This is a genomic window from Promicromonospora sp. NPDC019610 (assembly GCF_044389365.1).
Classification (GTDB): domain Bacteria; phylum Actinomycetota; class Actinomycetes; order Actinomycetales; family Cellulomonadaceae; genus Promicromonospora.
Window position 1 is genome coordinate 581,292 of the sequence record NZ_JBIRXX010000001.1, and the last position, 114,148, is coordinate 695,439.

A 114,148-nucleotide genomic window follows, 5' to 3' on the forward strand; every position below is an offset into this window, starting at 1 on the left:
ACTCGGGTGGCGTTAACATCGCCGCTTCGTCGATCAGGGGAGTGTCCGTGGCTGAGCGCGTCACGTTCGAGAGCACCACGGGGCCGCGCCTCGCGGGCATCATCGACCGGCCGGACGGCGCGGTGCGGGGCTGGGGGGTGTTCTCCCACGGGTTCACGCTGGGCAAGGACTCGCCGGCCGCGGCGCGGATCTGCAAGCAGCTCGCCAGCGAGGGCATCGGCATGCTGCGCTTCGACAACCTGGGCCTGGGCGACTCCGAGGGCGACTGGGGCGACGGCTCGTTCACGCACAAGGTGGCCGACACCGTGCGGGCCGCCGAGTTCATGGCGGACCACGACATGCCGGTGCATCTCCTGGTGGGGCACTCCTTCGGCGGCGCGGCGGTGATCGCGGCGGGCGCCGACGTCCCGGGCGTACAGGCGGTCGCGACCATCGGCGCCCCGGTGCAGCCGCGGCACGCGGAGCACAACTACGACGCCGTCCTGGGCCGGGTGTTCGACGACGGTCACGCCCAGTGGATGGTGGGCGGCCGTGCGCTCACGCTGAAGCGGCACTTCGTCGAGGACGTCCGGCGAGCCGAGCTGCGCTCGAAGATCCGCGAGCTGGGCTCGCCGCTGCTGGTGATGCACTCGCCGACGGACAGCACGGTGGACATCTCGAACGCGGGGGAGATCTTCCGCGAGGCCCGGCACCCCCGGTCGTTCGTGTCCCTGAAGGGCGCGGACCACCTGCTCACCGCGCCCGGCCAGGCCAAGCGCGCCGCCCGCATCATCAGCGCCTGGGCGGACCAGTACCTGACGGCGTGAGCTCCGGGACGCCGCCGGACGGGCAGCGCGGCGCAGGTCACTGTCCACGGACGGCGAGGCACCCCGCGGCGCACGTAGACTCTTCCCGGAATTCCCTCACCTTCAAGGAGCCTTCGTGGGACGCGTCGTCGTCGAGGTCATGCCCAAGCCCGAGATCCTGGACCCCCAGGGCAAGGCTGTTGTCGGAGCGCTGCCGCGCCTCGGCTTCACCCAGTTCTCCGGTGTGCGTCAGGGCAAGCGGTTCGAGCTCGAGGTGGATGGCGAGGTCACGCCCGAGATCCTCGCCGCCGCCCGGGAGGCCGCGGCCACCCTGCTGTCCAACCCGGTGATCGAGGACGTGGTCTCGGTCTCCGACGCCGCCGCCGTCCCGGGTGAGGCGACCGGCACCCCGGTGAGCGCCTGATGTCGGCCATCGAGCCGACGGCGGCCGTCGCGGCCGCCCCCGGGATCGCCGGTGCCCGTATCGGTGTCATCACGTTCCCCGGGACGCTCGACGACCGCGACGCGATGCGCGCCGTGCGCCTGGCCGGCGCCGAGGCGGTCTCGCTCTGGCACGCCGACGAGTCGCTCCAGGACGTCGACGCCGTGGTGCTGCCCGGCGGGTTCTCCTACGGCGACTACCTGCGCGCGGGTGCGATCAGCCGGTTCGCGCCGGCGATGTCCGCCGTGGTCGACGCCGCCAAGGGCGGCATGCCGGTGCTCGGCATCTGCAACGGCTTCCAGGTCCTCACCGAGGCACACCTGCTGCCGGGCTCGATGGTCAAGAACGACCACCTGCACTTCGTGTGCCGGGAGCAGTCGCTGATCGTCGAGAACGCGCGCACGGCGTGGACCAACGAGTTCCGCCGCGGGCAGCAGATCACGATCCCGCTGAAGAACCAGGACGGCCAGTTCGTCGCCGACGAGCGCACCCTCGACGAGCTCGAGGGCGAGGGCCGCGTCGTCTTCCGGTACGACGGCTGGAACCCGAACGGGTCGCGCCGTGACATCGCGGGCATCACCAACGACCGCGGCAACGTGGTGGGGCTCATGCCGCACCCGGAGCACGCGGTCGAGGCGGGCTTCGGCCCGGCGTCGGCCGAGGGGCCGCGCGCCGGTGTGGACGGGCTGACGTTCTTCACGTCGGTGCTGTCCTCCCTGGTCCACGCGTGACCACCGGACAGGTCCGGGCGGGTGGGCATGGTCGCTGAGGTTCTCGCGGGTCTCACGATCGAGGCGGTCGGCTGGGACCACGCGGACGCCGTCCGCCTGCGCGACCAGCAGCAGCACGAGATCGACCTGCGGTACACGCAGCCCGGGCGGCCGTCGACGACGGACGCCGACGGCGTTCCCGTGCCCGACGCGCGCGACCAGGTGGACCCGTCGAACGTGTTCGCGACCCTGCTGCTGCGGGTCGACGGCGCGCCGGCCGGCCACGCCGCGCTGCGCGACCTGTCGGGCCGCGACGACTACCGGGGCGGCCTGCACCCGGACGGCACGGCCGAGGTCAAGCGCGTGTACGTGGCGCCGGGCTTCCGCGGGCGCGGGCTCTCCCGCACGCTGATGAACGCCGCGGAGGACGTCGCCCGCGGCGCCGGCGTGCGGCACCTGATCCTGGAGACCGGGCTCATGCAGCCCGAGTCGCTCGGCCTGTACCTGCGGCTGGGGTACGACCCCGTCGAGTCGTTCGGTGTGTTCTCGGACGAGCCGGGTTCGCGGTGCTTCGGCAAGTGGCTGGTGCCCGACGGCGCGACACCGCTGGTCGAGCCCTCGCTGGTCGAGCCCGTCGCGACCCCGCCGGCCCCGGCGTCCGCCCCGGTGCTCCGCGAGGTCCCCTGGGACGACCCCGACGCCGCCGCCCTGCGGCGCGCGATGTGGGCCTACCTCCAGCCGCTCTACCCGCACCTGACGCGGGTCGTCGAGGCGCGCGGCGGCCACGACGTCGTCGATGTCGACCGGGGGCGCACCTCGCTGGTGACGGTCCTGGCCACGATGGACGGCCGGCCCGTCGGCTGCGCCACCCTCGCGCCGTCGCCGGTAGGCCCGGAGCACCTCGCGGCCGATCCGCTGCGCGGTGTCGGCGGCATCGCCGCCGCCGCGGAGGCGGGCGAGTCGCGCGGGTTCGAGCTGCAGAGCGTGTTCGTGGACCCGTCGGCACGCCGCGCGGGCGTCGCCTCGGCCCTCGTCGGATACCTCGAGGAGGCGGCCCGTCGGCGCGGCGGCCTGGCGTCCTACCTCAACACCGGTATCCGGCAGCCCACGGCGCTGCGCTTGTACGGGAAGCTCGGCTACCGGCCGGTGCTGCCGTACCCGCCCTACGACTCGGACGACGCCCAGCTCCTCTTCCTGGGCAAGGCGCTCTGAGCGTACGTCCGGGACGGCGCCGGGGAAGACGGTACGCAGCCCAAGGGGTAACGCAGACGTAGCACTGCTAGCTCGGTGTTACCCCCTCGGCCGCGTAACTCTTCCCCCGAGCCCGAGCCCGAGCCCGAGCCCGAGCCCGAGCCCGAGCCCGAGCCCGAGGCCCCGCGTCACGACCGCCCGCGCAGGTACTCCAGCTGCGCCCGCACCGACGAGCGGGCCGCGGGCAGCACTGACGCGTCGACGTCGGCGTACACCGCGTCGGTCACGGCGTCCAGGAGCGGGTCCGGGAGCGGGGCGGCGGCGTCCGGCAGCATCACCCCGAGGGTGGTGAGCGCGGAACGCACCTGGTCCAGCCGCTCCGCGCGGTGCTCGCGATACGCGTGCACGGCGGCGCGCAGGTCCGGGATCACCGGCCCGTGCCCGGGCAGTCCCGGCACCGGGCCGGGCAGGTCCAGCGCGCTCAGCCGGTCCAGCGACACCAGGTAGTCCCGCAGCGAACCGTCCGGCTCGGCGAGCACGGTCGTGCCGCGACCCAGCACCGTGTCCCCGGTGAGCACCACGGTGGACGTGCCGTCCGAGACGACGAGGCACACCGAGTCCGCCGTGTGGCCCGGCGTGGCCAGCACCTCGACGCGCAGGCCCGCCACCTCCAGGGCCTCGCCGTCGGCCAGCGGGCCTGCGCCCCCGGCGCAGAACTCCGGCAGCACGCCGCGCGACGGCGCGCCGGTGAGCTCCCGGAACCGGGCCAACCCGCCGGTGTGGTCGGCGTGCCGGTGGGTGACGAGCACCAGGTCGACGCGGCCGGCGTCGGCCAGCGCGGCGAGGTGCGGCGCGAGGTCCGGGCCAGGGTCCACGACCACCCGTCCCGCCGCGCCCGGGGCACCCAGCACGTACGACCGGGTGCCGTCGAGTGTCATCGGGCCGGGGTTGTCGGCCCGGAGCATCCTCGCAAAGGGGGTAATGAGGTCCACCGAATCACCCTATCCAGCGGTCAGCAGCGCTTGTGCCTCGCCGGAGGGCGGTGTGTGATCGGTAAATCACCTCCCAATGAAGAGAGGAATACCTCAGATGTCCGCCATCTCAGGCGCGGCGCAGCACTACCGCGTCCGCAGAACACCGGCACTCATCTCCGTGGCGGCGCTCGCCACCACGACACTGTTCGTACCCCCTCTGGCCACCCGCGCCGCCCCGACCGCCGAGGCAGTCGTGAGCGCCGACTCCGTCACCTTCGTCGACGACGGCGCCACCGCGACGGTCGCCGTCACGGTCGAGGCCGCCGACGGCGCCGTGCTCGACGCCCCCGTCACCGTCGGCTGGCGCACCGGCTCCGGCACGGCCACCGCTGACGCCGACTACGCCGCCACCTCCGGCACGCTCGAGTTCCCCGCCGGCACGCCCTCCGGCACCGAGCGGACCGTCCGGATCACCACCCGCGCCTCGGACTCCGGCGAGACGGCGGAGACCGTGCCCGTGATCCTGGAGTCCCGGGACGCGCAGGTCTCCCGCCAGCCCGCCGTCGTCGTGCGGGCGCACGGCCTGCCCTACCTGGACCCGCGCCTGTCCACCAAGAAGCGCGTCGCCGACCTGCTCAAGCGCATGACGCTCGCCGAGAAGGTCGGGCAGATGACGCAGGCGGAGCGCGCGAACGTCACCAGCGACCCGGCGGCCATCACGGAGCTCGGCCTCGGCTCGGTGCTCAGCGGCGGCGGTTCGACGCCCGCCGAGAACACGCCCGAGGCCTGGGCGGACGCGATCGACAGCTTCCAGACGCAGGCCCTCGCGACGCGGCTGCAGATCCCGCTGATCTACGGCGTCGACTCCGTGCACGGGCACGGCAACCTGTACGGCGCGGCGATCCTGCCGCACAACATCGGGCTCGGCGCCACGCGCGACCCCCTGCTGGTGGCGCGGGCCGAGCGCATGGTCGCGTCCGAGACGCGCGCGACCGGCATCCCGTGGACGTTCGCGCCGTGCGTGTGCGTGGTGCGCGACGACCGCTGGGGCCGCACCTACGAGTCCTTCGGGGAGCACCCCGCGCTCGCGAGTGTGCTCGGCGCGGCCGCCGTGACCGGCTTCCAGGGCAGGGACCTGGACAGCAGCACGTCCGTGCTCGCGACCGCCAAGCACTTCGTGGGCGACGGCGACACCACCTTCGGCACCGGTGAGGGCGACTACACGATCGACCAGGGCATCACCGAGCAGAGCCGGCGGCACGTCGAGCAGGTGGACCTGCCGCCGTACGTCGCGGCGCTCAAGGCCGGCGTCGGCTCCGTCATGCCGAGCTTCTCCAGCATCGACTGGACCGACGACGGCCTCGGCAACCCCGTGAAGATGCACGCGAACCGCGAGCTGGTCACGGGATGGCTCAAGCAGAAGCAGGGGTTCGACGGCTTCGTGATCAGCGACTGGCAGGGGATCCACCAGATCCCGCCACTCGCGGACGACTCCCCGACCACCGACCAGATCGTCACCGGCGTGAACGCGGGCATCGACATGTTCATGGAGCCGTCGCAGTTCGAGCGCTTCCACACGCGGCTGCTCGCGGCGGTCCAGGAGGGGCGTGTCAGCGAGAAGCGCATCGACGACGCCGTGTCCCGGATCCTCACCGCCAAGTTCGAGCTGGGGCTGTTCGAGGAGCCGTTCGCGGACCGGTCGAACGCCGACGACATCGGCTCGGCGGAGCACCGGGCGATCGCCCGCAAGGCCGTCGCCGAGTCGCAGGTGCTGCTCAAGAACAGCCACCGCGCCCTGCCGCTGGACGACGACGAGAGCATCTACGTCGCGGGCCGCAACGCCGACGACCTGGGCAACCAGGCCGGCGGCTGGACCGGCACGTGGCAGGGCTTCTCGGGCGACGTCACGCCGGGCACCACGATCCTGGAGGGCATCGAGGCCGCGGCCGGCGACGTCACGTTCAGCGAGGACGCCTCCGCGCCGACCGACGGCGCCGACGTCGGCATCGTCGTCGTCGGCGAGACACCGTACGCCGAGGGTTTCGGCGACGTCGGCGGGCCCGAGTGGGCCTGGGACCCCGCCGACGGCGGGGTGCCCCGCGAGGAGAAGTCGATGTCGCTGCAGCCCGGCGACGCCGCGGTCGTGGAGAAGGTCTGCGCCGAGATCAGGACCTGCGTGGTCCTGGTGGTCTCGGGGCGGCCGCAGGTGCTCACCGACCAGCTCCGGTCGATCGACGCGCTGGTCGCGTCGTGGCTGCCGGGCACGGAGGGCGCCGGCGTCGCGGACGTGCTGTTCGGCGACCGGAGGTTCACGGGCAAGCTGCCCGTCTCGTGGCCCCGGTCCGCCGACGACCCGGTGGTGAACGTCGGGGACAAGCACTACGACCCGCTGTTCCCGTTCGGCTGGGGCCTGTCCACGGGCGGCCGCACGTCGCACCACGACGAGCAGCGGCTCGCGCTGCAGACGGAGGTGCTCGACCCGGCCACCGGTGTCCCGCCGGCGGCGTCCCGGGCGATCGCGACGTCGGACGTGGCGCTCCTGGAGGGCCACGAGGCCCAGGCGACCCGGATCCTCACCCGGGCCGGGAGCTGACGAGGCGTCGAGGCCCGGCGGTCGCGCCGACCGCCGGACCTCGACGGCCTACCCCGCCGAGGCCAGCGCCTGCTCGACGTCCTCGATGATGTCCTGGACGTCCTCCAGGCCCACCGAGAGGCGAACGGTCGTCTCCGCGATGCCCACGGCGGCCCGGCCGGGCGCGCCCAGCTTGCGGTGCGTGGTCGTCGCGGGGTGGGTGATCAGGGACTTCGCGTCGCCGAGGTTGTTCGAGATGTCGACCAGCCGCAGGGCGTCGAGGAACGCGAACGTGTGCCGCTTCGCGGCGTCGTCGTCCGTGCCCTCGGGGACCGCCAGGTCGAACGTCACGACGGTGCCGCCCCCGCTCATCTGCGACCGTGCCAGGTCGGCCTGCGGGTGGGAGTCGAGGAACGGGTAGCGCACGGTGCCCACGGCGGGCAGCTCCTCCAGGGCCTGCGCGACGGCGAGGGCGCTCGCGCTCTGGGCGGCGACGCGCACCGGCAGCGTCTCCAGGCCCTTGAGCAGGGTCCACGCGTTGAACGGCGCCAGCGACGGCCCGGTGTTGCGGATGAACGTCTGCACGGGGCCCGTGATGTACTCCGTGGAACCGAGGATCGCGCCGCCCAGCACGCGGCCCTGACCGTCGATGTGCTTGGTCGCCGAGTAGACGACCACGTCGGCGCCCAGCTCGAGCGGCTTCTGCAGCAGCGGGGTGGCGAACACATTGTCCAGCACCACGACCGCCCCGGCGGCGTGCGCCAGGTCCACGACGGCGCGGACGTCCACGATGTCCTGCATCGGGTTCGAGGGCGTCTCGAAGAACACCACGTCCGCGGGCGTCGAGAGCGCGTCCTCCCACTGGGACAGCACGTGCCCGTCCACGTAGTCGGTGCGCACGCCCCACTTCTTGAAGATCTCCTCGAAGATCACCACGCTGGACCCGAACAGCGCCCGGGCGGCCACGATCCGGGAGCCGGAGCTCACGAGAGCGGCCAGCGACGTGAACACCGCGGACATGCCGGTGGCGGTCGCGTAGCAGGCGTCGGCGCCCTCGAGCTGGCGCAGACGCTCCTCGAAGGTGTGCACCGTCGGGTTGCCGTAGCGCGAGTAGACGAACCGGTCGACGTCGCCCTTGAACGCGGCCTCGGCCTCCGCGGCGTTGTCGTAGACGTAGCCCTGCGTGAGGAACAGCGCCTCGCTCGTCTCCTGGAACTCGCTGCGCTGGTGGCCGCCGCGCACGGCGAGCGTCGCCGGGCGGACGCCGTCGGGCAGCGGCTTGCGGCCGGAACCGCCGGGGTTCGCGCCGGGCGGGAACGCGCCGGTGACGGTCACGCGGGGCCCGCCGTCCACGGCAGGCCGGCGACCTTCCAGCCCTGCTGGTCCCGGACGCCGTCGGCCCCGGGCGCACCCTCGAAACCCTCCAGCACGTTGTACGACGGCGCGATGCCCGACGCCGTGGCGAGCCGCGCCGCCGCGATCGAGCGCTGGCCGGAGCGGCACAGGAAGACGAGGGGCCCGTCGGTCACGCCGGCCGCCCGGAGCTCCTCCAGGAACCGCGGGTTGGGCACGCCGCCGGCCCGCACCCACTCGGAGAACACGGGCTGCTTCTCCAGCGACGCCGTGTCCGGGATGCCGATCGTGCGCCACTCGCCCTCGGTACGGACGTCCACGAGCGTGGCGTCCGGGTCGCCGGCGAGCAGGTCCCAGGCCTGCTGAGGCGTGATGTCGCCGGCGTAGCCGTCGGCCGGTCGTGCTTCGACGCGCGCGGGATCGCTCATGATGCTCCTCCATCGGTCGTGGCGGTAGCACCCTCGTCCGTCCTCCGCTGCTGCGGGGAACGCTGGGTTGCTGCGGCGTCGTCGTGCCACGTCACTCGGCCGCTCGGGATGGTCGTTGCCCACCCTACGACATGGTGTCCGGTGGGTGGAACAGTGTCTCGACAGGCAACCCGAGTAAAACAGTAGGGAACGAGCCGACCGGATCGTGGGACCAGCATCTGAGACATGCGTTGACAGGTGTTTTGCCCGCAGCACAGGATGGCCGCAGGTCATGAGCGCCAGCGTCAAGCCCCGGCTCGCTGGCCGGCAACCCTCCCTCCGCGGTGGGGTGCCCCGGGTGACGACCAGGCCGCGCGCAGTCCGCGTGCGGCAAGCGCGGGGGAACCTCCCCCAGGACTGTGCTGGAGGACGCCATGTCTGCTCCCACCCTCAGCCGTGCCACCACGGTGACCGGCCTCGCCCCGCTGCGCCCCGTCGTCGGCGGCGGGACGCTCGTCCCCCTCGTGGACGGCACGCAGGTCTCGTACGCGAACCTCGACGTCGCCGCGTCGGCCCCGGCCCTGCAAGCCGTCGCCGACCGGGTCACCCAGGTGCTGCCGCTGTACGCCAGCGTGCACCGCGGCGCCGGCTACCTCTCCCAGGTGAGCACGGCGCTCTACGAGACCGCGCGCCGCACCATCGGCGCGTTCGTCGGCGCCCGCGAGGACGACCTGACGATCATCACCCGGAACACCACCGACTCGCTCAACCTCCTCGCCGGCTGCGTCCCCGCCCAGCCCGACGGCGAGCCCGGCCGCGTGCTGGTGCTCGACGTGGAGCACCACGCGAACCTGCTGCCCTGGCAGCGCACGACCGGCGCGACCGTGCTGACCGGCGGTGCCACCGTGGCCGAGACCATCGCCCAGATCCGGGAGGAGCTGGCCGACACCGCGGCGGACCGCCCGTACGCCCTCCTGGCCCTGACCGGCGCCTCGAACGTGACCGGCGAGTCCCTCCCGATCGCCGAGATCGTCGCCGTCGCCCACGAGTTCGGCGCGCGCGTGGTGCTCGACGGCGCCCAGCTCGTGCCGCACCGCCGCATCTCGCTGGAGTCCACCGGCGTGGACTACCTCGCCTTCTCCGGGCACAAGACCTACGCCCCGTTCGGCGCCGGCGTGCTGGTGGGCCACCGCGACTGGCTCGACCAGGGCACGCCCTACCTCGCGGGCGGCGGCGCCGTCCGGCGCGTGCGCGTGAGCGGCACCGACTGGCACGAGGGGCCCGCCCGCCACGAGGCCGGCTCGCCCAACGTGATCGGCGCGGTGGCGCTCGCGGCGGCCTGCGAGGAGCTGGCAGCGCTCGACCCGGCCGAGGTCGTCGCGCACGAGAACGCCCTGCGCCGCCGGCTCGTGTCGGGGCTGGAGGCGATCGACCGCGTCGAGGTCGTGCGGGTCTGGGCCGACGCCGTCGACCCGGTCGGCGTCGTCACCTTCACCGTGACCGGGTACGACCCGGGCCTCGTCGCCGCGTACCTGTCCGCGGAGCACGGCATCGGCGTCCGGGACGGCCGCTTCTGCGCGCACCCGCTCCTCGGCCGGCTCGGCTTCGACGCCGGCGCGGTGCGTGCGTCGGTCGGCGTCGGCACCGCGGGCGAGGAGATCGAGCGGCTGATCGCCGCCGTCGGCCGCCTGGTCGACGAGGGTCCGCAGGCCGGGTACGACGTCGTCGACGGGCTGTGGGTCGTGACCGACGACCCGCGTCCGGTGCCCGAGGGCTCCGGCCTCGCGGGCCTGCTGGCGACGGCCGCCCTGGGCTTCGACGAGGCCTTCGGCTGCCTCCCGGACGAGGACTGACGGCTACAGCGCCAGCGCCACGCAGATGCCGCCCATCGTGAGGTCCAGGCCGATGCACCACAGCGCGAGCGAACGGTTCACCACCACGTCGCGGCGGTAGTGCACCACGTCCCACCCGGCGTGCGCGGCGAGGGCGAGGCCCGCGAGGGCCAGCCCGAGACGCGGCTCCAGGAACAGGGCCGCCGTCGCGACCCCGAAGAAGCCGGCCATCGCGGCGGCCTGCGGCCACGTCGCCCGACGTCCGCGGGCCAGCCCGATGCCGGCCAGGACCAGCCCCACCAGGACGAACGCGATCCAGCGCGGCGTGTCCAGCAGCTCGGACGCGACGGGGATCGCGGACGCCAGGAGGGCGACGAGCCAGGCCGTCCAGCGGACGCCGGTGACGGCGGCGGCCAGGTAGCACAGCGTCGCGACGCCGATCGCGGTGGTCGGGTCCTCGGCGACGGCGTCCTGCCAGGTGCCGCCCACGATCGCCGTCCCGCCCACCAGCAGGGCGAAGCCCGTCAGCACACCCAGCACGATCCAGGCGGTGTTGGTGGGCCAGGTCCCGGTCCACCGGCTCGGCCGCGCGGGGGCGGTCGTCTCGAACGTCTCGGCCATGGCTCCGTCCTCCCTGTCCCGGCGCGTCGGCACCGTCGCGTCCAGATACCCGCTAGGGGTACCCAACCACGCGCAGCCAGGGACGCGGAACCAGATTCGGCCACCACCGAAGGGTCAGACGTACAGGTCCCTCCGGGGACCCGTACGTCTGACCCGTCAGAGCGGGAAGGCGCGCGGGCGGGGGATCGCCGCCTCGATCTGCGCCGCCAGCGCCAGCAGCGTGAGCTCACCGCCCGGCCGGCCGACGATCTGCACCCCCATCGGCAGCCCGGCCGGCGCCTCGGCGGTGGGCGCGGTCCAGTGGGTCGGCACGGTGATCGCGGGCAGCCCGGCGACGTTGAGCATCGACGTGAAGGGTGTGTACTGGCACTGCTGCTCGAAGTTCCGCTCCGGGTCCTCGGCGTCGTACCACCCGATCGGCCGCGGGGTGAGCGCCAGTGCGGGGGTCACGACGGCGTCGTAGGCGCTGACCTGCGCCACGAGCGAGCGCTCGAAGCCGGTGAGCGTGCGCACCGCCTCGGCGAGCTCCCGCGCGGGCACCTCGCGGCCCGACCGGATGAGCCACTGCGTGAGTGGCTCCAGCCTGCCGAGCGTCTCCGGGTCGTCGATCGGCACGGCCGACGCGCCGCCCATCCACAGGGTCCGGAACGCCGGGGCGTACTCGGGCGCCTCGGCCAGCACCGTCTGCTCCACCTCGTGCCCCACCCCGGCCAGGGCGCCCACCCCGGCGTCCAGCGCGGCGCGCGCCTCGGGGGACACGGCGATGTCGTAGAAGCCGTCCCACGCGGACGAGGTGGTCACGCCGAGGCGGGCTGCCCGCGGGCCGCCCGCCTCGTCCGGCAGCTCGGCCCGCTGCGCGGCCGCGAGGTAGGCCCCGGCCGCGTACGACGGCGCCCGCAGCGTGTACGGGTGCGCGACGCCGCCCCCGGCGCGCCGGGGGAGCATCGCCTCCAGCAGCAGGGCGGTGTCGGCGACGGTGCGCGCGATCGGCCCGTTCACGACCAGCCCGCCCAGCGAGTCGACGCCGCTGCCCGCGGGCAGCAGCCCGCGCGTGGGCTTGAGGCCGACGACGCCGCAGGCCGCCGCAGGGATGCGGATCGACCCGCCGCCGTCGGATCCGGGCGCAAAGGGCAGCATGCCCGCCGCGACGGCGGCGGCCGCCCCGCCGCTGGAGCCGCCTGCCCCGCGGCCCAGGTCCCAGGGGGTGCGCGCCGGGGCGGCGCCGACCGGCTCGGTGTAGGCGGGGAAGCCCAGCTCCGGCGCGGCGGTCTTGCCGAGGCTGACAATCCCGGCGTCGTCGAGCACCTGCACGATCTCGTCGCTCTCCTCGGCAGGCGGCAGCCCCGCGAAGGCGCGCGACCCGAAGCCGGTCGGTACGCCCGCGCGGTTCCACAGGTCCTTGTCCCCGGTGGGCAGGCCCCACAGGCTGCCCGACGGCGGCGGCGTGTCCCCGCCGGAACCCGCCCCGCACGTCTCCTGGAGCTCGGCCGCCCGCTTCCGTGCCCGCTCCGGGGTGACGGTCGCGAACGCGCCGACCGCAGGGTTCAGCCGCTCGATCCGGTCGAGGAAGTGCTCGGTGACCTCGGTGGGGGTGAGCTCTCCGGCGGCGAGAAGGTCGCGGAGCTCGACGGCGGTCCGCTCGTGCAGGGCATCCATCCCGTCAGGCTAGACGCTTTTTGACACATCGCATTCAACGTTGTGACCTGCACTGATGTGTCCAGGTACGGACAATTGGCGCTCCGCGTATTCCCATTCTGCCGCGCAGAATGCGCTTCTCCGGCATATGTTCGTGCCGAGCTGTCACCTTTGCGCCCGCGCCGTCACGGTGCGCGCGAGGTGCGCAGAAATATCTCGAAGGGGGAGAGCACTATGACATTCTTCAATACGGCACTCGTCGTGCCGAACCAGGTCGACTGGCTGGCGCCGCTCACGAACGCGCTCGGTGCGGTCGCGAGCTTCATCCCGAAGCTCCTCGTGTTCCTGGTGATATTCCTCATCGGGTACTTCATCGCCAAGGCGATCGCCCGGTTCGTGGGCATGATCCTCACGCGGATCGGCTTCAACAGGGTGCTCGAGCGCGCGGGAGCGAACCGCCTCCTCGCCGGGTCGGGCATCGAGCCGATCGCGCTGCTCACGAAGATCATCTACTACTTCATCCTGCTGATCACGCTCCAGCTCGCGCTGAGCGCGTTCGGGCCCACCAACCCGGTGAGCGCGATCGTGAACCAGATCGTGGCGTGGCTCCCGAGCCTCGTCGTCGCGATCATCATCGTCGTGATCGCGGGTGCCATCGCGAATGCGGTGAAGGACCTTCTCATGAACACCATGAGCCGCGTTTCCTACGGCCCGCTCGTGGCGAAGACGGTGTCCTTCTTCATCATCGCGCTGGGTGTTATCGCCGCCGTGAACCAGATCGGCATCGGCACCACCGTGACAATGCCCGTGCTCATCGCATTCCTGGCCACGGTGGCCGGCATTCTCATCGTCGGTGTCGGCGGTGCGCTGATCGGCCCCATGCGGTCACGCGTGGAGGGTTTCCTGGGCCATCTGTCGGACGGTTCCGCTGCCGCCAGGCCCGTCGTGGAGCCGAACAACACGCCCACCGTCGCACCCGGCACCCCGGGCTCGTTCGCCCCGCCGCGCGACCTCTGATCGTCTGACCCACACGACGCCGGGGTCGCACCGCCACATGACGGTGCGACCCCGGCGTCGTGCCGCGCGGGCTCAGTACTCGCGGTCGTCCTCGACGGACGTCACACGGGTCCCGTCCGTCCCGGCCGACCAGTCCTTGTTGTCGGACGTCACCCGCGTGCCGTCCGTGCCGAGGTCCCGGTCGTCCTGGCCGACGGACGTGACCCGCGTCCCGTCCGTGCCGTACTCCCGGTCGGCGGCCGCGGCCGCCCCGGCGCCGAGCACCCCGGCGGCCGTCGTGAGAAGGGCCGCGGTACCAGCGGCGGCCACCCGTACGAGCTTGTTCATCGTGAACCTCCTTCGTGGCCGGAGGGACGGTCCCGCCCGGCCCGGTCCACGCTGCGGCACGGGCGGGCGGGGCTCAACGTCCTTTGGGTGAGGCCGAATGTCCGGCCGCCCGGGCCGACGGCCCGCGCCGTCGGCCCGAGTCCTCAGTCCCGCGCCAGCATCTCCCGCGCCTCGCCCAGCACCTCGGCGAGCCGCTCCAGGTCGGGGTCGTCCTCGGTCGGCTGGATCGCCACGGTGTCGGCGCCTGCCGCGCCGAACCGGCGCACGCCGTCGGCCAGCGCCAGCGCGTCGCCCCAGACGGCGTAGCCCGCGAGCCGCTCGTCGTCCGCCACGTCCTGGCCCCAGGTGGTGAGCTCGGCGCGCAGCCGCTCGGCGGCGCCGGGACCCGTGCCGCCGGAGACGAACTGGACCACCGAGAAGTCCTCGGCCTGGCGTCCCGCCGCGGCCCGGCCCTCGGCCACCCGCTCCAGCGCTGCCGGGAGCCCGACCAGGCCGACGGAACCCTCCAGCACCACGCCGTCGCCCACCTCGCCCGCGAGGCGCAGCGACTTGGGTCCCGTCGCGGCGACCGGCACGCGCACGGGCCGGGCGGGCGGCCAGTCGAGCTTCACGTCGTCCAGGGTCACGTACCGGCCCGACGTCGTCACCCGCTCTCCCGCGAGCAGCGCGCGCAGCGTCGTCGCGTACTCGCTCATCAGGGTCAGGGGAGACGTCGCCTTCACGCCGACCTGCGCCATCCAGGACTGCACGCCGTGCCCGATCCCGGGGACGAGCCGGCCGGGGAACATCCCGTCGACGGTGGCGACCTCCATCGCGGTGAGGGCGACGTTCCGCAGGGGCGTCGGCAGCACGCCGATCCCGACGCGCACGTGGTCGGTCGCGGCCAGGATCGCGCTCGCGGCGGAGATGCCGCCGGTCTGGAAGCAGTCCTCCCAGAGCCAGATCTCCTCGATGCCCGCGGCCTCGACGGCGCGGGCGAGCGGGATGACGCGGGACGGCGGGGTCGAGGGGCGGATGATGCACGCCAGTGTGGTCATGGCCACACGCTGTCACGGGGGTGCCGTCAGATCCAGCCCTTGCGGGCGGCGTGCCAGCCGAGCTGGATGCGCGTCGAGACGCCGGCGATGTCCATGAGCACCTTGACGCGGCGCTGCACCGTCCGCAGCGAGAGGCCGAGCTGGTTGGCCACCGACTGGTCCGTGAGGCCCACGAGCATGAGCCCGAGGATCCGGGCGTCCTGGTACTCGAGCTCGCCGCCGCCCTCCGGCTCGCCGGGTCGCGCGAACGGGGTGGCGTCGCGCCACACCGCCTCGAACAGGGCGATGAGGGCGTCGAGCAGCCCGGAGGGGTGGATGATCAGCGCGCCCACCAGGTCGGGCGTGAGGTCGGAGTCCTCGGCGTCGACCACGGTCTGGATCGGCACGAACGCGAGCCGGCGGTCGATGATGAACAGCTTGATCGGCACCCGCTCGGAGAACCGCACCTCCTCGCCGTTGTCGATGGCCGCCGCGACGTCGTCCACGCGCATCATGCCCGTGTCCAGGAAAACGCGGTCCACCACCACCCGGTACCGGACGCCGCGCGCGACGGCCTGGTCCTCGGCCGTGTTGTCCTCGGCGGACAGCACGAAGACCGGCGGCTTGGTGAACGACTCGACCGTCTCGCGCGCGCCGAGCTGGAGCTGCATGATGCGGTGCTTCACGGCCTCCGCCCCGCGCACCACGTCGACGACGTCGGTCGCCGGCCGCAGCGCCGACGAGCGCCGGAAGTCCTCCTCCAGCTCGATCAGCTCGACCTGCGCCGCGCGGATCTCGTCCTTGCGCCGGGCGAGGAGCGCGCCCAGCGCGATCTCGGGGGGAGCGGCCTGGAACCTGGAGTCGTCCGCACTCTGCCGGGCCGCGAGGCCGTGACTCTCCAGCGTCCGGAGCACGTCCAGGGCGTCGCCCGGGTCGCACCCGAGCCGGTGTGCCAGCTCCGCGGAGTCGAGCGAGGGTGACGCCACGAGCTCGCGGTACGCGAGCGACTGCGACTTGGTCAGGCCGAGCACGTCACTGAGCATGTCATCCTCCCGCCGGATGAATTTCACCGTGCCGTGGCGAGGATACGCCAGGGGTGCGCTTCGACGCTTTTGTCCCCTCTGTGGGCGCGCGTGGGCCGGGCGGGCCGAGCCGGTTGGTAGCCTCCCGGACGTGAGCACCGAAGACGTGAGCTTCCTCGCCGACGGCGGCGAGCGGGTCGCGGGCCGCTGGTTCCTGCCGGACGGCGCCCCGGTCGGCGTCGTGGCGATCGCCCCGGCCATGGCCATGCCGATGCGGTTCTACCGGCACACCGCCGCGTGGCTCGCCGGGCGCGGGTTCGCGGTGCTCACCTTCTCCTACCGCGGCTCGGAGCCGGAGCTCTACGGCCCCCTGCGGGACTCCACGGTCACCGCCCTCGACTGGTACCACGACGCCGAGGCCGCGGCACTGCACGCGCGCGCCCGGGCCGATGCCGACGGCGTCCCGCTCACCTGGGTCGGCCACTCGTTCGGCGGCCAGAGCCTCGGCTTCCTGGCCGACGTCGGCGTCGACCGCTGCGTGATGGTGACCTCGGGAACGGGCTGGCGGGGCAAGGCGGCGCCGCCCATCCGGACGTGGTCGCCCCTGCTGTGGCGCGTCATCGCGCCGACCGCGACGGCGCTGGTGGGCTACTACCCGGGCCGGCGGCTGCGGATCCTGGACGACCTGCCCGGCGGCGTCATGCGCCAGTGGGGCCGCTGGTGCCTGCACCCGGACTACCTGTTCAGCGAGCTCCCCGAGCTGCGGGACCGGTTCGCGAAGGTCGAGACGCCGGTCACCGCCCTGTGGACCGCCGACGACGAGCTGATCTCCCCGGAGTCGATCCGGTACTGGAGCCGCGAGTTCCCGGGCACCGAGGTGGAGCTCGTTGAGATGCGCGCCGCCGACCACGGCCTGACCCGCATCGGGCACTCGGGCTTCTTCCGCCCCAAGCGGGCGGTCCTCTGGGAGCAGATCCTGCTCCCACGCCTGGCGCTCCGCGCCCCGGCCTGACGCCTCCGCACCCCGGCACGCCCGTCTGCGCGCCCCGGCCTGACACATCCGGGTTCTGCGCCTGACCGCGCGGACACACCCTCCCCTTTGAGGCCCGGGTTTCTTCGCTTTGGCGCCGCCCAAAGCGAAGAAACCCGGGCCTCAAAGGGGAGTTCGACACCGGCTGATGTCGGACATTCCGGCCTGGCGTCGGTCAGAGGGGCCGGATCGTGCCCCGGAAGTGGCGGGTGCCCCTGCCCGACCGCCAGCCGTCGTACACGAAGCCGTCGGCCGGGCCCGCCGGGTCCACGTCGGCCGCGTTCCGGATCGCGACGTCGACCGTGCTGGGCAGCAGCACCGGCCGGAAGAACTCGACCGTCCACTCGTACGCCTCGCCGCGCCGGGCGGGCCCGACCTCGGCCAGCGCCCGCGCCGCGGTGTACATCCCGTGCGCGATGGCCCGCGGGAAGCCGAACGCCTTGGCGCCCAGGCTCGACGTGTGGATCGGGTTCTGGTCACCCGACACCGCGCCGTAGGCCCGCCCGGTTCCCGGGCCGAGCTTCCAGCGCGCCGTCGGCAGAGGCGCCGCCCACTCCTCGCGCGGGGACTCGTCGGCCCGGGCCGCGCCGTCGGGCGCCGTGAAGCCCTTGGCGAGGTAGGTCGAGACGCCCTGGTACGCGAGGACGCCGTCCACCAGCACCTCGGCGACCAGGTCCACCTGGACGCCCCGGCGGTGCGCCCGGGCGTCCTGCGCCCACGCCCGCACCTCGACGGTCTCGCCGAGTCGCACCGGGCGCAGCACGCGGGCCACGTTCCGCAGGTGCACCATGCCGAGCAGCGGCAGCGGGAAGTCGCCGCGCACCATCACGGCCGTGGCCACCGGGAACGCCAGCACGTGCAGGAACCCGGCGGGCAGCACGTCGGACGACGGCTCGCCCAGCAGCTCCTGGTACGCGGCCAGGTGCGCCGCCTCGCCCGCGGTGTCCACGCGGGCGACGCGGTACGCCACCTCGGGCAGCCGGACCTCGCCCTTCGGGCGCTTGCCGGGCGACCCGGCGACACCCTTCGTGAAGAGCCCGCCCAGCCTCGGCACCTCGGGCAGCTCGGTCACGCCGTACGACGCCGGCAGCTCTGCCGTTGGTGCGCCTCCGCGACGCTCCGTTCCGCGCACGGTCACTTGCCCACCATGTGCTGGCCGCACACCCGCAGGGTCTGCCCGTTGATGCCGGACGCCGGCTCGGACGCGAGGAAGGAGATCGCCTCGGCGATGTCGACCGGCAGGCCACCCTGGCCCAGCGACGGCATCCGGCGCGCCACGGTGCGGGTGAGGGCGGGCACCTTCGCGGTCATCTCGGTCTCGATCCACCCGGGCGCGACGGCGTTCGTGGTGCCGCCCGTGGCCGCGAGCACCGGAGCGCCCGCGGCGGCGTTCGCGATGACGCCCGCCTTGGTGTAGCCGTAGTTGGTCTGCCCCCGGTTGCCGGCCAGGCCGGTGGTCGAGGCCAGCGAGACGATCCGCAGGCCCTCGACGCCGGCCGCGAGCAGGCGCTCGTTGATCTGGAGCTGCGCGGTGAGGTTCACGGCGATGACCGGGTCCCACTTGTCCGCCGTCATGTTGGCGAGCAGCTTGTCCCGGGTGATACCGGCGTTGTGGACCAGGATGTCCAGGCCGCCGAGCGGCTTGGTGGCGGCCAGGATCTTGTCGGCCGCGTCGTCGGCGGTGATGTCGAGCTGGAGCGCGACGCCGCCGATCTCGTTCGCGACGGCCGCGAGCGACTCGCCGGCGGGCGGCACGTCGATCACGACCACCTTGGCGCCGTCGCGGGCCATCGTCCGGGCGATCGCCGCGCCGATGCCGCGCGCGGCGCCGGTGACGACGGCCACCCGGCCGGCCAGCGGGGTCTCCCAGTCGACCGGGCCGGCGGCGTCGGACGGGCCGACGGGCAGGAGCTGGCCGTCCACGTACGCCGACTTGGCGGACAGGAAGAAGCGCAGCGTGGCGACGGCCGAGGCCGAGTCGACGGCCGCGCCGCCCGTGAGCTGGATGCCGTTGGCCGTGGACCCGCCGCGCAGCTCCTTGCCGAGCGAGCGGACCAGACCCTCGACGCCGCCGCGGGTCGCGGCCAGGACCGGGGCGTCGCCCTCGGCCACGGCGCGGGAGACCGTCACGACCCGGCCGTTGCCCGCCAGGCGCCGCAGCGTGCCGGCGACGGTGAGCACGGGGGCCGACACGGCCGACGGCGTCTCGGCACCGGTCAGCACCAGCACGACGGCGCCGAACCGCTCGCCGTCGGCGGTCTCCGGGCTGCGGCGGACGTCGACGTCCCAGCCGGACAGGACCTTGGCCACGGCGTCGGCGTCGGCGGCCGAGGCGTCGTCGGACACCACGAGGACCGGGCCCACGGTGAGCGGGCTACCGGGGCGGTAGCGCCGGAGGATGGCCGGCTGGGGCAGGCCCAGCTTCTTGAAGACGGGCTTGAGCGTCCCGTTGGCCAGGTTGAGATAGCTGTCGGTCACGATGTCCTCTTCGTTGCGGGGCGGTACGGGTGGGCTCGGGCGGACTCAGCCGGTCGCGGCCCGGTTCAGACGGACTCGACCAGGGCGACCGCGCCCAGACCGCCGGCGGCGCAGACCGAGATCAGCGCCCGTGCGGGCTGACCGGTCTCCGCGGCCTTCGCGGCGACCAGCTTGGCGGCGGTCGCGATGATGCGGCCACCGGTCGCGGCGAACGGGTGACCCGCCGCGAGCGAGGAGCCGTTCACGTTGAGCCTGCTGCGGTCCACCTTGCCGAACGCACCGTCGAGCCCGAGCTCCGTACGGCAGTATTCCTCGTCCTCCCACGCGGCCAGCGTGGTCAGCACGGTGGAGGCGAAGGCCTCGTGGATCTCGAAGAAGTCGATGTCCTCCAGCGTGAGGCCCTGGCGGGCCAGCAGGCGCGGGACCGCCGCGACCGGGGCCATGAGCAGGCCCTCGTGCCCGTGCACGAAGTCGACGGCCGCCGTCTCGGCGTCCACGAACTTCGCGAGGATCGGCAGCTCGCGCTCCTCCGCCCAGGCGCGGGACGCGAACAGGACGGCGGACGCACCGTCGGTCAGCGGCGTCGAGTTGCCCGCGGTCATGGTGGCCGGGTCCTCGAGCGTGGCGCCGAACACCGGCTTGAGCTTGGCGAGCTTCTCGAGCGACGTGTCGGGGCGCAGGTTGTCGTCGCGGGTCAGGCCCTTGAACGGCGTGACCAGGTCGTCGAAGAAGCCGGCCTCCCACGCGCGGGCGAGGTTCTGGTGCGAGTTGTACGCGATCTCGTCCTGCGCCTCGCGGCTGATGCCCCACTTCGCCGTGGTGATCGCCTGGTGCTCGCCCATCGAGAGGTGGGTGCGCGGCTCGCCGGTGCTCGGGGTGGCGGGGGCCAGGTCCTTGGGGCGGATCTGGAGCAGCGCCTTGATCTTGGCCCCGGTGGTCTTGGCGTGGTTCGCGTCCAGGAGTGCGGCACGCAGGCGGTCGCTGACCACGATCGGCGCGTCCGAGACGGTGTCGGTGCCGCCGGCGATCGCGGACTCGATCTGGCCGAGCTTGATCTTGTTGGTCACGGCGATGGCGGCCTCGAGGCCCGTGGCGCACGCCTGCTGGACGTCGTAGGCGGGGGTGGTGGGCGACAGGGAGGAGCCCAGCACGCTCTCGCGGATGAGGTTGAAGTTCTTGCTGTGCTTCAGCACCGCGCCGCCGACGACCTCGCCCAGGCGCTCGCCCTGCAGGCCGAAGCGGGCGACGAGCCCCTCCAGCGCTGCGGTGAACATGTCCTGGTTGCTGGTCCGCACGTACTTCTTGCCGGCGCGGGAGAACGGGATGCGGTTGCCGCCGATGATCACGGCTTCGCGCGTGGACGGGACGGGGGCGGGGGTAGTGGACACGTCGCTGTTCCTTAGTCGTTCGTCGTCGGGCAGAGGGCTTCGTTGGGTCGAGCCTTGTCGAGACCAGGCCGGGCCGCGACCCGGTTCGCCCCGGGTGGTGCCCAGGACTCACAGTACCTGATACTCTCAGTCTCGTGAGACGAATCACAAGACCTCTAGCGAGTCAAGGTGGGGAGGCGGACCGATGAGCATCGGAGTCGACGGTCGTTCGACCCGCTGGGACGACCACCGCACGGCCCGTCGGGCAGAGCTCGTCCGCGCCGCGCGCAAGGCCGTGCACCGCCTGGGGCCCGCGGTCTCGATGGACGAGATCGCCGCCGCCGCGGGGACGTCCAAGTCGATCGTCTACCGGTACTTCGACGACAAGGCGGGCCTGCGTCTCGCCGTCGCCGAGACGGTGGTCATGCAGATGCACGACGCCCTGCGGGCCGCCGCGCAGCAGGCTGACAACCCGGAGATGGCGCTGCGCGAGATGGTGCGCGTCTACCTCGAGATGATCGAGAGCTCCCCCAACGTCTACTGGTTCGTCACCCGGACCGCCATCGGTGGCAACGAGCCCGCGCCCGTCGAGAGCGGCCGCCGTGGCCGTCGCGCCCCGGCACCCGCGGACGACGCCGGCGTGCCGAGCACCCCCGCCGACCTGCACCCGCTCGGCGCCTACCTCGACTCGGTGATCGAGCTCGTCGCGGAGCCGTTCGCGCGGGCCACCGACGTACCCCCGGCGGACGCGGCGGCCTGGGCCGCGGGCGCCGTCGGTTTCGTGCGCGGCTCCGGTGAGTGGTGGCTCGGCCACCGCACCGTCGACTCGACACCGCTGACGCGGGAGCAGCTCACCGAACGCGTGACCCTCTGGCTCTGGACCGGGCCCGTGGGTGTGCTGCACAACCGTCCCGGCGCCGCACCGGCGACCGCCTGACCCCGACCCACCCTCCCGACATCCAGAACCTGGCCCCCTGGCCGAACACCGAGGAGAACCGATGACGACCACCTCCGAGCCCGTGACCACCACCGCGGCGGCGCCACAGGCCGTGGCCCCCCAGCCCGAGGCGACCCGTCCGGCGTCGGGCACCCGTGTGGACGTGCCCGCCCTGGAGCAGATGCTGCTGGGCCGCTGGCCCGAGGAACGGTCCGAGGCCCGCCGGATGGTGGCCGCGCACCCCGAGCTCTGGAAGCGGGAGGGGATCACCAAGGAGGAGCACCGGGAGATCACGCTCGCCCAGATGAAGCAGATGGTGCCGTACGGCCAGGTGCTGCGGGCCTTCCCGGAGCGCCTCGGCGGCAGGGAGCAGGCCGGCGGCAACCTCGTGGGCTTCGAGGAGCTCGTCGCGGCCGACCCGTCGCTGCAGATCAAGGCGGGCGTGCAGTGGGGCCTCTTCGCCTCCGCGATCAACCACCTCGGCACCGAGGAGCAGAAGGACCGCCTGCTCCCCGGCGCGATGGACCTGAGCGTCCCGGGTGCGTTCGCGATGACCGAGACGGGCCACGGCTCCGACGTCGCCGCCATCGGCACCACCGCGACGTACGACCCGGAGACCGAGGAGTTCGTGATCAACACCCCGTTCCGCGGGGCGTGGAAGCAGTACCTCGGCAACGCGGCGAAGCACGGCGTGGCCGCGACGGTGTTCGCGCAGCTGATCACGAACGGCGTGGACCACGGCGTGCACTGCTTCTACGTGCCGATCCGGGACCCGCAGACCATGGAGTTCCTGCCCGGCGTCGGCGGCGAGGACGACGGCCAGAAGGGTGGCCTCAACGGGATCGACAACGGAAAGCTGCACTTCACGGACGTGCGGGTGCCGCGCCGCGACCTCCTGGCCCGGTACGGCCAGGTCGCCGCGGACGGCACCTACACCTCGTCGATCGACAGCCCCGGCCGCCGCTTCTTCACGATGCTCGGCGCCCTCGTGCAGGGGCGCGTCTCGCTCGACGGCGCGGCGATCACCGCGGCGAAGATCGGCCTCGCGATCGCCACGAAGTACGCCGAGCAGCGCCGCCAGTTCTCGCCCGCGACCGGTGCCGACGAGCTGACGCTGCTGGACTATGCGACGCACCGGCGCCGGCTCTTCCCCCGCATCGCCGAGGCGTACGCGATGCACTTCGCGCACGACGAGCTGCTCGACCTGTTCGACGACGTGTTCTCGGGCCGCGAGGACACCCCCGCCAAGCGCGAGGACCTGGAGACGACGGCGGCGGCGCTCAAGGCGACGTCCACCTGGTACTCCCTCGACACGCTGCAGGAGTGCCGCGAGGCCTGCGGCGGCGCCGGCTTCCTCTCCGAGAACCGGTTCACCGGGCTGCGCGCGGACCTCGACATCTATGCCACCTTCGAGGGCGACAACCACGTGCTGCTGCAGCTCGCGGCCAAGCGGCTGGTGGGGGACTACGGCAAGAAGATGGCGCGGGCCGCCAAGTCCCCGGCGGGCATGGCGGGCATCGTGGCCGGGCAGGCCAGGGACGCGGTGCTGCACAAGACCCCGCTGCGCCGGCTCGGCCAGTCGGTGGCCGACGGCGGCGGCGCGCGCTCCGCGGGCCGTCTGCTCGACGCCGAGGTGCAGCGCGGCCTGATCGCCGGCCGCTACGAGGGCATGGTCGCGGCCACCGCGATGGGCATGCGCCCGGCGCTCAAGGCCGACCCGGTCAAGGCGCAGGAGATCTTCGACGACAACCAGGTCAGCCTCATCGGGTCCGCCGCCGCGTGGGCCGAGCTCGTCCGCTGGGACGCGTTCACCAAGGCCATCGGCACGGTGTCCGACCCCGGCAACCGCAAGGTGCTGACCCTGCTCCGCGACATCTACGGGCTCACCACGATCGAGCGGCACCTCGACTGGCACCTGACCAACGGCCGCATCTCGACGGGACGCGCCAAGGCCGTCACGGCGACGATCGACCGCCTGCTCAAGGCGCTGCGCCCCCACGTGCTGGACGTCATCGACGCCTGGGGCTTCTCGCAGGAGCACCTCCGCGCGCCGATCGCCGACGGCTCCGAGAAGGTGCGCCAGGACGAGGCGCGCGCGTACTACCGCGAGCTCCGCGCGAGCGGCACGGCGCCGATCAGCGAGAAGGAGCTGCGTAAGCAGCGGGCCGGGCAGACGCGGTAGGGCCGGGACCGCCTCGCCGCACTACGCCGGCGAGGCGGTCACGACCAGCGGGTCACGCGGCGTCCGGCACCGCGGCCACGACCGGCACCGGGAGCTGCTGCACCGGGACCGGCTCGGCCTCGGCGTCGGGCTCCTCGGTGTCGGCGGGGCGCGCGAGCGGACCGCTGAGGGTGATCGGGGCGTCCGTCGCGGGCGCCGGTTCGGGTATCGCGCGGACCACCACGAAAGTGCCCGCCAGCCCCAGGAGGGCGGCGAGCACGGCGAGCGGTACGAGCTGATAGGCGAGCGTCATTCCGAGCAGCGCGCCGACGCCTACCGCGACGGACGATCCGAGAACGAGTACGCGGGTCATCTGGAGCCTCCCTGCCAAGGTGTCTCCGAGGAGAAATTGCCTGACCCCAGGGGGGAACTCTGTGGTGCCGCACTCCGGAAGACGCCCCTCGGGCGTCTGGGGGCGCACGAAGAGCATGTACTGGGGCCCGGCTGAGCTGGGGCTCATCAGATTGTTTGTGGCGAGCCTGCCTCGCCGCTTTTCCAGGAAACCCCAACCTGCGCGGCTCCGCACCCCGAACAGCACCGGTCCTGGTCACGACTGGGTCACGGCTGCGTACGGTCCGCTTCGCTCACACCGGGTTGCAGTGCGCGGTGGCGGTCAGGATCAGGCCGACGTCGGGCCGCCACGGCTCCAGGTTCCACGTCTCCTTGTCCATGGCGCCGACGGCGTGGCACACGAGCTGGTGCTCCATCGTGTCGCTGTCCGCCTCCGGCTCGGCGGCCACGAGCTGGGTGCGGATCAGGTCCAGGCCGGCCTCTCCCGCGCGCCGGGCCCAGTCCGCCGGGTCGACGGCGAGGGACCGCCCGCCCTCGTTCTCGCCCCAGGTGGTGCTCTCGATCGACTCCGTGCCGACCACGAACGTCACGGTCACCGGCTCGGGACGCGCTGTCTGCCCGCCGCCCCCGGACGTCGCCGCGCGGTCGTCGATCCGCAGCCTGGCCTGGGTCGCGTCGATGTCGGTCACCTCGATGCGCGGCGCGTCCTCGGCGTCGGACGGCGGTTCCGGCGGGGCGATCGCCGCGACGGGCGTGCCGCTGCCGTCGAGCACGGAGATGCTGCCGTCGGTGTCGACGTCGAGCGCGCCGGGCGAGGTCAAGGAGAGCCGGGCGGAGCCCTCGGGCCCGAGGGAGAGCGTGACCGTCCGCGTGCCCGGCCCGAGCTCGTCCTCCCGCACGTCGGCGGCCTTCCGCGAGCTGACGTCCAGGACGACGTCGCCGACGGTCACGGTGCTGGTCCGTGCCTTCGGCCCGGTGCCACCCGGGTCGGACGACGGCGCAGGCGTCGATGTCGGTGACGGCTGCGACGCTGTCGCCGTCGGGTCACCGGCTCCGTCCGAACCCTGGGCGCGCTCGACCAGGCTGCACCCGCCCACGGCGAGGGCGGCTGCGAGCGCGGCGCACGCGGCAAGGGGAGAGGCGACGGCCCGGCGGATCTGCACGTGCCCATTGTGCGGGGTGGCGGCCGTGCTCGGGGCGGGCCCGGGTCGGCGTGCCGGGTGGCGCGCCTCGACCTCACCCCCTACTGTTAGAACATGCGTTCGAACAATGTGCTGGTGACTCGCGGTCCGGCCGACGTGCCGGACCAGTCTCCGCGTGGTGCGTCCGTGCCGCGCGAGTCGGGGTTCGCGAGCGGTTTCGCGAACCTTTCCGAGGCGGTCGACGCCGTGGCGGCGATCGACTCCCTGCTCTCCTCGCTCGCGGCCTCGCGCGCCGTGCTGATGGAGTCGGTCCGGGAGTGGGTGGCCGACCAGCCGGACCTGTTCGACGCCCCGGAGGTCGAGGCGGACGACCTCGCGGGCCTGGCGCCCGAGCTCGTCGAGCGGCTGGCCAGGGCGCTCCGGGTGCCGGAGAGCTCGGCGGTCGCTCTCATCGAGGAGTCCCGGGCGCTGGTGCACGAGCACCCGCGCACGCTCGCCGCGCTGCGCGGGGGGCACATCACGCACGCGCACGCGCAGACGATCCTCGGGTACACGGACGGGCTGCGGCGGGGCAACCGGGTGGCCCTGGAGACCCGCCTCCTCAAGCATGCGCGCACCACGACGCCCGGTGAGCTGAGCCTGGTGGCGCGGGCCGAGCGGGAGCGGCGGCTGCGTCCGGTGCGCAGGGCCGAGCCGCAGGTGGTGGCGCCGGCCGAGCACCGGTCCCGGCGTCAGCGGGTCAGCGCCGTCCCCACAGGTCGTCCCACGCCGTGAAGGCCTCGTCGGTGTGCCGGTTCGGCTGCTGGCCACCGACGGGTGCCTGGCCACCGGCTGCTGCCTGGCCGCCCCAGGCCGGGGCGTCCCACGTCGGCGCGGCCTGGGGCGGCTCCTGACCGCCGCCCTGCTCGGTGTCGTACGGGGCCCAGTGCTGCTGCTCGTACGGCGCGCCCGGCTGCTCGCCGGACGTGCCCGGGCCGTACCCGGGGGCGGCCGGGTAGTCCTGGGCGTACGTGGCGTCGTAGCCCCCGGGCGGCGTCGCCGGCTGCGCGGGCTGGTGCGGTTCCAGCCAGGGCTGCGCCGACTCCGTCTGTCCCGTCCAGAGGGGCGCGGCCGGGTACTCCTGCGACCACGGCCGGTCCAGGGCGCTGGGCGTCCGGTGCGCCGGGGCGCCGACGTCCCGTGTGCCGACGTCCCGGGTGTCGCCGTGCCGGCCGCCGTAGGTGGGTGCGGCACGGTTCGGGGAGTCGTAGGCCTGGTCGCCGACGTGGCTCTGCGCGGCGTACGGGGCCGGGCCGAACGTGTCCTCCCGGCCGGGCGTCGGCGGGAGCGCCGGGTAGCCGTCGTCGTTCCGCCGCGGCGCGGAGACCGCCGCGAACGTGGTGGTGGCCAGGTACTGCTCGAACGGGACGTCGAAGGTCTCGTCGTGCGACCACGACGAGTCCCACGGCTCGGCGGCCGGGGCCGGGGCGGCCCGCCGGCCGTCGTCGGGCAGCGGGGGCAGGCGGATCTCGCCCGAGCTGTGCCGCACGCGGTCGTGCATCTGCCCCACCCAGTTCAGGGCGAGCTCGAAGCGCATGGTGCCGAGGCCGTCCACCCCCAGCTCACCGCCGAGCGCGGGGTGCGGGTTGAACGTGTAGACGTCCTCCTCGCCCAGCCGGATGCCGCGGCTGCGGGCGTCACGGACCAGGTCGTCCATGAGGTACGTGGCGCGCCCGTCGGCCGACTCCAGCTCCGCGTACATGGTCACGGCGGAGTTCCAGCGCAGCTCGAGCGTGCCCTCGACCGTGTCCAGGAACCACCACCCGTCCAGCGACTCCAGGAAGATGTCGCCGAAGCAGGTGGCGAAGCGCGGGGTCTGTTCGCGGATCCCCATCCACTGCCACGAGGCCAGCCCGAACTCGAAGGCAACCTTCGGGAAAGTCCGGAGCAGCTTCATGTCCGAATGAAACCACTTTCGGGTAAACGTCGGGAACCCCCACGTGACATCTTTGTTTCACCCTGAACGGGTCGGGTCCGAGCCGGTCACGCCGGACCCGACTGGTGGCCCACCACCTCGCTCTCGCGTTCCTGCCATGGGGCCGCGTGCCCACCGGTGTGTCAGGGTCACGGTCTACCGTTTCGGCATGAGCATCGACGTCCGGGACGCCCTCCCCGCGGAGTACGAGGCGATCGGCGGGATCGTCGTCGCGGCGTTCTTCGCCGACGGCCAGCTCGCCGCGCCCGACTCCGCCTTCTACGCCGGCGTCCTGCGGGACGTGGGCGCCCGCGCCGCCGCGGCGGAGATCGTCGTCGCGCTGGACGACGGCGAGGTGGTGGGCGGCGTGACCTTCGTGCCCCACGGCGGCCCCATGGCCGACATCGCGCGCGACGGCGAGGCGGAGATCCGCATGCTCGGCGTCGCCCCGGACGCGCAGGGGCGCGGTGTCGGGACCGCGCTCATGCGGGAGTGCCTGGCGCGGGCGGTGCGCAACCGGGACTCCGGCACGCGGCGGGTCGTGCTCTCGACGCAGACGGTCGCCCACGGCTCGCACCGGCTCTACGAGCGGCTCGGGTTCACGCGCGAGTCCGGGCGCGACTGGTCGCCCGTCCCCGGCGTCGACCTGCTCTGCTACGCGCTGGACCTGTAGCTAGGCGGCCGCGCCGGACCGCCACCCGTCCGGCCACCGCAGCAGCCCCGACGTGACGGCCACGCCGAGCAGGAGCAGCACCCCGCCGCCCACCTCGGCCGTGTTCGGCACCTCGCCCTGCACCAGCCAGGCCGCCGTCATGCCGAACACCGGCACGAGCATGGTGAACGGCACCACCGCGCTCGCCCGGTGCCGTGCCAGCAGCGTGTTCCAGACGCCGTAACCCACCAGGCTCGCGAGCCACGCGGTGTAGAGGGTGGACAGCACGGCGGCCCACGTCGGGTGCGTCAGCGAGTGCCCGACGGCGGCTGGCCCGTCCAGCACGAGCGCGAGCGCGAACATCGGCACGGGGACGACCAGCGCCGACCACACCGTCATGGACAGGCCGGCCAGGGGCGTCGGCCGGGCGCCGGTCGCCTGCGTCACCGAGCCCAGCCGCCGGACGATCACGTTGCCCGTGGCCCACGACGCCGCGGCCGCGAGCGTGAGCAGGAACGCGACACCGGGCGTCGCGGCCGACCGGCCGAGCCCCACGATCACCAGCCCCACCGCGCCGAGCAGCACGCCCACGAGCTGCGGCGGCGTCGGGCGCTCGCGGAGGGCGACGCTCGCGAACAGGACCGTGAGGACCACCTGCGCCTGGAGCACGAGCGAGGCGAGGCCGGGCGGCATGCCGAGCCAGATCGCGGTGTACATGAGCGCGAACTGGCCGAGGCTGAGGAACAGCCCGACCACGAGCACGTCCTTCATCGGCACCGCGGGCCGCGGGACCAGGAAGATCGCGGGGACCAGCACCACCACGAAACGGATCGCGAGGAAGAGCACGGGCGGCACGTCGTCGACGCCGATGTCGATCGCGAGGAAGTTGGTGCCCCAGATGATCATGACGAGCACGGCGAGGAGCGAGTGGCGCAGGGGCATGGCGTCATGGTCGGTCGCGCCGACCTGGTGCGTCCATCGCGTATCACTGGCCGATTGTTCAGCGGCGCTGAACGGTGACCGGGCCGTGACTACGTACTTTCACCATCTTGTTCCACCGAGCGGGTGAAAAGTAGCGTCGCGGGCAACGGGAGACACATGTTCGCGAAGGAGCGACCGATGCGTACCACCAGACACCGCACCATCCGCAGCACGGTCACGGCGACCGCCGCCCTGACCCTGGTCCTGTCCGCCTCGCTCGTCGCCTCCGCGGCGACGCAGAAGGTGCCAGACGGCGGCTCCGCCCCGTCCGCGCCGGACACCGCACCCGCCGCCGTGGGCGCCCTGACCTGGTCGGACGAGTTCGACGGCGCCGCGGGCAGCGCCCCCAACCCGGCCAGCTGGAACCAGGAGACGGGCGGAGGCGGCTGGGGCAACAACGAGCTGCAGACGTACACGAGCTCGCGCGACAACTCGGCCCTCGACGGCAACGGGAACCTCGTCATCACGGCCCGCCAGGACGGGAACGGCGGGTACACGTCGGCGCGCCTGACCACCGCGGGCAAGGTGGAGCCCACCTACGGCCGCGTCGAGGCCCGGATCAAGATCCCCCGCGGCCAGGGCATCTGGCCCGCCTTCTGGATGCTCGGCGGCCAGATCGACTCCGGCGTCCCGTGGCCCGACTCCGGCGAGATCGACATCATGGAGAACGTGGGCTTCGAGCCGCACATGGTGCACGGCACCATCCACGGCCCCGGCTACTCCGGCGGCGCCGGGATCGGCGCCGCGTACACGCACCCGCAGGGCTGGTCCTTCGCCGACGACTTCCACACGTTCGCGGTGGACCGCGCGCCCGGCCGCATCACCTGGTCGGTCGACGGGAACGTCTACCAGACCCGCACCACGGCGGACACCGGCGGCAACCCGTGGGTCTTCGACCAGCCATTCTTCCTGCTGCTGAACGTCGCGGTGGGCGGCAACTGGCCCGGCTACCCCGACGGCACCACCCAGTTCCCCCAGCAGATGGTCGTCGACTACGTCCGGGTCTACGACCAGGGCTGACCCGCCCGGCACGTGTCAGACGTACAGGTCACAGGAGGGACCTGGGCGTCTGACACGTGGTGGCGGGCCCACGTCGTAGACTGGCGGGGCGCTCCGGCGCCCAGAAACCTACCCCGCACGCGAGGAACTACATGACCGCGCCCGCGTCCCAGGCACCCTCCCGCCCGACTCCCGCCGTTCCGAGACTGGACACGGTCGAGGCCGCCGCAGCCACCCCTGACGAGGTGCAGCCGTACGGCGAGCTCGGACTCAAGGAGGACGAGTACCAGCGCATCAAGGACATCCTGGGCCGCCGCCCCACCGCGGCCGAGCTCGCGATGTACTCCGTGATGTGGAGCGAGCACTGCTCGTACAAGTCGTCGAAGGTGCACCTGAGCAAGTTCGGCGAGAAGGTGACCGACGAGATGAAGGAGCACCTCCTCGTCGGCATCGGTGAGAACGCCGGCGTCGTCGACATCGGCGACGGCTGGGCCGTCACGTTCAAGGTCGAGTCGCACAACCACCCGTCGTTCGTCGAGCCCTACCAGGGCGCCGCGACGGGTGTGGGCGGCATCGTCCGCGACATCATCTCGATGGGCGCGCGCCCCGTGGCGGTCATGGACCAGCTCCGCTTCGGCGCCGTCGACCACCCCGACACCGCGCGCGTCGTGCACGGTGTCGTCTCGGGTGTGGGCGGCTACGGCAACTCCCTCGGCCTGCCGAACATCGGCGGCGAGCTCGTCTTCGACGGCTCCTACCAGGGCAACCCGCTGGTCAACGCGCTCTGCCTCGGCGTGCTGCGGCACGAGGACATCCACCTCGCCAACGCGACCGGCCTCGGCAACAAGGTCGTGCTGTTCGGCGCCCGCACGGGCGGCGACGGCATCGGCGGCGCCTCGATCCTCGCGTCCGAGACGTTCGAGGACGGCGTCCCCGCCAAGCGCCCGAGCGTCCAGGTGGGCGACCCCTTCATGGAGAAGGTGCTCATCGAGTGCTGCCTGGAGCTGTTCTCGGCCAAGGTCGTCGAGGGCATCCAGGACCTCGGCGCCGCGGGCATCTCCTGCGCCACCTCGGAGCTCGCCTCCAACGGTGACGGCGGCATGCACGTGGACCTCGACGACGTGCTGCTGCGCGACCCCACGCTGAACGCCGGCGAGATCCTCATGTCGGAGTCGCAGGAGCGCATGATGGCCGTCGTGCGGCCCGACCAGCTCGACGCGTTCCTCGCGATCACCGGCAAGTGGGAGGTCGAGACCGCCGTCATCGGCGAGGTCAACGACTCCGGCCGCCTCACGATCGACCACCACGGCCAGCGGATCGTGGACGTCGACCCCAGGACCGTGGCGCACGAGGGCCCCGTGTACGAGCGGCCCTACGCGCGTCCCGAGTGGCAGGACGGCCTCCAGGCCGACACGACGGCGGCCGCGGGCCTCGCCCGCCCGACGTCCGGCGAGGAGCTGCGGGAGACGGCGCTGCGGCTGCTGGCCTCGCCCAACCTCGCCTCCAAGGCGTGGGTCACCAACCAGTACGACCGCTTCGTCCAGGGCAACACGGCGCTCGCCCAGCCCGACGACGGCGGCGTCGTGCGCGTCGACGAGACCACGGGCCTCGGCGTCGCGCTCGCGACCGACGCGAACGGCCGGTACGGCAAGCTCGACCCGCGCGCGGGCGCGGCCCTGGCGCTCGCCGAGGCCTACCGGAACGTCGCGACGACCGGTGCCGCGCCGCTGGCCGTGACGGACTGCCTCAACTTCGGCTCGCCGGAGCACCCGGACTCGATGTGGCAGCTCGTCGAGGCGATCGAGGGCCTCGCGGACGCCTGCCAGGAGCTCGGGGTCCCGGTCACCGGCGGCAACGTCTCCCTCTACAACGGCACGGGCGAGCCGGGCCAGATCGACTCGTCGATCCACCCCACGCCCGTGGTCGGCGTGCTCGGCGTGCTCGACGACGTGAGCACCGCGCTCTCGTCCGGCTGGCGGACCGAGGGGCTCTCGCTCCTCCTGCTCGGCACCACGCGGGACGAGCTCGACGGTTCGGCCTGGGCCGACGTCGTGCACTCGCACCTCGGCGGCGTGCCCCCACGGGTGGACCTGGCCGCAGAGAAGGCCCTGGCCTCGGCGCTCGTCGAGGCCCGGAAGACCGGCCTCGCCGCCGCCGCGCACGACCTGTCCGAGGGCGGCCTCGTCCAGACGCTGGTCGAGGCCTCGCTGCGGTTCGGCGTCGGCGCCTCGGTGGCGCTGGAGGGCGTGACGGGCCGCGACAAGGTGGACCCGTTCGTGGCGCTGTTCTCGGAGTCGACGGGCCGCGTCGTCGTCGCCGTCGACCCGGAGCACGAGGGCGAGCTGACTCACCTGGCCGAGGACGCCGGCGTGCCGGTGCTCCGCCTGGGCACCACCGGCGGCGACGCCGTGGTGGTCGAGGGCCACTTCGAGCTCCCGCTCGACGAGGCCCGCGCGGCCCACGAGGGAACCCTCCCGCGTATCTTCGGCTGATCCGTGGAGCCTTGTCCGGCCGGTGGACCTGCCGGCTGGTCAAGGCTCTTCCGGGCAGCCGATAGGGTCCGGGGGTGCGATTTGTCCGTGGCCTCATCTCCCTCGTGCTCTGGATCATCGCGATCCCCCTGCTCCTCGTGGCGGTCGCCAGGGTGCTCCCGTTCGACAACGTGGTGCCCCTCCCCCAGCTCGTCGCGTTCACGCCGTGGGCCACGCTCGCGACGCTGCCGCTGCTGATCGTCGCGCTGTTCTCGCGCCGCTGGGTGCTGACCTCCCTGCTCGGGCTCTCGTTCGCGGGCTTCCTGTTCTGGATGGTGCCCTTCTTCCTGCCGCCCGAGTCGTCCACGGCGGCCGACCCGGACGACGCGGGCACGCTGCGGGTCATGACGGTGAACGCCCTGTACGGGCGGGCCGACGCCGAGACCGTGGTGGGGCTCGTGAAGTCCCAGAACGTCGAGGTGCTCTCGGTCCAGGAGCTCACGCCCGACTTCGAGCAGGCCCTCGCCGACGCCGGCCTCGACGAGCTGCTGGCGCACAGCTTCACCGTCCCCGCCGAGGACACCCCTGCGGGCAGCGGGCTCTGGTCGACCACCGAGCTGACCGACGTGGAGCAGATGAGCGGCACCACCTTCGCGATGCCGTCGGCGCTCGTCGACGTGGGCGGCACCGACGTCCGCGTCACCGTGGTGCACCCGTACCCGCCCATGCCGGAGGACGTCACCACCTGGCGCACCGAGCTCGTCGAGCTCACGGAGCAGGTCCACGGCGACAAGACGCCGCAGATCCTGGCCGGCGACTTCAACGCCGGTTACGACCACGCGACGTTCCGCGACCTGCTCGGCTCGCGCTTCCTGGACGCGACCCGCGAGTGGGGTGCGGGTCCGGCCGTGACCTGGCCGGAGGGCAGCCGGATCCCGGCGCTCTTCGCCCTGGACCACGTGGTGGTGGAGAAGGACATGCCGGTCTCCGACGTGGTGTCCATGCAGGTTCCCGGCACCGACCACCGGGCGCTGGTGGCGACCGTCGTCGTCGAATAGCACAGCGACACCGCGCGGGGAGCGCGGAACCGGCTTATGTTCGCAGTTGTGCCCACCCGTCAGATGCGCCTCGCGCCCGCCGCCACGGACGACGTGAGCGGTGCCCTCGCGGCTCTTCGCGCCGAGGTCGGCCTGCCCGCGATGTTCCCGCAGGACGTGCTCGAGGAGGCCCTCGCGGCCGCCGGGCGCGACGTCTCCGCCGGCCGGACCGACCGCCGCGACATCGCGTTCGTCACCATCGACCCACCCGGTTCGAAGGACCTGGACCAGGCGGTCCACGTGGAGCAGTCCGGCGAGGGCTACGTGGTGCACTACGCCATCGCGGACCTGGGGGCGTTCGTGGTCCCGGGCGGCGCGATCGACGCGGAGGTGCACCGGCGCGGCATGACCGTCTACGGGCCGGACGCCCGCACGCCGCTCCACCCGAAGGTCCTGTCCGAGGGCGCGGCGAGCCTGCTGCCCGAGGAGGACCGCCCGGCCGTGCTGTGGACGGTGACCCTCGACGAGCGCGGCATCATCAAGGGTGCCGCGCTGGAGCGCGCGTACGTGCGCAGCCGGGAACGGCTGACGTACGCCGAGGTGCAGTCGACCCTCGACGCGGGCACGGCGAGCGAGTCGCTGCAGCTCCTGGCGGACGTCGGTCGCCTGCGCCAGTCGCTGGAGCTCGCCCGCGGCGGCGTCTCGCTGTCCGTGCCCGAGCAGGAGGTGGAGCGACGCGAGGACGGCACCTACACGCTGTCGTTCCGGCGCAACCTCCCGGTCGAGGAGTGGAACGCGCAGATCTCGCTGCTCACGGGCATCGCCGCCGCGCACCTCATGCGCGAGGCGGGCGTGGGCATCCTGCGCACGCTCCCCGAGGCCGACCCGCGCGACCTGGCCCGGCTGCACCGCACCGCCCGCGCGCTCGGCATCGACTGGCCGGACGACCTCCCCTACGCGCGGCTCGTCCCCACGCTCGTCTCGCGCATCCCCGAGCACGCGGCGTTCCTCAACGAGGCGACCACGCTCTTCCGCGGGGCCGGCTACGTCGCGTTCGGCATGCCGGGGCCTGACGGCGCCGTCGTGCCGACGCCCGAGAACACCCGGCACGCCGCCATCGCCGCCGACTACGCGCACGTCACGGCGCCGCTGCGCCGCCTCGTGGACCGGTACGCGACCGAGGTCTGCCTCGCCGTCTCCGCCGGCGTCCCCGTGCCCCCGTGGGTGCTGGAGGCGCTGCCGGCCCTGCCCGCCGTCATGGCCGAGACCGGCCGCCGCGCCTCCTCGTTCGAGCGCGAGTGCGTGGACATCGTCGAGGCGTCGCTCCTCGCGGACCGCCTGGGCGAGGAGTTCGACGGCGTGGTGGTCGACGTCGACGAGCAGGACAAGGAGCTGCAGCGGGGCGAGGTCGTGCTGCGCGACCCGGCCGTGCGGGCGCGCGTGGTCGGTCCCGCGCTGCCCCTGGGCGACGAGGTGCGGGTCCAGCTCGCCGAGGCCGACGTGGCCGAGCGGCGCGTGACGTTCACGCTCGGCGGCCCCCTGGCCGGCCGGGCGGCGGACGCCACCGGTCGGGGGGAGCACCGCGCCGGAGGGGCGCCCGGTGCGCCGGGTGCGCCGGGTGCGCCGGGTGCGCCCGGTGCGCACGAACAGGGCGGGCGGCGCGCGGCCCTGCGCGCCTCGGCAGGCCCGAGCGGCCCGGCCGCCCCGACGCCGTTCGCGGCACCGGGCGACGGGGCAGGGCCCGCGCCCGAGGCGGCCGCGGAGCCCCGACAGGCGCCGCGTGCGCAGGCGGAGCCGCTCTTCTCTCCCGAGCCCCGCCTCTCGCCTGAGCCCCTCCTCTCGTCGGAGCCACTCCTCTCACCCGAGCCCATGCTCGCGCAGCGGCCGCTGCGCGAACCGCGACCGCTGCCCGAGTCGCAGCCCGGCCCCGCGCCCCAGCCCCGCCCCACGCCCCAGCCCCGCCCTACGCCCCAGCTCAGGTCGCGGGCGGAGCGCCGACGCTGGTCCGAGCCGGTGGTGGACACCGAGCCGTGGCAGCGGCCGGAGCCGAGCCCCAGCCCGCAGCCCCGCCCGGTCCCGCGGCCGACACCGCAGCCCCGCCCCGAGCCCGCACCACCGCAGCCGCCCGCCTTCCGGCCGACGGTGTCCGAGGTCCCCCGCCGGGTGCGGCGCGCGGACTACCCGCCGATCAGCCGGCCGGTCCGGCCCCAGGTCCGGGACGAGATGCCGCTGTCGGAACCCTGGCCGCGGCACGCGCCGACCGCCGGGCCGCTGTCGCAGCCCGTGCCGGCAGTGCGCACGGGCGGCCTGCCGCGCGTCGTGCAGGTCGCGAGCTTTCCCTCCGTGGCCTCGCGCGAGCTGCCGATGGTCGTGGCGGCGGACCTGCTCGCGGTCGAGGGTCCGGCGCCCGACGTGTACCGGTACTGAGGCGACGGTCGGCCATACTGACCCCATGACCCATGCTGTCCCTGGTGCCGCCTGGCGCGCAGGCGCAGGCGCCGTCGTCGTGCTCGGCGCGGCCCTGCTGACCGGTTGCGCGTCGTCGGACGGGGTGCAGGAGCTGGAGGCGCTGTTCGACGAGGAGCAGCAGGCCGACGACATCCTCCCCGACACGGTGCTCGACGACGTCGCCGTGGACGGCGGCACCACCCGCCGCCTGGGCGCGGACGACGACGCCACCTTCTACGCCGCACGGTCGAACGAGGGCGCCTCCACCTGTCTCGTCCTGGTCGACGACGCCGCCGGCGAGGGCGTGTCGAGCTGCACCATGACGCCCAACCCGACGGGTACCGAGGTGTCGAACGGCACGAGCAAGGCGATGTTCGTCGTGCCCGGCACCGACTTCACGAGCCTCGAGCAGACGGGCTGGACGCGGCTCGGCGACTTCCTGGCGGTGCGGTAGTGCCCCCGCGGCGCCGGACCGACCCGGCGGCGGGGCGCGCCGCCGTCGCCGTCTGGGCCCGGGGCGAGGCGGAGCGCCGGGACGTCACCATGGCCGTGCGGTTCACGCTGGAGGAGCTCGCCTCGGTCGCCCCGGGGAACTCCGTCGAGGTGCGCGTGCCGCCCGCGGGCGCGGTGCAGGCCGTGCCCGGCCCGCGGCACACGCGCGGCACCCCGCCGAACGTGGTCGAGACCGACCCGGAGACCTGGCTCGGCCTGGCCACGGGCACTCTCACCTGGGCGGACGTCGTCGCGGACGGGCGGGTGCGCGCCTCGGGCGACCGGTCCGACATCTCGCACCTGCTGCCGCTGACCGCCGGACGCCGGGCGGCGTCCGGGGCGGGCGGCGAGCCGGGGTCCCCGGCCGTACCCGGGTGAACCCTGCGCCGGCGGCGTGTATCGGGCGGCGATGTCGGTGGCAGCCGCTAGCCTCGGCGTCGATCTCGTGGCTCGGCCGCGGGCGGGTTCACCCGGTGCCGGGACCTCAGTTTTCCCGGCGGGTGCCCGACCGTAACCGCCGGTTCACGAGGCAGTGATTGGTTGGTGCCGCTCGTGCCGGACCGCCTGCGCAACTGATGCGCGCCCGGCCGCGGCGATGCCGCCGAGCACGTCGTCCAGCAGCAGTGCACTCCAGCCCGGCCCTCGGTCGGCTATTGCAGAAGGAGTCAGCGTGAGACCCAGCACGCTCCGGTCCCCGCGACCGCACCCCCGACCCCGTGGGAGAGCCGCCGTCGCCGTGGCACTGTCCGCGGCGCTCACCGTGCCCGCGACGGCGGCCGTCGCCGCGCCGGCGGCCACCGAGGACGGCCCGGACTCCGGGCACGTCGTCATCAGCGAGGCCTACCTCGTGGGCGGCAGTTCCGGCCAGCCGTACCGCAACAAGTTCGTGGAGCTGTACAACCCGACCGACCAGCCGGTCAGCGTCGACGGCTGGTCGGTCCAGTACAAGTCCGCGACGGGCGCGTCGTTCTCCGGGATCACCGCGCTCAGCGGCACCATCGCCGCCGGCGGCCACTACCTGGTGCAGGGCGCCTCGAACGCGGCCAACGGCGAGCCACTCCCCACGCCCGACGCCGTCGGCACCCTCAACCTGAGCGGCACGGCGGGCGTCATCGCGCTCGCGTCGCAGACCACCGCCGTCACGCCCGCCAAGGGCGCCGTGCCGGCCGCGGGTGCCACTGGCGTCGTCGACCTGCTCGGCTACGGCACCGCCGACACGTTCGAGACCGCCCAGGGCCCGGCCGGCCAGGGCACCGGCGTGGTCGGGTCGCTGGAGCGCACGGGCGACGCGGGCGACAACTCGGCGGACTTCGTGTTCGGCGCCGAGGTGACCCCCACCAACGGCGAGGGCTCGGAGCCCGAGCCCAGCCCCAGCCCGTCCGTGCCGACCGAGCCCGGCGAGGTCACCCCGATCGCCGAGATCCAGGGCACCGGTGACACCAGCCCGCTGGTGGGCGACACGGTGACGACGCAGGGCGTCGTCACCGCCGTCTACCCGACCGGTGGCTTCAACGGCCTCTACCTGCAGACCGCCGGCACCGGCGGCGGCGCGGACCCGACGCCCGGCGCGTCGGACGCCGTCTTCGTGTTCTCGACGGCGGCCGCGGCCGACCTCTCGGCGGGCGACCACGTGCAGGTCACCGGCGTCGTGTCGGAGTTCAACGGCCTCACGGAGCTCACGCCGTCGACGGGCGGCTGGACCGTCCTGGACGAGCCCGCCACCGTCGAGCCGACCGTGACCGCCTGGCCCGCCACCGCGGCCGGCCGCGAGGCGCTCGAGGGCATGCTGCTCGCGCCGCAGGGCGAGTTCACGGTGACGGACAACTACGACACCAACTACTACGGCACGGTCGGGCTGGCGGCGGGCGACAGCCCGCTGGTGCAGCCCACCACGGCGGGACGCCCTGGCTCGGCGGAGTACGACGCACAGGTCGCGGACAACGCGGCGCGCGCCGTGCTGCTCGACGACGGCTCGTCCACGAACTACAACTCGACCGCGAACAAGTCGAAGCCGCTGCCCTACCTGACCGGCGGCGCGCCGCTGCGGGTGGGCGCGGCCGTCACGTTCACGCGCCCGGTCGTCCTGGACTACCGGTTCGACGCGTGGGGCTTCCAGCCGACGTCGGCCCTGACGCCGGACGTCGCCGACGCCGTGCAGCCCGCGACCTTCGAGAACACCCGCGAGGACGCGCCCGCCGAGGTGGGCGGCGACCTGGAGGTCGCGACGTTCAACGTGCTGAACTACTTCACCACCACGGGCGACGAGCTCACGGGCTGCACGTACTACACCGACCGCGCTGGTGACCCCGTCACCGTCTCGGGCGGCTGCGACGCCCGCGGCGCGGCCGAGGAGGAGGACCTGCAGCGGCAGCAGACCAAGATCGTCGCGGCGATCTCGGCTCTCGGCGCGGACGTCGTCGCGCTGCTGGAGATCGAGAACACCGCCTCCCTGGGTGGTCCCCGCGACCAGGCCCTGAGCGACCTGGTGGACGCGCTGAACGCGGCGGAGGGCGCCGGCACGTGGGCCTACGTGGCCTCCCCGGCCGAGGTGCCCGAGGCCGAGGACGTCATCCGCAACGCCTTCATCTACCGGACCGCCACGGCGGAGCCGGTCGGTGGCTCGACGATCCTCGTCGGCGACGAGGCGTTCCAGAACGCCCGCCAGCCGCTGGCCCAGACGTTCCAGCCCGCGGACGGCGCCGCCGGCGCCGGCGACGACGTCGTGGTGATCGCCAACCACTTCAAGTCGAAGGGCTCGGCCGGGCCGTGGCCCGGCGACGCCGACCAGGGCGACGGCCAGGGCGCCTCCAACGAGTCCCGCACCCGCCAGGCGACGTCCCTCGTGGCGTTCGCCGAGGACCAGGCCGCCGCGGCCGGCACCGACAAGGTCCTGCTGGTCGGTGACTTCAACTCGTACGAGCTGGAGGACCCGATCGAGGTCCTCACCGAGGCCGGTTACACCGACCTCGGCCCCACCACGGGCGAGTACTCGTACAACTTCGACGGCATGGTCGGTTCGCTCGACCATGTGCTGGCCTCCCCGGCCGCGGCCGAGGCCGTGTCCGGCACGGACATCTGGAACATCAACGCGTACGAGCCGGTGGCGAACGAGTACAGCCGCTACAACTACAACGCGACGATCCTCTACGACGAGACGCCCTTCCGGTCGTCCGACCACGACCCGGTCCTGGTGGGCCTGGACCTGGGCGACACCACCACCGAGCCCGGCTCGGTGGACCTGGACCTCGTGGCCATCAACGACTTCCACGGTCGCATCGACGCCAACACGGTCAACTTCGCGGGCACCGTGGAGGAGCTGCGGGCGCAGAACCCCGAGGGCACGGCGTTCGTCTCGGCGGGCGACAACATCGGCGCCTCGCTGTTCGCGTCCGCGCTGCAGCAGGACCAGCCCACGATCGACGTGCTGAACGCGCTCGGCCTGAAGACCTCGGCCGTGGGCAACCACGAGTTCGACCAGGGCATGTCCGACCTCACCGGCCGCGTCACCGACGCCGCCGACTGGGACTACCTCGGCGCCAACGTCTACGACGAGGCGACGGGGGAGCCCGCCCTGCCCGAGTACCAGGTGGTCCCGGTGAATGGTGTCGACGTCGGCTTCGTCGGCGTGGTCACCGAGGAGACCCCCACGCTGGTCACGCCCTCGGGCATCGAGGGCCTCGAGTTCGGTGACCCGGTCGAGGCGCTGAACCGCGTCACCGACGAGCTGCTCGACGGCGACGCCGCGAACGGCGAGGCGGACGTGGTCGTGGCTCTCGCGCACGACGGCGCGAGCGCGGGCACGCCCGACGGCGCGACGCTGGAGGAGGAGGTCGCCGCGGGCGGTCCGTTCGCCGACCTGGTGCAGCAGACCGACCCGCGCGTCGCGGCCATCTTCACCGGCCACACGCACAAGCAGTACGCGTGGGACGCTCCGGTCCCGGGTGCGGCGGGGGAGACCCGGCCGATCATCCAGACCGGCAACTACGGCGAGTTCCTGGGGCACGTCTCCCTCACCGTGGACACGGAGACGTTCGACGTCACCGACTACACGGTCGAGAACGTGGCGCGCACGGCCACCCCGGCCGCCGAGCTGATCGAGACCTACCCGGCGGTCGCCGAGGTCGACTCGATCGTGGACGCCGCGCTGGCCGAGGCCGAGGAGATCGGCGCGCAGCCGATCGGCAAGGTGACGGCCGACGTGACCACGGCGTTCGCGGGCGGCTCGTACACCGACGGCGGCTACGCCGGCGGCAACCGGGACGACCGCGCGTCGGAGTCGGCCCTCGGCAACCTCGTGGCCAACTCCCTGCGCGACTCGCTCTCCGCGGACGAGCGGGGCGGCGCCGACATCGGCGTCGTGAACCCCGGTGGCCTGCGCAACGAGCTCTACTTCGGCGAGGACGGGATCATCACCTACGCCGAGGCCAACGCGGTGCTGCCGTTCGTCAACAACCTGTGGACGATCACGCTCACGGGCGCGCAGCTCGACACCCTGCTCGAGGAGCAGTGGCAGACGGACGCCAACGGCAACCGCCCGTCGCGCCCGTACCTGGCGCTGGGGCTGTCCGACAACGTGTCGTACACCACGACCACGGCCGACCCGAACGCGACGCCGGGCGACAACGTCTCGTCGATCACGATCGACGGCGTGCCGGTGGACCCCGCGGCGGAGTACCGCATCGCGACGTTCTCGTTCCTGATCTCGGGCGGGGACAACTTCCGGGCCTTCACCGAGGGCACGGACGGTCGCGACTCGGGTCTGGTGGACCGGGACGCCTGGATCACGTACCTCAAGGACTCGTCCCCCGTCACGCCGAGCTTCGCCCGCACCCGCACGGTCGCCGCGACCCTGCCGGGCACGGTCCAGGCCGGCACGGCGACGACGGTCGGCCTGTCCGGCCTGAACCTGACCTCGCTCGGCGCACCCCAGAACACGGGTGTCGAGACGTTCCTGGTCCCGTCGGGCGGCGCACCGGAGGACGGCGTCCCGCTCGGCACCGGCACGGTGACGAACGGCGCGACGTCGACGTCGGTCACCATCCCGGCGAACACCGCCGCCGGCCAGTACCAGCTCGTGGTGCGGGCGGCGCCGTCGGGCACCACGGCCCGGCTGCCGATCACCGTCGAGGCCGAGGAGCCCGAGGAGCCCCAGGCTCCCGCGTGGGTGCCGTGGAAGCTCTACTGGTGGGGTGACACCGTCACCTACGAGGGCAAGGTCTACGAGGCGACCCGGCCGACGATCCTCCAGATCCCGGGCTTCAAGAAGCACGGCCCCTGGAAGCTGATCGGCTGACCCGAGAAGGGCCGCACCGCCGGCCGGGTGTGCCGGGACCCACGTCCCGGCACACCCGGCCGGCGATCCGTCTTCCCGCCCGTCTTCCCGCCCTGGCCGGCGCTTTCGGCCCGTGCCGCCCGCGACGCGTACCCTGGGTGGCGTGAGTGAGACCCAGGCAGCCAGCGACTCCGCCGACGACGTGGAGGTGCGCGACGTCGTCGATCCGGCGACCGTGCGCCGCGCCCCGCGGTACAAGGCCTTCTTCCTGACCGGCGCGCTGGTCGGCGTCGTGCTCGGCCTGCTCCTGTCGTTCTACCTGGTCAGCTCGCCCTCGGCCGCCGGGCTGATGAAGCCTGGCGTCTACATCACGGTGCTGACCGCCTTCGTCACGATGGTGACCACCCTCCTGGCCGGCCTGTTCGCGGTGATCGCGGACCGCCGGAGCCTGCGCGGCCGCTGACGCGGAGGTCACATGCGAGGCCGGTCACGGAGATCCGGCCGCATGGGATACTCGGAACATGCCTCTGCGCGGAGATGGCCGACTCAACCACGACCTCATGCCCGGCGAGAAGGGCCCCCAGGACGCATGTGGCGTCTTCGGGGTCTGGGCACCCGGTGAGGAGGTCGCCAAGCTCGCGTACTTCGGTCTGTACGCCCTCCAGCACCGCGGACAGGAGTCCGCGGGCATCGCCACCAGCAACGGTGAGCAGATCCTCGTCTACAAGGACATGGGACTCGTCTCCCAGGTCTTCGACGAGACAGCCCTGAACGCCCTGACCGGCCACATCGCCGTCGGGCACTGCCGGTACTCCACCACCGGTGGAGTGACCTGGGAGAACGCCCAGCCGACGCTCGGCGCCACGGCGTCGGGCACGGTGGCCCTCGGCCACAACGGCAACCTGACCAACTCGGCCGAGCTCGTCAACCTCGTGGCCGAGCGCTACGGCGCCCAGCGCCGCGGCGAGCTCGCCCGCGGCAACACCACGGACACGGCCCTGATCACCGCGCTCTTCGCGGGCGACGCCGACCACACGCTGGAGGCCACGGCCCTCGAGGTGCTGCCGCGCCTCCGCGGGGCCTTCTCCCTGGTCTTCATGGACGAGAACACCCTGTACGCGGCGCGCGACCCGCAGGGCGTGCGCCCGCTGGTGCTCGGCCGCCTCGACCGCGGCTGGGTGGTCGCGAGCGAGACCCCGGCCCTCGACATCGTCGGCGCCTCCTACGTGCGCGACGTCGAGCCCGGCGAGCTGATCTGCATCGACGCCGACGGCATGCGCTCCGTGCGCTTCGCCCAGGCCGAGCGTGCGGCCTGCGTCTTCGAGTACGTGTACCTGGCCCGCCCGGACAACACGATCAACGGGCGCTCGGTGCACGCCGCGCGCGTCGAGATGGGCCGCACCCTGGCACGCGAGCACCCGGTCGACGCCGACCTCGTGATCCCGACGCCGGAGTCCGGCACCCCGGCGGCCGTCGGCTACGCCGCGGAGTCCGGCATCCCGTTCGGGCAGGGCCTCACCAAGAACGCCTACGTCGGCCGCACGTTCATCCAGCCTTCCGACACGCTGCGGCAACTCGGCATCCGCCTCAAGCTCAACCCGCTGCGCGAGGTCATCAAGGGCAAGCGCCTCGTGGTCGTGGACGACTCGATCGTGCGCGGCAACACCCAGCGCGCCCTGATCCGCATGCTGCGGGAGGCGGGCGCGGCCGAGGTGCACGTGCGCATCTCGTCGCCGCCGGTCAAGTGGCCCTGCTTCTACGGCATCGACTTCGCGTCGCGTGCGGAGCTCATCGCGAACGGCCTGGCGGTCGAGGAGATCGGCCAGTCGCTCGGCGCCGACAGCCTCGGCTACATCACCACCGAGGGCATGATCGCCGCGACCGAGCAGCCGAGCTCGCAGCTCTGCGCCGCCTGCTTCACGGGCAAGTACCCGATCGAGCTGCCCCCGGACGACCAGCTCGGCAAGCACCTCCTGGAGCAGGCGGAGCTGCCGCTCGGCCAGCCCGAGGACGGGCTCAAGCAGCTCACCGTGAGCACCGGCGGCTCGACCGCGCTCGACCACCCGTGACCCACGAACACCACCCGAACGACGCAGGAGCACCCGTGACTTCCGAAGGCCTGACGTACGCCGCCGCAGGCGTGGACACCGAGGCGGGCGACAAGGCCGTCGAGCTCATGAAGGACGCCGTGCGGCGCACGCAGGGCCCCGCCGTGCTCGGCGGCGTGGGCGGCTTCGCCGGCCTGTACGACCTGTCGGCCTTCAAGAGCTACCGCGCGCCGCTGCTGGCGACGTCCACGGACGGCGTCGGCACCAAGGTCGCGATCGCGCAGGCCATGGACAAGCACGACACGATCGGGTTCGACCTGGTCGGCATGGTCGTGGACGACATCGTCGTGATGGGGGCCAAGCCGCTCTTCATGACCGACTACATCGCCACGGGCAAGGTCGTGCCGGAGCGCATCGCGGACATCGTGCGCGGCATCGCCCAGGCCTGCGAGGTGGCCGACACGGCCCTGGTGGGCGGTGAGACGGCCGAGCACCCGGGCCTCCTGGAGCCGGACGAGTACGACGTCGCCGGCGCCGCCACGGGCATCGTGGAGGCCGACAAGGTGCTGGGCCCGGACCGGGTGCAGCCCGGCGACGTGCTCATCGCACTGGCCTCCAGCGGTCTGCACTCCAACGGGTACTCCCTGGTGCGAGCCGTGATCAAGCACGCCGGCTGGGAGCTGGACCGGCACGTGGACGACCTGGGGCGTGCCCTGGGCGAGGAGCTGCTGGAGCCCACGCGCGTCTACGCCTCGGACTGCCTGGCGCTGGCCGCCGACGAGGCGGCGCAGGTGCACGCGTTCACGCACGTGACGGGCGGCGGGCTCGCGGCCAACCTGGCGCGCGTGCTGCCCGCCGGGCTCGTGGCGACCGTCGACCGCGCGTCCTGGGACGTGCCGGCCGTGTTCCAGATGGTGCGCAGCCTCGGCGGCGTGCCGCGGCGCGACCTGGAGAACACGCTGAACCTCGGTGTCGGCATGGTGGCCGTGGTCGGCGCCGACGGCGCTGACGCGGCACTCGCGCGACTGTCCGCGCTGGGCGTGCCGGCATGGACGCTGGGCAGCGTGGAGACCCTGGATGCCTCGACGACGCAGGAAGACCTGGTCGCGGGGACGAAGGGTGTGTCCGGCGGCGCAGTCAGGCTCGTGAACGACTACCGCTGAGGCGGTGGCAGACCGGTCCGAGGACCAGGCCTGGGGGCCGGCGCAAACGCGCCGGCACCCTCAGCGCGTGTTGCCGTCCTGGTCCGCCCAGTCGGAGTACCTGTTGTCGTACTCCTCGTCCTCCGAGGAGTCCCACCGCGACTGTGTCGCAACATCCGTGCGGGACTCTCCGCTGAGCTCCTGCTCGAGGGCGTGATAATTGGTGTCCGGGCTGTAGTACTTCAGCTCGCGAGCAACCTTGGTCTGCTTAGCCTTCTGACGGCCGCGGCCCATGGCTCCGACCCCCCTCAACGTAGGAGCGGGGCGGCACCGTGCATGGACGTGCGGCCCCGTAGCGTTTCGTCTGTCCAGGTTCCAACGTTACATGCTGGTACGGCGTTTCTTCCAGTCCGTGGACGTGATTCGTCCCATCCGCCGATGTGACATTGGAGTCGTTCCGGCCCCTTGCGGAGTTGTTGCGAGCGACTCTCCGACCATTTCTTGACCGGTACTTGGTCTTTCTGAGCCCGAGGGCGCTCCGGGTGCGGCTCCGGACCCGGCCGCGCCGGGTGGGGCCGCCCGGGTGCACCGCGGGTCCCGTCCGGCACTTTGCCGAGTCCTGGCGGGCGTCCGGGCCTCGTCCGGACCTGTCCACGGGGTGGCCCGCGTGCCGCCCGGAGGAGCGGCGAAATGTCGGCGTCGGCGTGTCGCACGTGTCCCAGACTCGCCCGAAACGGGCGCGCGTGGCGAGTGGCGGAGAAAGTGAGGGAATAAACCCCGTCCCCAAGTCGCCTAAATCCCGTTTGCTGCTAACAATGGTGCAAGAGCGGGTGTCGTCAACCGCCTGGTACGGCCAGGCCGGCACCGTTCCGGAGGAGGTGCGGGGATGTCCATCCACGGAGAATCCGAGGTCCTGCTCACGCCTGCCGAGGTAGCGAGCTTGTTCCGTGTTGACCCCAAGACAGTAACGCGTTGGGCAAAAGCGGGAAAGCTCTCGTCGATCCGGACACTTGGCGGTCACCGCCGCTACAAGGAGTCCGAGGTTCGGGCGCTGCTCGGTGCGGCAGCGGACAGCTCGGGCGACACCGACAACTAGTCGGGCGTCGTTGACGGATTGGTCGGCAGGTAGGACGAAGGCGCGCCGGGTGCTGCCCCCCAGCTCAGCCCCGCGCGCGCCTGAGCACAGCAGTTACGACCACAGCGGTGCCGATGGCCACGAGCCCGATCGCGGCACCGATCACAACCTTGGCGTTGCGGGCCCGGCGCGGATCTTGCGCCGGGCCGTTCTTGTGCCCGCCGTTCTTGCTCCCGAAGGCCCCGGCGGCCATGGCGCCGGCGTCGCTCGCGGCCTGCTTGGCCTCGTGCGCGAGCCGTGACGCCTGGTATCCCGGGCTGAGGCGGGTGGTCAGCTCGTCGATGGACGCGGCGAGGTCGGCACGGGTGCGGAGCACCTCGGCCTCGAGCTCGTGGCTGCTGGGCGGTGTCGGAGTGCTCATCGCTGCATCCCCTCCTTGATCGACGTGATGTCGTCCTTGACGCGCTGGACGCTCTCGGGCGGGTTGGTGGCCTTCTTCAGGAGCTGGGCGCCCACGAGCGCCAGGATGATCACGACGAGGACCATGAAGCCGCCGATGGCGAGTGCCGACAACCAGAGCGGCCACACCGTGCCCAGTCCGTACACGGCGGCCAGGAGCAGCACGCCGACGGCGTACGCGAGGATCAGGAGCGCCACGACGAGCAGCCCGATGCCGATGCCGGACTTCTTGGCCTTCTCGGCGAGCTCGGCCTTGGCCAGCTCGATCTCGGCGCGGACGAGGCGTGAGGCCTGCTCGGAGACCTGCTCGACCAGCTTTCCCAGGGACAGCGGCTTCTCGGGTCCTGCCGTGCTCTCCGGGCCGCTCCCTGCTGTTCCCGCCTGGCCGTCGATCTTCACGTCGTCGATCATCTGCCCTCCCGTGCCGCCGGATTCGGCCTGCGCCGCTGAAGACAACTCAACAGGCCAAGAGCTCATGGGGCAATTCCTGGCGCGGCGTGGCTTCCAGTAAAAGGCATGGAGGGGATCACTCGCCAATGCGCAATTGCTGGAAGGAATTGCCTCGGGCCGGCCGCCGCGCGCTGTTCGCCGGCGTTGGCTTAAGGGACCTGGGGAATCTTCACGCAGGACGTCGAGATCGCCCCGGGGCGATCAGAGAGCCGCTGCGAAGATGCCCGCGGTCACCAGCCAGATCGCGTAGGCGGCGGCTGCCACGGCGATCATGATCCCGCTCTTCGCGCCCGTCGAGAGACTGCTCCCCGCGATCCTGAAGTTGACGATGACCGCGAGCACCGCGACCAGTGCACCCAGGAGCCCACCGAACGCGACGAGCAAGATCGGCAGCATGCCGATCACGCGGACGACGACAGGAGCGGGCTCGACCGCGAGATACGTCTCGCCGTTAACCTCGACGGGCGGCACTGACGCGAACAGGGCGGTGCGTCCGAGCGTCGCGACAACAGGGTCGCCGTCCGTGCCCTGCAGGGTGAAGGCCCGCTTGCCGGCGCTCGGTGCCTTGCTGCCGTCGACGGTCAGGTAGCTGCGCCCCCACCAGATGTCCGGAACGAGCGCGATCTGTCCGGTGGTGCCGGGAATGGTGAGTGCGTGGGAAGCCATGGGCGGGAAACTACCAGGGCGTTCCTGCCCAACCTGCCGCGCACGGTTTCATCCCGGCCAGAGTGCTCGGGGCCGACGGTGCGTGTGGCTCGGTGTTCCCCGGACAACCACTAACCGGCCCACTAACCGTGAGCCCTGCTCACGCGGGTCTGTGACCTCAACATGCTCCTGCTTCGGGGTTCCTGTTCCTCTTGACTCCCGGGTGCCCGCCGGAGGCGCTGGAGGACGCTTATGGGCGTGGGGGTTCACGTCCCACTCCGGACACACCTTGGCCCCTTTGCCTGGCCGGTCAGGACTCGAGGGCGTACCCGACCAAGACGGCGGCGGCGACCTCGACCGCGCCCGGCGCGAGGTCGTCGGTCGAGATCCCACCGCCACCACCGTGGCCCCGGGTCATCTCGCCCATCTCGGGGTTCAGGTCCTGGATGTGGACCACGTTGCCGAGCTTCACCCCGGCAGCGTCGGCGTACACCTCGGCCTTGCGTCGGGCCGCCGCTACCGCTTCGCGGCGGGCCTGATCACGCATCGTCGGCTTGTCGAGCACGTCGAAGGTGACGCTGTCGACATGCTCGGCGCCAGCCGCCACGATCGCGGTGACGAGCCGCTGGACGGCTTCGATCTCCCGGGTCTGGATCGCATACTCGACCCGGCACCGGAACCCGAGGAGCTTCCGCGACTCGCCGTACCCGTCGTACGCCGACTTGATGGAGAGCCGCGAAGAGGAGACGGCACTGTCCGGGATGCCGTGCGCCCGGATCACCTCACGGACGCGGGTGACGGCCGTGCTCGCGTCGGCGAACGCCGCATCGGCCTCCGCCTGGACCACGTCGACCGCGACGGCGATCTGCGCGATCTCGGGCTCGGCACGGACCACACCCGTGCCGTGGACGCTCAGACCCCAGGGCTGATCGATTTTCTGATGCATCCGCACATTCAACCGCAGGTCACAGGCGCACGGCGCCTGGTTGGACGAGCAAGGCGCAGGAGATGAGGCGACACGTGAGCACGAGGCGTCGTTGCATGGAGGCGCGCGCCGCGCGCCGAACGGCGCGCCTTGATTCTGACGAGCCTTCGGACGGAGGAGGTTCGTGCCCTGCGGTGGGATCACGTCGACCTGGACGGCGACCCTGAGGTGATTCGGCCGGTGCCACCGAGTGCCACGGTCTGGCGGTCGGTCCGGCAGGGCGATGACACCAAGGGATCGATCCGAAGGAATGGACTCCGCGCGACCTGCGGCACTCGTGCATCTCGGTGCTGTCGGCGTCGGGCGTGCCGATCGAAGAGATTGCCCGCGTCGCTGGGCACAGTGGGACGGCTGTGACGGAACTGGTGTACCGCCACGAACTGCGGCCGGTGATTCAGACGGCGGCGACGGCCATGGATCGCATCTTCGCGGCGGAGGAGTTCGCGGCAGGCTGGTACATGGAACCGCTCTTCGGTGCGAACGAACTGGGCGGCCGTGAAGTTGGGTGAGTGGCGCTGTTCGCTAACTGATTGGCTAACCGGTCATCCCGGTTGATCGATCGGTGGAAATGAAGAACCCCCGGACCGTGATGGTTCCGGGGGTTTTTCGCTGTGGCTCCGACCGGCGTCGATCCGGTGACCTTTCGATTTTCAGTCGAACGCTCTACCAACTGAGCTACAGAGCCCTAGCGCGAACGCCCGGACAGTCGAGACCGACAATCCGGGCGCCTCTCGCGCGACCCTGACGGGACTTGAACCCGCGACCTCCGCCGTGACAGGGCGGCGCGCTAACCAACTGCGCTACAGGGCCATGATCGCTACCCGCGATCGGGGGGCTTGTTTCGAGCCGTGAGTACCCTAACCCACCGCGGGCCAGAACCTGAAATCAGATTCGGGCACCAGGTGGATGACCTGCCTCACAGCCGACGAAACCCGGCTCTCGCGAGCCGTTCCGTACCCCCAACGGGATTCGAACCCGTGCTACCGCCGTGAAAGGGCGGGGTCCTAGGCCGCTAGACGATGGGGGCCAAGACCGGGCAAGTCTACAGGCGGTCGGCTGCTCCGCCGCACGTCGGGAGTCGCGTCCGGGACGTGTCGCGTGTCAGGGATGATGGGTGCGTGGTGGAGATGACGCGGGAGGACTTCGAGACGGCCGTCAGCGAGGGGCTGGACCTCGTGCCGCCCGACCTCGCGGCGCAGATGGACAACGTGGTGGTGCTCGTCGAGGACGACGCGCCCGCGGACGACCCCGAGCTCCTGGGGCTCTACGAGGGCGTTCCGCTCACGGAGCGCGACCACATGTGGGCCGCGGGTGCGCTGCCGGACCGCATCACCATCTTCCGGAACCCGACCCTCGCGGTCTGCGACACGCGCGAGGACGTCGTCGAGGAGGTCGCGGTGACCGTGGTCCACGAGATCGCCCACCACTTCGGGATCGACGACGACCGCCTGCACGAGCTCGGCTGGGACTGAGCAGGAACCGACGGGCCGGACGGGCCCAGGCACGACAGAGCCCCGGGTCGCGAAGCGAGGCTTCGCGACCCGGGGCTCGTGATCGCCCGGTGCGGACCGGGCGGAGGCGTACGGGTCAGTACTTCGTGCCGTACTCCCAGTGCCAGGCTTCCGGCTTGCTGCCGCCGGCCTGGGCCCAGCCCGGGTGCTTCCAGCCGAACTTCCCGGCGTGGGCGACCATCCAGGCGTGCTCGGCGCTGCCGAACGACTCGATGCCACCGGACAGGTCCACGGCCTGGCCCAGTCCGTGGTTCGACGTGCCGGGCACGGCGGCCAGGGCACCCCGCGAGGCGGCGACCGACACCTGCTCCCCGTAGGAGCGGTAGCCGTCGGTCAGGTCCAGGCTCCGGCCGAACTTGGCGCGGAACGCGCGGTTCAGGTCCTCGAGCGCCACCGCCGCGTCGCACCGCAGCTTCTCGCCCGAGGCGAAGCTCAGCCCGCAGAGCACGCTCGACGGGATCCGGCCGTTGCCGTAGCTCTTGGCTGCCTTGGCCATCTGCTTGGCGCGCGCCGCAGCCTTCTCCCGGGCCACCTCGGCCTTGCGCTCGGCCTTGCGTTCCGCGCGGGCCTCGCGCCGCTCCTCGGCGGCCTTCTTCGCGGCGGCGATCTCCTCGGGCGTGGGGCCCGGGTCGACCGACACGACGGCGTCGCCGTCGGTCGTGGTGATGAGCCGCTGGAGCGACGTGGTCACCTTCTCGATCCGGTCGGCCGACGGCGCTGCCGCGGCCGCGGCCTTCGCGGCGGCCTTGGCGTCCTCGGCATCGGCGGACTTCTCCGCCTGCTCGGACTCCTTCGCCGCCGCGGTGGTCACGACCGAGTCGGCGAGCGGGGTGTCGAGGATCGCGATGCTCTCGGTCTCCTGCCCACCGAGCGGGGTGACGTCCGCTGCCGCCACGGACAGGTTCGTCGGCGCGGTGGCGTCCGCCACGGACTCCCGGGCGGCATCGGCGGTGGCCCCGCTCGCCTCGGCGGCCGACGCGTCGGCCGCGCGCTCGGCGAGCGACGCGCGCTCGGTGCTCCGGGAGGCGGCCGCGTTCTGTCGCAGCCCGTTGGCGGTGGTGGCGGCGTCGTGGGCCCGGTCCAGCATGGTCCGCAGCTCCTTGGTGGCCGCCTGGAGCTTCTTGCGGTCCTTGACCGTGAGGTCGCCCTCGCGGGTCACGTAGTCGGCGTCCGACAGGACGGCGTCCGCCTTCTCGGCGGCGGACCGCACCTCGGGGTCGGTCACGACGGCGCTGGTGATGGCGACCGCCGCGGGCTGTACGACCGGCTCGGCGGCCGTCGTGGAACCGTTCGCGGCGGTGTCGTCACTCCCGGTGAAGCTGACCGCCGCGGTGGTGGTCAGGGCGACCGTGGTGAGCGCTGCCGCGACCGCGAAGGACGAGCGGCGCAGCATCCGGCCGGATCGTGCGCTGTGTCCCGCGGCGGGGACGGCGGCGTGGGCACCCTGGGCGCCCGGCCGTCGCGTACGACGGGGGACGAGGGTGTGGTCTCCGGGCCTCAAGGGCACTCCATGGGCTCGGGGGCAGGGGCAAGGCACACGGTGCGGTGCGCGACGGGGTTCGGCGTCTGGGGCACGCTGGCTTCCGTTCTGCGGCTGGGCACGGGCGACACCGTGAGGGGCGTTTCCCTCGGGGGGACGGCGAAGAGATGCTCCGGCTGCGGACAGGCCACGGCGCGCGACGGAGCCGCGCGAGACATGGCGGTCGCCGCGAGGAACCCGGCTCGAAGGCCCAGGGGGTGGGTTCTTCGCGGCGACGTTTAATATTGAACGACCGTCCAGGAGTTGCGTAACCCCCTGACTGGAGGTATGGCTCACAAAACCCGGGCAGAGAACGTGCCCCAGCCGTGAAGGCTGGACAACCCGGGGTGTGCGCGCTCACATTGAGGCGTTCGAGGCCATGTATCAGACTTCGGGCATGGCCCATCACGATCAGGCCGCGAACGGATCCGTGCCCACCCCCGCCGGACAACCCGTGACCGTGTCCATCCACCGCATCGTCCACCCCGACCACGTCCCCGAGGTCACCCGCTGGGTGCAGTCGGGTGTCAACCTCGCCAACCGCTGGGACGGGTTCCTCGGATCGGGCTGGATCCGCGCCGCGGAGGGGTCCCGCGACTGGCACATGCTCTACCGGTTCGCCGACGCCGAGCGGCTCGCCGCCTGGGAGCAGTCCGCCGAGCGCCGGGACTGGCTCGCGCAGGGCACCGGGCTCGTCGAGGAGCTGCGCTACCAGCAGCGGACGGGCATCGAGGGCTGGTTCGAGGACCCGACGCGGGTGGACGAGCCGGCCGACGTCGCCGCCGGCGTCGTACCGCCGCGGTGGAAGCAGGCCACCAGCATCTGGCTCGGGTTCTTTCCCGTGAACCTGCTGTTCACGGCCCTGTTCACCTACCTCGTGCCCGGGTGGGGCGACGTGCACCTGGTGCTCAAGGTGCTGATCTCGACGCTGATCCTGACGCCGATCATGGCGTACTGGGTGCTGCCCTGGGTGACCCGCCGGCTCCACGGCTGGCTGCACAGCACCTGATCCGTGTCAGGCGGTTACGCGCGGCCGAGCGCCAGCCGCCGGACCGGGGCGTGGCCGCGGCGGCGCAGCCGGATCCCGCCCCGGCCCGGCACGGGCAGGACGCCGGCCTGGTCGGCCCGGCCCGCGAGCCAGCCCGCGAGGCGCTCGGGCCGGTCGGTGATCACGCCGTCGACGCCGATCCCGGAGTCGGCGGTCACGAGCGTGGTCCACGCCTCCGGGTCGTTCGCCGTCCAGGACATGACCCGCAGGCCCGCGGCGTGCAGGCGGGACACCAGCCGCGGGCTGCCCGCGATCGTGGCGACCGACGGGTTGCAGGCCACGACGTTCAGGCGCTCGCACAGGCGCAGCAGCCCGGGCGGGTCGAACGAGACGAGCAGTCCGCCCGGCAGGTGCGGCGCGACGTCGCGCACCGTCGCCACGGTGCCCGGCCAGAAGCTCTGCACCAGGGCCCGGCGATCGAACCCGGTGGCGTCGATGGTCGCCACGACCCGCTCGACCTGTTCCGCGTTCCAGGCGCCCTTGAGCTCCAGCAGCAGGTCCGTGCCCGGGTGGCGGGCGAGCACGGCGATGACGTCGTCGAGCGTGGGGACGCGCTGGCCCGAGAACGCGGGTGCGAAGTAGCCCCCGGCGTCGAGCGCGAGCACCTCCCGCGCGGTGAGGGCGGAGACCTTGCCCGTGCCGTCGGTGGTGGCGTCGACCGTCTCGTCGTGGATCACCGCGCCCACACCGTCGGCGGTGGGCTGGAGATCGATCTCGACCTGGTCGACGCCCGCGTGACAGGCGGCCTCGATGGCGGCGAGGGTGTTCTGCGGCGCCACCGCGGAGTACCCACGGTGGGCGATGACTGCGGGACGAGCGGCCATGCTGACCTCCGGATCTGCGGCTCTGCTCGCCACGGTAGCCGCTGGCGGAGGCCTGCCCGGCGCCGTCGGGGGAATTCGAGGAGAGTTCCAGGAGCGTTCACCGCCCGGCCCCGGGGGCGCCGCGTCGGTCACCCCGGCGAAACCCGCCGGATGCGCGGATTCCCAGGGCCGGGTGGTTTCATGTGCGCCATGGTCCGTCCCGCACCGCTCGCCGTCGCCACCGCGACGCTGCTCCTTCTTCTCACCGGCTGCTCCGCGGACGGCGCCGACGGCGCCGGCCCGGAGGTCGACGGCGGGGCGAGCGTGACGCCGTCCGGCAGCGCGAGTGCGACCACGAGCTCCGACCCGGACGCGCCCCTGGACGCGAACGAGGCCTGCGCCGCCATGTACGTGACGGGCGACAAGACGCTCGAGGAGCGCATCGGCATCGCGCTCGTGGGCGCGAGCGACGGGCTCGACGCCGCGTCGGCCGACCAGATGCACGCGATGTCGCTGGAGCTCGGGCGGCTCGAGGAGCGCGTGCCCGAGGAGTTCCAGGGCCCGGTCGAGAAGATGCGGGTCCCGTTCCTCCAGCTCCAGAAGGCGCTCGACGCCGGCACGCAGGACCAGACCGAGCTCGACGTCGCCTCGACGGTCGAGGGGCTCAAGGAGTACGAGAAGCTCTGCTGACCGGCTCGAAGATGCCCTGGCCCGGCGTGAGCACGCCGCGGGGGTCGTAGCGGTCCTTGGCGCGCAGGACCGCGGGCCAGCGGTCGCCGTAGTGGGTGCACCAGTCGGCCGGCGTCAGGCGCAGGGCGTTGACGGGGTACTGGGTGCCTCCGGCGGCGAGGACGCGGGCGTACAGCGCGTCGTTGTCGGCGATCAGGCGCTCGGCCTCGGCGTCGTCCGGCGGGCTCACCGCGCGCAGCAGCGCGAGGAGGAAGAAGACCTCGCCGTCCGGGACCCGCACCTGCGGCCGGGTGAGGAGCGACCGCCGGGCCGGGTAGAGCAGGGCCACCCCGCCCGCGTCGGCCGGGGTGAGCGTGGTCAGGAGCTCCGTGACGATCTCGTCGGTGGCCGCGTCCGGGAGGAACGCGTTGAGCCACGGTCCGGGCAGGCGGAGCGCCTCGATCTGCTCCACGGTCTCGTAGATCCGGTTCAGCCACTCGAAGTACGGGACGTCCGCGACGTCGATGCCGGCGGGGTCGATGCCGGCCAGCAGGGCCGCGTCGTCGGGCGGCTCCGTGGTGTACCAGGCGCCGCCCTCCAGGACGAAGGCGAAGCCGTCGTCGTCCGTGGGGACGAGCTGACCCTCCAGGTAGTCGAAGCGGCCGTCGGCCAGGACGGTCCGCTGCGCCGCCGTCAGGTCGGTGATCCGGGGGTAGGTCAGCGTGTAGACGCGCGCCATGGCAGGTGCGGTCTCCAGGCGCACCGTGGCGCGCACGATGACGGCGAACTGGCCCAGCCCGCCGAGCACGGCCTCGAAGAGCTCGGGCTCGCGGTCCGCGGAGCAGGTGACCAGGCGCCCGTCGCCCGTGACCACCTGGAGCTCGACCGTGTTGTCCACGAGCATCCCGTAGTGCTGCGAGGCACCGCCGATCCCGCCGACGCAGAGCGTCCCGCCCACCGAGAGGCCCAGGTAGTCGGTGCTCACCGGGGGTGCGACGCCGACGGCGAGCGTGGCGCGGACCAGGTCGAGCCACTGGACCCCGGCGTCGACGACCGCCCGGTCGGGCGTGATCTCGTGGATCGTGGCCAGGGTGCGCGAGTCGATCACGACACCGCAGTCGGCCTGCGCCTGGCCGAACGTCGAGTGGCCCTGGCCGCGCACGGCGACGACGAGCCCGTGCTCGTCGGCGAACCGGACCAGGGTCACGACGTCGTCGACCGAACCCGGCCGGAGCACGGCCCGGGGGCGGTGGTGCGTCAGGTGCCCGTAGTCGGTGGCGGCCTCCGTCAGGGCGTCCTCGTCGGTGACGAGCTCGCCGTCCAGGTGGGGGAGCTGAATCGCGGTGGAGTTCTCCGGGAGGCTGTTCAGCCACCGGGAGTCGACCGGGTCGAATGCGACCACGGCGGCGCCTGCCAGGAAGGTTCGACGGTCGAGCTGTGCCATGTGGGCCCCTCGGCGTTCGGGTGGGCGACTACGGTACAGGTCAGGGTAGGCGCGGCGTAAGAGCGTTCGCGGGAGGTGTGCGGGCGAGAGTTTTCGCGTGGCGGAGGCGTATCACCGGAAACTACTGCCGCCGGACGCCGCCTGGTGCTACCGCCTCAGGAGCAGCGACCGGCGTGGATCGCCCTCGCGCGGGGGACGTCCCAGGTGGTCGAGTAGCCGTAGCCGCCGGGGCTGCGCGTGGTCGCTCCCAGGTACAGGTGGGCGTACGCCTCGGTGACGTGCTCGTGCACAGGCTTCCCGGTCGAGGGGCGGACGGCGCCCGGAGCTCCGGCGACGGGCGGCCGGGTGGTGCCGCAGCGCTGCTCGATCTCCGCGTGCGCGATCTCGTGGCGGGCCTGGTTCAGCAGATACCTGCGGAACCAGTTGTTCCCGCTGCCGGCCACCGACATGTCGTCGGCGCCGTTGCCGAGCCGGATCAGCCCCTTGCCGGGAGCCAGGGAGCCGCCCGGCGTGTAGCTCCCCGTGAGCAGCGCCCTGGTCGCGGTGACATAGCCGCGCCGGCCGCCCTCGTCCGCCGCCGCGAGCTGGAGGACGACCCCGTACCGGGCGGCGAGCTGCCGGGCGGCGTCGGCGTGCGCGCGTCCCGCGGAGCCGGCGGGACCGCCGGCCACGGGTGGGCGCCGGGTGGCCAGGATCAGTCCCGTGGCGCCCTCGACGTAGACAGCCTGCGCGTCGGAGGTGACGGCCCGGCACAGCCTGGTCCCCGCGGGCCGGGTCCGGCCGGCGGACGAGCCGTCCGGCGCGCGCGTGGTCGGCGACTTGATCCAGACGTGGACGCCGTGGCCGCCGTCGGGCAGCGAGCACCGAGCGGCCGCTGCTGCCGGCGTCGGTGCGACGCCCGCCAGCAGGAGGGCCAGCGCGGTGAGAATCCGGGCCACGTTGCGCATGATGCCGTCCGCCTCGATGCTACGTAGCCGCTGGGCGGACCGCAGGGCGGGAGTCCGGAGGAGGACGAGTGCGCAGGTGAGAGAGGTGGGCCCCCCGGGGATCGAACCCGGAACCCGCGGATTAAAAGTCCGCTGCTCTGCCAGTTGAGCTAGAGGCCCGCGTGCCCGGCGACCGGGCGGCGCGAGTAGAAAGCCTACCGGTCAGCCCGAGGTTGGTGGTGCGGCCCTCCGAGCGGGGCACCCTACGTCTTCTCTCGGCGGCTGTCACACGCTGTCCCACCCAGTGGGAGATATCGGGTTAAATGCGTCTCACGCTTGCGGTGAGAGGGAGGGCTTGGTTCGGTGGTCGGGACCACGAGAACCAACTTGAGGAGCTCATCGTGCTCACCGTGACTGACAACGCTCGTACCGCCGTCCAGGACCTTGCTCAGCAGGCCGGAGTGCCGGTCGAGGGCGGGCTGCGCATCGCGCAGGCCTCCGACCAGCCGGGGAACTTCGAGCTCGCGCTGGTTCCGGCCCCGCAGCCCGACGACCAGGTCGTCGACGCCTCGGGTTCCACCAACGTGTTCGTCGAGGCGCAGGCCGCACCTGCCCTGGACACGCTGACCCTGGACGCCGACCCGCGCGCCGAGGGTCCGGGATTCGTGCTCACGCCCACGGCGTGACCTTCCGGCGCCCCCGAGCGGGGCGTCGAACGTCGAAGGCCCCCGGGCCGACCACCTGCCAGGTGGTCGGCCCGGGGGCCTTCGTCATGCGGTCAGAGCGCGACGCCGAGGATCCACGACCCGCCGAGCACCAGCGCACCGAGGGTGACGAGCAGAAACAGCGTCACCCAGAAGAGTCCGCCGACACCGGTCAGGCGGGCGAGCATGTCGGCGTCGGACGTCCGGGCCTGTCCGCGGGAGCGCTGCACCTGGAGCTCGAACACCGGGCGCACCGCGCCGAGCAGCAGGAACCAGGTCACGGCGTAGGCCACGGCGCTCTGCACCTCGGGCGCCAGGAACCACGTGACGAACACGAGGGCGGTACCGCTCACGAGGATGGACCACAGGCCGAACCAGTTGCGGATCTGCAGGAGCAGCAGCGCGAGCAGGGCCACGAGCAGCCACAGCAGGCCCACGGCGTAGCCGAGCTTGAGCAGCCAGGCGGCCCCGAGCCCGATCAGGCCCGGGCCCACGTAGCCTGCGAACGCCGTGATGACCATGCCCGGTCCGCGGGGCTTGCCGCGCGACACGGTGAGGCCGGAGGTGTCGGAGTGCAGCCGGATGCCCTCGAGCTTGCGGCCCGTCAGCAGGGCGCCCAGCCCGTGCGACGCCTCGTGCGCGATGGTGATCACGTGCCGCGCGAGGTGCCACAGGGGCCGGAAGAAGACGACGACCAGCGCGATCGCCGCCATGGCCAGGACCATCAGGTCGGCCGGCGGGTCGACCGGGGTGACCGCGTTCGTCCAGATGGTGCCGAGCACGTCGCCGATGGCGGCGAACGGTCCGGCGGAGCTGGTCGTTGCGGAATTCATGCGCCACATAGAACCACACCGAACGTGACGTGCGCCGCAGTCAGGCGTCGGCGAACGTGCGAGAATGTTGGGTCGTGGGCGGCATCGGCCGCCCGACGTCGTGGCCCCGGCCCGGGTGAGCAACCCGCCCGCCGGTGTGAGAGCACGGCGGACCACCGGCGCGGTATGCGCCGCCACCGAGCCCGAGAGGCCCAACTCCTTTGACTACCTTTGCCGACCTCGGTCTGCCCGCACCCGTGGTGCAGGTTCTGACGGACCGCGGCATCACCTCGCCGTTCCCCATCCAGACGGCGTCCCTGCCGGACTCCCTCGCCGGTCGCGACGTGCTCGGCCGCGGCCGCACCGGTTCCGGCAAGACCCTCGCGTTCGCGCTGCCCGTCGTGACGCGCCTCGCGGTGTCCGGCGCCCGCTCCGCCGCGTCGGGCCAGCCGCGCCGCGCCGCCGGCCGGCCCCGTGCGCTGATCCTGGCCCCGACGCGTGAGCTCGCCAACCAGATCGACGAGTCGGTCGCGCCGCTGGCGCACGCCCTCGGCCTGAAGACCACCACGATCTTCGGCGGCGTGGCGCAGTCGCGCCAGGTCACCGCGCTGAACGCGGGCGTCGACATCGTCATCGCCTGCCCCGGCCGCCTCGAGGACCTCCTCGGCCAGCGCCACCTCACGCTCGACGACGTCGAGATCACCGTGCTCGACGAGGCCGACCACATGGCCGACCTCGGCTTCCTGCCCGGCGTGAAGCGGATCCTCGACAAGACGGCCGCGCGCACGCAGCGCCTGCTGTTCTCGGCCACGCTCGACAACGGCGTGGACGTGCTGGTCAAGCGGTACCTGCACCAGCCGGTCACGCACTCCGTGGACGACGCCGCGGCGCCGCCGCCGCAGATGACGCACCACATCCTCGCCGTGGCCGACAAGGACGCGAAGAAGAACGTGGTGCAGCAGCTCGCGCAGGGCACCGGCCGCCGGGTCCTGTTCACGCGCACCAAGCACCAGGCCAAGAAGCTCGCCAAGCAGCTCACCGCGGCCGGCGTGCCGGCCGTCGACCTGCACGGGAACCTCGGCCAGGGCGCGCGCGAGCGCAACCTCGCCGCGTTCTCGTCCGGCGAGGTGAAGGTGCTGGTCGCGACCGACATCGCCGCCCGTGGCATCCACGTCGACGACGTCGAGCTCGTGGTGCACGTGGACCCGCCCGCCGAGCACAAGGCGTACCTGCACCGCTCCGGCCGCACCGCGCGTGCCGGTTCCGGCGGCGACGTCGTGACCCTCATGCTCCCCGAGGAGCGCGGCGACGTGCGCGACCTGACCCGCAAGGCGAAGATCACCGCCCGCCCGCAGGACGTCGCCCCCGGCGACGCCACCGTGACCAGTCTGGTCGGCGAGGTCGCGCCGTACGTGGAGTACGTGCCGCCGGCCCCGCAGCAGCCCGTCCGCCAGGGCCAGCCCCGGCGACAGGGCGGCCGCGGCAGGTCCGGTCAGGGCGGATCCGGCCAGGGCGGCGCCCAGGGCGGGCGCCAGGGCTCCGGCCAGGGCGCGCAGGGCGGCGGTCGCCAGGGCCAGTCGCGCGGTCAGGGCAGCGGCGGCACCGGCCAGGCGTCGGGGCAGCGCGGAGGCGGGCGTCCGGCGTCGGGCGGCGGGCGCACCGCCGCCGACCACTTCCCGCGGCCGGACGGCGCAGGCGCACCCCGCCGTCGCCGCCGGGGCGGCCGCGGCCGCGGCGCGGGCAACCCGAACGCGTCCGCCGCCAGCTGACGGCACCACAGCATGACTCGTGAGGCCTTCCGACCGGATCACCGGTCGGAAGGCCTTACGTGTTTGTCACCGCCGGAACACCGGCGGCGAGCGGGAAGTTGCTCTGTGCGGAGGTGTTGAGATGACGTACAAGATTTCGAGGTCCGACCAGGAGTGGCGCGAGCAGCTCTCGTCCCAGGAGTACGCGGTGCTGCGGCAGGCGGGCACCGAGCGGGCGTGGACGGGTGAGCTGCTGGACGAGAAGCGCACCGGCGTCTACCGGTGTCGAGCGTGTGACGCCGAGCTGTTCCGCTCGGACACCAAGTTCGACTCGCACTGCGGCTGGCCGTCGTTCTACAGCCCGCTCGCCGGCGACTCCGTCGAGCTGATCGAGGACCGCTCGCTGGGCATGGTGCGCACCGAGGTGCGCTGCGCGACCTGCGGCTCCCACCTGGGGCACGTGTTCGACGACGCGCCGCAGACGCCGACGGGCGACCGGTTCTGCATGAACTCGGTCAGCCTCACGTTCGAGGAGCGCTGACCCTGCCACCGCGGTGAGGCGTGGAGCGCCGCTGACGCCGGGACCACCGCGTCAGTGCGCGCTCTGCTTCCACGCCACGATGTCCGCCGAGTAGCGGTTCAGGAGCCGCGCGAGCTGCGCGACGTCGTCGGTGTCCCAGGTCGCGAGCGCGCCCTCCAGCATGGCGACCCGGCTGGTGCGCGCCCGCTCGAAGCGGTCGACGCCGTCGGGCGTCAGGGTGATGCGCTGACCGCGACTGTCGTCGGGGTCGACGGTCCGTTCGACCAGGCCGAGCTCGACCAGGCGGCTGAGCTGCCGCGACACGGTGGCGCGGCCGACGCCGAAGAAGGTCGCGAGGTCGGACCCCCGCGCTCCCGGCCGCTCGGCGATGTGCGCCAGCAGGGGGTAGGCGCTCGCGTCGAGCTCGGGGTGGACCCGCTGCGCGATCGACGTGCCGTTCGACTGCGCGCGACGGATCACCAGCCGGACCTCGCGCTCCAGGCCCTCGAACGGCCCGGGAGCGGACCCCTGTTCGTCGACGGTGTCGCCGTCGGCCCCGTTGCCGACGGCGACACCGTCCTCGGACGCGTCCGCGCTGGACCTGCCTGTACTCGAGAGCATGCGCCCATGATGACGCGTCAAGCGTCCGGATCACAGCCCGCGGGTACGAAATCCCCCGCTTGCTGCGCCTTAGACCTCGGTGGCTTCGAGATCCTGGAGCTGGTCGATGCCCGACCGGTGACCCAGCGGCACCTCCTTGATGAGGGAGACGCAGAGCAGCGCGACCAGGGCGAGCGGGACGGCGGCGAGGAAGATGTCCGCGATGCCGTTCGCGTAGGCCTTCTCGACGACCTCGACCAGCAGGGCGGGGAGCGTCGAGAGATCGGGTAGCGTGCCGCCGCCGGAGGACAGCGCCGACGGGTCGATCCCCTGCTTGACGAGCTCCGGTGCGATCGCGGTGACGCCCTCCTTCAGGTTCTCCTTCACGCTGTGCCCCAGGATCGCGCCGAGGGCGGAGACGCCGATCGCGCCGCCGAGCGAGCGGAAGAACGTCACGGTGGACGTGCCCGAGCCGGAGTCCTTGATGTGCAGCGTGTTCTGCGTGGCCAGCACCATGTTCTGCATGAGCATGCCGACGCCCGCGCCGAGCACGAACAGGTAGATCGACACCAGCACGAACGAGGTCTGGTAGTCGAGCGTCGACAGGAGCAGCAGGCCGCCCGTCAGCAGCACGCCGCCGACGACCATGAACGGCTTGTACCGGCCGGTCTTGGAGATGAGCTGTCCGCTGACCGTGGACGACAGGAACAGGCCGACCACCATGGGGATGGTGTAGAGGCCGGACTCGGTGGGCGTCTTGCCGCGCGAGAGCTGCATGTACTGGCTCAGGAACACCGACGAGCCGAACATCGCGACGCCCACGGCGACCGAGCCGATCACGGCGAGCACCAGGGTGCGGTTCTTGAACAGGTACATGGGGATGAGCGGGTTCTTGACCCGGAGCTCGACGAGCACCGCGATCGCGAGGATCACCAGCGAGCCGCCGACCATCGCGACCGTCTGCCAGGACATCCAGTCGAACTCGCTGCCCGCGAAGGTGATCCACAGCAGCAGGGTGGCGATGCCGACCGAGATCAGCGTGGCGCCGATGACGTCGATCCGGGCCGAGCCCTTGGGCCGCCTGGGCAGCTTCAGGGTCATCTGCAGCACGATGATCGAGGCGATCGCGAACGGCAGGCCCACGAAGAAGTTCCAGCGCCAGCTGATGGCGTCGGTGAGGAAGCCGCCGAGGATCGGGCCGCCGACCATGCCGATACCCATGATCGAGCCCATGAGGCCCATGTACCGGCCGCGCTGGCGCGGGCTGATGATGTCCGCGATGAGCACGGCGGCCAGGGACTGGAGGCCGCCCGCGCCGATGCCCTGGAAGGCACGGAACGTGATGAGCTGGCCGACGTCCTGCGAGAAGCCCGCGGCGGCCGCCGACAGGACCGAGATGACCAGCGCGATCTGGATGAGGGTCTTGCGGTTGGTGAGGTCGGCGAGCTTGCCCCAGATCGGGGTCGAGATCGTCGAGGTCAGCAGCGTCGCCGTCACGACCCAGGTGAAGGCCGACTGGCCGCCCTCGAGGTCGGTGATGATCTTCGGCAGGGACGACGAGACGACGGACATCGCGAGGACCGACACGAACATGCCGAGGAGGATCCCGGACAGCGCCCGGAGGACCTCGGCGTGCGTCATGGCGGGTGGTTCGCCCTGGAGGTGGTCGGGCTCGGCCACCGTGGTCGTGGTGTTGGGGCTGGTCATGCACACTCCTGCTGGTTCTGGGGGGTCTTCCGGTGCGTGATGTCCGCACTGATGGTGTCGACGAGGCGGTCCAGCGTGCGGGTCGCCTCGGCGAGGTCCTCGGGGGACCAGGCGGCGAACGCCCGGTCGATGAGCTTCTTGTACTGCTCGGTGGCCTCGGCGGCGAGGGCTTGGCCGGCGTCCGTCAGCTCGACGGTGCGGACCCGGCGGTCCTCGTCGTCGACGGTCCGGACGACGTACCCGGCGTCGGCCAGCGTGCTGACCTGGCGGCTCGCCACCGACAGGTCGACGCGCTGGCGCGCGGCGATGTCGGACAGGGAGGCCGGGCCGCACTTGGCGAGCAGGTGCAGCACGGCGACGCCGGCCCTGGGCCAGTCGAGCTCGTGGGCGATACGTGCCGCCGCCTCCCGCTGGGCGCGGGAAAGACTCTGGAGCGCGGTGATCAGGGCGATGGCGGGGGCTTCGGTGCCGGACAGCGTCCGGCTGCTGTGGGAAGTCATGGGTGCCTCGCGGTTGATTGCTTAGAGCAACTATATCCAGATGGTTGCCGAATGCAAGCGTCTCTCGGCGGGCGGGCGGACGACGGAGGTGTGACCTGCGCGACACCGCCGCGGTGGCGCACGAAAGAACGGCGCCGCTCCCCGGAGGGGGAGCGGCGCCGTTCTTCGCCGGTCGAGGTCTAGGCCCCGGCGCGGGACTGGTCGCCCATGTCCTCGAGCTCCATGCCCTTGGTCTCGGGCACCTTGGTGAACACGAAGAAGAAGCTCAGTGCCGCGAACGCCGCGTACATCAGGTACGGCACGCTGGCGCCGAACGCGGACAGCAGCGGCGGGAACGTCAGGGTGATGGCGAAGTTGGCGATCCACTGCATGGCCGCGGCGACGCCGAGGGCGGCGGCACGGATGCGGTTGGGGAACATCTCGCCCAGCAGCACCCACACGAGCGGGCCCCAGGAGGCGCCGAAGAAGACGACGAACGCGTTGGCGCAGATCAGCGCGATGACGCCCCACGGGCCGCTCAGCGAGATGTCCTCGCCCGTCCCGGTCGCCTGCGTGAACGCCAGGGCCATGAGGCCGAGCGACACGGTCATCCCGGCCGAGCCGATGAGCAGCAGCGGACGGCGGCCCACCTTGTCGATGAGCGCGATGGCGATGAAGGTGACGGCGACGTTCGTGATCGACGTGATGGTGGAGACCAGGAAGGCCTGGCTCTCGTCGAACCCGACGGCCTGCCACAGGGTGCTCGAGTAGTAGAAGATCACGTTGATGCCGACGAACTGCTGGAAGACCGACAGCAGGATGCCCACCCAGACGATCGGCTTGAGGCCCAGCGCGCTGCCCCGGAGCGAGCCCTCGGAGGCGTTGGCCTCGTCGATCACGATGCTCCGGTGGATCTGGGCGAGGCGGTCGTCGACGTCCTCGTCGGGCCCGAGGACGCTGGCCAGGACGGCCCGCGCCTCGTCGTCGCGCCCCTTCGCGGCGAGGTATCGCGGCGACTCGGGGATGCGCAGGGCAAGGATGCCGTAGACGGCGGCCGGGACGACGGCGACGAGGAACATCCACCGCCAGGCCTCCCAGCCGAGCCACAGGACGTTGGCGGCGCCGCCGGCCGACTCCGCGAGGATCTGGTCGGAGAGCAGGGCCGCGAAGATACCGACGGTGATCGCGAGCTGCTGCAGCGAGCCGAGGCGGCCGCGCATCGCGGCCGGTGCGATCTCGGCGATGTACGCGGGCGCGATGACCGACGCGATGCCGATGCCGACGCCGGCCATGAACCGCCAGACGGCGAGGTCCCAGGCGGAGAACGCGATCGCGGAGAGGATCGACGACACGAAGAACAGGACGGCGCCGAGCACCATGACGTGGGTGCGGCCCCAGCGGTCGGCCAGGCGCCCCCCGGCCCAGGCGCCGAGCGCGCAGCCCAGCAGCGCGACGGCCACCACGAGGCCGGTGACGGAGGGGTCGAGCGAGAACTGACCTTCGATGGCGTTCACGGCGCCGTTGATCACGGAGCTGTCGAAGCCGAACAGGAAGCCGCCCACCGCGGCGGCGAAGGCGAGGGCCGTTGCCTTGCGGTGGGCCGATTGCGCGGAGGCGTTCGGTGCCGTGTGACCAGTGCTCATGCTGCGATGCTAAGTCGCCGGATGCCAAGTCGCCCCCCGGGGCGGTCGCGCGCGGAGAGCTCCTCCGGGGGGTCCGTTCAGGTGAGGAACGGCCAGAGCGCCCAGGTCGCCAGGGCGGCCACGAGGGCGGCGGCGGGGATGGTGAGGACCCAGGCGACGGCGATGTTCTTGGCCACGCCCCAGCGCACGGCGGAGAGCCTGCGGGTGGCGCCCACGCCCATGATCGCGGACGTGATCGTGTGGGTCGTGGAGACCGGGGCGTGCAGCACGAACGCGTTGACGTACAGCACGAGCGCCGAGACCGACTCGGCCACGAAGCCGCGTGCCGGGTCGAGCTCGATGATCTTGCGGCCGAGCGTGCGCATGATGCGCCAGCCGCCCGAGTACGTGCCCGCGGAGATGGCGGCCGCCGCGCACAGCTTGACCCAGAGCGGGATGCCCGTGTCCGGGTTGGCCCAGCCGACGGTCAGCAGCGCGAGGTAGATGACGCCCATCGTCTTCTGCGCGTCCTGCAGGCCGTGGCCCAGCGCCATCGCGGCGGCCGAGGCGGTCTGCGCGATCCGGAAGCGTCGGTGCGTCTTGGCCGGCGCCGCGCTGCGGAAGATCCACAGCACCGCGATCATCACGGCGAAGGCCAGGCCGAAGCCCACCAGCGGCGAGATGACCATGGGGAGCACGACCTTGTCCACGATCGCGGACCAGTAGACGCTCATGCCGCCCGCGAGCCCGGCCCCGACCAGCCCGCCGATGAGGGCGTGGGTGGACGACGACGGCAGCCCGAACCACCAGGTGATGAGGTTCCAGGTGATCGCGCCGAGCAGCGCGCACAGCACCACGGCGAGCTCCGCGTGCGTGCTCGCGCCCGTGAGGTCGACGATCGAGGTGGCGATCGTCTCCGCGACCTCCGTGCCCAGCAGGGCGCCCGCGAAGTTCATGGTCGCCGCCATGAGGAGCGCGACGCGCGGCGTCAGGGCCCGGGTCGAGACCGACGTGGCGATCGCGTTCGCGGCGTCGTGGAAGCCGTTCGTGTAGTCGAAGCTCAGCGCGAGCGCGACCACGAGGACGACGAGGGCGACCTCCAACTCAGGACTCCTTGAGGGCGATGGTCTCGACCATGTTCGCCACCTTCTCGAAGCTGTCCGCGGCGTTCTCGAGAACCTCCACGATCTCCTTCAGCTTCATGAGCTGGACCGGGTCGCCGGCCAGGTCGTCGAAGAGCTGGGCGATGAGCTTGCGGTGGAGCTTGTCCGCCTGGTTCTCCAGGCGGTTCACCTCGACCCAGTAGTCGGCGAGCTTGTCCATCGAGCGCAGGCGGGGCATGGCCTCGGCCGTGAGCTCCGCGCACCGCTGCAGCACCTGGACCTGGTCGGAGACGCGGTCCGGCAGGCCCTCGACCTTGTACAGGACGATCAGGTCGGCGGCCTCGTCCATCTCGTCCATGCAGTCGTCCAGGGCCGAGGCAAGGCTGGAGATGTCCTCGCGGTCGAACGGCGTCACGAAGGTCTGGTTGAGCCGCCGCATGATCGAGTGCGTGGCGTCGTCGGCGAGATGCTCGACGTCGTGCATCTCGTCGGCCAGCTTTTCGCGGCCCGCCTTGTCCGCACCGAGCAGCTCCGCCAACAGGGACGAGCCCCGGACGAGGTGCTGGGCCAGGGCGGCGAGTAGGTCGAAGTACGTGGTGTCGCGCGGAGTAAGGCGCACGAGGGCTCCCGTTCTGAGGGCTCTGGAACCTGCTCAGCGTAGAGCCGTTGCCGACTATCGCCAATTTGCAAGGTCATGCTTTGGCGACTCGTGACACACGGCACAGCGTCGGTGCCCAGGCGCCGCGGCAGGAGCCGTGGGCCGGGCGGCGGGGAGAGTTGGGCGACGCCGAACCGGGAGCGCCTCTCGGCGCGGGGCCGCTCGTAGCGGCTTGAGGTGGAGCCCGGGGCTACCGCAGCCCGGCGTCGCATGGACCATCGTAGTCCCGTACGCGGATCTGCCAAGGGGGTCGGACGTCACAGGGCGCGCCCGCGCGGAGGCCTTGACAGCGTGCGGGCCTACTCCAGGGAGCCGGTTCTCCACAGGTCACCGGCTCGTTCCAGCTCTTCCGCCGTGCGCAGCAGCGAGCTGGCGCCCCGGGTCATCCGGGTCGCGCCGGTGGGGTCGGCGACCTCGCGGGAGTCCGCGTCGAAGGCCGCGCCCGTCGAGAGGATCCGGCAGAACGCGCCCGCCCGTTCGAGCGCGACGGCCAGGTCTCCGGTGAAGACGCCGGACAGCACGGCGTCGGCGAGTATCTGCAGGTCACCGGGTTCGGGCGGGCTCGGCACGCCCGCGACGGCCTCCTGGACCGGGGCGGCGTCCACACCGAGTCGATACCTGAGCATGACGGTCGACATGTCCCGCCGCACCCACTCGCGCAGCACGTAGAGGCGCCAGAGCGCTCCGGGCAGGGAGACGGCGGCGGCGTCCGCCCACAGGCCTGCCACGGTGTCGAGGCCCTCGTTCTCGACGAGGTGGATGAGCCGCTCCACCACGGCGGGGTCCTCGGTGGTGCGGGCGCGGTCCACGAGGGCTCTGGCCGTCGCGTGGGCGATCTCGTCGCGCAGGGCAGGGTCCACCTCCCCGGGAAGCGCGTCGGCGTCCCGGGGGTCCAGCATGGCCGGCCGTCTCGGCGGTCGTTGCTCGCTGCTCATGGTGACCGATAGTGCGCCGAAATGAAACGTGTGTCCACCACGATCCTGGTCGATCTGGTCACCAGACCTGGGGACCAACCTTCTCGGTGGCCACGACGCGCGGTCCCGAGGGGGTGTCGGCGACGTGCGCGACGAGCGCCTCGCCGGGTTCCAGGAACGGGTCCTGGCGGGGCAGGCCGTCCGCCACGGCGCCCTCCGCGTGCTGGGCGAGCACGTCCAGCACCGTGGGCAGCACGGGCCGGTGGGTGCAGATCACGGACGACTCGGCGGTCTCCTCCAGCAGCTCGCCCACGGTCGCGGCGACGCGCGACGGCGACCGCTCGTGCTGCGCCTCGGTGAGGTACTCGCTGTAGCTCGGCCGCAGCCCCGCTGCCCGTACGTACGGCTCGATGGTGGTGGCGCAGCGCTCCCAGCGGGAGCTGATGACGTGCTCGACGCCGTAGGCGGCCAGCACCGGGACCAGCGCCGCGGCCTGCCCGTGCCCGAGCGGGGTGAGCGGGCGGTCGCGCTCGCCACCGTGCCAGGAGGTGCGCGACACCGCCCGGCCGTGCCGCGCGATGACGAGCGCGCGGGTGTCCAGCGCGCCCTCGGCCTCGGCGGCGAGCAGGGCGTTCAGCGGGCCGCGGTCGGACGCGCGCGTGAGGCGGCTCACCGCGTCGGCGGCGTCCAGCCACTCCACCGTGTCCACCTCCTCGCGGTCGACCGGGGCCACGGGCGCGCGGGCGGCGAGCCCCGCGGTGTCCCGGCCCCGGCGGGCCCGGCGCGACGCCCAGTAGTGCACCCGCTTCACGCGGCCCTCCGGCGTCAGGTACTGGAGGCCGGGCAGGGGGCGGCCGAGCACGATCTCCTTGCCCGTCTCCTCGGCGACCTCGCGGATCGCGGCGCCCTGGAAGGTCTCGCCGGTCTCCAGCTTGCCCTTGGGCCACGACCAGTCGTCGTAGCGGGGGCGGTGCACCAGCTGCACCTGCACGTTTCCGGCCCGACGGCGCCAGACGACGCCGCCTGCCGTCATCACGACGGGGGTGTGCATCCCCGCCGGCGGCGAGGTCGCCGTCGTCGGCTCGGTACCCACCACCGACCTCCGGCCCGTCACCGGACGGGCTCGAGCCGACGCCGCTGGCGCTGGATCAGGACCGCCTGCAGGTCGCGGAGGCCGTTCCCCTCCGAGCCCGAGGACGGGCGCTCCCAGGTGCCGTCCGGCAGCAGGTGCCAGGATGCCGTCGTGTCCGCCATGGACTCGTCCAGCAGCCCCAGGAGCTCACCGATGTGGGTCGGGTCGGAGATCCGGATCAGGGTCTCGACGCGGCGGTCGAGGTTGCGGTGCATCAGGTCGGCCGACCCGATGAACACCTCGGGTCCGGTCTGGGGCCCCTCGGCGATGGCCGGGCCCACCGAGTTGGCGAACGCGAAGATGCGCGAGTGCTCCAGGAACCGGCCCAGGATGGACCGCACCCGGATGTTCTCGCTCAGCCCCGGAACGCCCACGCGGACGGCGCAGATGCCGCGCACCACCAGGTCGATCTTCACGCCGGCCTGGGAGGCGCGGTACAGGGCGTCGATCACCGTCTCGTCGACCACCGAGTTGATCTTCATCTTGACCCACGCCTCGTGGCCCGCACGGGCGGCGGCCGCCTCGCGCTCGATGCGCTCGACCAGGCCGGAGCGGACGGCACGGGGCGCCACGAGGAGCCGGTGGAACGTCGACTTCGGCGCGTACCCGGAGAGCTGGTTGAACAGGCGCGTCAGGTCCTGGCCCACGTCGGGGTCGCAGGTCAGCAGGCCGTGGTCCGTGTACAGGCGCGCCGTCTTGGGGTGGTAGTTGCCCGTGCCCACGTGGCAGTAGCGCAGCAGGGAGCCGTCGGGCTCCTGGCGCACCACGAGCGACAGCTTGCAGTGCGTCTTGAGGCCCACGATCCCGTAGACCACGTGCACGCCCGCCTCCTCGAGCTTGCGCGCCCAGGAGATGTTGGCCTCCTCGTCGAACCGGGCCTTGATCTCGACCAGCGCGAGCACCTGCTTGCCGGCCTCGGCGGCGTCGATCAGCGCGTCCACGATGGGCGAGTCGCCCGACGTCCGGTACAGGGTCTGCTTGATCGCCAGCACGTTCGGGTCGGCCGCGGCCTGCTCCAGGAACGTCTGCACGCTCGTGGAGAAGCTGTCGTACGGGTGGTGCAGCAGGATGTCACGGCGCCGGATCGCGGCGAAGACGTCGGTCGGCTTGGAGCTCTCCACCTCTGCGAGGTGCCGGTGCGTGGACGGCACGAACGGCGGGTAGTGCAGAGAGGTCAGGTCGAGGTCCGCGATGAGGTTGAGGCCCGTGAGGTCCAGCAGCGCGGGCAGCTCGTAGACCTCCTCCTCCTTGACGCCCAGCTCCCGGACGATCAGGTCCCGGATGCGCGGGCTGATGTCCTTGGCGATCTCGAGGCGCACCGGCGGGCCGAACCGGCGCCGCAGGAGCTCCTTCTCCATCGCCTGGAGCAGGTTCTCGGCGTCGTCCTCCTCGACGTCCACGTCCTCGTTGCGGGTGACGCGGAACGTGTGGCTGTCCCGCACCTCCATCCCGGGGAACAGGTAGTCGAGGTGCTGGGCGATGACCTCCTCCAGCGGTACGAACGAGAGCGGGCCGCGCTGCGGGTCGGCCTTCTTGGTGCCGGGGCGGCGCGGCTTGCCCGACGCGTCGACCGCGATGAAGCGCGGCAGCAGCGGCGGCACCTTGACGCGGGCGAAGTGCTCCTTGCCGGTGGCCGGGTTGGCCACCACGACCGCCAGGTTGAGCGAGAGCCCCGAGATGTAGGGGAACGGGTGCGCCGGGTCCACCGCCAGCGGGGTGAGCACCGGGAAGATCTGCTTGCGGAAGAACTTGTGCAGCCGCTCCTGCTCCTTGGTGTCCAGCTCCTCCCAGTGCACCAGCGTGATGCCCTCGGCGGCCAGGGCCGGCTGCACCTCGTCCTCGAACACCTGCGCGTGCCGGGCCATCAGGGTGTGCGCACCCTCGGAGATCGCCGACAGCGCCTGGCGCGGGCTGAGACCCGAGGCGCTCGTGACCGCGATGCCCGTCGCGATGCGGCGCTGCAGGCCGGCCACGCGCACCATGAAGAACTCGTCCAGGTTGGACGCGAAGATCGCCAGGAACCGCACGCGCTCCAGCAGCGGGATGCGCGGGTCCTCCGCGAGTTCCAGCACCCGCTGGTTGAAAGCGAGCCAGCTCAGCTCCCGGTCCGCGAAGCGGTCGACCGGCAGCGGCTCACCCAGCAGCGGGTCGAGCACGCTCGTGCCGCCGGGATTCTCCGCGATGTGCTCCGCGATGTGCGCGGCCAGGCTCGGGTCCAGGGAGTGCGGCGCCAGGATGTCCTCCGGCTCGCCCGGCTTCGGTGCGGCGGGCCGCACCGCGGCCTGCTTCTGCGGCGCGGGTCGCTGCGCCGGCTTCTCGGTGACCGCGGGCGCGCCGTCGCTCGCCGGGGCGGCCGGCGCCGGAGCGGCCTCGCCGTCGGTCGGTTCAGCGCTTGCCGTACGGGGGCTCTGCTTCATGAATCGGCCATTCTTGTCCCGGGTCCTGGCGGAGCTGGTCGCGACGCTGTCCTTCATGTCGTTCATGGTGTCACCGTTCGGTACACAGTGGGTGACGCTCCCGGAGAGCGTCCGTCACGGGCGGGCATACTGCACGTGTACGGCCGCCCGTGCGAAGCCCGCGCGCTCGTACGTGGCCAGGGCGGCCGCGTTGTCACCCTCCACGTACAGCACGGCGCGCGTGGCCCCGGAACGTGCTAGGTGCGCCAGCCCCACCTCGGTCATCAGCCGGCCGAACCCCTTGCCCTGGTGGTCGGGGTCGACACCCAGGGCGTAGATCTCGCCGTCGCGCGCGCCGTCCGGCTGGCCCGGCTCCGTCTTGGTCCACTGGAACGCGACCGGGTCGGCCTCCGTGCCGTCCTCGGGGACCGTGCCGTCGTCCGGGACCGTGCCGTCGTCCGGGACCAGGAGGAAGAAGCCCGCCGGGTCGAACCACGGCTCGGCCTGCCGGGCGCGCAGGTCGTCGAGCGACATCCGGCCCTGCTCCGGGTGGGTGGCGAAGGCGCGCGCGTTGACCCGGAGCCAGGCGGCGTCGTCGGCCCCGGGGCGGAAGGTGCGCAGGCGATGGCCCGCGGGGGCGGCGGGCGCCTCCGGGACGCCGTCCGCCCCGGCGAGCGGGCGGGCCAGGAAGAGCAGCTCGCGCACCGGCCGCAGGCCCGCCGCCCGCGCGAACTCGCGGGCGGGCTCCAGGTCGCCGTGCGCCCACACGCGCAGCTGCTTGCCGTGCTGGCCGGGCTCGCCCGAGCGCGACGGCAGCGTGGCGTCCCGCTCCGCGGTGCGCAGCAGCACCCGGCCATGACCGTTCCGGCGGTGCTCCGGATGGATCACCAGCTCGGCGCTCGCGGTCTCGCCCGAGCGGTCAATCTGGACGTACCCGATCGTGCTGCCCGCCGTGGTGTGCGCCACGACGTGCGTGATCCACTCCGCGTCCGTGCCGAGGTTGAGCAGGGGCTGTTCGGACAGCGGTGCGACGCCGTCGTGCGCCTCCGCGGCCGCGGCCAGGTCTCGGACGGCCTGCTGGGCGTCGGCGTCGAGCGGGCCGATCTCGATGGGGGCGGCGATTCGCATGGACCCATCTTGCTCCACGGGGCGGGGCGACGTTTCACACGGCCGCGCCGCACCGGACACGCGGCGGAAACAGGCCGCCTCTAGCGTTCCGAATGTTCCTCTGATCAACATTCTCGTTCGGCCGGACCGGCGGAGAGGAGATGCCGTGCACGACGGCACCACGAGGTCGGCGCCTCTCCCCGTCGGTGGTCCCGACGGCGCCGCGCTGCTCGCCGGCGTCCACGTCACCGCCCTGCGCGGCGTGCGCACCGTCGACGGCGAGCTCGTCGACGTCGAGATCGACGCCGGCCGGGTCACCTCCGTGGCGCCCGCCGGACGGTCGCCGTTCCTCGGCGACGACGCAGGTCGGCTCGACGCGACCGGCTGGCTCGCGCTGCCCGCGGCGTCCGAGCCGCACGCGCACCTCGACAAGGCGCTGACCGCGGCGCGCATCCCCGCCGGGACGGGAGAAGACCTGGTGGGCGCGATCGAGCGCTGGCGCGAGATCGCCCCGCACATCGACGGCGCCGACGTGCTCGACCGCGCCCGGGCCGCCGTGGGGCGCTACGTCAGCCGGGGCATCACGACCGTCCGGACCCACGTGGACGCTCCGGCGGAGGGCGACCCGTTGCGCATGCTGGACGCGCTGCTCGCCCTCCGTGAGGAGCTCGCGGGGTCGGTGACGCTCCAGGTCTGCCTGCTCGGCGGGTGGCACACCCCCACCGAGGTCTTCGCGGAGGCCGCCGCCCGCGGCGTGGACGTGCTCGGCGGGTGCCCGCACCTGGCCCCCGACCCCCGCGCGGAGATCACCCGGGTGCTCGACCTGGCCGAGCGCACCGGTCTGCCCGTGGACCTGCACGCCGACGAGCAGACGGCGCTGCCGGACGACGGCGTGCTCGACGTCGAGGTGCTCGCCCGCGAGGTGATCGCGCGCGGCCTGACGCAGCGCGTCACCGCGAGCCACGCCGTGCGGCTCGGTTCGCTGCCGCCGGACCGCCTCGCCCCCGTCGTCGACCTCGTGGCGCGAGCCGGCCTGGGGGTGGTCACGCTCCCGATCACCAACCTCTACCTCCAGGGCCGCGACAGCACGCACCTCGCGCCCCGGGGGCTGACCGCCGTGCGCGCCCTGCTGGACGCGGGGGTCCCCCTGGCCGCGGGGGCGGACAACCTGCGCGACCCCTTCAACCCCGCGGGCAGCGGCGACCCGTTCGAGACGACGTCGCTGCTCATGACCGCGGCGCACCTGTCGGCACGCGAGGCGCTCGACACGGTGACGTCCGGCGCCCGCACCGTGCTCGGCCTCCCCGCCGCCGGCCTGTCGGTCGGCGACCGTGCCGATCTCGTGCTGGTGCCCGACGTGCCGCTCGGCGACGTGCTGGCCGGCGCGACCCTGGCGCGCGTGGTCGTCGCCGGTGGCCGCGTCGTGGCCGACACCCGCGTGCAGACCGCCCTCGCCCTCGGACCGGCCGCCGTCCCGGCCGCCGCCGGGGCCCCGCAACCCGACCAGCTCGTGAGGTGACCCCAGTGAGCACAGTGAGCACGACGACCCCGCGACCCCGGTCCATGACGCGCACCCTGGTGCTCGACGACGTGGCCAAGGCGTTCCCGACCGGCACCGTGGCCCTCGAGGGGGTGAGCCTGACGGTCGCCGCCGGCGAGTTCGTCTCCGTCGTCGGACCCTCCGGGTGCGGCAAGTCCACCCTGCTGCGCCTCGCCTCGGGGCTCGACGAGGTGACCGGCGGCGTCGTCGAGGTGAACGCCACCTCGACGACGTACGTGTTCCAGGAGCCCACGCTCCTGGAGTGGCGCAGCGCGCTGCGCAACGTCGAGCTCGCGGGGGAGCTGCGGGGTGCCGCGAAGGCGGACCGTCGCAAGCGGGCGCAGGAGGCGCTCGACCTCGTCGGGCTGACCGGCTTCGAGAAGCAGCACCCCCGGCAGCTCTCCGGCGGCATGCGGATGCGCGTCTCGATCGCGCGGGCCCTCGTCGCGGAACCCGACCTCGCGCTGTTCGACGAGCCGTTCGGCGCCCTCGACGAGATCACCCGGCTCCGGATGCAGACCGAGCTGCAGAGCCTGTTCGCGCTCAAGGGCTTCGCCGGGCTGTTCATCACGCACTCCGTCTCCGAGGCGGTCTACCTCTCCACCCGGGTGGTCGTGATGAGCGGCCGCCCGGGCCGGGTGGTCGCCGACATCCCCGTCCCCTGGTCCTACCCGCGCCCGCCCCGGCTCCGGTACGAGCCCGAGTTCGCGGCGCTCACCGGCGAGGTCTCGGCGGCCCTCGAGGAGCACTCATGAGCACCACCCCGGCCCGGCCGCGGGCCTCCCGACCGAGCACCACCCGGAGCAGGCTGCTCGCCGCCGGCGCCGCGGCCGGGCCGCTGCTCGCGGCCGTGCTCGGCATCGTCGCCGTCTGGTACGGGGTCACCTACCTCGTACTCACCCCCGAGCGGCGCTTCCTGCTGCCCCCGCTGCACGAGGTGCTCGCGAACACGCTCGGCAACCCGAACGTCATGAACCCCATGTTCGACGCCCTCTGGCAGACCGTCGGGGTGGCGCTGTCCGGGCTGGCGATCGCCGTGGTGCTCGGCATCGGGTACGCCGTCGTCATGGCGCAGGCCGGCTGGGCGGAGAAGATCCTCTACCCGTACGCGGTGATCCTGCAGACCATCCCGATCCTGGCCCTCACGCCCCTGATCGGGATCTGGATGGGCTACGGCTTCAGCGCCCGCATCGTCGTGTGCGTGATCATCGCCCTGTTCCCGATGATCGCGAACACGCTGTTCGGGCTGCAGTCCGCCGGTCCCGCTGCCCACGACCTGTTCACGCTGAACCGCGCGACCCGCGTGCAGCGGCTCCTCAAGCTCCAGTTCCCCGCGGCGCTCCCGTCGATCTTCACCGGCCTGCGCAACGCGGCGGGCCTGAGCGTCATCGGTGCCATCGTCGGCGACTTCTTCTTCCAGCAGGGCTCGCCGGGGATCGGCGGCCTGCTGCGCACCTACACGCTGCGCCTGAACATGGACGCCCTGTTCCTGGCCATCATCCTCACCGCGCTGTTCGGGGTCGCGATGTTCTCCGTCTTCGCAGCGCTGGACCGGGCCGTCATCGGCCGTTGGTACGGCCGCGGCGCCGCCTGAGCGCCGCGCACCCCCTCGTTCCCGCCCTCCACCCCTCAGGAGTCCCCATGCCCTTGTCCCGAGCGCCCTTGTCCCGAGCGCCCTTGTCCCGAGCGCCCCTGTCCCGGACGGCCTTGTCCCGGCCGCGACGCCTCGCGGTCGCCGCCCTGTCCGTCCTCCCGCTCCTCGCCCTGACCGCCTGCGGCACCGGCACCGCCGACGCCCAGGCGGGCGGCACCGGCCAGGTCGACGCGCCGGCGGCGGAGGCGGGCGGGCCCCTCGACCTGTCCGACGTGTGCCCCGCGACCGTCGTCATGCAGCAGGACTGGCAGCCCGAGGCGGAGCACGGGGCGATGTACTCGCTGGTCGGCCCGGACCGCACGGTGGACACCGACGCCAAGTCGGTCACCGGCTCCCTGGTGGCCCAGGGCGTCGACACGGGGGTGGACATCGAGGTGCGGCCCGGCGGGCCGAACGTGAACTTCCAGCCGGTCCCGTCGCTCATGTACCTCGACGACTCGATCCTGCTCGGCGCGGTGACCACCGACGCCCAGATCACCGCGCTGGCCGACAACCCGGTGGTCACCGTCGCCTCGATGCTCACCACCAGCCCGCAGATCGTGATGTGGGACCCGGAGAGCCACGACGGTGCCGAGACGATCAAGGACGCCGCCGCCGACGGCGACCCCGTGGTGTCGTCCGGCGACGTCTTCCCCCGTCTGCTCGCCGCCCAGGGCATCATCGACGACGCGCAGATCGACCTCAGCTACGAGGGCACGCCGCAGCGCTTCGTCTCCGACCCGGCCGTGCTGCAGCAGGGGTTCGCCACGGCCGAGCCGTACATCTACGAGAACGAGATCCCGCAGTGGGGCAAGCCGGTCGGTTACCAGCTCCTCGCCGACGTGGGCTACTCGGTCTACCCGGAGGCGCTCGCGGTGCGCGCCGACAAGGTCGAGGAGAACGCCGACTGCCTGGCCAAGCTCGTGCCGGTCTTGCAGCAGGCCCAGCTCGACTACCTCGACGACCCGCAGGCCACCAACGAGCTGATCGTCGACCTCGTCGACCAGTACCAGACCGGGTGGACCTACTCGCTCGGCGTGGCCGACTTCTCCGTCCAGGCCCAGAAGGACCTCGACCTCGTGGTGGACGACCCGGCCTCCGGGGTGTTCGGCAGGATCGACCCCGACCGCATGACCGAGATCGTCGACACCTTCGCGCCGATCCTCGTGGACGCCGGCCAGATCGAGTCCGCGGACATCGAGCCCGAGTCGCTCTACACCAACGAGTTCACCGACGACACCATCTCGATGGGGAGCTGACGCGCACCGATGACCGACGAGACACCGAACATCGCAGGACGGTCCGCGCTGGCCGCGGCCGAGATCGCCCGCACGCTCGGGCCCGAGCTGGTCTCCGTCGAGGCCGAGCTGCTGCTCAAGGCGTCGTCCGACTGGTCGCGCATGTCGCCGATCCTGCGGGAGAAGGTCCCCGCGGGCCGGTACCTGCCGGACGCCGTGGTGCGCCCGACCACCGCGGACGAGGTGGCGCAGGTGCTGCGCATCGCCTACGAGCACGACGTCCCGGTGACCCCGCGCGGGTCGGGCACGGGCAACTACGGCCAGGCGACGCCGTTCGACGGCGGGCTCGTGCTCGACCTGCGCGGCCTCGACACGATCCGGGTCAACGACTCGGGCACGGTGACCGCGGGCGCGGGCGCGAAGATCAGCGCGATCGACGTGGCGGCCCGGGCCGCCGGGCGGGACATCTGGATCTACCCGTCCACCAAGGGGACGACGATCGGCGGGTTCGTGGGCGGCGGCTCGGCCGGCACGGGGACGATCGAGCACGGGTCCACCTCCGACGGGTTCGTGCTCTCGCTCACCGTCGCCCCGATGGACGGCAGCGGCACCACGTTCACGGTGACCGGCCCCGACGTCCTGCCGTACGTGCACGTCTACGGCGTGACCGGCGTCATCGTGGAGCTGGAGATCGCCACCGACCCCGCCCGCGACTGGGTGGCCGTCTACGCGGCCTTCGACGACTGGGCGTCGCTCACGGGCGTGCACCGCTCGCTGCTCGACCTGCCGGTGCTGCCGCGGCTCGCGTCCGCGGACCCGCCCGCGCTGGTGCCGAGCCTGCCCGCCACCGTGCCGCTCGACCCCGAGCGGTACAGCCTGCGGGTCATCGCCGAGGCCTCGACCGCGGCCGAGGTCGAGGCGCGGGTCGTGGCGGCGGGCGGCGAGGTGGTGGCCAGCCTCGCGGACTACGCGGAGACCGACAAGCTGTCGTCCATGTCGTACAACCACCCCGTCTACCACCTGCAGCAGGCGCACCCCGAGCGCACCTGGTTCCACATGGAGACCGGCGGGCGGGCGCACTGGGAGCGCGAGGACGAGGTCCGGGCGGTCTACCCCGGCGACGTCCACCTGCACCTGGAGCTCATGGGCACCGCCCCGCTGGCCATGGTGGTCGCCGACTACGTCTCCGAGGCCGAGGCGCTCGCCGGGATCGAGCGGCTGGAGGCGCTCGGCCTCGGCGTGCACTCGCCGCACCAGTGGTACGTGGACCGGCACGTCGACCTCGCGCGCGAGACGGCCCGCACCACCGACCCGAAGGCGCTGCTCAACCCGGGCAAGCTCGTGGACGCGCCGCCGGTCGACACCCGCGTCAACATCGGGGTGCGCTGATGGGCGCGGCCCGGGCACCGCGGTTCGCCGACCTGACGTGGCCGGAGATCGAGGCGCTGCCCGACGACACCGTGGCGGTGCTGCCCCTCGGCGCGATCGAGCAGCACGGCCCGCACCTCCCGGTGTCCACGGACCTGGTCACGGCGAGCGAGGCCGCGACGGCGGCGGCTGCGGCCGTGACGGCGTCCGGTGCGGCGTCCGTCGTGCTGCTCGAACCGCTCGCCTACACCAAGTCGGACGAGCATGCCGGTTTCCCCGGCACGATCTGGCTGTCCTGGGACACACTCATGCGCGTGCTGGTGGACGTCGGCCGGTCCGTGGCGGCCTCGGGCATCACCCGGCTGCTGTTCGTCAACGGGCACGGCGGCAACTCCGCGCTCGGCCAGGTCGCCAACCGCGAGCTGCGCCGCCGGTTCGGGCTGCGCACCTTCTTCGCGCACGTCGCGACGCCGCGCGACCAGGGCGGCGCCCCGGCGTCCGGCGCGGAGCACGGGCTGGGCGTGCACGGCGGCCACGGCGAGACCTCGCTCATGCTGCACCTGCGCCCGGAGCTGGTCCGCATGGAGCGCGCCGAGCGGCGCGTGCCGGACGACCTGCTCGCGTACGAGCAGATCGGGTTCGGCCGGCCGACGTCGTTCGGCTGGCTCTCCAGCGACTTCGGCCCCGACGGCCACATCGGCGACCCGACGACGGCGACCGCGGAGGCGGGCAAGGAGCTGTTCGAGCATGCCGTCGAGCACCTCGTGCGCACCTTCGTCGAGGCGTCCCGGTTCACCACCCCGGCAGACGGGGCCGCGGGGCTGACGGCGCGGGACCGCGGGTGAGTGGTACGGGGCTGGCCGTACGGGGTGCGCTCGCGGTGCGTACCGGGCCGGGCGCGGTCGAGGGTGAGCCGGGCGGCGACGTCGTGGTGGGTGTGGACGGCCGGGTGGTGAGCGTGGGGGCCGTCGGGCCTGTGGACGGCGGGCCTGTGGGCGTCGAGGTGCTCGACGCCACCGGCTGCGTCGTCACGCCGGGCCTGGTGAACGCCCACCACCACCTGCTCCAGACGGCCTTCCGGACGCTGCCCGGCACCCGCGGCGTCCCGATGCGCGAGTGGCTCGGCCTGATGGCCGCCGCCTATGCGCGCGCCCGGGTGGACGCGGAGCTGGTGGGCCTCGCCGCGCGCGCGGGGCTCGCCGAGGCGCTGCTCAGCGGCGTCACGACCGTCGCCGACCACCACCTGACCTGGCCCGCGGCACTCTCGGCCGCGGAGACGGTGGATCTCGCGCGGGCGGCGGCCGGGGCGGCCGACGAGCTCGGGGCGCGCCTCGTGCTGGTCCGCGGTTCCGCGGGCGACGACGCCGAGGCGGCGGCGTCGAGCGCCGACGCGATCGCCGCCGCGCTGGTGGGTGACGCGCCCGGCGGCGTGCGGGCCGACGGCCGCGTGCAGGTGGCCGTCGGCCCCGCCGGGGTGCACAGCGACGGCGAGCCGACGTTCCGGCTGCTGGGCGAGGTGGCGGCGCGGCGTGGCCTGCGCCGTCGGACCCAGGCCAACGAGCAGGTCGACGTGGTCGCGGCGCTGGAGCGCTACGGCCGCCGTCCGCTGGACCTGCTGGACGAGTGGGGCTGGCTGGCCCCCGACGTCACGGTCGCGCACCTGTGCGAGGTGACCGACGACGAGATCGCCCGCCTCGCCGCCTCCGGTGTGTCCGCGACGCACGCGCCGGGCTGCGACGTGCCGATGGGCTGGGGCGTGGCACCCGTGGCGCGGCTGCTCGCCGCCGGCATCACCGTGGGCCTCGGTACGAGCGGGGGCGGGTCCAACGACGCCGGCCACCTGCTCGCGGACGCGCGGCTCGCCCTGCAGGTCTCCGCCCTGGTCGGCCGTCAGCTCACGGCGCGCGAGCTGCTGGACGCCGCCGGCGCCGGGTCGGCGGACGGGCTCGGCAGGCCCGAGCTCGGCCGGCTGGAACCCGGCTCGGCCGGGGACCTGTGCGTCTGGGACGTGAGCGGCGTGGCGGATGCCGGGGTGGCCGACCCGGTCGCCGGCCTGCTCTGGGCCGCCCCGGGCCGCAGACCGCGCCACGTCGTGGTCGGCGGACGGGTGGTCGTCCGGGACGGCCGCCTGGTGACGGCGGACGAGCGCGAGGTCGCGCGCGGGCTCAGCCGGCGTCTCTCGGGAGTCGCTGCTTGACGACCAGCAGGCGGTAGGGCTCGCCGTCGGCGCTGGCCCAGCGGTGGCGGGTGCCGCCGCGGTAGAAGGCGGAGTCGCCCGGCCCGGCGCTCTCCAGCGTCCCGTCGAGGTCGAGCAGCACGTGCCCCTCCACGACGTAGGCGAACTCGTCCTCGTCGTGCGCCCAGTACGGACCCGGCTCGCGGGAGGTGCCGGTGTACTCCATCGGGTCGAACGGGCGGTCGCCGGCGGGCGCGAGGGCCCGGACGGTGCCGCCGCCCGCCGAGGCGGCCGATGCGTCGTCGGTCCGGCGCACCACGGGTGTGCCGCCCGCCGCCGGAGCCGTGCCCTCGGTGAGCAGGAGCTGCTGGGTGGTGCCCAGGCGGTCCGCGACGCGGAACAGGGACGACATGCTCAGCCGTGCCCGGCCGCGCTCGACCTGGCTGAGGAACGAGTGCGAGAGGCCGGTCGCCTCGGCGAGCTGGACGAGCGTCAGGCCCTGGGCGTGCCGCAACCCGCGGATCTTCTGACCCAGGCGGCTGACCGATCGATCGAGAGGGTCGGTGGCCTCGTCGATACGTACGTCCATGCCTCGAATGCTAGGGGAAGCGGGCCCTCGGGAAGTGGTGTCGCGGCGCGTTTCGGGGCTCGTCCGCAGCCGTAACAGAACCCGCGCGCCGGAGTGATCCCGGCGAAACATCGGGCACGGAGGATGGAGCTATGTTGATGTCATCAACATCGCCCCTCGATCCCGTCGCCGACGGTTTCCGGGACGCGATGGCCGGGCTGGCGAGCGGCGTGTGCGTGGTGACGACGGCTGCGGGCGGCGTGCTCGCGGGCCTGACGACCACCGCGGTGATGAGCGTGAGCCTGGATCCGCCGCTGGTCGCCGTCGGGGTCGCGCACTCCAGCCGGACGCTCGGGCCGCTGCGGGCGGCACGCCGGTTCGCCGTCCACGTGCTGGCGCACGACGCGCGGGAGGTCGCGGCGGTCTTCGCCTCCAAGGCGCCGGACAAGTTCGCCGGTCTCGCCGTGCGGCCGGGTGAGGGCGGCGTGCCCGTCCTCGTCGAGGACGCGCGGCACGTGCTGGAGTGCGAGACCTGGACCGAGGTCGAGGCCGGCGACCACCTGCTGCTCCTGGGGCGGGTGGTCCGGGTGCACGCCGCCCGGTCCGCCGAGGGGCGCGCCCTGGTGCACTTCGACCGCACGTTCCACGAGGTCGGGCCCGGCGACTGAGCGCGCCGGACGCCGGGGTGGTCGCGCCACCCCGGCGTCCGGGAGCAGGTCAGTCCTCCGCGGACGCCGACGGCGCCGCCAGGCCCGCCGTGATGAGGTCCATCACGGAGGAGTCGGCCAGCGTCGTGGCGTCACCCACCGCGCGGTCCTCGGCGACGTCGCGCAGCAGGCGGCGCATGATCTTGCCGGACCGGGTCTTGGGCAGCTCCGGCACCACGAGGATCTTCTTGGGCTTCGCGATCGGGCCGATCTCCTTGCCCACGTGGTCGCGCAGCTCCTTCTGCACCTCGGCGGCGCCCTCCGGCGTGGAGGCCCGGCCGGCGTGGCTGCCGCGCAGGATCACGAACGCGACGACGGCCTGGCCGGTGGTCTCGTCCGCGGCGCCGACGACGGCGGCCTCCGCCACGATCTCGTGCGACACCAGCGCCGACTCGATCTCGGTGGTGGACAGCCGGTGGCCGGACACGTTCATCACGTCGTCCACGCGCCCGAGCAGCCAGATGTCGCCGTCCTCGTCCTTCTTGGCGCCGTCGCCCGCGAAGTACAGACCGTCGAACCGCGACCAGTACGTGTCCTTGTAGCGCTCCAGGTCGCCCCAGATGCCGCGGAGCATGGACGGCCACGGCTCGGAGAGCACGAGGTAGCCGCCACCGCCGTCGGGCACGGGCTGGGCCTCGTCGTCGACCACGGTCGCGTCGATGCCGGGCAGTGCGACCTGCGCCGAGCCGGGCTTGGTCGCCGTCACGCCGGGCAGCGGGCTGATCATGATGGCGCCCGTCTCGGTCTGCCACCAGGTGTCGACGATCGGCGCCTTGTCGCCGCCGATCACGCGGCGGTACCACATCCACGCCTCGGGGTTGATGGGCTCGCCCACCGAGCCGAGCACGCGCAGGGAGGAGAGGTCGAACCCGCCCGGGATGTCGTCGCCCCACTTCATGCAGGTGCGGATCGCCGTCGGGGCCGTGTAGAGGATCGAGACCTTGTACTTCTCGATCAGCTCCCACCACCGGCCGCGGTGCGGGGTGTCGGGCGTGCCCTCGTACAGGACCTGCGTGGCGCCGTTCACGAGCGGCCCGTAGACCACGTAGGAGTGGCCGGTGACCCAGCCGACGTCGGCGGTGCACCAGTAGACGTCGGTCTCCGGCTTCAGGTCGAACACGTTCTTGTGCGTGTACGCGGCCTGCGTGAGGTAACCGCCGGTGGTGTGCAGGATGCCCTTCGGCTTCCCGGTGGTGCCGCTCGTGTACAGGATGAACAGCGGGTGCTCGGCCTCGACCGCGACCGGCTCGTGCTGGTCGGAGGCCTCGGCCAGCGCCTCGTGCCACCACACGTCCCGGCCCTCGACCCAGTCCACGTCCTGCTCGGTGCGCCGCACGACGAGCACCTTCCGGACCGTGGTCGGGTCGGCGCCCTCCTTGGGGGCCAGGGCCTCGTCGACGGCCGGCTTGAGGGCCGACGGCGCGCCGCGGCGGTAGCCGCCGTCCGCCGTGATCACCAGCGTGGCCTCGGCGTCGGCGATCCGGCTGCGCAGGGCGTCGGCCGAGAAGCCGCCGAAGACCACGGAGTGCGGGGCGCCGATGCGGGCGCAGGCCAGCATCGCGACGACGGACTCGACGAGCATCGGCAGGTAGATGACGACGCGGTCGCCGGTCTGCACGCCCAGGGCCGTCAGCGCGTTCGCCGCGCGGGACACCTCCTGCTGCAGGTCGGCGTACGTGACGGTGCGGGTGTCGCCGGGCTCGCCCTCGAAGTGGATGGCGACGCGGTCGCCGTTGCCGGCCTCGACGTGGCGGTCCACGGCGTTGTACGCGGCGTTCAGCGTGCCGTCGGCGAACCAGCGCGCGACGGGGGCCCCGCTCCAGTCCAGCGTCTCGGTGAACGGCGTCTTCCAGGTCACGAGCTCCCGGGCCTGGCCGGCCCAGAACTCCAGGCGGTCGGCCGACGCCTTCTCGTACAGGTCGGCCTGGGCGTTCGCCTGAGCCGCGAACTCCGCGCTGGGCGGGAAGCTCCGGGTCTCGTGCAGAAGGTTCTCGAGGCTGGGGCTGGATGCCGAGCCCGACGTCGGGTTGGTGTCTGTCACGGTGACCTCCGGTGCGCGTCTTCGCGTTCGTTCGGGCAGGTGTTTGGGGCTGCCTTGACGTTGTCTCTGGTCGGTGAGTGTAGTCCCGGACGGTGACACCCCTCACAACCCGGTGTCACTTCCTGAGACGTCGTGCCGCTGCCCCGGAATTGACCCGGGACCGGCCACGTTACGGCCTGACGTGAGCCTCCTTCTCGAACCCATCACCCTGCGTGACCTCACCCTGCCGAACCGCGCCTGGCTGGCGCCGATGTGCGGGTACTCGGCGGACGACGGGCTCCCGAACGACTGGCACCTCGTGCACCTCGGCGCGCGGGCCGCCGGCGGGTTCGGCCTCGTCATGACCGAGGCCACCGCCGTCGTGCCGGAGGGGCGCATCTCGCCGCAGGACACGGGCATCTGGAACGACGAGCAGACTGCCGGGTGGAAGCGGATCGTCGACTTCGTGCACGCGCGCGGCGCGCGGATCGGCATCCAGCTCGCGCACGCGGGGCGCAAGGCGTCGACCTTCCGCCCGTGGGCACCGGAGCAGGGCAGCGTCCCGGTGGCCGACGGCGGCTGGCCGACCGTCGGGCCGTCGGCCCACCCTTACCCGGGCTTCGCCACCCCCGCGGAGATGACCGCCGAGCAGGTGGCAGACGTTCCCGAGCACTTCGCGGCGGCCGCGCGCCGGGCCCGCGAGGCCGGTTTCGACACCGTCGAGGTGCATGCCGCGCACGGCTACCTGCTGCACCAGTTCCTGTCGCCCCTGGCCAACCTGCGTGCGGACGGGTACGGCGAGTCGGCCGAGGCGCGCTCGCGGCTCGTCGAGGAGACGGTGGGCGCGGTGCGGTCCGCGTGGCCCGACGAGCTGCCGGTGCTCGTGCGGCTGTCGGCGACGGACTGGCTGGACGGCGGCCTCGAGGTGGACGACGTCGCCTCCGTCGCGGGCCGGCTGGGCACGCTCGGAGCCGACCTCGTGGACGTCTCGACCGGGGGCGTGGCGCCGGCGCACATCACCGTCGGGCCGGGCTACCAGGTGCCGCACGCCCGCCGCGTGCGCGAGGTGTCGGGCCTGCCGGTCAGCGCCGTGGGGCTGATCAGCGAGCCGGTCCAGGCGGAGCAGATCCTCGTGGAGGGCTCGGCGGACGCCGTCATGATCGGCCGCGAGGCGCTGCGCGACCCGCACTGGCCGCTGCGCGCGGCGCACACGCTGCGCGACAAGATCGGGACCGTTCCCGTGGACGCCGGCGTGGGGGTGCAGCCGCAGTACTCGCGGGCGCAGTGGCGGTGACCGGTGCCGGTGATCTGTGCCGGTGATCGGTGACGCCGCGGGCGCCGGACGCGTCGGGAAGGCGCTGCGGCGAGGGTGCCATGCAAAGGGCGGGAATCCCGGCTGACGGCGTTTGAACGCCGGGAGAATTCCGGGTGTGGTCATTCTTTTCCGGCCGGCGGGTATTCCGCGAAACGATTCGCCGTGCGGCCGGGCTCCTCGCAATTTCCGTTCGCGATCCGGAAGTGCGAGGGCCCGGCCACCGCGGTGGCGAGATCTCGGCCTATCGAGTACGGAATCCGGGAGCATCCTCAAGCCGGATTCCGCTCTCACCAGCTGGACGGGGTTGACCGTGCACGTCGCTCGCCGTCGATCAGGCTCGCACCCTTTCGACCCCCAGGGCACGGTCCCTGCCGCCCTGAATACTTGCTGTGAACACAATCACACTGCCTGTCGGTGACAAAAGCAACCTGAGCGCGGTGATCTTCACAATTGCCAATTCCTGTCATCTGCGCAATTGCCGGGGAAAATCTTCGGCCTTACCGATCCTTGACCTTTTGCGACCGCCGGGTTGAGGCGCAGCGCCTGCGGATCTACGGTCGGCGGGCTCAGAGGCGGCGCAGGTACTGGCGGCAGACGTGGACGCGGGTGAACCGTGCACGCAGTTCTGCCTCGCGCGAGATGTCGGCGTGCAGGAACGCGATCACCGGTGTGGAGAGCCCGTCCGGTGCGGCGAACCCGGCCGCGGGATCGTCGCCGCCCTTGTACACGTGCAGGTAGCGGTGGTTCTCGGCGAAACCTGAGCGCAGGTACCAGGCGTTCGCGGCCGCGTCCTCGCGCGTCCAGGCGTCGAGCGTGGTTGCCCCGGCCGCCCTGACCTGCGGGATCGCCGCATCGAGGAGCGCGGTGGCGATGCCCCGGCGGCCGTGGTCGGGGTGGACGGCGACGGTGTCGATCGTCGCCGCGTCGCCGTCGATCTCGACGTCGAGCAGCCCGCAGATCGTCCCGTCGTCCGCGACCGCCACCAGGCAGACCGCCGGGAGGTCGAACGACGTGCGATGCGGCGTGACGTCGTCGTAGTACTGAGTGTCCAGGAAGGCGAGGACCCGGCAGCGGAGCCAGCCGGGCTCGTCGTCGGGCAGGTAGGGGCGCACTGTGAAGCTCACGGGACTCCGATCGTCGAAGGGCAGGCGAATGCGGTGCGCCCGGCGGCGCACGACAGGCGAATCGCTCAGTTCGACGACATGGGTCGGAGTCTGCCCGACGGCGTCAATTTCGGTCGACCTCTTACTTCGGCGTGAGCACCGGCTCTGCCGTGGCGTGGGGTACCGGCCTCAGAGGCGGCGTGCGCGGCGTCGGGCGGCGCGCCAGACGAGCCAGACAGTGACTCCGACGGCCACGGTGCCCACGACCGCGAGGAGCGGGAGGGGCTCGATGCGTGGGCGCAGCGCGATCGGCCGGGTGAACGCCAGCACGCCCCAGCCGGACTGCGCGGCCCGGCGCCTGAGGACCCGGTCCGGGTTGACCACGTAGGCGTGGCCCACGGCAGCCAGCATCGGGGCGTCCGTGATGGAGTCGGAGTAGGCGAAGCTTCGCGCGAGGTCGTAGTCCTCGCTCGCGGCGAGCCGGCGGACGCCGACGGCCTTGTTGTCGCCGTAGTTGTAGAAGTCGATCTCACCGGTGAAGCGGCCGTCCCGGACCGTCATCTGCGTGGAGAGCACGTGGTCCGCGCCCAGCACCGCCGCGATGGGCTCCACGAGCACCGCGGCGGACGCCGACACCACCACCACGTCCCGGCCCGCGGCGTGGTGCTCCTCGATCAGCTCGACGGCCTCGGCGTAGACGTAGGGGTCGATGAGCTCGTGCACCGTCTCGGTGACGATCTGCCGAACCTTCTCCACGTCCCAGCCGGTGACGAGTGACGAGAGGTGCGCGCGCATCCGCTCGGTCTGGTCGGCGTCAGCGTTGCCGATCATGAAGATGAAGTGGGCATAGGCGCTCCGCAGCACGTCGGCACGCGACAGGAGCCCGCCCGCGAGGAGCGGTCTGGAGAACGCCGCCGACGAGCTCGTGGCGATGATCGTCTTGTCGAGATCGAAGAACGCGGCGGTGCGCTGGGCGCGCGGCTGCGGTCGAGAAGCGATCTGAGGCACCTGCTCGGTCACGCGACGAGCCTAGCGGGGCAGCCCGCCGGAGCAGGGTCCCGTGCCGTGATTTCTTCCGCCTGGATGAAACTCGTCCGCCCGGACCACAGACCCTCCGCACCGCAGGACGGGTGTCCGAGCCCGACCACAGGCACCACTTCTCGCCGTCCGTGCACAGCGGCGCCGATGCCGGCAGCGCGGGGTACAGGGGGGCGGCCAACCTGGTCGAGGACCCGGGCGGAGTGCCCGGGCCGGCGGCCGGACCGGCCGCCGGACCTGTGCCGGAGGGGGCGCGATGAGCAGCACGGGTGGTGCCCGGCCGGAGCCGGGTCGCGTGATCGGGGCCGTCGGGGCGTGCGGTGGCGCGGGCACGTCGGTGGTGGCGGCGTGCGTCGCCCACGGCCTGCGTCGCGGTGGCGAGCGCGCCACGCTCGTCGACCTGGATGCCCACGCGCCGGGTACGGACCTGCTGCTCGGGATCGACGGCGGCCGCGGCGCGCGCTGGCCCGACCTCGTCGAGGCGCGCGGTGAGGTCGACGGGCTCGGCGTGGTCGCGGCGCTGCCCCGCTGGGGCGCGGTACCCGTGCTGAGCGGCACGCCGTCAGGGGCCCCGCCGGACGACGACGTGGTGCTCGGCGTGTGCCGCGGGCTCGTCCGTGCCGGGGAGACGCTCGTGCTCGACCTGCCGCGGCCCGGCGCGTGGGGTTCCGCGACCCGGCGGGGTGGGGGCGCCCGGACCGGTGCGCCCGGCGACGGCGCCCAGGCCGTGCGAGCGCTTCTCGCGGCCTGCGAGACGGTGCTGCTCGTCGTTCCCCTGACCCTGCCCGCGGCCGTCGGTGCGCAGCGGGTCCGCGACGCCCTCCACGCCGCGGACGTGACCGACGTGCGCGTCGTGGCACGCGGTCCCGCGCCTGGCACGGTCGACCCCGACGACGTCGCCGCCGCGCTCGGGCTGCCCACGATCGGGGTCCTGGGCCGCGATGCCGGGCTCGCGCGGGCGATCGAGTGCGGCGAGGGCCCCGCCGTGGCGCACCGGACCCTGCTCGGCCGCTTCGCGGCCAACGTGGCGGCCGCGCTGTGACCGCGATCCCTGTCGAGCCGCCCCTGCTCGACGACGTCCGCACTCGGCTCGCGACGGGTCGGTCCGGCGCGGACGCCGCCGTGCGTGCCGCGGTAAGGGACTCCGGGCGCGTGCTCGGGTCCGACGCCCTGCGGGACCTGGAGCGGGCGGCCCGGGCCGAGCTCACGGGCGCCGGCCCGCTGCAGCCGTTCCTCGACGCGCCCGACGTCACGGATGTGCTGGTCAACGGCCCCCGTGACGTGTGGGTCGAGCGGGGCGCCGGCCTGGAGCGGGTCGCGGTCGACCTGGGGTCGGCCGCGGAGGTGCGGGCGCTCGCCGTCCGCCTGGCGGCCCTCGGCGCACAGCGCCTCGACGACGCGTGCCCCACCGTGGACGCGCGTCTGCCCGACGGCACCCGGCTGCACGCCGTGCTCGAACCCCTGGCCGAGGCCGGCGCCCTGATCTCCCTGCGCGTGCTGCGCACCCGCGCTTTCACCCTCGACGAGCTCGTGGCCGGCGGCGCCCTGCCGCGGCAGTGGGCGGACCTGCTGCGCTCCCTCGTGCAGAGCCGGGCGAACGTGCTGATCAGCGGGGGTACGGGCACCGGCAAGACGACACTGCTCTCCACGCTCCTCTCCCTGGTGCCGGACGGCGAACGCGTGGTGACCGTCGAGGAGGCGCGCGAGCTACGTCCCGTCCACCCGCACGTGGTGCACCTCGCCGCCCGGCGCGCCAACGTCGAGGGCGCCGGCGCCGTGGACCTGGCCGACCTGGTGCGGAACGCCCTGCGCATGCGGCCCGACCGGATCGTGCTCGGCGAGTGCCGCGGCGCCGAGGTGCGCGAGGTCCTCATGGCGATGAACACCGGCCACGACGGCGGCTTCGCGACGCTGCACGCCAACGCCGTCGGCGTGGTCCCGGCCCGGCTGGAGGCGCTCGCGGGCCTGGCCGGGATGACCCGGGAGGCGGTGGCCGCGCAGGCGGTGGGCGCGCTGGACGTGGTCCTGCACCTGCGGCGCGGGCACGGGACGCGGTACCTGGCGGAGATCGGGCTCGTGGGACGCGGCCCGAGCGGCGAGCTGGAGGTGCGCACCGCCGGGCGCTGGGACGGCAACGGCGGGTGGACGACGGATCCGAGCACCTGGAGCGAGCTGGTCGGGAGGTACGGGCCGTGCTGAGGGTCGTGGAGTCGCTCGGTGTGGGACTGCTCGTGGCGGTCGGCGCCTGGCTCGTGCTGGCGCGCGGTGGTCGGCGGCTGCGCGAGGTGCTCGCCGGATCGGGCGCGGGTGCCGTCCCTGGTCCTGCGGTGAGCGTCGCCGTCGTCCCCGGAGCCGGGCCGGCAGGACCGGCGACCGGCCGGCTGGGCCGACGAGGGGCGGGCGGGCGAGCAGCGGGCCGACGTGGGATGGGTGGCCGTGGGACTGGCGGCGACGTCCGGGTGGTCGTGCTGCAGGTGGTCGCGCTGCTCAAGGCGGGTTCGCCGCCCGGTGCCGCGTGGTCGCGCGCCGCGGGGGTGGGCGTCGACCTCGCGGGCGTGCCCGACGTCGAGGCGCTGGGCCGAGTGCTCGGTTGCCGGCACGCCGAGGCGGTGGTGGCGGCGACCAGGCTCGCGCTCGACGTCGGGGCGCCGCTCGGCCGGGTCCTGGAGCAGGTCGCGGCGACCCTCGTCGCCGAGGCCGAGGCGCAGGCCGAACGGGACACGGCGCTCGCCGGGCCGCGGACCACGGGTCGGCTGCTCATGTGGTTGCCGGTCGCGGGCGGGTTCCTCGGGTGGGTGCTCGGCGCCGACCCGGTGGGTACGGCCACGGACGGCGGCGTCGGGACGGCGGCCCTGGTGGCCGGAGTGGTGCTGCTCGTGGCCGGGCGGGTCTGGTCGGACCGGCTGGTGGCCACGGCGGGTGGGGCGGAGCGGTCCGGCGTGGACGTCCAGGTGGTGCTGGAGCTGCTGGCGGCCGCGATGCGATCCGGAGCGGGGGTGCCGCGTGCGCTGCAGGCGGTGGGCGCCGCCGTCGACGGTCCCGACGGTCAGGTGCTTGCCCGCGCGGCGCACGCGCTCGTGCTCGGCGCCGCCTGGGAGCGGGCATGGGTGCAGACGCCGCCGGCCCTCGCCCCGGTGGTGCACGCGCTGCGGGGTGCGTGGCTGGACGGCGCCGCACCGAGCGAGGCGTTGCGCGCCGCCGGGGCGGAGGTGCGGCACGTGCGGAGCGCGGCCAGCCGGACCGCCGCGGCACGGCTCGGGGTACGGCTCGTGCTGCCGCTGGGTGTCTGCTACCTGCCGGCGTTCGTGCTGGTGGGCCTGGTCCCGGTGCTGTTGGCCCTCGGGATCGACCTGCTCACGGGCTGAGCTGGGACACGGGTGCCGGGTAGTCGGCACCCGGCGAGAGATGACGACTTCGGCGCGCCCAGGTGCGCCGGTGCCGCCCGCCGTACGGCGGACGGGGCCCGTCGCGACGGGCCGTACAGGGTGCCCGCGAGCAGGCCGTGAGGCGTGCGAGCGGGCGGAGCAGAAGGAGAAGACATGACGATCACGACAGCGGTGGCCTGTCCCGAGCCGGACGACAGGTCGCGGGCGGAGGCCGACGGGCGCGAGTCGGAGCGCGGGCTGGCCACGGCCGAGTACGCGATCGCGACGCTCGCTGCGGCCGCCTTCGCGGGCGCGCTGATGGCGGTCCTCAAGGGCGGTGACGTGAAGTCCATGCTCACGTCGCTCATCCAGTCGGCGCTGACGGCCGGCTGATCCATGGCGGAGCGTGAGTCGGAACGCGGCACGGTCACGGCCGAGCTGGCCATCGGGCTGCCGGCCGTCGTCCTCGTGCTCGTCGCCGTGCTCACCCTCGTGGCCGCGTCCACGGCGCAGATGCGCGCCCTGGACGCGGCCCGCGCGGGGGCGCGGGCGGTGGCGATCGGGGAGCAGGGCGACGCCGTGGCGGCGGTCGTCGCGCGGGTGGGCGGGCCGGAGGCCGAGATGTCGCTCGCACGGGAGGGCGAGTGGGTGCGGGTGACCGTCACGCGGCCGGTCTCCGGCGGCTGGGTGTCCGGCCCGCTGCGGGCCACCGGGACGGCGGCGGCCTGGGTGGAGCCGTGAGGTCTGTCGACGGCTCCGGGCGGGGCGGCGCGGGGCGGCGGGATCCATGGCCGCGTGGTGCGGCGCGGGCTCGCCCACGGAACGATCCCGAGCGCGGCGCCGGCACCGTCCTGGTGCTCGGGATCGTCGCCGCGGCGCTGCTGCTCGCGGTCGGGATCGCGGCGCTCGGCGCGGCCCAGAGCGCGCGCGGTACCGCGCAGGCGGCGGCCGACCTCGGTGCGATCGCCGGCGCGACCGCGCTGCGCGACGGGTTCGACCCGTGCGGGACCGCGGGCGCGGCCGTCGCGCGCAACGGCGCGGAGATCGTGTCGTGCGAGGTGTTCGGCGGCGGGGTCGTGCGGGTCGTCGCGACGTGCGCCGCCGTCGGGCCGGCCGGGGAGCTCGGTGGCGCGCTCGGGTCGGCGAGAGCGACCGCGAGGGCCGGGCCTCGGGAAAAGGGGGTGACGTGGAACCCCAACGAATCGTAGTATCACTGCTATGGATGGTATGGAGAGTGCGATGACTGCACAGGACCGACCTCCGCCGTCGAGCGACGTGGCGCTCGACGTGCGTGACCTACGGATGAGGTACGGGACCAACGACGTGCTCCAGGGCGTGTCCTTCACGGCGCAGCGCGGCGAGGTGATCGCCCTGCTCGGGCCCAACGGCGCCGGCAAGACCACCACGATCGAGATCCTTGAGGGCTTCCGCATGCGGTCGGCCGGTGAGGTCGCGGTGCTGGGACAGGACCCGGCGCACGGCGACGAGGCATGGCGCGCACGGCTGGGCGTCGTGCTCCAGTCGTGGCGCGACCACGGCCGGTGGCGGGTGCGGGACCTGCTCGGATACCTCGCACGGTTCTACGTCGCGTACTCGACCGCGGAGGTGTCGCGGCCGTGGGACGTGGACGAGCTGATCAAGGTGGTCGGCCTTCTGGAGCAGGCCAACGCGAAGGTGCAGACGCTCTCGGGTGGGCAGCGGCGCCGCCTCGACGTGGCCATCGGGATCGTCGGGCGTCCGGAGCTCGTGTTCCTCGACGAGCCGACGGCGGGCTTCGACCCGCACGCCCGGCGTGAGTTCCACGACCTGGTGCACCGCCTGGCCGACTTCGAGAACACGACGGTCCTGCTCACGACGCACGACCTCGACGAGGCCGAGAAGCTCGCCGACCGGATCCTGGTGCTCGACGGGGGTGTGGTCGTCGCCAACGGGTCGGCGGAGCAGCTGGCACGCGAGCTGACCACGCAGGCGGAGGTGCGCTGGACCTCCGACGGACACCGGAACGTCCACGCGGTGACCGAGGGCGACCCCACCGCGTTCGTCCGCCGGCTGCTGGCGAGTGACCCCGACGTCACCGAGCTCGAGGTCAAGCGGGCCAGCCTCGAGGACACCTACATGGCGCTCGTGCATCGGGCCGAGAGCTACCAGGCCGCACCGAACGACGCCCCGCAGGACCAGGCCGCGCCGAACCGGGCCGCGCCGAACCAGGCCGCGCCGAACCGGGCCGAGCAGAGCGAGGGAGTGCAGTCGTGACCACGACCCAGACCACGGCCGGGCGGGCGCGGAACGACGCGCGCCGGGCTGCCGTCCGCGCCGGGCTCGTCCGGGGCTGGCTCGAGACCAAGTACTCGGTCACGAGTGCGAGCGACCTCGTGTGGATCCTCGCGTTCCCCGTGATCTACGCGGTGGTTCTGCTGTTCATGCGGGGCAGCACCGTCCCCGGCACCGACTTCGCGCTGGGCGCCATGGTGCTGCCGAGCCTGGTCGGCATGAGCATCGCCTTCGGCGGGCTGACCGGCCCCGCCAGCACGATCGCCGTCGACCGCGAGGACGGGACGCTGCTGCGGGCCAAGGCGACGCCCAACGGGATGCTGGGCTACCTGGTCGGCAAGATCCTGATGTTCGCGCTGACCACCCTGGTGGGCCTGATCGTCCTGATCATCCCGGCCGTCACGGTCGCGGGAGAGCTGCGGCTGGACGGCCGCACCTTCCTCCTGCTGACGCTGATCTTCCTGGTCGGGATGGTCGCCACCGTGCCGATCAGCGTGGCGCTCGGATCGCTGTTCAAGAGTGCCTCGCAGACCGGGCTGCTGTTCCTGGGTTCGATGCTCCTGATCGTGCCCTCCGGGATCTTCTACCCGATCACGGCGCTGCCCGAGTGGCTGCAGTGGGTGGGTCAGGTGTTCCCGTACTACTGGCTCGGGCTGGGCGCCCGGTCGGCGATGCTTCCCGAGAGCTTGGTGACGGCGGAGATCGGCGAGTCGTGGCGCACGTTCGAGATGTTCGCGGTGCTCGGTCTCTGGGCGGTTGTGGGTATGGTGCTCGCGCCGATCGTGCTTCGCAGGATGGCCCGCCGGGAGTCGGGTTCCACAGTGGCGGCTGCGCGGGAGCGTTACATGGCCAAGGGGTACTGAGCTGGTGGCGGAGCAGTCCGACGTCGTCCACAACCGCATCGCGATGCTGCGTGCTGAACGAGGCATCTCGCGACGCGAGCTGGCCGAGGCGCTCGGGGTGCACTACCAGACGGTCGGTTACCTCGAACGGGGCGAGTACAGCCCGTCGCTGTTCCTCGCGCTGCGGATCGCGGAGTACTTCGGCGTGGCGGTCGAGGTCGTGTTCTCGACGAGCCCGTTCAAACGGCTGGGCGAGTAGTCCTCGCCGCGGGGAGGCGTACCTCCCCGCGGCAGGCGCCCGTCACCTCGGCACGACCACCCGGGTCTCGGGCAGGAGCGCCGACCGGGTGACGTCGGCGGCGTCCGGCACCAGGCTGTGGCCGGGCGTGAAGCTCGTCATCGGACCGGACACGGGCAGGTTCAGCGTCGTGGCGCCGAGGTCGACGGAGTACTGCGTCGCGGCGCGGTCCACGGTCACGGTGGCGCCCCGGTCGGTGCCCATGACCACGAGGCCGAGCTGGTGCCCGGCCGGGACGACCAGGTCGTTCGTCTGCATCTCGACGGTCACGGTGTGCGTACCGGCGCCGTCGAGCCGGGCCCAGCCGCGACCCAGCACCTGGAGCTCCGTGGACCCGATGTTCCGGACCACGTCGCGGTAGCAGGCGTCGTCGACCCCGGCGGACTCGCCGTAGCAGGACTCGGTACCGAGGGTCGTCGCACCCTCGCCCGAGGTGAGCACCCGGTCCATCACGCCGTAGTCGACGAGCCCCACCGTGATCTGGCCGGTCGCTGCCCCGTGGGTGACGGTCGTCGTCACCGATGCCGCTCCCGACAGCCGCAGGTCGTCCGTCAGCGTGCCGGTGCGGAAGAGCAGCCGGTTCGGGTTGGCGCCCGCAGCCAGGGCGGTGTTGAAGGTCTGGTTCGGGGCGTTCACCCAGCCGGCGTCGGCTGCGCGGCCACGGGCACCGAGTGCGAGGCTGCCGTCCGCGCGCGGACGCAGCCGTGCGGTGCGGTCCATGACCGGCCACGTGTCCGAGGTGGCGACCTCGTTCGGCGCGACCTCGACCCGCACCGCGGGTTCGTCCGTGACTCCGTTGGCGACGCCGAGCAGCTCGTGGTCGAACCAGCGGTGCAATGTGTCGACCCACTCGGCCCGGTCCGAGTCGAACGGGTCGACGTGCCCCAGACGCGTGAGCCACAGCTTGCGCTCCACGCCCTGCTCGCCGAGCGCCGTCCACCAGCGGGAGAAGTTGGGGGTGTCCACGTTGGTGTCCTGGGCTCCGTGCACCACGAAGACGCTGGCGGTGACCTGTGAGGCGTCGAAGAGCGAGCCGGAACGGTAGTCGCGCTGGGCCCAGAAGGCGTTGTGCGCGCCGGACGTGTCGTCGCCCGCCGTGTTCAGGGCCTCGGTGATCGCCGAGCAGTCCGTCGCGACGTGCCGGCCGCCGGCCACGTAGCCCATGAGGAACCGCGGGTAGTTCGCCGAGAACGGGAGGCCCTGCGCCCGGTCGTAGTCGTACCAGGAGCTGATCGCGCCGATCGGCACGATCGTCTCCAGCCCTTCGACGCCGGTCGCGGCGACGCCGTTGGCGAGCGTCCCGTCGTAGGACTTGCCGATCATGCCGGTCTTCCCCGTGGTCCAGTCGGCGTCCACGGGCTCCCCGGTGTCCGGGTCCACCGCCGTCGCCCTCCCGTTCAGCCAGTCCACGACGGCCTTCACCGAGAGCATGTCCGAGGGCCCGCCATGGTCCGTGCAGCCCGTGGACCAGCCGGTCCCGGCCATGTCGACCGCCACGTACGCGTACCCCCGCGGCACGAACCAGTTGTCGTAGTACAGCGGGAACAGCGCCGGGTCCCCGGCCGCGTCGTACTGCTTGAGCTCGCTCTCGTTGCCGCGGCCGCAGCACGCGTAGTACGGGCTGGCGTCCATCACGACGGGCACCTCGGCGACGCCGTCGAGCTCGGCCGGGCGGATGATGTCGGCGCGGATCTCCTCGGCGTCGCCGTCGCCGTCCAGGTCCGGCGCGATCACGTCCACCGACTCGCGGATCGCGCCCGCGTAGTCGTAGACGGGGGCCGTGACGCCGTCGTCGTCGAGGACGTACGGGGCCTCGGCGGCCGGGACGTCGGCGGCCGGAACGTCGGCGGCTGGAACGTCGGCGGCCGGAACCGCTGCCGCGGGAACCGTCCCGGCGGCCAGGGCCAGTCCCGTGAGCGCGGCGACGGCGGCGGCGGCCTGCTTCGCCCGGACGTGGTGGACTCGCATCGGCGTGCTCCCTCGCGACGAACGGCCTGGTCCCGGGGAACATATCGGGTGAATGTCGCATACGGAAGGCTGCCCGGTTACGCCGGGGTAAGCGTCGTTACGACGCCGGCAGGTCGCTCGCCGGCGTCGCCGCCCGCGGGTCGTGGGACAGCACGGCGTCCAGGAGCCGCACCGCGGCGTCCTTGTCGAGCGGCGCGTTGTAGTTCCCGCACTTGGGTGACTGCACGCAGGCCGGGCAGCCGTCCGCGCAGGGACAGGCCGCGATCGCGTCGCGGGTGGCGCGCAGCCACGTCGCGCCCAGGTCGTAGGCCCGCTCCGCGAAGCCCGCGCCGCCCGGGTAGGCGTCGTAGACGAACACTGTGGCCTCCCCGGTGTCGGGGTGCAGCTCGGTCGAGACCCCGCCGAGGTCCCAGCGGTCGCAGGTCGCCAGCAGGGGCAGCAGCCCGATCGACGCGTGCTCCGCCGCGTGCAGCGCGCCCGGTGCCTGCTCGGGCGAGATGTCCGCGGCCCGCAGCACGAACTCCGGCACCGACCACCACACCGCGACCGTCCCGAGGGTGTGCTCGGGCAGCTCGAGCTGCTCCGTGCCCAGCACCTGCATGTCGGGGACGCGACGGCGCTGGAAGCTCACCACCTGTGACGTCACCTCCACGGGACCGAGGCCCCACGTCACCGGTCCCCACTCGCGGGTGACCAGGTCGTGGCCGGGACCGTCGTCCTCCTGAGCCGCCGCGGGGCCGCCGTCGAGCGACTGGTCCCAGCCCTCGATCGCCACCGACATGACCGAGCGCGACCACGTCCCGTAGTCGAGCCGCCGCCGCTGCACGACGGCGGTGTGGTCGGTCAGGTCGAGGTGCGTCACCACGTAGGTGGTGCCCTGGTGCACGTAGACGGCGCCGTCGTGCACCTGACCGTCCGCCGAGGCCGCGTCGACCGTGCCGAGCATCCGGCCCGTGCCCTGCTCGACAACGCGCACGGGCGTGCCGCCCGCGCCGCGCAGGTCGGTCAGGCCCGCGGCGGGCTGGTGGTGGGTCCAATACCACCCCGAGGTCCGACGCCGGAGCGCGCCCCGGGCGACCAGCACGTCGAGGATCCCGCGCACGTGGCCGGCGTCGCCGAACGCCGCGAGGTCCTCGGAGCGCAGCGGCGCCTCCTGGGCCGCCGCGCACAGGTGCGGCGCCAGGACGTGCGGGTTCGCCGGGTCGAACACCGTGGCCTCGAGCGGGGCGTCGAACACCGCCTCCGGGTGGGTCACGAGGTAGGTGTCGAGCGGGTCCTCGCGCGCGACGAAGGCGACCAGGCCGTCCGCCCCGGCCCGCCCCGCGCGGCCCGCCTGCTGCCACAGCGACATCCGGGTGCCGGGCCACCCCGCGATGAGCACCGCGTCGAGGCCGGAGATGTCCACGCCCAGCTCCAGCGCGTTGGTGGTCGCCAGGCCCAGCAGCTCGCCCGTGCGGAGGGCCTGCTCCAGCTCGCGGCGCTCCTCGGGGAGGTAGCCGCCGCGGTAGGCGGCGATCCGGCGGCCGGCCTCGGGCGCGGAGTGTCGTAGGTGGTCGCGGGCCTGCTGGGCCACGGACTCCGCCCCGCGCCGCGACCGCGTGAACGCGAGGCTGCGGGCGCCGGCCCCGGCGAGGTCGGCCAGCAGGTCGGCGACCTCCGCGGTGGCCGACCGGCGCGGATGCTCCGGCGGCGCGGTGGTCGCGACGGGGTCGGCCTCCGAGTCTTCGCCGGGCAGCGCCCAGGGGTCGGGCTCGTTGGGGTCGGCGCGTCGCATCGCAGTCGGCTCATCCCGGGGCCCGCCGGAGGCCTCCGCGCCAGCACCGTCCACGGGCGGGCGCCAGGAGGCGATCTCCGGCGGCTGCCACAGCACCACGGTCCGCCGTCCCGACGGCGAGGCGTCCTCGGTGACGGCCGTGACGTCGTCGGGCGAAACCCCGATGAGACGGGCCGCGCTGACGGCGGGCTCCGCCGTCGTCGCCGAGGCGACCACGAACGTGGGCGAGCCCTCCCCGTACCGCGCCGCGAGGCGCGCGAGCCGGCGCAGTACCAGCGAGACGTGCGCGCCGAAGACGCCGCGGTACGCGTGCCCCTCGTCGACGACGACGTACCGCAGCCCCTTGAGCAGCCGTGACCAGCGACGATGGTTGGGCAGCAGGGCGTAGTGCAGAAAGTCGGGGTTGGTGAGGACGACGTCGGCGTGGTCCTGGACCCAGGACCGCTCCTCGCGCGAGGTGTCGCCGTCGCACGTGGCGACGCGGACGTCGCGCGTGCCCGCCGCGTCGAGGACACGTTCGAGCGCGCTGAGCTGGTCGGCGGCCAGCGCCTTGGTGGGGCTGAGGTAGATGGTCGTGGGCCGCACGTGCGCCGACGCGATGTTCCCCGGGTCGAGCGTCGCGGCGGCCGCCGCGGTCCGGACCGCCGACAGCGCGGGCAGCCAGAACGCGAGCGACTTGCCCGACCCCGTGGATGTGGCCAGGGCGGTGTGCCGACCCTGGTGGACGAAGTCGGCGGCCACGGCCTGATGCGTCCACGGCCGGTCGACGCCGAGCTTCCGGTACCCCTGCACCACGGTCGCGTCCGCCCAGTCCGGCCAGTCCACGTGCTCGGCCGTGCGCTCCGGGAAGGTGCGCGACGCCGTCAGCCGCTCGGCGCGCGCGCCCCCGGCGAGGAGCACGTCGAGGAGGGGGTGAGTGGGGACGTCGGGCACGCAGGACAGTGTCGCACCTGGATTCCCGGACAAGGCGTGGTCAAGGGGCTGAACGGAACAGGGGCGAATTAAACCAAATCAACAGAGTTCACCCGCTAATTGGCTGAGCGGCCCGGCGTCGCGTCGATAGGTTCACGCAGTTGCGCAGGTCGACCGATGTCTCAGGAGGACATGGATGAAGCGCTCTCTCATCGCCGGAGCCACAGCAGCCGGGCTGCTGTTCGCTGCTTTCGTCTCGCCGACGGCTGTCGCCGTCGAAGCGACACCGTCGCTCGCCGCCGACTGCGACGGCACTGCTCAGGGCGAGGCCGAGGCGTCTGCGCTCGCGGCCGCATGCGGCGAGGACGTCGAGGTGCTCGGCGGTGCGGAGGACGGCGCGTCGCTCTACGCCGAGCCCGGCGGATCGATGCGGTTCGAGACGTCGGCGGTCGACCCCAATGTCGTCTCGCAGTCGTCGGCGAACACCGTTCTCCGACCCTCCGGACCATCGGGATACAACTGGACCGGCACGCAGTGGGTCGGCTACTGCGACCCGGCCGAGTATGCCGAGGGCTGCGACGCCGCTGGGATCCAGCGCCTTGTCTGGCAGTTCGACGGCGTCGACATCTTGAGCGAGCTCGAACCCGGGGACATCACCTCGGCCGAGTTCTTTGCGAACAGCGATGAAGCCTGGCTCGATGACGTGGACTGCACGCCGAGCCGCCTGGACCTCTACGACATCCCGCGCATCTCGTCAGCCACTGGCTGGCCGAGCACGACGGCCTGGACCGAGAGCCGTCGCGTGGCAGGCTCCACGTTCTACTGGGGAGCATGCGAGCAGACTCCTCACTACCTGGGGTTCTTCGACTTCGACGCGACTCAGATTGCGGTCAACGCCGCCAGGGCCGACCGCTCCTCGGTGACCATCGGCGTGCGAGCTGCAGACGAAACGTGCATGACGTGCGGCTGGACCTCGTTCAAGCAGAGTGCGACTCTTGTCGTCCGTTTCAACAGGGCGCCGCTGACGCCGACCAGCCTGAAGACGGGATCCAGCGACTGGGGCGATGGTGAGCCATGCGTCCCGGGGCAAGTCGTGCGCACAACCGCCCCCCGCCTGTCAGCGGACATCGCCGATCCCGACCCAGGCGGCACGCCTGACGACAGTGCTCCGGTGTTCGCGACGTTCCGGGTTGCTCAGGCCAGTGCTCCCGACACCGTGCTCTGGGAAGGCTCAGAGTCCTATTCGCACACACGTCGGCACAGCATCTCGGTGCCTTCAGGGATTCTGGAGCACGATGGCCGGTACGTATGGTCAGTGCTGGGAACTGACGACGGCGGTCTCAACGGCCCGACCGCATCATGTGCGTTCTCCATTGACATCAGCTCTCCTGCAGCGCCAGTCATCGTGCCATTGGTGGGTGACCAGGCGGTCTACCTCGAACGAACCGTCAGGGGTGGCCTCGGGGTTACCGGCTCGTTCCTGTTGACGAGTTCGTCGGATGACGTCGCGAGGTATCGGTACGGCATCAACACGCAGACTCCCTCGAACGAGATTCCCGCAACCGAGAACACAGTCCTGCAGATTGCGCCTTCGAGGGCTGGTCTGAACTATCTGTGGATCGACGCGGTCGACGAGGTGGGTAATGTCAGCAAGCAGACAGTTCACGAGTTCTACGTCTCGTTCAACGCACCGACACCGCCGCCGCCTGCAATCACGGTAACCGGCCCCACGTCGTACACCTTCGGGGACGTCCCCACGGCCTCGGTGACCCTCAGCGCGGACGCCGTCACTCCGTACGGGACCGTGACGGTGAAGTCCGGCTCGGTCACCGTGGGGAGTGCGTCCTTCGACGAGCGCACCGAGGAGCTGGAACTCGACCCCCTGGCGCTGGGCGCAGGAACCAAGGCACTCAACTTCACCTATCAAGCGTTCCCGGGCGCCCCGGCCTGGAGCACGACGCGGACCGTCACAGTCACGCCGCTGACGTTCCTGGCCTCCCGGTCCCCCTCCATCTCAGGCACGGCCCAGGTCGGCAAGACGCTCACGGCCAACCGGTGGACCTGGACCCCGACGCCCACGACGGTGAAGTACCAGTGGCGCCTGGACGGCAAGGCCGTCTCCGGTGCGACGTCGAAGACCTGGACGGTCCCGGCGTCGGCCAAGGGCAAGAAGGTGTCGGTCGCGATCACCGGCTCGAAGACGGGCTACACGACCAAGTCCCTGGCGAGCCCGTCGACGGCCGCCGTGAAGGCCGGCGTGTTTGTTGCGCCGGCGACCACGATCACGGGCACCGTCAAGGTCGGCTCCACGCTCAAGGCCGTGCGGGGCACATGGACCCCGCAGCCGTCGACGGTGAAGTACCAGTGGAAGGTGGGCGGCGTCGCGGTCAAGGGTGCGACGAACTATTACTACAAGCTGCCTGCCTCCGCCAAGGGCAAGCGGGTCGCCGTCGTGGTCACCGGCTCACGCACCGGCTACACGACGAAATCCGTCACCAGCGCGCTGACCAGCGCGGTCCGCTGAGCACACCTGGGGCAGCTCACAGATCGAAGAGCGTGGGCTGCTCCAGATAGACGCCCTCCTTCTCCAGCATGCGCAGCTTGGTGCGCGGGCCGCCGCGGGCCGAGAACCCGCCGATGCGGCGGCCCGCGGCCAGCACGCGGTGGCACGGCACGATGGGCGGGAACGGGTTGCGGCCCATCGCCTGGCCCACGGCCTGGGCGGCGCCCGGCGCGCCGAGCTCCGTCGCCACCTCGCCGTACGTGCGGGTCTCTCCGGGCGGGATGGCGCGCACGATCTCGTACACCCGGCGGTCGAAGTCGGGCACGGCGCTCATGTTCAGGGGCACCTCCGCGAGGTCGCCGACGCCGTCGTCCAGCAGGTGTTTCAGCGCCTCGGCCGCAGCCGCGACCGGAGCGGGCGAGGCCTCGACGGCGCCCGGGTACCAGCCGCGGACTGCGCCCCGTACCTGGTCGGCGGTGCCGTGGGGCAGCGTCGAGCCGACGATCTCCGCGTCCTCGTTCCAGACGAGCGCGCACTCGCCGATCGCGGTGGGGACCACCGCGAACTCGAGCCTGTTCCGGTCCATGCCGCCAACGATAGGCGGCACCACTGACACCGCCCGCAGGCGGGCGCGCAGATCAGTCGGTGACCCAGCGGGCCGCCAGGTCGGTCGCCTTCTGCGTCGGGTCCGGCTCGGCGACGAGCGCGCCGGCCGCTGCCAGACCGTCCGCGTAGCCGACGGCGTACGTGGTCAGCGGGGCCGCCGGACGCTCGACGGCGTGGGCGGCGTCCCGGGCCAGGTCCAGGACCTTCTTCATGTCGATGGTGCCGGTGGGGAGGCCGAGCTCCGACTCCAGGTCGAGGATCCACTGCTTGAGGTCTGTCATCTCACGTCTTTCCGGTAGCGGGCCACGTCGGCGGGGGTGTCGATGTCGTCGCTCCAGCCTGCCGGGTCCGGCACCTCGGTGCACCGGAGCGCGCCGACCAGCCGCTTCATCGGCGCCCCGTCCGTCTCGATCCCGTCCAGCGCGCCGTCCAGCGCCGCGCGGCGGTACAGGCCGACCAGCCACTGGGCCCGGCCCCCGCGCGTCAGGTAGGCGCCGTCCGCCGGTTCACGTGAAACAGCCTCTTCGAGGTGCGCGATTGCCCGCGCGGCGCGCGGCACGTCCACGGCGAGGAGCAGTACCCACGGCGCACCCGGGTCCGGCAGGGCGCGCAGCCCGGCGGCGAGGCCGGCGACGGGCCCGCCGAACGGAGGGTCCTCCCTGGTCAGGAGGGGTGTGGGCCCCGCATAGCCCGACGCCGGGTCGCGGGCCGGCAGCGCACGCGCCAGCTCCGGCGGTCCCACGACGACGACCCGGCGAGCCCGCGCGCTCGCGGCGAGGGCACGGTCGAGCAGCCGCGTCCCGCCCACGACGAGGCCCGCCTTGGAGGTGCCGTCCAGCCGGGAGGCCCGGCCGCCGGCCAGCACGACGGCGTCGTACCCGACCCGGGGAGCGGTCCTGGTCATCGCAGCATCAGCACCCGGACGACGTCGCCGGCCCGCACCTTCTCGACGTCCGGCGGCACGAGGGCGAGGCCGTCCGCGGCGGCCAGCGCGGACAGGGAGTGGTGCGACCCGGCGGGCTCGACCCCGCCGTCGACCCACCGGACGGGCAGCGCCTGGAGCCGGCCCGCGGGGCTGGACCACCCCGTGGCGGCGCGGAGGGAACGGTATGCGAGGCCGAGGGGGTAACGGAGAGGTAGCAGTGCTCGCTCAGCGTTACGTCCCTGGCTGGGTAAGCCTTCCGCCGCGCCCCCGAGGCCCCGAAGCTGGTCGATCGCCGGCCGCGCGAACAGCTCGAACGACGCGTACGCGCCCACGGGGTTGCCGGGCAGGGCCAGCCAGGGGACACCGCCCCAGCGCGCCAGCGCCTGCGGCTTGCCGGGCGACATCGCGACGTTCGCGACGTCGGCGTCCGTCACGCCGTTCGCCGCCGGGCCCGACGCCGCCAGCACCTCGCGCACCACGTCCGCCGCGCCCGCCGAGACGCCGCCCGCGGTCACGATCAGGTCGGCGCCACCGCCGCGCGCCGCATCGAGCGCGGCGCGCAGTTCCTCGGGATCGTCGGACACCGGCCCGAGCCGGACGACGTCGGCCCCTGCCGCCCGGGCCGCCGCGGCCAGCATCGGCCCGTTGGAGTCCGTGATCTGACCGGGTCCGAGGGCCCCGCCGACCGGCACCAGCTCGGAACCCGTGGAGATGACGGCGACCCGCGGCCGCCGCCGGACGGAGACGTGCACCGTGCCCGACGCCGCCAGAGCACCCACCGCCGCCGCCATCACCTCGCTCCCGGAGCGAGCGAGAAGGTCGCCCCGGCGGACGTCCTCGCCCGCGGCCCGGATATGCGGTCGCAGCCTGCGGGCCAGCGTGACCGAACCCTCCTCCCGGGCCGCCCCGGCGACGAACCGGCCCGTCGAGGTGTGCTCCACGGGGATCACGGCATCCGCCCCGGGCGGGAGCGGGGCGCCGGTCATGATCCGTACGGCCTGCCCCGGACCGATCCCGGCCCCGGAACCGGAGCCCGCGGCGACGTCGCCCGTCACCTGGAGCGTCACCGGGGCGCCGTCGGCCGCGAGGTCGGCCAGCCGCACGGCGTACCCGTCCATGGCGGCGCTGTCGAAGGGCGGCACGGCCACCGTGGCGTGCAGGTCCTCGGCGAGCACCGCGCCGTCGGCGTCCACGAGGTCCAGCGCGACGACCGGCAGTGGCTCGACGAGCGCGAGCACGTGCTGAACGTGCTCCGTGACGCTTCGCAACCCGGACTCCATGGGACGACGCTAGACGAAGGGCGTTCGGACGGGGTTACCCGGGCCTCACAACCTGCCGTCGACGCCTGTGCGTTCTTCCTTACGGTCGATTAACTGCTGCTGGACGGGCGATGAAACACCGCCTCCCTAGTTTCATAGCCGTCGGTCCGACGTCGGGCCGGCCCCGGAACCGGCACCTGTCGGTCCGGGCGCGCCCGGCGTCGTCGGGCATACGCCCATGCAGGGAGGACGACGTGTCCACTCCGACCACACGCGACCAGGCACCCACGCCGAGCGAGCCCGCCGTCCAGCGCCGCACCGGACGCTGGATCGAGCATTGGGACCCCGAGGACAAGACACTCTGGGAGGACGGCGGACGCCGCACCGCCCGACGCAACCTCGTCCTGTCGATCTTCGCCGAGTTCCTCGGGTTCGGGGTCTGGGCCGTCTGGTCGATCGTCGTGCCCCAGCTCCCCGCCGCGGGCTTCGACCTCACCGTCGACCAGATGTTCTGGCTCATCTCGGTCCCCAGCCTCGTCGGCGCCACCCTGCGCATCCCCTACACCTTCGCCGTCCCCGTGTTCGGCGGCCGCAACTGGACCATCGTCTCCGCGCTGCTCCTGCTGCTGCCCACGACCGCGCTCGTCCTCACGGTCGGCGACCCGACCACACCGTTCCCCGTGCTGCTCGGCGCCGCGGCGCTCGCGGGCCTGGGCGGCGGCAACTTCGCGTCGTCGATGGCGAACATCTCGTTCTTCTTCCCGGAGAAGGAGAAGGGCGCCGCGCTCGGCTGGAACGCCGCCGGCGGCAACATCGGCACGGCGGCCGTGCAGCTCGCGGTGCCACTCGTGATCGTCTCCGGGGCGGGCGTGGTGCTCGACCGGGCCGGGCTGATCTTCATCCCGTTCATCCTGCTGGCCGCGTTCCTGGCCTGGCGCTGGATGGACAACCTGTCCTCGGCCAAGGCCGACCCGCGCTCGTTCGCCGTCGCGGTGCACCACAAGCACACCTGGGTCATCAGCTTCATCTACATCGGCACGTTCGGGTCGTTCATCGGCTACGCGGGCGCCTTCCCGACGCTCCTGGCCGCGCAGTTCCCCGAGGTCGCGATCCCGCTCGCGTTCCTGGGGGCGCTCGTCGGGTCGGTCGCGCGTCCGCTCGGCGGCATCCTCGCCGACCGCGTCGGCGGCGCGGTCGTGACCATCGGCGCCTTCGCCGTGATGGCGCTCGGGGCCGTGGGCGCGATCCTGGCCCTCGGGTCGGGGAGCTTCCCGCTCTTCTTCGGCTCGTTCCTCGGCCTGTTCGTCGCTACCGGCGTGGGCAACGGCTCCGTGTACCGGATGATCCCCGCGGTGTTCCGGGCCGCCGGCGGGACGGCGAAGGCCGCGGCCGGCTGCATCGGCATCGCCGGGGCGATCGGGGCGTTCGGCGGGTTCCTCATCCCGCGCGGGTTCGCCCTGTCCACCACGGTGGCCGGGTCGATCGTGCCCGCGTTGTGGCTGTTCATCGGCGTGTACGTCGTGATGGCCACGGTCTGCTGGCTGGTCTACGGGCGCGGCGCCATGGCCGCGGCACGGGTCTGAGCATGCTCGCCGCCCCCGGGACCGCCGTCGAGTCGCACTGCCCCTACTGCGCGCTGCAGTGCGGGATGTCGCTGACGCCGCGCGCGGCGATGCCGGACGCCGGCGTGCCGAGTGCGCCGGGTGTGCCGAGTGCGCCGGGTGTGCCGGTCGCCGTCGTGCCCGAGGTGCAGCCGCGCGACTTCCCGACCAACCGGGGCGGGCTGTGCCAGAAGGGGTGGACGTCGGCGGCGGTGCTCGGCGCCGCCGACCGGATCACCACGCCACTGGTGCGCCGGTCCCTGCTGACGGGCACGGACCACCTGACTGACTCGGCGGAACGGCGTGCCGAGTCAGTCGGTTGGTCGGACCAGTCGGCTGACTCGGCCGGCGAGGGCCGGCGAGTCAGTCCGCTGGTTCCCGTCTCCTGGGACGTGGCCCTCGACCTCGTGGCGTCCCGGCTCGCCGCGCTGGCCGCCGAGCACGGCCCGCAGACCGTGGCCGTGTTCGGCGGCGGCGGGCTGACCAACGAGAAGGCGTACCTGCTCGGCAAGTTCGCGCGCACCGTGCTGCGCACGCCGAACATCGACTACAACGGGCGCTTCTGCATGGCGTCCGCGGCGGCCGGGATGAACCGGTCGTTCGGCGTCGACCGCGGCCTGCCCTTCCCGCTGTCCGACCTCGGCGGCGCCCAGGCCGTGCTCCTCCTCGGCTCGAACGTCGCCGAGACCATGCCGCCCGCCGTCCAGCATCTCGCCGGAGCGCGGGCGGCGGGCGGGCTCGTCGTCGTGGACCCGCGGCGGTCGGCGACGGCCCGGCTCACGGAGGGTCCGGCGTCGGGCGGGCATTCGGACGGCGCGGGCACCGCCGCCGCCCAGGGCGTGCACCTCGCCCCCGTGCCCGGCACGGACCTCGCGGTGCTGCTCGGGCTGCTGCACGTGGTGCTCGCCGAGGGGCTCGCCGACCGGGCGTACCTGGCGGAGCGCACCACGGGGTTCGACGACGTCGCCCGCTCGGTCGCCGGCTGGTGGCCCGAGCGGGTCGAGACGGTCTCGGGCGTCCCGGCCGACGAGCTGCGCCGCGTCGCCCGCCTGCTGGCCGCCGCCGCCCCCGTGCACGGCGGCGCGGGCGCATACGTGCTGACGGGACGCGGCGTCGAGCAGTCGACGCAGGGCACCGCCACGGTGACCGCGGCGATCAACCTGGCGCTGGCGCTCGGCCTGCCGGGGCGCGTCGGCTCGGGCTACGGCGCGATCACGGGGCAGGGCAACGGCCAGGGCGGCCGCGAGCACGGCCAGAAGGCCGACCAGCTCCCGGGCTACCGCAAGATCGACGACCCGGCCGCGCGCGAGCACGTCGCCGCCGTCTGGGGCGTGGACCCGGCGTCGCTGCCGGGCCCCGGCCTGCCGGCGGTGCAGCTCCTGAGGTCGCTGGGCGCAACGGGGCCTGACGGCGCGACGGCCCCCGACCGCCCCCGGGCGCTGCTGGTGCACGGGTCCAACCTCGTGGTCAGCGCCCCGAACGCGGGCAGCGTGATCGACCGGCTGCGCAGCCTCGACCTCCTCGTGGTCTGCGACTTCGTCCCGAGCGAGACGGCGCTGCTGGCCGACGTGGTGCTCCCCGTGACCCAGTGGGCCGAGGAGGAGGGCACCATGACGTCGCTCGAGGGGCGCGTCATCCGGCGTCGGGCCGCCGTGCGGGCGCCGGGCGAGGCGCGCTCCGAGCTGTGGATCCTCGCGGAGCTGGCGCGCCGGCTCGGCGCACCCGAGACCCTGTCGTTCCCGACCGACCCCGCCGCGGTGTTCGACGAGCTCGCCCGCGCCTCCGCGGGCGGCCCCGCCGACTACTCCGGGCTGTCCCACGCGCGGCTCGACGCCGACGAGGCGGCCGGCGGCCCGGGCCTGTTCTGGCCGGTCCCGGCGCGGGCGGGGCACCCCGGGACGCCGCGGCTGTTCCTCGACCGGTTCGGGACGCCCGACGGGCGGGCGCGCATGGTCGCCGTCGACCACGCGGGCCCGAGCGACGAGGTACGCCCCGACGCCCCGGTCTACCTGGTCACGGGCCGCGTGCTGCAGCACTACCAGTCGGGCGCGCAGACCCACCGCGTCGCGGAGCTGGAGCGCCTCGTGGCCGAGCCGTACGTGGAGCTGCACCCGGTGCTGGGCTTCCGCATCGGCGTGCCCGACGGCGCCCGCGTGCGCCTCACCAGCGCCCGGGGCCGGGTCGAGGCGACGGCGCGCTGGACCGACGCCGTGCGTCCCGACACCGTCTTCATGCCGTTCCACTGGAGCGGCGTCGGGTCGGTCAACCAGGTGACGACGGACGCCACCGACCCGATCTCCGGGATGCCGGAGTTCAAGGTCTGCGCGGTGGACGTCTCGGTGGTGGACGCCGCGGTGGTGGACGCTCCGGCGGTCGGCACGCTCGACCGGCCAGGCACCCTGCAGAAGGAGCTCTCGACATGAACCTGCGTGTCCCTGTGAAGGTCGTCGTGGTGGGTTTCGGGATGGTCGGCTCGCGGCTCGTCGACGAGCTGCTGCGCCGCGAGCCCGAGGCCTTCGACATCACGGTGCTCGGCAGCGAGCCGTACGAGCCGTACAACCGCGTGCTGCTGAGCGACGTGGTGGCCGGCCGCACCGACGTCGCGGCCATCACGATGCCCCTGCCCGACGGCGCCCGTGTCAGCGTGCGCCGGGGGGTCACCGCGACGTCGATCGACCGGGAGTCGCGCGTGGTGCACGCCGACGACGGCACCGTGCACCCCTACGATCACGTGGTGCTGGCGACCGGCGCGGCGGCCCGCATCCCGCCGATCCCGGGCCTGCGGACGCCCGACGGCGGCCTGCCCGCCGGGGTGCACGCGCTGCGCAACCTCGACGACGCCCGCGAGATCGTGGCCGCGACCGTCAACTCGCCGCGAGCCGTGGTGGTGGGCGGCGGGGTGCTGGGCCTGGAGGCCGCCGTCGGGCTCGCCGGCCGCGGCCTGAACGTGACGCTTGTCCACAACGTCCAAGCGATCATGGAGCGCCAGCTCGTGCCGGAGGCCGCCGACGTCGTGCGGGCCGGCCTGGAGGGCCAGGGCGTGACCGTGCGGCCGAACAGCATCTCCAGCGAGGTGCTCGTGGCGGGCGGTCGCGCCGTCGGCATCCGGGTCCGGGACAGCGCGGGCGGGACGTCGGCGGGTGCGGGCGGGGTGCCGGGCTCGGCGCGGGTCGCTGCATCGGCGGGCGGCTCGGTGGGCGGTTCGGTGGGCGGTTCGGTGGGCGGTTCGGCGGGCGGTTCGGCGGGCGGCTTGGTGGGCGGCTTGGTGGGCGGTTCGGTGGCGGGCGCTTCGGCGGCGGGCGCTTCGGCGGCGGGCGCGGCGCCGCGCGACGAGGTGGTCGCGGCGCGCCTGATCGTGTTCTCCGTCGGCACCATCCCTGAGACAGGCCTCGCCGCGGCGGCGGGGCTGACGACGGACCGCGGCGTCGTCGTCGGGTACGACCTCGCCAGCCCGGACGACCCGCGCGTGCACGCGATCGGCGACTGCGCGCAGCCCCCGAGCGGTTCGCGGGGGCTCGTCGCGGAGGGCTGGGACCAGGCCCGGCGCCTGGCGGAGCAGCTGGTCTCGCTGGTGGAGCCGGTCGAGCCGGTCGAGCCGGTCGAACTGGTCGAGCCGGTCGCGTCGGCCGTCGCGGGATCGGTGGCCGCGCGGGTCGCCGCGACGGCGGGTGTCGCGGGTGGGGCGCTGGGCGGTGCGCCGAGCGGTGCGCCGGGCGGTCCCGCTGGGGCCCGCCCGGCGGCGCACCTCCGCCTGCCGCGCGACGGCGCCCAGCCCAGCATGGCGGTGCGTCTCGGAGCCCTGCTGACCAGCGGCGCGACGACGAGCCGCGCCCAGACGGACCGGGGGATCGACACGCGCGGGACCGACGTCGTGAAGGTCAAGGCCGGTCCGCTCAGCGTCACCACGATGGGCGTCTGCGGCCCGTTGCGTCCGGACGACCCGACACAGCGGGCGATCCGTCTCGCCGACCCGAGGGCGGGCCGGTTCATCGAGGTGGTGGTCTCCGACGGCATCCTCGTGGGCGCCACGTGCGTGGGCGACCCGCGCGTCGCCGCCGACCTCACCGCCGCCTACACCCGCCGCACCCCCGCGCCGCTGGACCCCGCGTTCCTGCTGCTCACGCCGGTGATGGCGGCGGCGGCCCCGGCGTCGTCCCCCGAGCACATGCCCGAGGACGCCGTGGTGTGCCGCTGCAACGGCGTGACCAAGGGCGACATCGCGGGCGCGTGCCCGCCGGGTGCGCACTCGGTCGAGGACGTGGTGCGCGAGACGCGCGCGACGACGGGCTGCGGCTCGTGCAAGGACGCCGTCTGCGGCCTGGTCGACTGGCTCCGCGCGTCGGAGGAGGCGGTCCCGGAACCGGCGTGACGAGCGGCGGGGTGGTGCAGCGGTGCGGTGGGTGCGGGTACGACAGATGGGGCGGGTGCGGAAGGTGCGCTTCTACCCCGTCATTGCGCCCGGAATCGAGGTGATTCCGGGCCGAATGAGGGGGTAGAAGCGCACCTTCCGTTCAGCGGGCGGCGGGTGCCCGCTGTGACCTGCTGGCGCGGTGTCCGCTGTGCGAGGTGTCCGCGGGGCGGACAGCACCGTTGCGGAGGCGGCCGGGCGGGCCGTACACCGCTCGGCGGGGACCCGCGGAATGTGGCTCAGGTGGAGAGTCCGGCTGAGGTGAATCGGCCGGGGGCAGGCTGGCCGAAATCTAGCCCACGCGACCACCCTTGGTTCTGATGCACGCGCTGCGCCGGTGAACCTGCACGAACCGGACACTACGGTCTGGGTTCCCGCTCGGCGTGTCTGGTGTCCTCCCGGACATGGCTCACCCCGTGCCGTGCCGTGCCGCGCCGCCTCGTCCCTCGTCGTGCGACCTCACCGCGGGCGGGTCCACTCCAGCGTGTACCGGAAGAACAGCCGACGGCGGACCCGTGCGCCTGGCAGCACCGCCCGGGCGGTCCGGGAGATCTCCGCGAACGTCTCGGCGGGATCGCGCACCGGCATCGGGGGTCCGCCGTCGTCCACAGGGTTCCGGACCGGCTGTGGATGCTTTACCAGGCCCACCAGCGGGTTGAGGAGGGACGACGGGACGTCCCAGGCGAGGTCGGTCAGCGAGTCGGCCCGTGCCAGGCCGACCACCAGCAGCCGCCCGCCGGGGGCGAGCAGCCCGGCCGCGCGCCGGAGCGCCGCCTCCAGCGGGAGATGGTGCAGCACCGCGACCATCGTGACGGCGTCGAACGTGCCGTCGACCTCCTCGAACCGGGCGTGGCGCACGGTCACCGAGGGATCGCGCGCGAACCGCTCGGCGGCGACCGAGGCCATGGCGGCGTCGGCGTCCACGCCGAGCACCTCGTCGAACCGCCCGCGCAGCCGGCTCAGCAGCAGCCCCGTGCCACAGCCGACGTCGAGCGCCCGCCGTCGCCGGCCTGGGAGCCGCCCGGCGCCACGCTGCCGCCCCGGGAGCCGCCGCAGGATCCACCCGTGGAAGCGGTCGTTGTGGCTCCACGGGTGTCGCTGGTTGACCCGGTGCAGCCAGCGGCCGCCGGCCCGCACGATCGGGTTGCCCACGGTCCGGATGTCCATGCGCCATCACGGTAGCGGTGACGAGCGCGGACCTGGTTGCTTTCTGGGCGCGGGATTCCGCCACCAGGCCCGCGCTCACCGGACCGGGACACCGTCGCCAGCGCCGCGCTCACGAGGACGCGCCGCGCCCTGTGAGGAAGATGTTCGGCTCGGGTAACCGAGGGCGCACCGGCGCGAAAAACCCGCGACCTACGGTCAAGACATGGTCAATTCCGGCAATCCTCAGCACCTCGTGGTGATCGGCGGTGGCATGGTCGCGCAGCGGCTCGTCGAGGCGCTGCGCGCCCGGGACGACGCCGGTCGCTACCACGTCACCGTCTTCGCGGAAGAGCCCCGCGCGCCCTACGACCGTGTGGGCCTGACCCGCTGGTTCGACGAGGGCCCCGAGGGCATCGCCCTGGGCGACCCGGCCCTGTGGGCGGACCCGCTCGTCACCCTGCACACCGACCGGAAGATCGAGTCGATCGACCGCGCGGCGAAGACCGTCACGGACCGCCTCGGCAAGGTGCACCCCTACGACGAGCTGGTGCTCGCCACGGGCTCCAGCGCCGCGATGCCGCCGATCCCCGGGAACGACCTCCCCGGCGTCTTCGTCTACCGCACCATCGACGACGTCGCGGCCCTGCGCGGCTGGGTCGAGGAGAAGCGGCGCAGCTACCCGGAGGGCAAGCCGGTGCGCGGTGCCGTCATCGGCGGCGGCCTGCTCGGCCTGGAGGCCGCCGGGGCCCTGACCGCGCTGGACGCGCAGGCCACCGTGATCGAGTTCGGCACGCACCTCATGGGCGTGCAGGTCGACCTGGGCGGCGGTCACGCGCTGAAGCGCCTGATCAACGGCAAGGGCATCGGCGTCCGCGCCGAGACCGCGACCAGCCAGATGAAGCCGCACCGGCGCACCGGCCACGTGGGCCGGCTCGACTTCGCGGACGGCGGGCGGCTCGACGTCGACGTCGTCGTGGTCGCCACGGGTGTGCGTCCCCGCGACGAGCTCGGCCGGGCGGCCGGGCTGCCGGTCGGCGAGCGCGGCGGCGTCGTCGTCGACCTGACCTGCCGCACCGAGGACCCGCACGTCTGGGCCGTCGGCGAGGTCGCCTGCATCGAGGGCCGCTGCCTGGGTCTGGTGGCGCCCGGCAACACGATGGCCGAGGTGGTCGTGGACCGGCTGCTCGGCGGCCTGGCCGAGTTCCCCGGCGCCGACACCGCGACCAAGCTCAAGCTCTCCGGCGTCGACGTCGCCTCGTTCGGCGACGCGCACGCCCGCACCGAGGACGCCGTCGAGGTGGTCTGGGCCGACCCCGTGGCCGGCGTCTACAAGAAGCTCGTCCTGTCCGACGACGCCCGCACCCTCCTGGGCGGCGTCTTCGTGGGCGACGCCGCACCGTACGCGAGCCTGCGCCCCATGCTCGGCGCGGAGCTGCCGGGCGACGACCCCAGCGCGTTCCTGCTCCCGGAGGGCGGCGGGTCCGCCCCGGGCCTGGAGCTGCCGGACGACGCCAACGTCTGCTCCTGCAACAGCGTCTCGGCGGGCACCATCCGCGGCGCCGTCACCGAGCACCGGTGCACCGACGTGCCGGGCGTGAAGGCCTGCACCCGGGCCGGCACGACCTGCGGCGCCTGCCTGCCGCTGGTCAAGAAGCTCGTGGACACCGAGCTGGAGCGCGCCGGCATCGAGGTCAGCACGGCCCTGTGCGAGCACTTCGAGCTGTCCCGGGCCCAGCTCTTCGACGCCGTCCGGGTCGCCGACCTGCACTCGTTCAGCGACATCGTGGCCCGGTTCGGGGTCGCTTCGCCGGCGGTCGGCAACCGCGGCTGCGACATCTGCAAGCCCGTCGTCGCCTCGATCCTGGCCAGCCTCGGCAACGGGCACATCCTCGCGGGCGAGCAGTCCACGCTCCAGGACACCAACGACCACATGCTCGCCAACCTGCAGAAGGACGGCACCTACTCGGTGGTGCCCCGGATGCCCGGCGGCGAGGTCACGCCCGAGGGGCTGATCGTCGTCGGCCAGGTGGCCAAGGACTTCGGGCTCTACACGAAGATCACGGGCGGCCAGCGCATCGACATGTTCGGCGCCCGCGTGGAGCAGCTCCCGGACATCTGGCGCCGCCTGGTCGACGCCGGCTTCGAGTCCGGGCACGCGTACGGCAAGTCGCTGCGCACCGTGAAGTCATGCGTCGGCTCCACGTGGTGCCGCTACGGCGTGCAGGACTCCGTGGGCATGGCCGTCGAGCTGGAGCTGCGCTACCGCGGCCTGCGCTCGCCGCACAAGCTCAAGATGGGCGTCTCGGGCTGCGCCCGCGAGTGCGCGGAGGCGCGCGGCAAGGACGTGGGCGTCATCGCCACGGACAAGGGCTGGAACATCTACGTGGGCGGCAACGGCGGGCAGACGCCGCGGCACGCGAAGCTGCTCGCGGAGGACCTGACCTCCGAGGAGCTCCTGCGCACCATCGACCGCTTCCTCATGTACTACGTGCGCACGGCCGACCGGCTGCAGCGCACGGCGCCGTGGATCGAGGAGGTCGACGGCGGCCTGGAGGGCGTGCGCGAGGTGATCATGGAGGACTCGCTCGGCATCTGCGCCGACCTGGACGCCGCCATGGCCCGCCACGTCGAGAACTACGAGGACGAGTGGAAGGCCGTGCTGGAGGACCCGGAGAAGCTGCGCCGGTTCTCCTCCTTCGTCAACGCCCCGAAGGCCGCCGACCCGTCGCTGGCCTACGTGACCGAGCGCGGCCAGCGCCGTCCGGCGACGTCGGCCGAGCGCGCGTCCGGCGTCGTCATCGCGGGCCCCGAGCTGGAGGTACGAGCATGACCGTCAACGACGTGTCGGACGCACAGGTCACCGGAGTGACCTGGGGGTCTGACCAGCCGGGCGAGGTGCGGTGGGAGCGTGCCTGCCTGCTCGCCGACCTGTTCCCCGAGCGCGGCGCGGCCGCGCTCTTCGGAGACGTCCAGGTCGCCCTCTTCCGCCTGTCGGACGACGCCGCCTACGGCGTCCACGCCGGGCAGGTGTACGCCGTGCAGAACCTCGACCCGTTCTCGGCGGCGCACGTCATGTCGCGCGGGATCGTCGGCACGCGGGGCGGCGAGCCCACGGTGGCGGCGCCGGTCTACAAGCAGGTGTTCTCCCTGGCCACGGGCACGTGCCTGGTCCTGGCGGACAAGCAGCCCAAGGACGACCTCCCGGCAGACCTCGTGACCTACCCGGTCGAGGTCCGCGAGGACGTGATCTACGTGGGTCTCCCGTGACGACGGGGCGGGTGACGCTCGTCGGGGGCGGGCCGGGCGCCGTCGACCTGCTGACCGTGCGGGCCTGGCGGGCGCTACAGGCGGCCGACGTCGTGGTGGCCGACCGGCTCGGCCCCGTCGAGATCCTCGCCGAGCTCCCGCCGCACGTCCGTGTGGTCGACGTCGGCAAGGAGCCCGGCCGGCACCCCGTGCCGCAGGAACGCATCAACGAGCTCATCGTGGAGCACGCGCTGGCCGGCGCCCACGTCGTCCGGCTCAAGGGCGGCGACCCGTTCGTGCTCGGCCGGGGCGGCGAGGAGGTGCTCGCGTGCGTCGCGGCCGGCGTGCCGGTCGAGGTGGTCCCCGGCATCACGTCCGCCGTCGCTGTGCCGGGGCTGGCCGGCATCCCGCTCACC

At 73.0% G+C, this 114,148-nt stretch carries 101 protein-coding genes, 4 tRNA genes and 1 riboswitch (1 of these 106 running past the window's edge); of the genes, 55 read left to right on the forward strand and 50 right to left on the reverse strand.

Annotated features, from left to right (window positions below; all coding sequences use genetic code 11):
* The first annotated feature begins 41 nt into the window (after window positions 1-41).
* The 4 genes from ACH45N_RS02515 (at window position 42) to ACH45N_RS02530 (ending at window position 3,149) form a co-directional block, all read left to right on the forward strand.
* Window positions 42-806: an alpha/beta hydrolase family protein gene (locus ACH45N_RS02515; protein ID WP_397390840.1), complete on the forward strand. Its 765-nt coding sequence runs from the start codon at window positions 42-44 to the stop codon at window positions 804-806.
* Between the two features lie 115 nt (window positions 807-921).
* Window positions 922-1,209, forward strand: coding sequence for a phosphoribosylformylglycinamidine synthase subunit PurS (gene purS / locus ACH45N_RS02520; protein ID WP_285101882.1), 288 nt, complete (start codon window positions 922-924; stop codon window positions 1,207-1,209).
* Window positions 1,209-1,958 carry a phosphoribosylformylglycinamidine synthase subunit PurQ gene (gene purQ, locus ACH45N_RS02525; protein WP_397390842.1) on the forward strand — a complete coding sequence of 250 codons (750 nt, stop codon included), beginning with the start codon at window positions 1,209-1,211 and terminating at the stop codon, window positions 1,956-1,958. The genes purS and purQ overlap by 1 nt, the downstream gene beginning before the upstream one ends.
* 27 nt (window positions 1,959-1,985) lie before the next feature.
* Entirely contained in the window at window positions 1,986-3,149 is a 1,164-nt protein-coding gene (locus tag ACH45N_RS02530; protein WP_397390844.1) for a GNAT family N-acetyltransferase, read from the forward strand.
* 167 nt (window positions 3,150-3,316) lie between these two features.
* Here the strand turns inward: ACH45N_RS02530 and ACH45N_RS02535 are convergent, their stop codons facing one another.
* A complete protein-coding gene (locus ACH45N_RS02535; protein WP_397393771.1) occupies window positions 3,317-4,093 on the reverse strand; it encodes an MBL fold metallo-hydrolase in 777 nt (258 codons plus the stop codon).
* Window positions 4,094-4,217: 124 nt separating this feature from the next.
* On the opposite strand from ACH45N_RS02535, the gene ACH45N_RS02540 reads away from it, so the two are divergent.
* Window positions 4,218-6,695, forward strand: a complete 2,478-nt coding sequence (locus ACH45N_RS02540; protein ID WP_397390846.1) for a glycoside hydrolase family 3 N-terminal domain-containing protein — start codon at window positions 4,218-4,220, stop codon at window positions 6,693-6,695.
* 48 nt (window positions 6,696-6,743) lie between these two features.
* Here ACH45N_RS02540 and ACH45N_RS02545 read toward each other — a convergent pair whose 3' ends face one another.
* On the reverse strand, window positions 6,744-8,009 hold the full coding sequence (locus ACH45N_RS02545; protein WP_397390848.1) for an O-succinylhomoserine sulfhydrylase: 1,266 nt from the start codon (window positions 8,007-8,009) through the stop codon (window positions 6,744-6,746).
* The gene (locus ACH45N_RS02550; protein ID WP_397390850.1) at window positions 8,006-8,455 is read right to left on the reverse strand and encodes a rhodanese-like domain-containing protein; all 450 of its coding nucleotides are present in this window, start codon (window positions 8,453-8,455) and stop codon (window positions 8,006-8,008) included. Before ACH45N_RS02550 ends, ACH45N_RS02545 begins: the two co-directional genes overlap by 4 nt.
* A 267-nt stretch (window positions 8,456-8,722) precedes the next feature.
* Window positions 8,723-8,837: riboswitch (SAM riboswitch) on the forward strand.
* Window positions 8,838-8,868: 31 nt separating this feature from the next.
* On the opposite strand from ACH45N_RS02550, the gene ACH45N_RS02555 reads away from it, so the two are divergent.
* Window positions 8,869-10,287, forward strand: coding sequence for an aminotransferase class V-fold PLP-dependent enzyme (locus ACH45N_RS02555; RefSeq protein ID WP_397390852.1), 1,419 nt, complete (start codon window positions 8,869-8,871; stop codon window positions 10,285-10,287).
* 3 nt (window positions 10,288-10,290) lie between these two features.
* On the opposite strand, the gene ACH45N_RS02560 is transcribed toward ACH45N_RS02555, so the two are convergent.
* Entirely contained in the window at window positions 10,291-10,887 is a 597-nt protein-coding gene (locus tag ACH45N_RS02560) for a hypothetical protein (RefSeq protein WP_397390854.1), read from the reverse strand.
* Between the two features lie 156 nt (window positions 10,888-11,043).
* Entirely contained in the window at window positions 11,044-12,543 is a 1,500-nt protein-coding gene (locus ACH45N_RS02565) for an amidase (RefSeq protein ID WP_397390856.1), read from the reverse strand.
* Window positions 12,544-12,756: 213 nt separating this feature from the next.
* On the opposite strand from ACH45N_RS02565, the gene ACH45N_RS02570 reads away from it, so the two are divergent.
* The gene (locus tag ACH45N_RS02570; protein WP_397390858.1) at window positions 12,757-13,539 is read left to right on the forward strand and encodes a hypothetical protein; all 783 of its coding nucleotides are present in this window, start codon (window positions 12,757-12,759) and stop codon (window positions 13,537-13,539) included.
* A gap of 72 nt (window positions 13,540-13,611) precedes the next feature.
* Here ACH45N_RS02570 and ACH45N_RS02575 read toward each other — a convergent pair whose 3' ends face one another.
* The 3 genes from ACH45N_RS02575 to ACH45N_RS02585 all read right to left on the reverse strand — a co-directional run bounded on the left by ACH45N_RS02575 (window position 13,612) and on the right by ACH45N_RS02585 (window position 15,925).
* A complete protein-coding gene (locus ACH45N_RS02575; RefSeq protein WP_397390860.1) occupies window positions 13,612-13,866 on the reverse strand; it encodes a hypothetical protein in 255 nt (84 codons plus the stop codon).
* Between the two features lie 143 nt (window positions 13,867-14,009).
* Complete coding sequence (locus tag ACH45N_RS02580; protein WP_397390862.1) at window positions 14,010-14,903, reverse strand: LLM class flavin-dependent oxidoreductase; 894 nt, start codon at window positions 14,901-14,903, stop codon at window positions 14,010-14,012.
* Between the two features lie 26 nt (window positions 14,904-14,929).
* Complete coding sequence (locus ACH45N_RS02585) at window positions 14,930-15,925, reverse strand: helix-turn-helix domain-containing protein (RefSeq protein ID WP_397390864.1); 996 nt, start codon at window positions 15,923-15,925, stop codon at window positions 14,930-14,932.
* Window positions 15,926-16,055: 130 nt separating this feature from the next.
* On the opposite strand from ACH45N_RS02585, the gene ACH45N_RS02590 reads away from it, so the two are divergent.
* Complete coding sequence (locus ACH45N_RS02590) at window positions 16,056-16,916, forward strand: hypothetical protein (protein ID WP_397390866.1); 861 nt, start codon at window positions 16,056-16,058, stop codon at window positions 16,914-16,916.
* Window positions 16,917-17,109: 193 nt separating this feature from the next.
* Here ACH45N_RS02590 and ACH45N_RS02595 read toward each other — a convergent pair whose 3' ends face one another.
* From ACH45N_RS02595 to ACH45N_RS02605, 3 genes are all read right to left on the reverse strand, one after another.
* On the reverse strand, window positions 17,110-18,072 hold the full coding sequence (locus tag ACH45N_RS02595) for a MaoC family dehydratase (protein WP_397390868.1): 963 nt from the start codon (window positions 18,070-18,072) through the stop codon (window positions 17,110-17,112).
* Window positions 18,069-19,412, reverse strand: a complete 1,344-nt coding sequence (locus ACH45N_RS02600; RefSeq protein ID WP_397390870.1) for a 3-oxoacyl-ACP reductase — start codon at window positions 19,410-19,412, stop codon at window positions 18,069-18,071. The genes ACH45N_RS02595 and ACH45N_RS02600 overlap by 4 nt, the downstream gene beginning before the upstream one ends.
* Before the next feature lie 65 nt (window positions 19,413-19,477).
* Window positions 19,478-20,800: an acetyl-CoA C-acetyltransferase gene (locus tag ACH45N_RS02605; RefSeq protein WP_397390872.1), complete on the reverse strand. Its 1,323-nt coding sequence runs from the start codon at window positions 20,798-20,800 to the stop codon at window positions 19,478-19,480.
* A 184-nt stretch (window positions 20,801-20,984) separates the two neighbouring features.
* Here ACH45N_RS02605 and ACH45N_RS02610 point away from each other — a divergent pair, with 184 nt between their 5' ends.
* Both ACH45N_RS02610 and ACH45N_RS02615 read left to right on the forward strand, forming a co-directional pair.
* A complete protein-coding gene (locus ACH45N_RS02610) occupies window positions 20,985-21,716 on the forward strand; it encodes a TetR/AcrR family transcriptional regulator (protein WP_397390874.1) in 732 nt (243 codons plus the stop codon).
* Window positions 21,717-21,777: 61 nt separating this feature from the next.
* Window positions 21,778-23,898 carry an acyl-CoA dehydrogenase gene (locus tag ACH45N_RS02615; RefSeq protein WP_397390876.1) on the forward strand — a complete coding sequence of 707 codons (2,121 nt, stop codon included), beginning with the start codon at window positions 21,778-21,780 and terminating at the stop codon, window positions 23,896-23,898.
* 52 nt (window positions 23,899-23,950) lie between these two features.
* On the opposite strand, the gene ACH45N_RS02620 is transcribed toward ACH45N_RS02615, so the two are convergent.
* A complete protein-coding gene (locus tag ACH45N_RS02620; protein WP_397390878.1) occupies window positions 23,951-24,250 on the reverse strand; it encodes a hypothetical protein in 300 nt (99 codons plus the stop codon).
* Window positions 24,251-24,521: 271 nt separating this feature from the next.
* Window positions 24,522-25,391, reverse strand: a complete 870-nt coding sequence (locus ACH45N_RS02625; RefSeq protein WP_397390880.1) for a DUF2599 domain-containing protein — start codon at window positions 25,389-25,391, stop codon at window positions 24,522-24,524.
* 93 nt (window positions 25,392-25,484) lie between these two features.
* On the opposite strand from ACH45N_RS02625, the gene ACH45N_RS02630 reads away from it, so the two are divergent.
* On the forward strand, window positions 25,485-26,144 hold the full coding sequence (locus ACH45N_RS02630) for a hypothetical protein (RefSeq protein WP_397390882.1): 660 nt from the start codon (window positions 25,485-25,487) through the stop codon (window positions 26,142-26,144).
* Here ACH45N_RS02630 and ACH45N_RS02635 read toward each other — a convergent pair.
* On the reverse strand, window positions 26,110-27,306 hold the full coding sequence (locus ACH45N_RS02635; RefSeq protein ID WP_397390884.1) for a T6SS immunity protein Tdi1 domain-containing protein: 1,197 nt from the start codon (window positions 27,304-27,306) through the stop codon (window positions 26,110-26,112). The genes ACH45N_RS02630 and ACH45N_RS02635 overlap by 35 nt on opposite strands.
* A gap of 187 nt (window positions 27,307-27,493) precedes the next feature.
* On the opposite strand from ACH45N_RS02635, the gene ACH45N_RS02640 reads away from it, so the two are divergent.
* Window positions 27,494-27,997 carry a GNAT family N-acetyltransferase gene (locus ACH45N_RS02640; RefSeq protein WP_397390886.1) on the forward strand — a complete coding sequence of 168 codons (504 nt, stop codon included), beginning with the start codon at window positions 27,494-27,496 and terminating at the stop codon, window positions 27,995-27,997.
* On the opposite strand, the gene ACH45N_RS02645 is transcribed toward ACH45N_RS02640, so the two are convergent.
* A complete protein-coding gene (locus ACH45N_RS02645; RefSeq protein ID WP_397390888.1) occupies window positions 27,998-28,918 on the reverse strand; it encodes an EamA family transporter in 921 nt (306 codons plus the stop codon).
* Window positions 28,919-29,095: 177 nt separating this feature from the next.
* On the opposite strand from ACH45N_RS02645, the gene ACH45N_RS02650 reads away from it, so the two are divergent.
* From ACH45N_RS02650 to purM, 10 genes are all read left to right on the forward strand, one after another.
* Window positions 29,096-29,977: a family 16 glycosylhydrolase gene (locus tag ACH45N_RS02650; RefSeq protein WP_397390890.1), complete on the forward strand. Its 882-nt coding sequence runs from the start codon at window positions 29,096-29,098 to the stop codon at window positions 29,975-29,977.
* A gap of 131 nt (window positions 29,978-30,108) precedes the next feature.
* Window positions 30,109-32,448: a phosphoribosylformylglycinamidine synthase subunit PurL gene (purL, locus tag ACH45N_RS02655; protein WP_397390892.1), complete on the forward strand. Its 2,340-nt coding sequence runs from the start codon at window positions 30,109-30,111 to the stop codon at window positions 32,446-32,448.
* A gap of 74 nt (window positions 32,449-32,522) precedes the next feature.
* Window positions 32,523-33,485 (forward strand): endonuclease/exonuclease/phosphatase family protein, encoded by a 963-nt coding sequence (locus tag ACH45N_RS02660; protein ID WP_397390894.1) that lies wholly within the window; start codon window positions 32,523-32,525, stop codon window positions 33,483-33,485.
* Window positions 33,486-33,533: 48 nt separating this feature from the next.
* The gene (locus ACH45N_RS02665; protein WP_397390896.1) at window positions 33,534-35,891 is read left to right on the forward strand and encodes an RNB domain-containing ribonuclease; all 2,358 of its coding nucleotides are present in this window, start codon (window positions 33,534-33,536) and stop codon (window positions 35,889-35,891) included.
* 25 nt (window positions 35,892-35,916) lie between these two features.
* Window positions 35,917-36,366, forward strand: coding sequence for a hypothetical protein (locus tag ACH45N_RS02670; protein WP_397390898.1), 450 nt, complete (start codon window positions 35,917-35,919; stop codon window positions 36,364-36,366).
* Window positions 36,366-36,782 (forward strand): sterol carrier family protein, encoded by a 417-nt coding sequence (locus ACH45N_RS02675; RefSeq protein WP_397390900.1) that lies wholly within the window; start codon window positions 36,366-36,368, stop codon window positions 36,780-36,782. The genes ACH45N_RS02670 and ACH45N_RS02675 overlap by 1 nt, the downstream gene beginning before the upstream one ends.
* A 358-nt stretch (window positions 36,783-37,140) precedes the next feature.
* On the forward strand, window positions 37,141-41,697 hold the full coding sequence (locus ACH45N_RS02680; protein ID WP_397393773.1) for an ExeM/NucH family extracellular endonuclease: 4,557 nt from the start codon (window positions 37,141-37,143) through the stop codon (window positions 41,695-41,697).
* A gap of 142 nt (window positions 41,698-41,839) precedes the next feature.
* A complete protein-coding gene (locus tag ACH45N_RS02685; protein ID WP_397390902.1) occupies window positions 41,840-42,139 on the forward strand; it encodes a hypothetical protein in 300 nt (99 codons plus the stop codon).
* A gap of 58 nt (window positions 42,140-42,197) precedes the next feature.
* Window positions 42,198-43,745 carry an amidophosphoribosyltransferase gene (purF, locus tag ACH45N_RS02690; RefSeq protein ID WP_285108684.1) on the forward strand — a complete coding sequence of 516 codons (1,548 nt, stop codon included), beginning with the start codon at window positions 42,198-42,200 and terminating at the stop codon, window positions 43,743-43,745.
* Window positions 43,746-43,780: 35 nt separating this feature from the next.
* Window positions 43,781-44,887: a phosphoribosylformylglycinamidine cyclo-ligase gene (purM, locus tag ACH45N_RS02695; protein ID WP_397390904.1), complete on the forward strand. Its 1,107-nt coding sequence runs from the start codon at window positions 43,781-43,783 to the stop codon at window positions 44,885-44,887.
* Between the two features lie 60 nt (window positions 44,888-44,947).
* Here the strand turns inward: purM and ACH45N_RS02700 are convergent, their stop codons facing one another.
* Window positions 44,948-45,160, reverse strand: a complete 213-nt coding sequence (locus ACH45N_RS02700; RefSeq protein ID WP_397393775.1) for a DUF3073 domain-containing protein — start codon at window positions 45,158-45,160, stop codon at window positions 44,948-44,950.
* Window positions 45,161-45,752: 592 nt separating this feature from the next.
* Here ACH45N_RS02700 and ACH45N_RS02705 point away from each other — a divergent pair.
* Window positions 45,753-45,962, forward strand: coding sequence for a BldC family transcriptional regulator (locus tag ACH45N_RS02705; RefSeq protein ID WP_026365760.1), 210 nt, complete (start codon window positions 45,753-45,755; stop codon window positions 45,960-45,962).
* A gap of 64 nt (window positions 45,963-46,026) precedes the next feature.
* On the opposite strand, the gene ACH45N_RS02710 is transcribed toward ACH45N_RS02705, so the two are convergent.
* The 4 genes from ACH45N_RS02710 to ACH45N_RS02725 form a co-directional block, all read right to left on the reverse strand.
* Window positions 46,027-46,362, reverse strand: a complete 336-nt coding sequence (locus tag ACH45N_RS02710; protein ID WP_397390907.1) for a DUF3618 domain-containing protein — start codon at window positions 46,360-46,362, stop codon at window positions 46,027-46,029.
* Entirely contained in the window at window positions 46,359-46,811 is a 453-nt protein-coding gene (locus ACH45N_RS02715) for a phage holin family protein (protein WP_397390909.1), read from the reverse strand. Before ACH45N_RS02715 ends, ACH45N_RS02710 begins: the two co-directional genes overlap by 4 nt.
* 240 nt (window positions 46,812-47,051) lie before the next feature.
* On the reverse strand, window positions 47,052-47,516 hold the full coding sequence (locus tag ACH45N_RS02720; protein WP_397390911.1) for a hypothetical protein: 465 nt from the start codon (window positions 47,514-47,516) through the stop codon (window positions 47,052-47,054).
* Window positions 47,517-47,805: 289 nt separating this feature from the next.
* Window positions 47,806-48,441, reverse strand: coding sequence for an SIMPL domain-containing protein (locus tag ACH45N_RS02725; RefSeq protein WP_397390913.1), 636 nt, complete (start codon window positions 48,439-48,441; stop codon window positions 47,806-47,808).
* A 275-nt stretch (window positions 48,442-48,716) separates the two neighbouring features.
* Here ACH45N_RS02725 and ACH45N_RS02730 point away from each other — a divergent pair, with 275 nt between their 5' ends.
* Window positions 48,717-48,989, forward strand: coding sequence for a hypothetical protein (locus ACH45N_RS02730; protein WP_397393777.1), 273 nt, complete (start codon window positions 48,717-48,719; stop codon window positions 48,987-48,989).
* Window positions 48,990-49,092: 103 nt separating this feature from the next.
* Here ACH45N_RS02730 and ACH45N_RS02735 read toward each other — a convergent pair.
* The 3 genes from ACH45N_RS02735 to ACH45N_RS02745 all read right to left on the reverse strand — a co-directional run bounded on the left by ACH45N_RS02735 (window position 49,093) and on the right by ACH45N_RS02745 (window position 49,507).
* Window positions 49,093-49,165 (reverse strand) — tRNA-Phe (locus ACH45N_RS02735).
* Between the two features lie 51 nt (window positions 49,166-49,216).
* Window positions 49,217-49,290: transfer RNA gene (locus ACH45N_RS02740), tRNA-Asp, on the reverse strand.
* Window positions 49,291-49,434: 144 nt separating this feature from the next.
* A tRNA-Glu gene (locus ACH45N_RS02745) sits at window positions 49,435-49,507 on the reverse strand.
* Window positions 49,508-49,607: 100 nt separating this feature from the next.
* Here ACH45N_RS02745 and ACH45N_RS02750 point away from each other — a divergent pair.
* Complete coding sequence (locus tag ACH45N_RS02750) at window positions 49,608-49,952, forward strand: metallopeptidase family protein (RefSeq protein WP_397393779.1); 345 nt, start codon at window positions 49,608-49,610, stop codon at window positions 49,950-49,952.
* Window positions 49,953-50,067: 115 nt separating this feature from the next.
* Here ACH45N_RS02750 and ACH45N_RS02755 read toward each other — a convergent pair whose 3' ends face one another.
* On the reverse strand, window positions 50,068-51,492 hold the full coding sequence (locus tag ACH45N_RS02755; RefSeq protein ID WP_397390915.1) for a M15 family metallopeptidase: 1,425 nt from the start codon (window positions 51,490-51,492) through the stop codon (window positions 50,068-50,070).
* A gap of 415 nt (window positions 51,493-51,907) precedes the next feature.
* On the opposite strand from ACH45N_RS02755, the gene ACH45N_RS02760 reads away from it, so the two are divergent.
* Window positions 51,908-52,519 (forward strand): antibiotic biosynthesis monooxygenase, encoded by a 612-nt coding sequence (locus ACH45N_RS02760; RefSeq protein ID WP_397390917.1) that lies wholly within the window; start codon window positions 51,908-51,910, stop codon window positions 52,517-52,519.
* Window positions 52,520-52,533: 14 nt separating this feature from the next.
* Here ACH45N_RS02760 and ACH45N_RS02765 read toward each other — a convergent pair whose 3' ends face one another.
* On the reverse strand, window positions 52,534-53,382 hold the full coding sequence (locus ACH45N_RS02765; protein WP_397390919.1) for a glycerophosphodiester phosphodiesterase: 849 nt from the start codon (window positions 53,380-53,382) through the stop codon (window positions 52,534-52,536).
* 189 nt (window positions 53,383-53,571) lie between these two features.
* Between ACH45N_RS02765 and ACH45N_RS02770 the strand changes: the two genes are divergently transcribed.
* On the forward strand, window positions 53,572-54,051 hold the full coding sequence (locus ACH45N_RS02770) for a hypothetical protein (RefSeq protein WP_397390921.1): 480 nt from the start codon (window positions 53,572-53,574) through the stop codon (window positions 54,049-54,051).
* Here ACH45N_RS02770 and ACH45N_RS02775 read toward each other — a convergent pair.
* The 3 genes from ACH45N_RS02775 to ACH45N_RS02785 form a co-directional block, all read right to left on the reverse strand.
* Window positions 54,026-55,474: an FAD-binding protein gene (locus ACH45N_RS02775; protein WP_397390923.1), complete on the reverse strand. Its 1,449-nt coding sequence runs from the start codon at window positions 55,472-55,474 to the stop codon at window positions 54,026-54,028. The genes ACH45N_RS02770 and ACH45N_RS02775 overlap by 26 nt on opposite strands.
* Before the next feature lie 155 nt (window positions 55,475-55,629).
* A complete protein-coding gene (locus tag ACH45N_RS02780; RefSeq protein ID WP_397390925.1) occupies window positions 55,630-56,412 on the reverse strand; it encodes a hypothetical protein in 783 nt (260 codons plus the stop codon).
* 95 nt (window positions 56,413-56,507) lie between these two features.
* A tRNA-Lys gene (locus ACH45N_RS02785) sits at window positions 56,508-56,580 on the reverse strand.
* Between the two features lie 221 nt (window positions 56,581-56,801).
* Between ACH45N_RS02785 and ACH45N_RS02790 the strand changes: the two genes are divergently transcribed.
* Window positions 56,802-57,086: an iron-sulfur cluster biosynthesis family protein gene (locus ACH45N_RS02790; RefSeq protein ID WP_285108667.1), complete on the forward strand. Its 285-nt coding sequence runs from the start codon at window positions 56,802-56,804 to the stop codon at window positions 57,084-57,086.
* A 92-nt stretch (window positions 57,087-57,178) separates the two neighbouring features.
* Here the strand turns inward: ACH45N_RS02790 and ACH45N_RS02795 are convergent, their stop codons facing one another.
* Window positions 57,179-57,946, reverse strand: a complete 768-nt coding sequence (locus ACH45N_RS02795) for a M50 family metallopeptidase (protein WP_397390927.1) — start codon at window positions 57,944-57,946, stop codon at window positions 57,179-57,181.
* A 191-nt stretch (window positions 57,947-58,137) separates the two neighbouring features.
* Here ACH45N_RS02795 and ACH45N_RS02800 point away from each other — a divergent pair, with 191 nt between their 5' ends.
* Together ACH45N_RS02800 and msrB are read left to right on the forward strand one after the other, a co-directional pair.
* Window positions 58,138-59,685 carry a DEAD/DEAH box helicase gene (locus tag ACH45N_RS02800; protein WP_397390929.1) on the forward strand — a complete coding sequence of 516 codons (1,548 nt, stop codon included), beginning with the start codon at window positions 58,138-58,140 and terminating at the stop codon, window positions 59,683-59,685.
* 121 nt (window positions 59,686-59,806) lie between these two features.
* Window positions 59,807-60,205, forward strand: coding sequence for a peptide-methionine (R)-S-oxide reductase MsrB (msrB, locus tag ACH45N_RS02805; RefSeq protein ID WP_397390931.1), 399 nt, complete (start codon window positions 59,807-59,809; stop codon window positions 60,203-60,205).
* Window positions 60,206-60,256: 51 nt separating this feature from the next.
* On the opposite strand, the gene ACH45N_RS02810 is transcribed toward msrB, so the two are convergent.
* From ACH45N_RS02810 to mshD, 10 genes are all read right to left on the reverse strand, one after another.
* A complete protein-coding gene (locus ACH45N_RS02810; RefSeq protein WP_397390933.1) occupies window positions 60,257-60,805 on the reverse strand; it encodes a MarR family winged helix-turn-helix transcriptional regulator in 549 nt (182 codons plus the stop codon).
* A 69-nt stretch (window positions 60,806-60,874) separates the two neighbouring features.
* Window positions 60,875-62,491 carry an MDR family MFS transporter gene (locus tag ACH45N_RS02815; RefSeq protein WP_397390935.1) on the reverse strand — a complete coding sequence of 539 codons (1,617 nt, stop codon included), beginning with the start codon at window positions 62,489-62,491 and terminating at the stop codon, window positions 60,875-60,877.
* Window positions 62,488-62,991, reverse strand: coding sequence for a MarR family winged helix-turn-helix transcriptional regulator (locus ACH45N_RS02820; RefSeq protein ID WP_397390937.1), 504 nt, complete (start codon window positions 62,989-62,991; stop codon window positions 62,488-62,490). Before ACH45N_RS02820 ends, ACH45N_RS02815 begins: the two co-directional genes overlap by 4 nt.
* A 179-nt stretch (window positions 62,992-63,170) precedes the next feature.
* Complete coding sequence (locus tag ACH45N_RS02825) at window positions 63,171-64,613, reverse strand: sugar porter family MFS transporter (RefSeq protein ID WP_397390939.1); 1,443 nt, start codon at window positions 64,611-64,613, stop codon at window positions 63,171-63,173.
* Window positions 64,614-64,690: 77 nt separating this feature from the next.
* Window positions 64,691-65,695, reverse strand: a complete 1,005-nt coding sequence (locus ACH45N_RS02830) for an anion permease (protein WP_397390941.1) — start codon at window positions 65,693-65,695, stop codon at window positions 64,691-64,693.
* 1 nt (window position 65,696) lies between these two features.
* A complete protein-coding gene (locus ACH45N_RS02835) occupies window positions 65,697-66,314 on the reverse strand; it encodes a DUF47 family protein (RefSeq protein ID WP_182620292.1) in 618 nt (205 codons plus the stop codon).
* Between the two features lie 338 nt (window positions 66,315-66,652).
* Window positions 66,653-67,252, reverse strand: coding sequence for a hypothetical protein (locus tag ACH45N_RS02840; RefSeq protein WP_397390943.1), 600 nt, complete (start codon window positions 67,250-67,252; stop codon window positions 66,653-66,655).
* A gap of 94 nt (window positions 67,253-67,346) precedes the next feature.
* Window positions 67,347-68,363: an NUDIX domain-containing protein gene (locus ACH45N_RS02845; RefSeq protein WP_397390945.1), complete on the reverse strand. Its 1,017-nt coding sequence runs from the start codon at window positions 68,361-68,363 to the stop codon at window positions 67,347-67,349.
* 14 nt (window positions 68,364-68,377) lie between these two features.
* Window positions 68,378-70,873, reverse strand: coding sequence for an RNA degradosome polyphosphate kinase (locus ACH45N_RS02850; protein WP_397393781.1), 2,496 nt, complete (start codon window positions 70,871-70,873; stop codon window positions 68,378-68,380).
* 57 nt (window positions 70,874-70,930) lie between these two features.
* Complete coding sequence (gene mshD / locus ACH45N_RS02855) at window positions 70,931-71,923, reverse strand: mycothiol synthase (RefSeq protein ID WP_397390947.1); 993 nt, start codon at window positions 71,921-71,923, stop codon at window positions 70,931-70,933.
* 145 nt (window positions 71,924-72,068) lie between these two features.
* Between mshD and ACH45N_RS02860 the strand changes: the two genes are divergently transcribed.
* The 7 genes from ACH45N_RS02860 (at window position 72,069) to ACH45N_RS02890 (ending at window position 79,878) form a co-directional block, all read left to right on the forward strand.
* Window positions 72,069-73,421 carry an amidohydrolase family protein gene (locus ACH45N_RS02860; RefSeq protein ID WP_397390949.1) on the forward strand — a complete coding sequence of 451 codons (1,353 nt, stop codon included), beginning with the start codon at window positions 72,069-72,071 and terminating at the stop codon, window positions 73,419-73,421.
* 5 nt (window positions 73,422-73,426) lie between these two features.
* A complete protein-coding gene (locus ACH45N_RS02865) occupies window positions 73,427-74,197 on the forward strand; it encodes an ABC transporter ATP-binding protein (protein WP_397390951.1) in 771 nt (256 codons plus the stop codon).
* Entirely contained in the window at window positions 74,194-75,036 is an 843-nt protein-coding gene (locus ACH45N_RS02870; RefSeq protein WP_397390953.1) for an ABC transporter permease, read from the forward strand. The genes ACH45N_RS02865 and ACH45N_RS02870 overlap by 4 nt, the downstream gene beginning before the upstream one ends.
* Window positions 75,037-75,149: 113 nt before the next feature.
* On the forward strand, window positions 75,150-76,334 hold the full coding sequence (locus ACH45N_RS02875; protein ID WP_397390955.1) for a hypothetical protein: 1,185 nt from the start codon (window positions 75,150-75,152) through the stop codon (window positions 76,332-76,334).
* Window positions 76,335-76,343: 9 nt separating this feature from the next.
* Complete coding sequence (locus ACH45N_RS02880; RefSeq protein ID WP_397390957.1) at window positions 76,344-77,702, forward strand: FAD-binding oxidoreductase; 1,359 nt, start codon at window positions 76,344-76,346, stop codon at window positions 77,700-77,702.
* Complete coding sequence (locus tag ACH45N_RS02885) at window positions 77,702-78,526, forward strand: creatininase family protein (RefSeq protein ID WP_397390959.1); 825 nt, start codon at window positions 77,702-77,704, stop codon at window positions 78,524-78,526. The genes ACH45N_RS02880 and ACH45N_RS02885 overlap by 1 nt, the downstream gene beginning before the upstream one ends.
* Window positions 78,523-79,878 carry an amidohydrolase family protein gene (locus tag ACH45N_RS02890; protein ID WP_397390961.1) on the forward strand — a complete coding sequence of 452 codons (1,356 nt, stop codon included), beginning with the start codon at window positions 78,523-78,525 and terminating at the stop codon, window positions 79,876-79,878. Before ACH45N_RS02885 ends, ACH45N_RS02890 begins: the two co-directional genes overlap by 4 nt.
* Here the strand turns inward: ACH45N_RS02890 and ACH45N_RS02895 are convergent.
* Window positions 79,847-80,446, reverse strand: coding sequence for a helix-turn-helix domain-containing protein (locus tag ACH45N_RS02895; protein WP_397390963.1), 600 nt, complete (start codon window positions 80,444-80,446; stop codon window positions 79,847-79,849). The two genes, ACH45N_RS02890 and ACH45N_RS02895, sit on opposite strands and share 32 nt — an antisense overlap.
* A gap of 137 nt (window positions 80,447-80,583) precedes the next feature.
* On the opposite strand from ACH45N_RS02895, the gene ACH45N_RS02900 reads away from it, so the two are divergent.
* On the forward strand, window positions 80,584-81,093 hold the full coding sequence (locus ACH45N_RS02900; RefSeq protein ID WP_397390965.1) for a flavin reductase family protein: 510 nt from the start codon (window positions 80,584-80,586) through the stop codon (window positions 81,091-81,093).
* Window positions 81,094-81,142: 49 nt separating this feature from the next.
* Here ACH45N_RS02900 and acs read toward each other — a convergent pair whose 3' ends face one another.
* Window positions 81,143-83,173 carry an acetate--CoA ligase gene (acs, locus tag ACH45N_RS02905; RefSeq protein WP_397390967.1) on the reverse strand — a complete coding sequence of 677 codons (2,031 nt, stop codon included), beginning with the start codon at window positions 83,171-83,173 and terminating at the stop codon, window positions 81,143-81,145.
* Between the two features lie 181 nt (window positions 83,174-83,354).
* Between acs and ACH45N_RS02910 the strand changes: the two genes are divergently transcribed.
* Window positions 83,355-84,446: an NADH:flavin oxidoreductase/NADH oxidase gene (locus tag ACH45N_RS02910; RefSeq protein ID WP_397390969.1), complete on the forward strand. Its 1,092-nt coding sequence runs from the start codon at window positions 83,355-83,357 to the stop codon at window positions 84,444-84,446.
* A gap of 587 nt (window positions 84,447-85,033) precedes the next feature.
* Here the strand turns inward: ACH45N_RS02910 and ACH45N_RS02915 are convergent.
* Both ACH45N_RS02915 and ACH45N_RS02920 read right to left on the reverse strand, forming a co-directional pair.
* Window positions 85,034-85,591: a GNAT family N-acetyltransferase gene (locus ACH45N_RS02915; RefSeq protein ID WP_397390971.1), complete on the reverse strand. Its 558-nt coding sequence runs from the start codon at window positions 85,589-85,591 to the stop codon at window positions 85,034-85,036.
* A 168-nt stretch (window positions 85,592-85,759) separates the two neighbouring features.
* Window positions 85,760-86,590, reverse strand: a complete 831-nt coding sequence (locus ACH45N_RS02920; RefSeq protein WP_397390973.1) for an HAD family hydrolase — start codon at window positions 86,588-86,590, stop codon at window positions 85,760-85,762.
* Window positions 86,591-86,864: 274 nt separating this feature from the next.
* On the opposite strand from ACH45N_RS02920, the gene ACH45N_RS02925 reads away from it, so the two are divergent.
* From ACH45N_RS02925 to ACH45N_RS02965, 9 genes are all read left to right on the forward strand, one after another.
* The gene (locus ACH45N_RS02925) at window positions 86,865-87,650 is read left to right on the forward strand and encodes a pilus assembly protein FlpE (RefSeq protein WP_397390975.1); all 786 of its coding nucleotides are present in this window, start codon (window positions 86,865-86,867) and stop codon (window positions 87,648-87,650) included.
* Complete coding sequence (locus ACH45N_RS02930) at window positions 87,647-88,807, forward strand: TadA family conjugal transfer-associated ATPase (protein ID WP_397390977.1); 1,161 nt, start codon at window positions 87,647-87,649, stop codon at window positions 88,805-88,807. The genes ACH45N_RS02925 and ACH45N_RS02930 overlap by 4 nt, the downstream gene beginning before the upstream one ends.
* Window positions 88,801-89,973: a type II secretion system F family protein gene (locus tag ACH45N_RS02935; protein ID WP_397390979.1), complete on the forward strand. Its 1,173-nt coding sequence runs from the start codon at window positions 88,801-88,803 to the stop codon at window positions 89,971-89,973. Before ACH45N_RS02930 ends, ACH45N_RS02935 begins: the two co-directional genes overlap by 7 nt.
* A 174-nt stretch (window positions 89,974-90,147) precedes the next feature.
* Window positions 90,148-90,366 carry a DUF4244 domain-containing protein gene (locus ACH45N_RS02940; RefSeq protein WP_397390981.1) on the forward strand — a complete coding sequence of 73 codons (219 nt, stop codon included), beginning with the start codon at window positions 90,148-90,150 and terminating at the stop codon, window positions 90,364-90,366.
* Between the two features lie 3 nt (window positions 90,367-90,369).
* Window positions 90,370-90,714, forward strand: a complete 345-nt coding sequence (locus ACH45N_RS02945) for a TadE family type IV pilus minor pilin (protein ID WP_397390983.1) — start codon at window positions 90,370-90,372, stop codon at window positions 90,712-90,714.
* Window positions 90,711-91,181, forward strand: coding sequence for an Rv3654c family TadE-like protein (locus ACH45N_RS02950; RefSeq protein ID WP_397390985.1), 471 nt, complete (start codon window positions 90,711-90,713; stop codon window positions 91,179-91,181). The genes ACH45N_RS02945 and ACH45N_RS02950 overlap by 4 nt, the downstream gene beginning before the upstream one ends.
* A gap of 31 nt (window positions 91,182-91,212) precedes the next feature.
* Window positions 91,213-92,226, forward strand: coding sequence for an ABC transporter ATP-binding protein (locus ACH45N_RS02955; RefSeq protein ID WP_397390987.1), 1,014 nt, complete (start codon window positions 91,213-91,215; stop codon window positions 92,224-92,226).
* On the forward strand, window positions 92,223-93,107 hold the full coding sequence (locus ACH45N_RS02960; RefSeq protein WP_397390989.1) for an ABC transporter permease: 885 nt from the start codon (window positions 92,223-92,225) through the stop codon (window positions 93,105-93,107). Before ACH45N_RS02955 ends, ACH45N_RS02960 begins: the two co-directional genes overlap by 4 nt.
* A 4-nt stretch (window positions 93,108-93,111) precedes the next feature.
* The gene (locus ACH45N_RS02965; protein ID WP_397390991.1) at window positions 93,112-93,345 is read left to right on the forward strand and encodes a helix-turn-helix transcriptional regulator; all 234 of its coding nucleotides are present in this window, start codon (window positions 93,112-93,114) and stop codon (window positions 93,343-93,345) included.
* Between the two features lie 42 nt (window positions 93,346-93,387).
* Here the strand turns inward: ACH45N_RS02965 and ACH45N_RS02970 are convergent, their stop codons facing one another.
* Window positions 93,388-95,352 carry a CocE/NonD family hydrolase gene (locus ACH45N_RS02970; protein WP_397390993.1) on the reverse strand — a complete coding sequence of 655 codons (1,965 nt, stop codon included), beginning with the start codon at window positions 95,350-95,352 and terminating at the stop codon, window positions 93,388-93,390.
* Window positions 95,353-95,449: 97 nt separating this feature from the next.
* Window positions 95,450-98,059: a DEAD/DEAH box helicase gene (locus tag ACH45N_RS02975; RefSeq protein WP_397390995.1), complete on the reverse strand. Its 2,610-nt coding sequence runs from the start codon at window positions 98,057-98,059 to the stop codon at window positions 95,450-95,452.
* Window positions 98,060-98,234: 175 nt separating this feature from the next.
* Between ACH45N_RS02975 and ACH45N_RS02980 the strand changes: the two genes are divergently transcribed.
* The gene (locus tag ACH45N_RS02980; protein WP_397390997.1) at window positions 98,235-100,562 is read left to right on the forward strand and encodes a hypothetical protein; all 2,328 of its coding nucleotides are present in this window, start codon (window positions 98,235-98,237) and stop codon (window positions 100,560-100,562) included.
* Between the two features lie 16 nt (window positions 100,563-100,578).
* Here ACH45N_RS02980 and ACH45N_RS02985 read toward each other — a convergent pair whose 3' ends face one another.
* The 4 genes from ACH45N_RS02985 to glp are packed head-to-tail and all read right to left on the reverse strand — an operon-like array spanning window position 100,579 to window position 103,340.
* On the reverse strand, window positions 100,579-101,127 hold the full coding sequence (locus ACH45N_RS02985; RefSeq protein WP_397390999.1) for a methylated-DNA--[protein]-cysteine S-methyltransferase: 549 nt from the start codon (window positions 101,125-101,127) through the stop codon (window positions 100,579-100,581).
* Between the two features lie 52 nt (window positions 101,128-101,179).
* On the reverse strand, window positions 101,180-101,428 hold the full coding sequence (locus ACH45N_RS02990) for a DUF6457 domain-containing protein (protein ID WP_397391001.1): 249 nt from the start codon (window positions 101,426-101,428) through the stop codon (window positions 101,180-101,182).
* Window positions 101,425-102,051 carry a molybdenum cofactor guanylyltransferase gene (locus ACH45N_RS02995; RefSeq protein ID WP_397391003.1) on the reverse strand — a complete coding sequence of 209 codons (627 nt, stop codon included), beginning with the start codon at window positions 102,049-102,051 and terminating at the stop codon, window positions 101,425-101,427. The genes ACH45N_RS02990 and ACH45N_RS02995 overlap by 4 nt, the downstream gene beginning before the upstream one ends.
* Window positions 102,048-103,340, reverse strand: a complete 1,293-nt coding sequence (glp, locus tag ACH45N_RS03000; protein WP_397391005.1) for a gephyrin-like molybdotransferase Glp — start codon at window positions 103,338-103,340, stop codon at window positions 102,048-102,050. Before glp ends, ACH45N_RS02995 begins: the two co-directional genes overlap by 4 nt.
* 245 nt (window positions 103,341-103,585) lie before the next feature.
* On the opposite strand from glp, the gene ACH45N_RS03005 reads away from it, so the two are divergent.
* Genes ACH45N_RS03005 through ACH45N_RS03015 form a run of 3 tightly spaced genes read left to right on the forward strand, consistent with a single transcriptional unit; the run spans window position 103,586 to window position 109,301 of the window.
* Window positions 103,586-104,914, forward strand: a complete 1,329-nt coding sequence (locus ACH45N_RS03005) for an MFS transporter (protein WP_397391007.1) — start codon at window positions 103,586-103,588, stop codon at window positions 104,912-104,914.
* A 2-nt stretch (window positions 104,915-104,916) separates the two neighbouring features.
* Entirely contained in the window at window positions 104,917-107,355 is a 2,439-nt protein-coding gene (locus ACH45N_RS03010; RefSeq protein ID WP_397391009.1) for a molybdopterin oxidoreductase family protein, read from the forward strand.
* The gene (locus ACH45N_RS03015) at window positions 107,352-109,301 is read left to right on the forward strand and encodes an FAD-dependent oxidoreductase (RefSeq protein WP_397391011.1); all 1,950 of its coding nucleotides are present in this window, start codon (window positions 107,352-107,354) and stop codon (window positions 109,299-109,301) included. The genes ACH45N_RS03010 and ACH45N_RS03015 overlap by 4 nt, the downstream gene beginning before the upstream one ends.
* A gap of 498 nt (window positions 109,302-109,799) precedes the next feature.
* Here ACH45N_RS03015 and ACH45N_RS03020 read toward each other — a convergent pair whose 3' ends face one another.
* On the reverse strand, window positions 109,800-110,507 hold the full coding sequence (locus ACH45N_RS03020) for a class I SAM-dependent methyltransferase (protein WP_397391013.1): 708 nt from the start codon (window positions 110,505-110,507) through the stop codon (window positions 109,800-109,802).
* A gap of 202 nt (window positions 110,508-110,709) precedes the next feature.
* On the opposite strand from ACH45N_RS03020, the gene nirB reads away from it, so the two are divergent.
* The 3 genes in view from nirB to cobA are tightly spaced (each overlapping or abutting the next) and all read left to right on the forward strand, a layout consistent with a single transcriptional unit that may run on beyond the window.
* Entirely contained in the window at window positions 110,710-113,316 is a 2,607-nt protein-coding gene (gene nirB, locus ACH45N_RS03025; RefSeq protein ID WP_397391015.1) for a nitrite reductase large subunit NirB, read from the forward strand.
* Window positions 113,313-113,753, forward strand: a complete 441-nt coding sequence (nirD, locus tag ACH45N_RS03030) for a nitrite reductase small subunit NirD (protein ID WP_397391017.1) — start codon at window positions 113,313-113,315, stop codon at window positions 113,751-113,753. Before nirB ends, nirD begins: the two co-directional genes overlap by 4 nt.
* On the forward strand, window positions 113,750-114,148 hold the beginning of the coding sequence (gene cobA / locus ACH45N_RS03035; protein WP_397391019.1) for a uroporphyrinogen-III C-methyltransferase. The gene runs 435 nt beyond the window's last position; only the first 399 of its 834 coding nucleotides appear in the window; it begins with the start codon at window positions 113,750-113,752; its stop codon lies beyond the right edge, outside the window. Before nirD ends, cobA begins: the two co-directional genes overlap by 4 nt.

Bases quoted from the DNA above. Each gene is read 5' to 3' on its own strand.
- purQ (WP_397390842.1), top strand. From the start codon at position 1,209: ATGTCGGCCATCGAGCCGACGGCGGCCGTCGCGGCCGCCCCCGGGATC.
- ACH45N_RS02530 (WP_397390844.1), top strand. From the start codon at position 1,986: ATGGTCGCTGAGGTTCTCGCGGGTCTCACGATCGAGGCGGTCGGCTGG.
- ACH45N_RS02535 (WP_397393771.1), bottom strand. From the start codon at position 4,093: ATGCTCCGGGCCGACAACCCCGGCCCGATGACACTCGACGGCACCCGG.
- ACH45N_RS02540 (WP_397390846.1), top strand. From the start codon at position 4,218: ATGTCCGCCATCTCAGGCGCGGCGCAGCACTACCGCGTCCGCAGAACA.
- ACH45N_RS02550 (WP_397390850.1), bottom strand. From the start codon at position 8,455: ATGAGCGATCCCGCGCGCGTCGAAGCACGACCGGCCGACGGCTACGCC.
- ACH45N_RS02555 (WP_397390852.1), top strand. From the start codon at position 8,869: ATGTCTGCTCCCACCCTCAGCCGTGCCACCACGGTGACCGGCCTCGCC.
- ACH45N_RS02560 (WP_397390854.1), bottom strand. From the start codon at position 10,887: ATGGCCGAGACGTTCGAGACGACCGCCCCCGCGCGGCCGAGCCGGTGG.
- ACH45N_RS02565 (WP_397390856.1), bottom strand. From the start codon at position 12,543: ATGGATGCCCTGCACGAGCGGACCGCCGTCGAGCTCCGCGACCTTCTC.
- ACH45N_RS02570 (WP_397390858.1), top strand. From the start codon at position 12,757: ATGACATTCTTCAATACGGCACTCGTCGTGCCGAACCAGGTCGACTGG.
- ACH45N_RS02575 (WP_397390860.1), bottom strand. From the start codon at position 13,866: ATGAACAAGCTCGTACGGGTGGCCGCCGCTGGTACCGCGGCCCTTCTC.
- ACH45N_RS02580 (WP_397390862.1), bottom strand. From the start codon at position 14,903: ATGACCACACTGGCGTGCATCATCCGCCCCTCGACCCCGCCGTCCCGC.
- ACH45N_RS02585 (WP_397390864.1), bottom strand. From the start codon at position 15,925: ATGCTCAGTGACGTGCTCGGCCTGACCAAGTCGCAGTCGCTCGCGTAC.
- ACH45N_RS02610 (WP_397390874.1), top strand. From the start codon at position 20,985: ATGAGCATCGGAGTCGACGGTCGTTCGACCCGCTGGGACGACCACCGC.
- ACH45N_RS02615 (WP_397390876.1), top strand. From the start codon at position 21,778: ATGACGACCACCTCCGAGCCCGTGACCACCACCGCGGCGGCGCCACAG.
- ACH45N_RS02620 (WP_397390878.1), bottom strand. From the start codon at position 24,250: ATGACCCGCGTACTCGTTCTCGGATCGTCCGTCGCGGTAGGCGTCGGC.
- ACH45N_RS02630 (WP_397390882.1), top strand. From the start codon at position 25,485: ATGCGTTCGAACAATGTGCTGGTGACTCGCGGTCCGGCCGACGTGCCG.
- ACH45N_RS02635 (WP_397390884.1), bottom strand. From the start codon at position 27,306: ATGAAGCTGCTCCGGACTTTCCCGAAGGTTGCCTTCGAGTTCGGGCTG.
- ACH45N_RS02640 (WP_397390886.1), top strand. From the start codon at position 27,494: ATGAGCATCGACGTCCGGGACGCCCTCCCCGCGGAGTACGAGGCGATC.
- ACH45N_RS02645 (WP_397390888.1), bottom strand. From the start codon at position 28,918: ATGCCCCTGCGCCACTCGCTCCTCGCCGTGCTCGTCATGATCATCTGG.
- ACH45N_RS02650 (WP_397390890.1), top strand. From the start codon at position 29,096: ATGCGTACCACCAGACACCGCACCATCCGCAGCACGGTCACGGCGACC.
- purL (WP_397390892.1), top strand. From the start codon at position 30,109: ATGACCGCGCCCGCGTCCCAGGCACCCTCCCGCCCGACTCCCGCCGTT.
- ACH45N_RS02670 (WP_397390898.1), top strand. From the start codon at position 35,917: ATGACCCATGCTGTCCCTGGTGCCGCCTGGCGCGCAGGCGCAGGCGCC.
- purF (WP_285108684.1), top strand. From the start codon at position 42,198: ATGCCTCTGCGCGGAGATGGCCGACTCAACCACGACCTCATGCCCGGC.
- ACH45N_RS02700 (WP_397393775.1), bottom strand. From the start codon at position 45,160: ATGGGCCGCGGCCGTCAGAAGGCTAAGCAGACCAAGGTTGCTCGCGAG.
- ACH45N_RS02705 (WP_026365760.1), top strand. From the start codon at position 45,753: ATGTCCATCCACGGAGAATCCGAGGTCCTGCTCACGCCTGCCGAGGTA.
- ACH45N_RS02710 (WP_397390907.1), bottom strand. From the start codon at position 46,362: ATGAGCACTCCGACACCGCCCAGCAGCCACGAGCTCGAGGCCGAGGTG.
- ACH45N_RS02715 (WP_397390909.1), bottom strand. From the start codon at position 46,811: ATGATCGACGACGTGAAGATCGACGGCCAGGCGGGAACAGCAGGGAGC.
- ACH45N_RS02720 (WP_397390911.1), bottom strand. From the start codon at position 47,516: ATGGCTTCCCACGCACTCACCATTCCCGGCACCACCGGACAGATCGCG.
- ACH45N_RS02725 (WP_397390913.1), bottom strand. From the start codon at position 48,441: ATGCATCAGAAAATCGATCAGCCCTGGGGTCTGAGCGTCCACGGCACG.
- ACH45N_RS02750 (WP_397393779.1), top strand. From the start codon at position 49,608: ATGACGCGGGAGGACTTCGAGACGGCCGTCAGCGAGGGGCTGGACCTC.
- ACH45N_RS02760 (WP_397390917.1), top strand. From the start codon at position 51,908: ATGGCCCATCACGATCAGGCCGCGAACGGATCCGTGCCCACCCCCGCC.
- ACH45N_RS02765 (WP_397390919.1), bottom strand. From the start codon at position 53,382: ATGGCCGCTCGTCCCGCAGTCATCGCCCACCGTGGGTACTCCGCGGTG.
- ACH45N_RS02770 (WP_397390921.1), top strand. From the start codon at position 53,572: ATGGTCCGTCCCGCACCGCTCGCCGTCGCCACCGCGACGCTGCTCCTT.
- ACH45N_RS02775 (WP_397390923.1), bottom strand. From the start codon at position 55,474: ATGGCACAGCTCGACCGTCGAACCTTCCTGGCAGGCGCCGCCGTGGTC.
- ACH45N_RS02795 (WP_397390927.1), bottom strand. From the start codon at position 57,946: ATGTGGCGCATGAATTCCGCAACGACCAGCTCCGCCGGACCGTTCGCC.
- msrB (WP_397390931.1), top strand. From the start codon at position 59,807: ATGACGTACAAGATTTCGAGGTCCGACCAGGAGTGGCGCGAGCAGCTC.
- ACH45N_RS02810 (WP_397390933.1), bottom strand. From the start codon at position 60,805: ATGCTCTCGAGTACAGGCAGGTCCAGCGCGGACGCGTCCGAGGACGGT.
- ACH45N_RS02815 (WP_397390935.1), bottom strand. From the start codon at position 62,491: ATGACCAGCCCCAACACCACGACCACGGTGGCCGAGCCCGACCACCTC.
- ACH45N_RS02820 (WP_397390937.1), bottom strand. From the start codon at position 62,991: ATGACTTCCCACAGCAGCCGGACGCTGTCCGGCACCGAAGCCCCCGCC.
- ACH45N_RS02825 (WP_397390939.1), bottom strand. From the start codon at position 64,613: ATGAGCACTGGTCACACGGCACCGAACGCCTCCGCGCAATCGGCCCAC.
- ACH45N_RS02840 (WP_397390943.1), bottom strand. From the start codon at position 67,252: ATGCTGGACCCCCGGGACGCCGACGCGCTTCCCGGGGAGGTGGACCCT.
- ACH45N_RS02850 (WP_397393781.1), bottom strand. From the start codon at position 70,873: ATGAAGGACAGCGTCGCGACCAGCTCCGCCAGGACCCGGGACAAGAAT.
- mshD (WP_397390947.1), bottom strand. From the start codon at position 71,923: ATGCGAATCGCCGCCCCCATCGAGATCGGCCCGCTCGACGCCGACGCC.
- ACH45N_RS02870 (WP_397390953.1), top strand. From the start codon at position 74,194: ATGAGCACCACCCCGGCCCGGCCGCGGGCCTCCCGACCGAGCACCACC.
- ACH45N_RS02880 (WP_397390957.1), top strand. From the start codon at position 76,344: ATGACCGACGAGACACCGAACATCGCAGGACGGTCCGCGCTGGCCGCG.
- ACH45N_RS02885 (WP_397390959.1), top strand. From the start codon at position 77,702: ATGGGCGCGGCCCGGGCACCGCGGTTCGCCGACCTGACGTGGCCGGAG.
- ACH45N_RS02895 (WP_397390963.1), bottom strand. From the start codon at position 80,446: ATGGACGTACGTATCGACGAGGCCACCGACCCTCTCGATCGATCGGTC.
- ACH45N_RS02900 (WP_397390965.1), top strand. From the start codon at position 80,584: ATGTCATCAACATCGCCCCTCGATCCCGTCGCCGACGGTTTCCGGGAC.
- ACH45N_RS02925 (WP_397390975.1), top strand. From the start codon at position 86,865: ATGAGCAGCACGGGTGGTGCCCGGCCGGAGCCGGGTCGCGTGATCGGG.
- ACH45N_RS02940 (WP_397390981.1), top strand. From the start codon at position 90,148: ATGACGATCACGACAGCGGTGGCCTGTCCCGAGCCGGACGACAGGTCG.
- ACH45N_RS02945 (WP_397390983.1), top strand. From the start codon at position 90,370: ATGGCGGAGCGTGAGTCGGAACGCGGCACGGTCACGGCCGAGCTGGCC.
- ACH45N_RS02955 (WP_397390987.1), top strand. From the start codon at position 91,213: ATGACTGCACAGGACCGACCTCCGCCGTCGAGCGACGTGGCGCTCGAC.
- ACH45N_RS02970 (WP_397390993.1), bottom strand. From the start codon at position 95,352: ATGCGAGTCCACCACGTCCGGGCGAAGCAGGCCGCCGCCGCCGTCGCC.
- ACH45N_RS02980 (WP_397390997.1), top strand. From the start codon at position 98,235: ATGAAGCGCTCTCTCATCGCCGGAGCCACAGCAGCCGGGCTGCTGTTC.
- ACH45N_RS02985 (WP_397390999.1), bottom strand. From the start codon at position 101,127: ATGGACCGGAACAGGCTCGAGTTCGCGGTGGTCCCCACCGCGATCGGC.
- ACH45N_RS02990 (WP_397391001.1), bottom strand. From the start codon at position 101,428: ATGACAGACCTCAAGCAGTGGATCCTCGACCTGGAGTCGGAGCTCGGC.
- ACH45N_RS02995 (WP_397391003.1), bottom strand. From the start codon at position 102,051: ATGACCAGGACCGCTCCCCGGGTCGGGTACGACGCCGTCGTGCTGGCC.
- ACH45N_RS03010 (WP_397391009.1), top strand. From the start codon at position 104,917: ATGCTCGCCGCCCCCGGGACCGCCGTCGAGTCGCACTGCCCCTACTGC.
- ACH45N_RS03015 (WP_397391011.1), top strand. From the start codon at position 107,352: ATGAACCTGCGTGTCCCTGTGAAGGTCGTCGTGGTGGGTTTCGGGATG.
- ACH45N_RS03020 (WP_397391013.1), bottom strand. From the start codon at position 110,507: ATGGACATCCGGACCGTGGGCAACCCGATCGTGCGGGCCGGCGGCCGC.
- nirB (WP_397391015.1), top strand. From the start codon at position 110,710: ATGGTCAATTCCGGCAATCCTCAGCACCTCGTGGTGATCGGCGGTGGC.
- nirD (WP_397391017.1), top strand. From the start codon at position 113,313: ATGACCGTCAACGACGTGTCGGACGCACAGGTCACCGGAGTGACCTGG.